A 115,343-nucleotide genomic window follows, 5' to 3' on the forward strand; every position below is an offset into this window, starting at 1 on the left:
TGGCAACCGTCTTCTTGGCTGCGGTCTTGGCCGGAGCCTTCTTGGCGGGAGCCTTGGTGGCAACCGTCTTCTTGGCTGCGGTCTTGGCCGGAGCCTTCTTGGCGGGAGCCTTCGCGGCAACCGTCTTCTTGGCTGCGGTCTTGGCCGGAGCCTTCTTTGCCGGAGCCTTCTTGGCTGCGGTCTTCTTGGCAGCAGCCTTCTTGGCTGCAGCCTTGGTGGCCGGTGCTGCTACGCCACGCTTGACTGCCGGGCCGGTGGCCGGAAGCTTCTGTCCACCAGCGATAACAGCCTTGAACTGCGCACCCGGACGGAAAGCCGGAACCGACGTCGGCTTGACCTTGACGGTCTCGCCCGTACGCGGGTTGCGTGCAACACGTGCTGCACGACGACGCTGCTCGAAGACTCCGAAGCCGGTGATGGTCACGCTCTCGCCACGGTGGACGGCGCGGACGATGGTGTCCACGACGTGCTCCACTGCGTCGGTCGCTGTGCGCCTGTCCGAACCCAGCTTTTCAGTCAGAACATCGATGAGCTCTGCCTTGTTCATTGAAATTCCTCCGCTAATTGTGGTCCACCGTCGGACCGACTGAGAACCACGGTAAACCTGATAACGGCAAGAGTCTATGTGCCACGCCAATTCTCATTCAACGTGACTGCGAAATGGTGACCTATTTCTCTTCCCGCGCGGAGTTGCGGATTTCGGTTCAGCCCTGCGAAATTCGGGCTGGAAGGGTAGTCGGTTTCCATGAAGGCCTTGACTTTTCGAACTCGGAAATCGCTTCTACCTGCCGCAATGTCAGTCCGATGTCGTCGAGACCCTCCAGCAGACGCCACCGTGTGTAGTCGTCAATATTGAACGGCACCACCGTAGTTCCGGCGCTCACGGTCCGATTCTCGAGATCTACTGTCAATTCCAGTCCGGGCTGCTCTTCGAGCAACTTCCAGAGCAATTCGACGTCGCTCTGCTCGACCTGTGCCGCTACGAGACCGGCTTTTCCGGCGTTCCCACGGAAGATGTCGGCGAACCGGGAAGCGATGACGACCCGAAATCCGAAGTCGGAGAGAGCCCACACGGCATGCTCACGCGAAGAGCCCGTGCCGAAATCGGGACCGGCTACGAGGACACTTCCCTTGTCGTACGGAGCCAGATTGAGAATGAAGTTGGGGTCGGTGCGCCAGCCTGCAAACAGCCCGTCCTCGAATCCCGTGCGCGTCACCCGTTTCAGGTACACGGCAGGGATGATCTGATCGGTATCGACATTCGAGCGTCGCAGCGGGACGCCGATACCCTTGTGCGTGGTAAAGGATTCCATCGAAATTCTCCTCGAGATGGTAAGTGGGTCAGACCAGATCGGCCGGTGCCGAGAGCGTTCCGCGGACCGCCGTGGCAGCCGCGACGAGCGGGGAAACCAGATGGGTCCGACCGCCTTTACCCTGTCGGCCTTCGAAATTCCGGTTGGACGTCGATGCCGAACGCTCGCCGGGAGCAAGCTGGTCAGGGTTCATTCCCAAGCACATCGAGCAACCGGCCTGGCGCCATTCGGCCCCTGCCGCCGTGAAGATTTCACCGAGACCTTCACTTTCGGCTTGAGCACGCACCCGCATCGAGCCGGGAACGATGAGCATCCGAACGCCCTCTGCCACATGGCGACCCTCGAGCACCTCGGCCACCGCGCGCAGATCTTCGATGCGTCCGTTGGTGCACGAACCGACGAAGACGGTGTCGACAGCAACATCCCGAAGCGCCATGCCGGCGTCGAGACCCATGTAGGTGAGCGCCTTCTCGGCAGCCTGACGCTCGCTCTCGTCGACGATCAGTTCCGGATCGGGCACACGGTCACCGAGCGGTGCACCCTGTCCCGGATTGGTTCCCCACGTGACAAAAGGCGTCAATGCGCTTGCGTCGATGTGGACCTCGTTGTCGAATTCGGCGCCCTCGTCGGTCTTGAGCAACTCCCACGCGGCGACGGCTTCGTCCCACTCTGCGCCCGACGGTGCATGCGGACGGCCCTTGATGAACTCGTAAGTGGTCTCGTCCGGTGCGATCATGCCCGCACGGGCTCCGGCCTCGATCGACATGTTGCAGATGGTCATACGAGCTTCCATCGACAGTTTGCGAATGGCCTCGCCGCGGTACTCCAGGACGTAGCCCTGGCCGCCGCCGGTGCCGATCTTGGCGATGACTGCCAGGATCAAGTCCTTGCTCGTGACGCCAGGAGGCAGCTCGCCGTCGACCGTGATCGCCATGGTCTTGAAGGGGCGCAACGACAATGTCTGCGTCGCCATCACGTGCTCGACCTCGCTGGTGCCGATTCCCATTGCGAGCGCACCGAATGCGCCGTGCGTCGACGTATGACTGTCGCCGCACACCACGGTGGTTCCCGGCTGAGTCAGGCCGAGCTGCGGTCCGACCACATGCACGATGCCCTGATCGAGATCGCCCATGCGGTGCAAGCGAACTCCGAACTCCTCGCAATTTCGGCGCAAGGTGTCGACCTGAGTCTTGGACACGGGATCGGCGATCGGCTTGTCGATGTCGATCGTCGGAACGTTGTGGTCCTCGGTGGCGATCGTCAGGTCGGGACGGCGCAACGGGCGTCCGGCCAAGCGAAGTCCGTCGAATGCCTGCGGGCTCGTCACTTCGTGAACGAGGTGGAGATCGATGTAGATGAGGTCGGGATCCTGCCCCTCCCCTTTCACGACAACGTGGTCGTCCCACACCTTCTCGGCGAGAGTGCGTGCTTTCTGTGCCATGTCTTCCACCTCTGTACGTAGCCTCGCGTCGGCGGACTACGGGCTGGCCCGCCGCGCGTGAAGTAGGTCCCCAGCCCTCGCAGCAGATGCAGACTGCCCCTAGGAAATGCACTAGCCCTTCAGCAAATGCGCTAGTCCACCAGGAAATGCGCTATCATCCCACTATGCGAGAAACTGGTATCGACCTATGAGACAGCATAGCGGCATCGGCGTCCTGGACAAAGCAATGGGCGTTCTTCATGCAGTAGCTGAGGAACCGTGCAGCCTCACCGAACTCTGTGCACGAACCGGTTTGCCGCGCGCGACCGCCCATAGACTCGCCGTCGGTCTCGAAGTCCATCGACTCCTCACACGCGACTCGGATGGTCAGTGGTGCCCAGGGCCCGGACTCGCCGAACTCGCTGCCACCGCTAATGATCCACTCATTGCTGCGGCCGGACTCATCCTCCCCCGCCTTCGCGAAATCACCGGCGAAAGCGTCCAGCTGTACCGCCGGGAAGGCACCCAACGCATCTGCGTCGCGTCGATGGAACCGCCCACGGGCCTTCGCGACACAGTTCTCGTCGGGGCCAGGCTGCCGATGAATGCCGGTTCCGGCGCCAAGGTCCTTCTCGCATGGGCAGATCCACAAACCCAACGGACCGTTCTCGCCGATGCGTCGTTCGGCGAACGAGTGCTCCTCGAGGTTCGCCGGCGCGGCTGGGCACAGAGTGCAGCCGAACGCGAGCCGGGTGTCGCCAGCGTCGCGGCTCCCGTCCGAGACTCGGCAGGCGCTGTCATTGCCGCGATTTCGGTCTCCGGCCCCATCGATCGGATGGGTAGACGACCGGGAGCCCGCTGGGCGGCGGACCTTCTCGCAGCTGCCGAAGCGCTCCACAAGCGTCTGTAATTCGTGACACAGTAAGGCCTTCAGATCCTCGAGCACGTAGGAGTACGACGCGACCATGGCAGGAAAGCAGCGTAGTCAGATCACGATGACCGAGGCCGAAATTTCGAGCTTCGTCGAAAAGAGCCGTACGGCAACGATGGCGACGTTGAGCGCCGACGGAATGCCTCACCTGATCGCGATGTGGTTCGCGATAGTCGACGGCGAAATCTGGTTCGAAACCAAAGCCAAGTCGCAGAAGGCGGTCAATCTTCGCCGGGACACCCGTATGTCCGTCCTGATCGAAGACGGTCTGACGTACGACACGCTGCGAGGAGTCTCGATGGAGGGCACCGGAGTGATCGTCGAGGATCCGGAAGCTCTCTTTGCCGTGGGAATCAGTGTCTGGGAGCGATACACGGGCCCGTACACGGAAGATCTCCGCCCGGCCGTCGACGCGATGCTCCACAAGCGCGTCGCGGTACGGTTCGTTCCCGATCGAACTCGTTCGTGGGATCACCGCAAGCTCGGGATGCCGGCGATGCCTCTTTCCGGTTCTACTGCACCATCGCCGTAGACCCCGAGATTCGTGAAGCGAAATTCACGAGCTTTCGAATTCGGGCCGGCGTAGTTTCACCAACAGGCCCAACAACAAGGAGTGAGCATATGAGCGATCTCGACAGCAACACCCCGTCGGAACCCGAATCCCAATCGGAGGAAACCAAACGAAAGTTCCGTGAAGCCCTCGAACGGAAGAATCATCAGAACGCCAAATCGACCGACCATCGCGACGGACAGTCCAAGGTCCACAACACGCATGGCCCGGCCGATCACAAGCGAGAGTTCCGCCGCAAGAGCGGATAGCCGATCGCGGACAACAGAGTGAGATGACGATCACCCCCAGTCGAATTCGACTGGGGGTGATCGTTTTTCGCATCGCCGGAGACATTTCCGGCACATACGAAAAGACCCTCCGATCAATGATCGGAGGGCCTTTCCTTTGTAGCCCCGACGGGATTCGAACCCGCGCTACCGCCTTGAGAGGGCGGCGTCCTAGGCCGCTAGACGACGGGGCCAGGACACGCTTTTAAACGTGGTATTCAGTCTTGCTCTTGGATGCTCAGCAAGCTTAGCTTGTCTGAGTCCGGCCACAAAATCGACCGTATTTCCGCTGGGGTACCAGGACTCGAACCTAGAATGGCGGTACCAGAAACCGCTGTGTTGCCAATTACACCATACCCCAAGGTCTTGCTCACCAGCCTTGCCCGATCCGCTTCGCTGTTGTGCTCGGCGGCTCGTCTCCGGCCGAAAAGAAGATTACCAGTACCCCTGCCCCAAATACCAAATCGTATGGTCACGGAAGGTTTTTGCTTCATTTTCGGCCGGAAGACCGTCCGATCTAGGCGGTTACCGCTGCCCTACCGGCGCGCAACCGAGCAATCGAGACCTCACGACCGAGCAATTCCATCGACTCGTACAGCGGAGGGCTGATGTGAGAGCCGGTGATCGCGACCCGAACCGGAGCGAAGGCCTTACGCGGTTTGAGCTCCAGATCCTCGATGAGGGCCTTCTTGAGTGCTTCCTCGATACTGGCCGCAGTCCACTCCGAGGTTGCCTCGAGTGCCGCAAGAGACGCGTCCAGAACCGGACCAGCGTCTTCCTTCAGGTTCTTTGCCGCCGCGGCCGGATCGAGAGCAAACGACGCCTCGTCGACGAACAGGAACTTCAGCAGATCCCACGCGTCGGACAGGACGACGATGCGAGTCTGCACGAGGTCCGCCGCAACAGTGAACGTGGCTTCATCGACGTCGGCGCTGATGTGGCCGTGCTCCACCAGGAACGACTTCAGGCGGGCCGCGAAGTCGGCCGGCTGGAGCAAGCGAATGTGCTCGGCATTGATCGCGTCGGCCTTTTTCTGGTCGAAGCGGGCAGGGTTGGAGTTGACCTTCGAAACGTCGAAGGCCGCAACCATCTCTTCGAGTGAGAAGACATCGTGATCGTCGGCAATGCTCCACCCGAGCAGAGCCAAGTAGTTCAGCAGTCCCTCGGGAATGAAGCCCCGATCGCGGTGAATGAAGAGGTTGGACTCGGGATCGCGCTTGGAAAGCTTCTTGTTGCCCTGACCCATCACGAAAGGCAGGTGCCCGAACGACGGTGTGAAATCGGCGACACCGATGCGGATCAAAGCCTCGTACAACGCGAGCTGACGCGGGGTCGAGGAAAGCAGGTCCTCACCGCGCAGTACGTGAGTGATCTTCATCAACGCGTCGTCGACGGGGTTGACCAGCGTGTACAGCGGAATACCGTTCCCGCGAGTCAACGCGAAGTCCGGAACGGTGCCTGCCTTGAACGTGGTCTCGCCGCGAACCAGGTCGTTCCACGTCAGGTCGTGATCGGGCATCCGGAGGCGGACGACCGGCTTGCGACCCTCGGCGACGTAGGCAGCGCGCTGCTCGTCGCTGAGGTCGCGATCGAAGTTGTCGTATCCGAGCTTCGGGTCGCGTCCGGCCGCCTTGTGTCGCGCTTCGACCTCTTCATTGGTCGAGTAGGACTCGTAGGCCTCGCCCGCGGCCAGCAACTTGGCAACGACGTCGAGATGCAGGTCGCGACGCTCGGACTGGCGATACGGTGCGTGCGGCCCACCGACCTCCGGGCCCTCGTCCCAATTGAGCCCCAACCAGCGGAGGGCGTCGAGGATGGCCTGGTAGGACTCTTCACTGTCGCGCTGCGCATCGGTGTCTTCGATACGGAACACGAACGTGCCGCCGTGGTGTCGTGCGAATGCCCAGTTGAACAAGGCGGTGCGCACCAAACCTACGTGCGGGGTTCCGGTGGGTGACGGACAGAAACGGACGCGTACTTCGCTGTTGGTCATGGCTCACTTGGCTCGGCGATGATGGATGGTCGTACTACAGGTTAGTCCCGCAGCGCTTCCTCCACCCCGCCGATCACTTACCCGGCAAGACGTTGATACGTGTCATGTCACCGTCGTAGTAGGCGAGTAGTCGCTTGTCCATGACCTTTCGCCACAGCGGCGGCACCCACGCGCACACGATCATGACCGCGTAACCCGCTGGAAGTTGCGGCGCTTCGGCCGCACTGCGCAGGCTCTGGTACCGCAGACGCGGATTCGCGTGATGGTCACTGTGACGCTGAAGTTGATAGAGGAACAGATTGCTGACGACGTGGTCGCTGTTCCAGCTGTCCTCGGGCGAGCAGCGAACGTACGAGCCGTCAGGCCGCTTCGCACGTAGCAAGCCGTAGTGCTCGAGATAGTTGGCGGTCTCGAGGAACGTGAATCCGGCAATCGCCTGAACGGCCAGCCACGGTGCGATTTCCCACCCGAACACCGCGATCAGGCTGCCGAACAGGACAACACTCATCGCCCACGCGTTCAGGATGTTGTTCCGATAGCTCCACGTCCGTCTGCCTTGACGCTGCAGGCGAGCGCTTTCGATCCGCCATCCCGAGCGCAGGCCGCCGATGACACTGCGCGGCAAGAAGAACCAGAAGTTTTCCTTGTATCGCGAACTGGCCGGATCCTCCGGCGTCGCGACACGGACGTGGTGACCATGGTTGTGCTCGACGTAGAAATGGCCGTAGAAGGACTGCGCCAGCGCTACTTTCGCGAGCCACTTCTCGAGCTTCTCGCTCTTGTGCCCTAATTCATGCGCCGCGTTGATCCCCACACCGGCAACCACGCCGGCAGTCATCGCGAGCGCGAACTTCTCCCCCGCCGCCATCGGCGCATTCACCCAGCACCAGGCGACGAACACGAGACCGACGTATTGGAGGGGCAGGAACAGATACGTGCACCAGCGGTAGAAACGATCCTCTTGCAATTCAGGGATCGCTTCGTCCGGTGGGCTGTTACCGTCCTCGCCCGCCAATAGATCGATCAGGGGAATGACGATCACGATGAGCCAGGCCCCGATGGCCCAGAAGAGCCCGAGACTGAATTTGTCGACCAGGAACCACGCAGCGAACGGACTGAGGGGCACCAGCAAACCCAGTGGCCACAGGTAGCGCTTCTTGTCTCGCCACACCGGCCGCTGACCGTTCTGCGCTTGCCCTGCCGCTGTCCGGGAGCCTTCCGCGAAGGTCGTCATGTATCACCACGTTTCTGCGCAATCCACTCGATTGCCCATCGGCTTCTCTTCAGTTATCGGTCACCCTACTGCTCAGCGTTACATTTCAGGGAATTTGGTCTGTTGTGAGCCGCGGCAGCAAACCGCGAGGCGAACTCTCTCAACCTGGCTAAATCAGACATAACGCCAGGAGGATCAGGAACGAAGCTTCGCCTGGCTCATGAAACCCGCAGGTCAGTCCCAGGGCCCGATTACCTCGAACCGGAAGGCAATCCCAATCGGCCATCCAGCGTTAGTTACCATCTTGCAACTTTTCTTTGACAGACACCTCTCGACTCACACCACGACGAAGGCCCCATCCGGTGGGAATGGGGCCTTCGTAGTGACATGACGGAACGAACCGGGTCAGATCAATTCTTTGCGGTCACCGGGTTCGTGAGCGTGCCGATCCCCGACACCGTGACCGACACGGAATCTCCGTCGACGATCGGGCCGACTCCGGCGGGGGTTCCGGTGAGGATGACGTCGCCGGGCAGGAGGGTCATCACCGCCGAGATCCACTCGATGATCTTCGAAATGTCGTGAAGCAGGAAGGCGGTGCTGCTGTCCTGCTTGACCTGACCGTTCACCTCGGTCTTGATGTCGACGTCGGACGCATCGAGGCTGGTTTCGATCCACGGACCGAGCGGGCAGAAGGTGTCGTGGCCCTTCGCGCGCGTCCATTGCCCGTCGTGACGCTGATGATCTCGCGCCGATACGTCGTTGGCGATCGTGTAGCCCAGGACCACGCTCAACGCCTTCGCCGCGGGTACGTCTTTGCAAGGCTGACCGATGACCACCGCGAGTTCACCCTCGAAATGCACCTCGTTGGACGTCGGAGGCAAGACGATCGGGGCGCCCGGGCCGACGATGGACGTATTGGGCTTGAGGAAGATCACGGGATCCGCGGGAGCTTCTCCGCCCATCTCCGCGATGTGATCTGCATAATTCTTGCCGATACAGATCACCTTGCTGGCGAGAATCGGAGCCAGCAGACGAACATCGGCGAGCGGCCAACTTCGGCCGGTAAAGGTGGGGTTCCCGAACGGGTGCTCCGCAATTTCCTTGGCGACGAGAGCATCCTCTTCACCTTCGATACTGACGAACGCAACACCATCGGGACTGGCAATTCGACCAAGACGCATACTGGCCAGTCTATCGGGGTGCCGGAAACGACTGACGCGCGCAAGCCGTAAGGCTTACGCGCGTCAGTCTCGTGAAAGAAATCCTTACAGCGCTGCGGTGATCCGGTCGCCGATCTCGGTCGTGGAGATGGGGCCTTCGCCGCGCGTTGCCAGGTCGGCAGCGACCACAGCCTCGACGCGAGCGGCGTCGTCCTCGCGTCCGAGATGGCGAAGAAGCAGTGCGGCCGAGAGGATCGCGGCGGTGGGATCTGCGATTCCCTTGCCGGCGATGTCCGGAGCACTGCCGTGCACGGGCTCGAACATCGACGGGTTGGTACCGGACGCATCGATGTTTCCGCTTGCGGCCAAACCGATTCCACCGGTCACCGCACCGGCCAGGTCGGTGATGATGTCACCGAAGAGGTTGTCCGTCACTATGACGTCGAACCGCGACGGGTCGGTCACCATGTAGATGGTGGCAGCGTCGATGTGACAGTACGCGGTCTCGACGTCCGGGTACTCGGCCCCGACGGTCTCGATCGCACGCGTCCAGATTGCTCCCGCGTTGGAGAGCACGTTGGTCTTGTGAATCAAGGTGAGGTGCTTGGAACGTGTCTGCGCCAACGCGAATGCATAACGAACAACACGCTCGGCGCCGAACCAGGTGTTGATCGACACCTCGGTCGCGATCTCGTGATCGGTGCCGACGCGAATGGCGCCACCGTTACCGGTGTACGGGCCCTCGGTGCCTTCACGAACCACGACGAAGTCGATCTCCGGCTGGGCCGCCAACGGCGACAGCGCACCCGGGTACAGCTGTGCGGGGCGAAGATTCACGTGATGATCGAGCTGGAAACGCATGTTCAGCAGCAGACCACGCTCGAGGATGCCGGGTGCGACGATCCGCGGATCACCGATGGCGCCCAACAGGATTGCGTCGTGCTGACGGATCTGGTCCAGCTCGTCCGCCGGGAGCAACTCGCCGGTGGCGTTGTAGCGACGGGCACCGAGATCGTATTCGGTGGTTTCCAGATCCGGAACCAACTTGCCGAGCACCTTGAGTGCTTCGGCTGTGACCTCGACACCGATTCCGTCGCCCGGAATGACCGCAAGCTTCATGGAGTCCTCATCTCAGTAGAACTGTGCGCCTTTATTAACCGCGGGAGGTTAATAAAGGCGCACAGCAAAAACAATCAGGAAAGGTCGACCTGGGCGACGCGAGCGTCGAGCTGCGAGACGATTGCCTCGACCTCGGCGTCTCCGACGACGCGATCGACGCGCAAGATGACCGTTGCGCCTTCGCCTTCGGCATCCTGGCTCAGTGCTGCGGCGAGGATGTCCACGCCCGCGTTACCGAGAACGGTGCCGAGGACACCGAGAACGCCCGGGCGATCGCTGTAGTGAACGACGATGTTGTGACCCTCGGCGCGCAGGTCGAAGCTGCGTCCGTTGATGTTGACGATCTTCTCGACCTGCTGCAGACCGGTGAGTGCACCCGTGACCGACGTGACCGTGCCGTCCGCGGCAACTGCGCGAACCTCGACCGCGCTGCGGTGAGCAAGAGCCTCGGAGTGCTTCTCGACCGATACGGTCACGCCGCGCTGCTCGGCCAGTGCCGGAGCGTTGACGAACGTGACGGCCTCGTCGCTGCTGGCGGAGAACACGCCGCGCAGTGCGGCCAGGCCGAGGATGTCGACGGTTTCGGCAGACAGCTCGCCGGTGGCGACAACCTGCACGGTCTGCACAGCTTCGGGCGACAACGTCGCAGCGAGGAGACCGAGCTTGCGGACCAGCTCGAGCCACGGAGCAACTTCTTCTCCGACGGGGCCGCCGGAGACGTTGACAGCCTCGGGAACGAATTCGCCCGCCAGAGCGAGGAGAACACTCTTCGCCACGTCGATGCCTGCGCGGTCCTGAGCCTCGGACGTCGATGCTCCGAGGTGCGGGGTGACGACGACGTTGTCGAGCTCGAAGAGCTTGGAATCGGTGCACGGCTCGGTGCTGAACACGTCGAGACCGGCGCCGCGGACCTTGCCGGAGACCAGTGCGTCGTAGAGCGCGTCTTCGTCGATCAGACCACCGCGGGCGGCGTTGACGATGATGACGCCGTCCTTGGCCTTGGCGAGACGCTCGGCGTTGATCAGGCCGGCCGTTTCCTTGGTCTTGGGCAGGTGCACGGAGATGAAGTCGGCGCGCTCGACGAGCTCGTCGATGGTGACCAGTTCGATGCCGAGCTGCGCTGCACGAGCTGCGGGCAAGTAGGGGTCGTACGCGATGATGGTGGTTTCGAACGCGGCGAGACGCTGCGCGAACAGCTGGCCGATGCGGCCGAGTCCGACAACGCCGACGGTCTTGCCGAGGATCTCGACGCCGTTGAACTTGCTTCGCTTCCAGGTGTTCTCACGCAGGGTCTTGTCTGCTGCGGGAATCTGGCGAGCGGTCGACATGAGCAGAGCAACTGCGTGCTCGGCTGCCGAGTGGATGTTGGAGGTCGGTGCATTGACGACCATCACGCCGCGCTCGGTGGCTGCGGGGATCTCGACGTTGTCCAGGCCGACACCGGCGCGGCCGATGATCTTCAGCTTGGTGCCTGCGGCCAGAACCTCGGCGTCGACGGTGGTGGCGGAACGGACGAGAATCGCGTCGGCCTCGGGTACCGCGGCGAGCAGCGCCGGGCGGTCGGGTCCGTCGACCCAACGCACCTCCACACCGTCACCGAGCGCCTCGACTGTGGACGGCGCGAGCTTGTCGGCGATCAGAACAACGGGACGGCCAGGCTGGCTCACGTGCAAACTCCCTGATTAGGTGGGTGTGAAGGTGGTTTAACCACCGATAGTTTAGTGCGCGCTCACTTCGAATCCACAACGCGGTAGGCGATACCACATAGTGGACACTTTCGCGGGCGAATTCTCGATGGAATATGAATCCGGACTCAGCCGGCCCGGAAAACGACTCCGGCCCAATGCCGCGCTGGTTCAACGTAATTGAACCGGCGCGACATCAGGCCAGTGGAGACGTGGAGCGTGAAACTGCGAATTACGCGGTTTCGGTGATCGGACGATCGACCCAGCTCATCAGGTCGCGCAGCTTCTTGCCGGTGACCTCGATGGGGTGCTCGGCGTTGGCCTTGCGCAGGCCTTCGAGCTCGGTGTTGCCGTTCTCGACGTTGGCAACCAGACGACGGGTGAACTCGCCGGACTGGATGTCGGCCAGGATCGCCTTCATGCGCTCCTTGGTGTCGGCGTCGATGACGCGCGGGCCGGAGAGGTATCCACCGAACTCAGCGGTGTCGGACACCGAGTAGTTCATGCGGGCGATGCCACCCTCGTACATGAGGTCGACGATGAGTTTGAGCTCGTGCAGAACCTCGAAGTACGCCATCTCGGGTGCGTAGCCGGCCTCGACCATGACCTCGAAACCGGTCTTGACCAGTTCCTCGGTGCCGCCGCAGAGCACAGCCTGCTCGCCGAAGAGGTCCGTCTCGGTCTCTTCCTTGAACGTGGTCTTGATGACGCCTGCGCGGGTTCCGCCGATGCCCTTGGCGTAGGACAGAGCGAGAGCCTGGCCTTCACCCTTGGGATCCTGGTCGATGGCGATGAGCGCGGGAACGCCCTTGCCGTCGACGAACTGACGACGCACCAGGTGGCCCGGTCCCTTGGGGGCAACCATGCCGACGGTGACGAACTCCGGAGCCTTGATCAGGTCGAAGTGAATGTTCAGGCCGTGACCGAAGAACAGCGCGTCGCCGTCCTTGAGGTTCGGCTCGATGTCGCCCTTGAAAATGCTGGCCTGAGCGGTGTCAGGTGCGAGCACCATGATGACGTCGGCCCACTCGGAAACCTCGGCCGGCGTACCGACTGTCAGGCCCTGCTCCTGCGCCTTTTCGCGGGACTTGGAGCCCTCCTTGAGGCCGATGCGCACATCGACGCCCGAGTCACGCAGGCTCAGCGAATGGGCGTGGCCCTGGCTTCCGTAGCCGATCACAGCAACCTTGCGGCCCTGAATGATCGACAGATCGGCATCGTCGTCGTAGAACATCTCGACTGCCACAGTTCTCAACCTCTCCTTGGATTTTTACGTGTCTAAAAGTACTAGCGGGTGGCCGTGATCGACTTCGGCCCTCGACCGACTGCCACGACCCCGGACTGAACGATCTCCCGGATACCGTACGGATCAAGCATCCGCAGCAGTGCATCCAGCTTGGACCGAGTACCGGTCGCCTCGATGGTGACGGACTCCGGGGAGACGTCGATCACCTTGGCGCGGAACAGGTTCACCGTTTCGATGACCTGCGTGCGCACGCTTGCATCTGCGCGCACCTTGATGAGCACGAGCTCGCGAGCGACGGATGCTTCACCGTCCTGCTCGACGATCTTGATGACGTTGATCAGCTTGTTGAGCTGCTTCGTCACCTGCTCGAGAGGGAACTCGTCGACCGTGACGACGATGGTCATACGTGAGATCTCGGGGATCTCGGTTCCGCCCACCGCAAGGGATTCGATGTTGAATCCGCGGCGGGAGAAAAGTGCGGAGACGCGGGCCAGCACGCCTGGCTTGTCCTCGACGAGAACACTGAGGGTGTGACTGGTGCTCACTTCTGATCCTCCCCTGTGCCCGCGGCGGGTCCGGCTTGCTCGCGTGACATGGCTTCGTGGATGACGGCGGGCTCGGCAACTGCCTCGTCGTCGTCGAACAGCGGCCGGATGCCCCGGGCCGCCATGATTTCGTCGTTGCTCGTTCCGGCAGCGACCATCGGCCACACCTGTGCGTCGGCGGTGACGATGAAGTCGATCACGACAGGCTTGTCGTTGATGGACTGCGCCTCACGGATCGCAGCTTCGACATCTTCTTCGCGCTCGACACGAATTCCGTGGCAGCCCAATGCTTCTGCGAGCTTGACGAAGTCCGGGATGCGGATGGCACCGTGCGTTCCGAGGTTGGTGTTGGAGTAGCGCTCTTCGTAGAAGAGTGTCTGCCACTGACGCACCATGCCGAGGTTGCCGTTGTTTATGAGGGCAACCTTGATCGGGATACCTTCGAGTGCGCAGGTTGCGAGTTCCTGATTGGTCATCTGGAAGCAGCCGTCGCCGTCGATCGCCCACACCTCGGTGTCGGGCATGCCCATCTTGGCGCCCATGGCTGCGGGAACCGCGTACCCCATGGTGCCCAGTCCGCCCGAGTTGAGCCACGTGCGCGGCTTCTCGTAACCGACGAACTGCGCGGCCCACATCTGGTGCTGGCCGACGCCGGCGCAGTAGATGGCATCCGGTCCGGCGAGCTTGCCGACGGTCTGGATGACGTACTCCGGGCTCAGCTGACCGTCGGTGGGACGGTCGTAGCTCAGCGGGTAGGTACGACGGATGTCGTTCAGGTACGCCCACCATTCCGAGAGTTCGAACGTGGTGCCCGTGGCCATGTCGGCACGGATAGCCTCGATGAGTTCGGTGATGACCTCTTTGCAGTCGCCCACGATCGGGACGTCGGCGTAGCGGTTCTTGCCGATCTCGGCCGGATCGATGTCGGCGTGGATGACCTTGGCGTCGGGCGCGAAGGAATTCAGCTGACCGGTGACGCGGTCGTCGAAACGCGCGCCGAGGGTGATCAGAAGATCGCTGCGCTGCAGAGCGGCGACTGCGGCAACGGTGCCGTGCATTCCCGGCATACCGCAGTTGAGGTCGTGGCTGTCCGGGAACGCGCCGCGGGCCATCAGCGTGGTGACAACGGGGATACCGGTCAGCTCTGCCAATTCGAGCAGCTCCGGCGAGGAGTCCGACTTGATGACGCCGCCACCGACGTACAGAACCGGCGACTTGGCGTCGGCGATCAGACGTGCAGCTTCACGAACCTGCTTGCCGTGCGGCTTGGTGACCGGGCGGTAGCCCGGCAGACGCATCTCCGGCGGCCACGAGAACGTGGTCTGCGACTGCAGGATGTCCTTGGGGATATCGACCAGGACGGCGCCGGGGCGACCGCTGGCCGCGAGGTAGAAGGCCTCGGCCATGATGCGCGGGATGTCGATCGCGTCGGTGATCAGGAAGTTGTGCTTGGTGACCGGCATCGTGATGCCGGAGATGTCGGCTTCCTGGAAGCCGTCGGTACCGATCAGCGAGCGCGCCACCTGTCCGGTGATCGCGACGATCGGAACGGAGTCCATCTGCGCGTCGGCCAGTGGCGTGACCAGGTTGGTCGCACCGGGACCCGAGGTAGCCATGCAGACGCCGACCTTGCCGGTCGCCTGGGCGTAACCGGTGGCAGCGTGGCCTGCACCCTGCTCGTGGCGCACGAGCACGTGGCGGACCTTGACCGAATCGAAGAGTGGGTCGTAAACCGGGAGCACGGCACCGCCGGGAATGCCGAATACCGTGTCGACCTCGAGCTCTTCGAGGGCTCGAACCACAGACTGCGCGCCGGTTACCCGCTCAGGCGGGAGCTGGCGACGGTTGGCCGTCTGGGTTGCGGCAGCCGCGGTTGTCGGGCTCGGTGTCCCTGACTTGCGCGGCGTGGGTTGAGGCCGTGCTGTTGGTGCGCTCACTGGGAAATCCTCTGATTCTGGCTCCGGGCAACAAAAAACCCCCGTCAGCATCTGCTGAGCGAGGGTGGCGCGTCGTTATCTGGTGAGTTGAAAAATCGACTCAGGCGACGACGCGCCGGCCGATTACGAGCAACTCATTCTGTTTCACGCACTCGACAGTAGAGGCGCTAGTCGCGAACGGCAAACTTGGTGAGTCGACCGTCCCAGAATCTGAGATACATCGGCTGCAATGCGAAGATGTAGAGGTGTCAACTTCGCAGCAGCCCGTGCCACCGGCTCAATCATCCCACACGCCGAAACCACTTCGGCACGTCATCCGCATTTCGCAGCTCGCTTACATGGCGTGCGCGTTCCTCCTGTTCGCGGTCAGCTTCCCGATCTTCGGGTGGCCCGTCGCCTTCAGCTGGTTGCTGATCCTTCCGATCATCGCCGTCTATCTCGTCGCGCGACTGCGCACCACCGTCAGCCCTGACGGCCTCGAGGTCCGCTCGACGTTCTCCAAGCGCACCCTCGCCTGGGACGACGTCAAGGGTTTCCGCTTCCCGAAGCGCAGCTGGGCGCGCGCGGAACTCACCGACGGAACCGAGGTGACTCTGCCTGCGGTCAGCTTCGTCAGGCTTCCCGAGATCGCGATCGCCAGCGGCGGCCGCATCACTGATCCCTATGCATCGGCGGCAGAAGCCTTCGCCGCCAAGGAAGCCGAAGAGGAAGAAGCAGCTGCAGAAGCAGAAGCAGAATCCGAGGTCGCCGAGAACTCACAGGACCAGCCCGAAGAGAAGCGCCCGTAGCACGCGAGTAGCGTTGAAAGGCCCTCGCTTCTATTTGAGTGGACCAGCAACGATCACATAAGGAACACGCCCATGCCCCCGTTGAGGTCACGCACCACCACCATCGGACGTAATGCTGCCGGAGCCCGATCCCTGTGGCGCGCCACAGGAATGACGGATTCCGACTTCGGAAAGCCGATCGTCGCCGTAGCGAACTCGTACACCCAGTTCGTACCCGGCCACGTGCATCTCAAGAACGTGGGCGAGATCGTTGCCGAGGCCATCAGTGCGGCCGGCGGCGTCGCTCGCGAGTTCCACACCATCGCAGTCGACGACGGCATCGCAATGGGCCACGGCGGCATGCTCTACTCGCTCCCGAGCCGCGAGATCATCGCCGATTCGGTCGAGTACATGGCAAACGCCCACACGGCCGACGCACTGGTGTGTATCTCCAACTGCGACAAGATCACTCCCGGCATGCTCAACGCCGCGATGCGTCTGAACATCCCGACCGTGTTCGTCTCCGGCGGTCCGATGGAAGCAGGCAAGGCAGTGGTCGTCGGCGGCGTGGCCCAAGCCCCCACCGATCTCATCACGGCGATCTCGGCCTCTGCCAACGATGCCGTGTCCGACGAAGGCCTCGACGAGGTCGAGCGCAGCGCGTGCCCGACATGCGGCTCGTGCTCAGGCATGTTCACCGCCAACTCCATGAACTGCCTGACCGAAGCCCTCGGCCTCGCATTGCCGGGCAACGGCTCCACGCTGGCAACTCACAAGGCTCGTCACGCACTCTTCTCTCGTGCGGGCACCACCGTGGTCGAGGCTGCCCTCAAGTACTACCGCGACGGCGACGAGTCGGTGCTGCCGCGCAACATCGCGACCCCGGCAGCGTTCCGCAACGCAATGGCTCTCGACGTCGCCATGGGCGGTTCCACCAACACCGTCCTGCACACGCTGGCTGCGGCGCAGGAAGGCGAGGTCGACTTCGACCTCGACACCATCGACGCGATCAGCCGCAAGGTGCCGTGCCTGTCCAAGGTCTCCCCCAACTCGGACTACCACATGGAGGACGTCCACCGCGCCGGCGGAATCCCCGCGCTGCTCGGTGAGCTTCGCCGCGGCGGACTCCTCGAAACCGACGTGTCCACTGTGCACACCAAGAGCTTCGACCAGTGGCTCGACGACTGGGACATCCGCTCCGGCAAGGCAACCGACGAGGCAATCGAGCTTTTCCACGCGGCTCCCGGCGGCGTGCGCACCATCGAACCGTTCTCCACGGACAACCGTTGGTCTGCTCTCGACACCGATGCGGCCGGCGGCTGCATCCGCGACGTCGAGAACGCCTACACCGTCGAAGGCGGCTTGGTTGTCCTGCGCGGCAACATCGCACTCGACGGCGCAATCCTCAAGACTGCCGGCATCGACGAGGAACTGTTCTCCTTCCAGGGCCCGGCGCTGGTCGTCGAATCTCAGGAAGAAGCCGTCTCGGTCATCTTGCAGAAGAAGATCAAGGCCGGCGACGTTCTCGTCGTGCGTTACGAAGGCCCCAAGGGTGGCCCCGGTATGCAGGAAATGCTGCACCCCACTGCCTTCCTCAAGGGCGCAGGCCTCGGCAAGGAATGCGCACTGATCACCGACGGTCGTTTCTCGGGCGGAACCTCCGGACTGTCCATCGGTCACATCTCCCCCGAGGCTGCCGCAGGCGGAGTCATCGGACTCGTCCAGAACGGCGATCAGGTCCGCATCGACGTCGCCTCGCGCACGCTCGAGATCCTGGTCGACGACGACGTCCTCGCCGAGCGACGCGCGAAGATGGAGGCCTCCGAGCGCCCGTGGCAGCCGGTCGATCGTCAGCGCACCGTGACGACAGCCCTGCGCGCCTACGCCGCTCTGGCAACGTCCGCCGACAAGGGCGCGGTTCGCTACGTTCCGTAAGTTCTGCCACGAACGGACAAAAGATCCCCGGCCGCTTTCGGCCGGGGATCTTTTCTGTCAGTGTGCGAGATGAATCGGGATCAGATCCACGCCAGTTCCTCCGGAAAATCTTCATCCGGTGTTGTACGAGCATGCACCACAACCCAATCCGATCATCCCGTCGGTTTGGTACGCATCGTCGGCAGCACCTTCGACAACCACGCCGACACGTAGGACATGCGCATGGCGACCTGAGCCGGCGCAGCGTCCAGGGACTTCTTTCACACGAGAACGGATGAAAGGTCAGCGCCCATACGGAATTCCGCGACATCGCACATCCGGTCGAGTTCGGAAGCGTCGAGAGACGTCGGAGTACCACCACCGAACGCCACTGCGTCGTAGTCGGTTCAGTGGCCTGTCAGCCGTCTTGCGCGGATACACATATACATAATTCTGGTACGGACGTACCGCAACGGTGAGACTCATCGACCACAAGACCGACCGACAGGTACCGAATAGTCGGCCGACACGCGGAGCACGAACGGAACGATATGAGCTATCAGACATTTCAGACTGAATCGCGCGTCCGGCTCGTGAGCGAATTCACTTGGACGTAGGGTTCCAGACACCAGCTGATCAATTCAGATACATGAGGGGGGATGACTTTCAGTCAGGTGATCATTTCGGTCAGTTCGAGCGAGCTGACTTGCACACGGCGCTCACCAGTGGTTCCCTCATCAGGTCGCTGAGACGCACATCACAACGACGACAGTCAGCCACCGCCCGCCACCCACAAGGTCGACGGGAAACAACCAAGGAGCAATACATGCCCGGAGTCGGCATATGGCGCACCAAATCCGTCGAGCAATCGATCGCGGACACCGACGAGCCTGAGACAAAGCTCAAGAAGGAACTGACCGCGAAGGACCTCACGGTATTCGGAGTCGCCGTCGTCATCGGCGCAGGCATCTTCACGCTGACTGCTCGAACCGCAGGCAATGTCGCAGGACCCTCGATTTCACTGGCATTCGTTCTCGCTGCGATCGCCTGTGGCCTTGCCGCGCTGTGTTACGCGGAGTTCGCCTCCACCGTTCCAGTCGCAGGCAGCGCATACACGTTCTCCTACGCGACGTTCGGTGAGTTCGCAGCCTGGATCATCGGCTGGGACCTCATCCTCGAGTTTGCTCTCGCCTCCGCCGTCGTCGGCAAGGGTTGGTCGCTGTACCTCGGCAACGTCATCGGGGCGAGCGGCAGCACCACCGCCCACATCGGGTCGATCAGCTTCGACTGGGGCGCACTGCTCATCATCGGCGCGATCACCCTGATTCTCGCGATCGGCACCAAGGTTTCCTCGCGAGTCTCCGCGATCATTACCGCGATCAAGATCGCAGTAGTCCTGCTCGTCATCGTCGTGGGCGCGTTCTACATCAAGAAGGAGAACTACTCTCCCTTCATCCCGCCGTCCGAAGGATCCGAGAGCTCTGCGAGCGGAATCCATCAGACCTTGTTCTCCTGGCTGACCGGTGCAGGCGGAAGTAGCTACGGCGCCTACGGATTGCTCGCCGCAGCCAGCCTCGTGTTCTTTGCCTTCATCGGCTTCGATGTCGTCGCCACCACGGCCGAGGAAACCAAGAACCCGCAGAAGTCGTTGCCACGCGGAATCTTCGGCTCGCTCGCCATCGTCACCGTTCTCTACGTTGCCGTCACACTCGTCCTGACCGGCATGGTCAAGTACACCGAACTCAAGGACGGCAGTCCTCTGGTCGGCGATTCCAGCGCCACCCTCGCAACCGCATTCGAGGCCAACGGAATCGGTTGGGCACAAACCGCCATCAACTTCGGTGGCCTGGCCGGCCTCACGACAGTTGTCATGGTCATGATGCTCGGCCAGACCCGCGTCCTCTTCGCAATGTCCCGTGACGGCCTCATGCCGCGCAGCCTGGCCAAGACCAACGCCAAGGGCATCCCGATGCGCATCACGTTGATCGTCGGTGGCATCGTCGCCGTCCTGGCAGCCTTCTTCCCGATGGGCACGCTCGAAGAGATGGTCAACATCGGAACGCTGTTCGCATTCGTCCTGGTTTGTGTCGGTGTCATCGTCCTACGCCGCACCCGTCCCGACCTGCCGCGCGGATTCCGCGTCCCACTGGTGCCCTTCGTGCCGATCGTCGCCGTGCTCGCCTGCGGTTGGCTGATGCTCAACCTCTCGGTCGAGACCTGGATCCGGTTCCTCGTCTGGATGGCCATCGGTGTGCTCGTGTACTTCGCCTACGGTCACCGCAAGTCGGTCCTCGGGCGCAAGCTCAAGGACGGAACAGCCATCCCGTCCGCGAACGCCGACCCGGTACTCGTCAAGGACTGATCCTTCACAGACGAACCGCCGCTCTCCGATTCGGAGAGCGGCGGTTCGTTTGTTCGACGGCGCGAGTTTCAGATAAGCGGATTGGCACCGTTCAGGAAGATCCAAGTGCAGACGCCGGCAGCGATGCCGAGGATCAAGACCACGAGCGATCCGACGAACGGGCGGGTTGCCCAGCCACGACGACCGTCGAGCGAAATACGGCCAGGACCCGTCAAAATGATGACGCCCGCACAGATTCCGAGCAGCATCTCGTACTCGGTACCGGCCGGGGCGAAGTACTCCAGTCCAGGTGCGCTCGCCTGACGCAGCGCCCACGCATTGATCATCACGGCCAGAACCGATGCTGCCGCAACGGGAGTCAGCAACCCCAGGATCAGGAGGGCGCCACCTGCGACCTCACCGACGGCGCCGAGGATCGCCATCCACTTCGCCTGCTGGAACCCGGCATCCGCCAGCATCGTCTCGAAACCGCCCAGACCCGGCCCGTTCCAGATACCGGTCAACTTCTGCAGACCGTGCACCAGTGCCGTTCCGCCGACGGCCAAACGCAGTGCAAGCAAACCGAGGTCGAGAGTGCCTCGGCCCCGCGGAGTCTCGGTGGTCCCTGCCACGGCTTCGGCGGTGGGGACGGCGGTGATCGGAGCGTCGTACGCCGTCTCTCGCTCGAGAGCCACTGTCGGCTGATCCGCGCCCGGCGCTCGGTATGTCGGTATCTGTTCGGTCAGCGAGTTGGCGTTCGTGGAACCGAAATCGAGATCGTCGTCGGTCCGCGGCAACGGATTCTTGGCGCTCACCGTCGGAAATTGTTCGGTGGGCGAGTCATACGGACTGGACACGTTGCCCGTCGGCTTGTCCGCATCCGACAACTCGCTGGGATCTTTTCGCTCGTCAGTCACGTAGGTGAGCCTATGACCGATTCACGAACTCGACGGGGAACCTTGGTCCGGCGTGGCGGCATCTGCCGTGGGTTACGTAACGTCTTGGGCATGACTACGGGTAGGCATGCAGCGCTGGGCGCACTGGCTCTGGTGCTCGGGACATCGTTGCTCGCAGGTTGCGCGGACTTCGACGAATCGACTGCCTCGCCGTTCACACCCGAACCGACCAACCAGGCAAGCGCCGAAGTGCAGCCGGAGAACCCACCGCCGTCGACCACGCCGCCGGCGCCGCGGACCGGCCCCCTCGGGCCGTGTCAGGACGCCGACACCGCCGTGATCGCAACCTGTCTCGACACCACCGGCGGCCTCGTCACACTCCCGGACGGAAACTCCGGACTGGTGGCCGAACGGCGAACCGGCCGAATCATGCAGGTAGCCCCCAACACGACACCGGTCGAGGTTGCCAAAATCGACGTCGACGGCAGCGGCGACGGCGGACTGCTCGACATCGCCCTCTCCCCCACATTTGTCGAAGACAACCTGATCTATGCCTACGTCACCACCGGAACCGACAACCGGGTGGTCCGCATTGCTCCCGGTGACACCGCCAAGGAGGTCCTCGGCGGAATCCCGCGCGGTGCAAGCGGCAACGGCGGATCACTCGAGTTCGCGGCCCCGGACCAGCTCATGGTCCTGACAGGCGATACCGGCAACCCTGCGGTTGCTCAGGATCCCGGCTCGTTGGCGGGGAAACTGTTGCGAGTCCGATCGTTGACGCCAAACGCTTCGCCGCCTCGCCCGGAAGTTGTTCTGTCCGGAATCGGTAACGGCGGCGGCGTGTGTGTCGATCCCGGCATCGCGACATGGGTCACCGACCGAACCACTCTCGAAGATCGCCTCCAACGCGTCGGCTCCGACGGCACAGTGACGTCGCCCGCTTGGACCTGGCCCGACCGGCCCGGCGTCGGGGGGTGCATTGCGGCGCAGGGAGTGGTAGCTGTCGCGTTGGGGGCCGGCAAAGCGATCTCCGCATTGGCCGCTGACCCCGGAACGGGAGCGATCACCACCGCGCCGTCGGCAGTGGCGAAAGACACGTACGGCCAACTGGGCGGTTTGGCGCTCGGATCCGACGGTTTGATGTGGGCGAGCACGATCAACAAGACCGCGGGCGAGCCGGGGCCGAACGACGACAAGGTGGTCAAGATCCCGATGCCGAGTGGCAGCGGCGGGATCGACTGAGCCGCGATCGCCGAAGCGCCATGTCTGTTCGGTCACGGATCCCGTGACCGAACATGCACAGATGCGTACTCTTTTGTTAGCGGGGCTAAACACCCCGCATGTGCCAGGAGCGGTTGGCCAACCACGACAAAGGAGTCGGTATGAAGGCAATCCAGTACACGAGAATCGGCGCGGAACCCGAACTCACGGAGATTCCCAAACCCGAACCCGGTCCAGGTGAAGTGCTCCTGGAAGTCACCGCTGCCGGCGTCTGCCACTCGGACGACTTCATCATGAGCCTGCCCGAAGAGCAGTACACCTACGGCCTTCCGCTCACGCTCGGCCACGAAGGCGCAGGCAAGGTCGCCGCCGTCGGCGAGGGTGTCGAAGGTCTCGACATCGGAACCAATGTCGTCGTCTACGGGCCTTGGGGTTGCGGCAACTGTTGGCACTGCTCACAAGGACTCGAGAACTATTGCTCTCGCGCCCAAGAACTCGGAATCAATCCTCCCGGTCTCGGTGCACCCGGCGCGTTGGCCGAGTTCATGATCGTCGATTCTCCTCGCCACCTTGTCCCGATCGGTGACCTCGACCCGGTCAAGACGGTGCCGCTGACCGACGCCGGTCTGACGCCGTATCACGCGATCAAGCGTTCTCTGCCGAAACTTCGCGGAGGCTCGTTCGCGGTTGTCATTGGTACCGGCGGTCTCGGCCACGTCGCTATTCAGCTCCTCCGTCACCTCTCGGCGGCAACGGTCATCGCTTTGGACGTGAGCGCGGACAAGCTCGAACTGGCAACCAAGGTAGGCGCTCACGAAGTGGTTCTGTCCGACAAGGACGCGGCCGAGAACGTCCGCAAGATCACTGGAAGTCAAGGCGCCGCATTGGTTCTCGACTTCGTCGGCTACCAGCCCACCATCGACACCGCGATGGCTGTCGCCGGCGTCGGATCAGACGTCACGATCGTCGGGATCGGGGACGGCCAGGCCCACGCCAAAGTCGGGTTCTTCCAAAGTCCTTACGAGGCTTCGGTGACAGTTCCGTATTGGGGTGCCCGCAACGAGTTGATCGAATTGATCGACCTCGCCCACGCCGGCATCTTCGACATCGCGGTGGAGACCTTCAGTCTCGACAACGGTGCTGAAGCGTATCGACGACTGGCTGCCGGAACGCTCAGCGGCCGTGCGGTTGTGGTCCCTGGTCTGTAGACCGACAGCGGCAAAACGACAGCGGTAAATACTGATGCCCGGCCGAATTAGATTCGGCCGGGCATCAGTGTCAGAGATTCAGTGTGCGCTAGCTGCACGCCTCGATGACAAGTTCCTTCACACGAGCTGCGTCTGCCTGTCCTCGGGTGGCCTTCATGACGTCGCCGACGATCTTTCCGGCGGCCTGGACCTTGCCACTGCGGATCTTGTCCGCGATGTCGGGGTTGGCTGCGAGTGCCTCGTCGACGGCTGCCTTGAGCTTGGTTTCGTCACGTTCGACGACCAACTCCGGGTGGGCCGCGACAACCTGCTCCGGGTCACCCTCGCCGTCGAGGACGTGATCGACGACCTGGCGAGCGACCTTGTTGTTGAGCTTGCCGCTGTCGATGAGAGCTACGACCTGCGCAACCTGCGCCGGGGTGATCGGCAGAGCGCCGAGTTCGACGCCGCGGGTGTTGGCCTGCTGCGACAGGTAGGACAGCCACCAGGAGCGCGCTGCCTCGGGCGAAGCACCGGCCTCGGTGGTCGCAATCACCAGATCGATGGCGCCGGCGTTGACGAGGTCACGCATGACCTCGTCGGAGATTCCCCAGTCCTTCTGGATCCGCGCGCGGCGAATCCAGGGAAGCTCCGGCAAGGTGCCGCGCAGTTCTTCGACCCACTCGGCGCTCGGAGCAACAGGCTCGAGATCCGGTTCCGGGAAGTAGCGGTAGTCCTCGGCCGTTTCCTTGCGGCGTCCGGCGGCCGTGGTGCCGTCGGCTTCCTGGAAGTGGCGGGTCTCCTGGATGACCTCGCCGCCGGCGTCGAGAACTGCTGCCTGACGGCGCATTTCGTAGCGAACTGCGACCTCGACGCTCTTGAGGGAGTTGACGTTCTTGGTCTCGGTACGCGTTCCGAGTTCCTTGGCGCCGATCGGCATCAGCGAGATGTTGGCGTCGCAGCGCATCGATCCCTGATCCATCCGAACGTCCGAGACGTCGAGAGACTTGAGCAGATCACGAAGCGCCGTCACGTAGGCGCGGGCAACCTCGGGTGCGCGCTCACCGGCACCGTGGATGGTCTTGGTGACGATCTCCACCAGCGGCACACCCGCACGGTTGTAGTCGAGCAGTGAGTGGCTCGCACCGTGGATACGGCCCGTAGCGCCACCGACGTGGAGGGACTTACCGGTGTCCTCCTCCATGTGTGCGCGCTCGATGTCGACACGCCACGTCGTCCCGTCGTCGAGGATCACGTCGAGGTATCCCTCGGTTGCGATCGGCTCGTCGTACTGGGAAATCTGGTAGTTCTTCGGCTGATCCGGGTAGAAGTAGTTCTTGCGTGCGAATCGGCCCCAAGGCGTGATGGAGCAGTTGAGCGCAAGGCCGATCCGGATCGCGGACTCGACAGCGGCTGCGTTCACCACTGGCAACGAACCGGGCATGCCCAGACAGACCGGGCACACCTGGGTATTGGGTTCGGCACCGAACTCGGTGGGGCACGGGCAGAACATCTTGGTCGCGGTGCCGAGTTCTACGTGCACCTCCATACCCATCACAGGCTCGTACTTGGTCAGTACTTCGTCGTAATCGAGGATGTCGGGCGCATCGACAGCAGTCATGGTGATCAGTTTATGCGTCTGCGGCTCAGCCGAAGAATGCGGCTGCCTCCTCGTAGCGCTCCTTGGGCACCGTCTTGAGTTTGCGGGTCGCCTCGGCGAGCGGAACGAGGTCGATGGACGTTCCGTGCAACGCGACCATCTGACCGAAATCTCCGCGGTGAGCTGCGTCGGTGGCATGAACGCCGAAGCGAGTGGCGAGGATGCGGTCGTGCGGCGTCGGGGTGCCACCGCGCTGAATGTGCCCGAGGACGGTGGTGCGAACTTCCTTGCCGATCCGGCGCTCGATCTCGTTTCCGAGCTGCTGCGCGACACCGGTGAAGATCTTGTGGCCGAACTCGTCTATGCCACCTTCGCGCAGAGTCATCGACGCGGGATCGGGCATCGCACCTTCAGCCACGACGCAGATGAAGTGGGAGTCGCCACGCTGGAAGCGCTTCTTGACCATCGCGCACACCTCGTCGACGTCGAACGGCTGTTCCGGAACCAGAGTCAGGTGTGCCCCCGACGCCAGTCCGGCCTGCAGCGCGATCCAGCCCGCATGCCGGCCCATGACCTCGACGAGCATGACGCGCTGGTGCGATTCGGCCGTGGTGTGGAGCCTGTCAATGGCGTCGGTGGCGACAGCCAAGGCGGTGTCGAAACCGAAAGTCACGTCAGTGCAATCGATGTCGTTGTCGATCGTCTTGGGCACACCGATCACGGGTACGCCGCTCTCGGAAAGCCAACTGGCCGCGGTGAGTGTGCCTTCGCCGCCGATCGGGATCAGGACGTCGATCCCGTTGTCGTCGAGGGTCTGCTTGATCTGATCGAGGCCCGCACGGAGTTTGTCGGGGTTCACGCGAGCGGTGCCGAGGATCGTGCCGCCGCGGGTGAGGATGCGGTTGATGCGGTCATCGGAGTCGAGCGGGACCTTGCGGTCCTCGAGCAATCCTCGCCAGCCGTCCCGGAATCCGACCACGGTACTGCCGTAACGACCGGCCGACGTACGTACGACGGCGCGGATGACCGCGTTCAAGCCCGGGCAGTCGCCGCCGCCCGTGAGGATTCCGATTCGCATAGTGCAGCACCTCTCGTGACCGGATTGTGGATCTTGGTGTCCATCTTCCCCCAGTCACCGTATTGCCGCAGGATAGCGGCGTTGCCGAGCCGCAACGCCGCGCCGCACGGGACCCCTAACCCGGCGTGACGAGCCCGCTTTCGTACGCCAACACGACTGCCTGGGCGCGATCGCGCAGATCGAGCTTGGACAGCACCTTCCCGACATGGGTCTTGACGGTCTGCTCGGCGACGAACAGCCGCTCGGCAATCTCGACGTTGGACAATCCGCGGGCGATCAGTTCGAGGACCTCGCGCTCACGCGGGGTCAGCGCATCGAGCGCTGCGGGCCGTGCGCGCGGTGCGGCCCGCCGGCTGGTCACATCGGCAATCAGGCGACGCGTCACCGTCGGCGCCAGCAAGGCCTGCCCTTCGGCGACGACGCGTACCGCCCGAATCAGTTCCTCAGCCGGTGCGTCCTTGAGCATGAACCCGCTCGCTCCGACGCTCAGGGCCTCGTAGACGTAGTCGTCGATGTCGAAAGTGGTGAGCATGAGGACTCGCACCGGCGGTTCCCATCCGGCGGACAGAATCTGGCGGGCAGCGTCGAGTCCGTTCATCTCGGGCATACGAACATCCATCAACACCACATCCGGACGCAATCGCGCGACCTCGGCGACGGCGATCTTGCCGTCCGGCGCATCGCCGATCACGCTGATGTCGGGCTGGGCGGAGAGTAGGGCTCCGAACCCTTGTCGAACCATCGCCTGGTCGTCTGCGATGAATACTGTGATGGGCACTCGGACAGCCTAGGCGGGCATCGACGGCAACTCGGCCCGGACCTCGAACCCTCCGTCCTCGCGCCGGTTTGCCAACAGCATGCCGCCCACGGCCGAAGCCCGCTCACGCATTCCGCGTATTCCGTTGCCACCAGTGGTTTCCGACGCCGAGTGCTGATTGCCACCCAATGGCGAAGGCCCGTTGTTCACGAGCGCGCTCACCGATTGCGGGCCGAACGCCACGGCGACCTCGATGGGTCCGCCTGGTGAATGCCTGGCCGCATTGGTAATCGACTCCTGAATGATCCGGTAGAGCGCAAGGCCCGTGGATTCCGAGACCGACGCTCGATCTCCGTCGACTCGCCACGACACCGGAAGTCCGGCACGGGTACTGCCGAGCAGCAGGTCGTCTAACTGATCGACGCCCGGTTGCGGGGCCGTCACCACGGAGTCACCGTCGCTGCGCAGCACTCCGAGGAGACCACGAATCTCGTTGAGCGCTGCTCGCCCTGTCTCACTTATCGATTCGAATTCGGTCCGGATCTCGGGAGTGACCGCATCGAGTCGGTACGGCGCACTCTGCGCTTGCACGACCACCATCGACATGTGGTGGGCCACGATGTCGTGCAAGTCGCGGGCGATCCGCGCCTTCTCCTCGAGGATCGTTCGCCGAGTGCGCTCGAGTTCACTGACTTCCTCCTGCTTGGCCAATTGACGACGAGAGAGAACCAACCAGCGGATCAGCAGGCAGAAGACCACCAGCGCGCTCAATCCGACAGCCCAACCGGCTCCGTCGCTTCCCGGAGCGTTGCCGAGGAAAAGCAGCACCGTGGCGATCCAGGCGACGCCGACAACCTGAATGGGCGCCCGCAGACTCACCGCGGCGAGCAACGACATCAGCACGATGATGTGGACGACCTGCCACGGGTAGTCGTAACCAGTTGTGTTGTCGAACACCAACGGGATGATCAGTGCCGACACCGCCGACACCGCCCACCCCAATGGAGCGTTGATCCGGATCAGGACAAACGGAAAGGCGGCCAACGCGGCGACGAACGGCATGATCGGTGGCGAAACATGATGCGTCAGTTGCAGTGTCGGCCAGGCAATCGAATAGAGGATCAGAGTGATCACTACGATGACGATGTTCCAGAACTGACCGCGGGCCACGAAACTGGTTGCCCGGCGCACCTTCTCCGAATGTACGACCGCCCCGTCGAGGCCGGACAGCACCGACCCGGCAGTGGTGTATGTCGGCGCGGGCACACCCGGTGCGCCTCTGTTCTTCCTTCGGACCTTGATCACCCGTCAAGCCTATGAAGGCGAACCCCGAAAGTCCTCATACTGCAGAGTGAGATCCCCCTACCTCCGAGGTATCACAGGGGAGGGAATTCTCACCCGATCGCACGTCGGAGAACCCCTCTCCAGAGCGATGACCGCCAGGATTGTCCGTTCATAGCGTGAACGGCATGCGGATCACACGAGTGAAAGACCTCTCTCGAAGCGCCGGCACCTGGGCTGCCCTGGCGCTGGCGGCAACGGCAGCGATCACCGTCACTGCCGGAGCGAGCGGAGCCGAGCCGCCGCGCACCGAGAATTCGAACGCATCCAGGGCGATCGCCACCGTGACTACAGCGGATGCCTCTGATGCTGCGACCACCATCCCGTCGGATTTCGCCGCATTTGCCGGCTACACGCCTACCGTCGTCGACGGATACCTCGCCAACCCCCACGGCGACTGCTCGTCACCGATTCCGCTTCCCGACGAATTCGACTCGGCCTGCAAAGCACACGATCTCGGGTACGACCTACTCCGCTACGCGCATTCGCACGGAACGGAACTGGGGCCGTGGGCCCGCCAGGTCCTCGACGGTCAGCTCGACGAGCGAATGCATGCGGCCTGTGAAGACCGCACGTCCTTTCTCTCACGTGGGTATTGCTTCGCGATGGCCGATGTAGCAGTCACTGCTGTGAACGGAAACTCTTGGCGCCAAAGCTATCTGACACCGGTCGCGGAATCGGGGTTCGGTTACGGCACGGCCGGAGTTCTGGCAGTTTCCGCCCTCGGCTTCACCCTGATGCGATCGCGGCGCCTCGATCCGTCGAACGAGTTCTCCTTCTCCCCGAAAGCGATTGCAGCATGAGCGTTCTGAATGCGTCACGGACCCCCGTCCTCGCCCGAGTCGGGGCGGTCGCACTCCCCCGGGTGTCCACGAGCGTCGCCGTGGCAGCGATGTCCGCCGTCTCACTTGCCCCTGGACTGCTGCCGAGATCAGCCGTACTCCAAGGGGTGTTCAGCGGTCTGCTCGTCGCGGTCGGGCTACTGGCGATGTGGGCGTTCTCCGCGGTAGCCCGTCGGCTCGTCCCCGACCGGGTCAAGGCCCGATTCGACGAACGTCATTGGCGCATCACCGCGTTCGGCTTGTCGACGGCAGGCACCTCAGTTGCGATGTTCGCCGCCGCCGGTTGGCAGAACTCGCTGCGAGCAGCGATGGGCGCACCGCCTGCCGGACTGCTCCACTGGGTGGAGGCGGGTTGCATTGCCTCGCTGACCGCCCTTGGCCTCTGGGGCCTCGGGGTCGGACTTTCGAAGGCACTGCGGTGGATGGGTTTCGCGCGGAGTGTTGGCGCACTGGTCATGGGAGTCCTCGGAGTGCAGTTGGTCGTCGGTCCCGCCGTCTGGAACGGCCTCGCCGATTCGTTCGACAAGTCCAACGCGTACATCGACACCGCTCTGACACAGCCACTTTCGGCCTCTGCGACAGGCAGCTCCGAATCGCTCATCTCGTGGACCTCGATGGGCGCGGAGGGACGCAAGTTCGTTGCTGCAGGCAAAGACTCGTTGCGCGTCTACGCCGGTGTGGATTCCGCACCCGATGCCGCATCGCGTGCCGCTCTCGCCGTGAACGAACTCGATCGCGTCGGCGGCTTCGCCCGCAACAGCGTCGTGGTGGCCGTTCCGACCGGCTCGGGCTGGATCGACACCCACGCAGTCGACGGTATCGAGCAACGGTTCGGCGGAGACGTCGCGATAGTCGGACAGCAATACTCCGACGCACCCAGTTGGGCGACATTCCTGTTCAGCCGCGACGACGCCGAAGAATCAGCCACCGCCCTGTTCAAGGCTGTCGGTAGCCACATTGCCGCGATGCCGGCCGAAGAGCGACCGGACCTGTTCCTCTACGGACAGAGCCTCGGCGCCGTCGGCGGCAGCGCCGCACTGACCGAGAGCAGTGCCACCGTCCCGTGCGACGTGTTGTGGGCCGGTCCCCCGGCCGGCGCGACACGAACTGACGGCGCAACCGTCCTCGCGAATACGTCCGACCCGGTGGTGTGGTGGTCCCCCGCCCTCGCGACGCAGAAGCCGGATCTGAGCCGTGCCGTGCAGGACGGCCCGATCCCGCAGTGGATCCCGGGCGTCACGTTCTTGCAGACCACCGTCGACATGCTCGGTTCGCTCGGTGTCCCCGCCGGTCACGGCCACCGCTACGGAACCGATCAGGGAACGGCTTTGGGGGCTTGCTCCTGAAACTGCTGTGCGCCTTTATTAACCGCGGGGGGTTAATAAAGGCGCACAGCAAACAGGTCAGACTGCAGTTGCAATCGGGCCGCGAGCAGCTTCGTAGGCGGCACCGACACGGTAGAGGCGCTCGTCAGCCATGGCGGGCGCCATGATCTGCAAGCCCACCGGCAGGTTGTCGTCCGCGGACAGACCCGATGGCACCGACATCGCGCAGTGTCCGGCCAGGTTGGTCGGCAGCGTGCACAGGTCGGAGAGGTACATGGCCAACGGATCGCCGACCTTCTCCCCCAACTTCCACGGCGTGAACGGGCTGGTCGGCGAGACCAGTACGTCTACCTTCTCGTAGGCCTTGTCGAAATCGCGTGCGATGAGGGTACGAACCTTGAGCGCCGAACCGTAGTAGGCGTCGTAGTAGCCCGAGGACAGTGCGTAGGTACCGATCATGATGCGGCGCTTGACCTCCGGGCCGAAACCGGCGGCGCGGGTTGCCGCCATGACCTGGTCGGCACTCATGTTGCCTTCGTCGACACGCAGTCCGTAGCGCATGGCGTCGAAGCGGGCCAGGTTGGACGAGACCTCACTGGGCAGCACCAGGTAGTACGACGCGAGCGCATGCTCGAAGCTCGGGCACGAAACCTCGACAACTTCGGCGCCCAAAGCCTTGAGTTGCTCGACAGCAGCGTCGAAGGAAGCGATGACGCCGGGCTGGTAGCTGTCGGAGTGAAGTTCCTTGACCACACCGACCTTGACGCCGCGCAGGTCGCCGGCTGCACCTTCACGTGCCGCAGCGACCACCGGACGCACGGGGGCGTCGATGGACGTGGAGTCACGCGGATCGTGTCCGGCGATGACCTCGTGCAGCAGAGCGGTGTCGAGCACGGTGCGACCACAGGGGCCACCCTGATCGAGCGAGGAGGCGCACGCGACGAGCCCGAAGCGCGAGACAGTTCCGTACGTCGGCTTGGTTCCGACCGTCGCGGTGACCGCAGCGGGCTGACGGATCGAACCGCCGGTGTCGGTGCCGATGGCCAACGGGGCCTGACGGGACGCGAGCGCTGCAGCGCTACCACCACCGGATCCGCCGGGGATGCGGGTGACATCCCACGGGTTACGCGTCGGACCGAATGCGGAGTTCTCCGTGGAGGAGCCCATCGCAAATTCGTCGAGGTTCGTCTTGCCGAGGATCGGGATGCCCGCAGCGCGAAGCTTGCTCGTCAGGGTCGCGTCGTACGGCGCAACCCAGCCTTCGAGAATCTTCGACGCACAGGTGGTCGGCATGTCCGTCGTGGTGAAGATGTCCTTCAACGCAATCGGAACTCCGGCGAGTGCCGAAGCGGGTTCGTTTCCGCCTGCGAGCGAGTTGTCCACTGCTGCGGCGGCTTCGAGAGCCTGTTCACCGGCAACGTGCAGGAAGGCGTGGTACTCGGTGTCGACGGCAGCGATGCGGTCGAGATGCGCCTGCGTGACCTCTACCGAGGACACCTCACGCGAGTGGATCTTGCCGGCCAGCTCAGCGGCGTCCAGCGTGGTCAGATCGGTCATTCGCCCTCTCCAAGGATCTGCGGAACCGCAAAGCGATCCTGTTCGACTGCGGGTGCTCCGGACAATGCCTGCTCGGGGGTCAACCCGGGCACGATCACGTCGGGGCGCGTCACGTTGGTGACGGCATTGGGGTTCGCCATGGGCGGAACGTCGTCGGCCGCAACCTCGGTGACCACCTTGACGTGGTTGAGAATCGAATCCAACTGACCGGCGAACTCGTCGAGTTCGGCATCGGACAGGGCGAGTCTGGACAGCCGCGCGAGGTGCGCGACCTCGTCACGGGAGATGGCAGGCACCGCGGGGCCCCTTTCGGAAGAGGACGTGAACATTGCCGGTCCAGCCTAGTTGCTCGCCGCGACAGACCTGTAAGCACGCCTGCTGTGTCGACCGGTACGCACGCCTACTGTGTCCACCGCCACGTCGAATCCACCTCGTGTTTCGCTCGTGTGACAAGCATGTGCACCCGGTGTGACCCCGCCGCGGCGCCCACCAACGCGTGCTGAGCAAGTGCAAAGATGGGTGTGGCCCGGGTCGACGTGATCCGGGCGAGAACCGATCAGCGAAAGGCACGCACGTGTCGTACCTGCTTCGCGTCCAACTGCCCGACCGACCCGGCAGCCTCGGCGCTCTCGCCGTAGCGCTCGGATCCGTGGGCGCAGACATCCTCTCCCTCGACGTCGTGGAGCGAGGCGACGGTTTTGCCATCGACGACCTCGTGGTCGACGTCGAACCGGGCGCACTGCCCGACACCTTGATCACCGCTGCCGAGCATCTGCCCGACGTGCTGGTCGATTCGATCCGCCCCTACGCCGGGATTCTCGACACCCATCGTGAGCTCGAACTCATCGATTCCGTTGCGACAGCCCGAAACGATCGACTACAGGTCCTCGTCGACGGCGCGCCGCGTGTACTGCGAGTCGGCTGGTGCGTCGTCGCGGACATCGGCAAGCACGGTGCGTACCGCGTCGTCGGTAGCGCCGGTGCGCCGGAAACCCATGCCACCGACATTCCGTGGATGCCACTGGACAAGCCAACCGCCCTCGACGGCGAGGCCGACTGGGTTCCGGACGTCTGGCGAGAGATGAACACCAGCCTCGCTGCCGCACCGCTCGGCTCCGGCAATCGCGTCCTCATGCTCGGTCGTCCCGGAGGACCCGAATTCCGCCCTTCGGAGATAGCCCGCCTCGGCTATCTCGCCGGAATCGTCGCGACAGTGCTGGGTTGACCAGGCCGGGTAATCAGGCCAGACCGCGAACCATGACCGTCAGCTCCATACCGCGAATCGGCTCCCACGCGCGCTCGGGATCGGGAACGAACCCGTTGCGGTCGTAGATACGACGAGCATCGACCATCTCGGGCTGCGTCGAGATGACCACCGAGTGATCGCCTCGGTCGTAGGCTTCGGCGATCACTGCGCGAACCAATGCGGTTCCGGCGCCCGATCCCCGAGCCTGCGGCGAGACCGCGAGCATGCGGAACTCGAGTTCGCCCTTCTGCGCAACATCCGCGAAGGGCGTGCCGGGTTCGGCGATCGTCAAAGAACCCACGACCTCTTCGCCGAGAACGGCAACCAGCACCCGCCCCTGCTCCACCCGAGTTGCGGTGTCTCGCAGGCGCTCCGCGTACGGCGATCCGCCGGCGACAAATCCGCCACCCACGTACGACTGCACAGTCAGTTCCCCGACGGTCTCGAACTCAGCCGGTAGAACTTCACGAATCTCGATCATGGCGTCACTATCGCACCCAGCACACCAATCTCAGAAATCGGACAAAGTCACTCTGATTCGTCCAAATCGGTGGGAGCGACCGCATCCGGGCCATCTTCGAGCAACCGCCGGAAGCCGTCTTCGTCGAGCACCGGCACGCCCAATTCGACTGCCTTGTCATGCTTGGAACCGGGCGCTTCACCGACGACGACAAACGCAGTCTTCTTCGAGACCGACCCAGCCGCCTTACCGCCGCGCACCAGAATCGCTTCCTTCGCCTGATCTCGCGAGTACGTCTCGAGCGAACCGGTGACGACGATCGAGAGACCCTCGAGATTGCGCGGAATCGAGTCGTCTCGCTCGTCCTCCATGCGCACCCCGGCCGAAGCCCACTTGTCGACGATCTGCTGATGCCAGTCGACGGAGAACCACTCCACGACAGCGGCGGCGATCGTGGATCCGACGCCGTCGACTGCAGCCAACTCGTCGACCGACGCTTCCCGAATACGTTGCAGCGAACCGAATTCGCCGGCCAACGCCCTCGCGGCAGTGGGGCCGACGTGCCGAATCGACAGTGCCACAAGCACTCTCCACAGCGGCTTGTCCTTGGCCGAATCCAGGTTGGCCAGCAAGCGTTTTCCGTTGGCAGACAGTGCTCCCGCGTTGGTGCGGAAGATGGGAACCTCGATCAGTTTCTCGGCGTCGAGTGAGAAGAGATCGCCCTCGTCACCGATGACCTTCGCCTCCAGCAGTCCGGTCGCGGCCTCGTAACCGAGCACCTCGATGTCGAATGCTCCGCGCCCCGAGACGTGGAACACGCGCTCGCGCAACTGCGCCGGGCAGTACTGCTGATTAGGGCATCGCACGTCGACGTCGCCCTCTTTCGCGGGCGCCAACAACGTGCCGCACTCGGGGCAATGCGTCGGCATGACGAACTCGCGCTCGGTACCGTCACGAACGTCTGCCACGGGACCGAGAACCTCGGGGATGACATCTCCAGCCTTGCGCAACACCACGGTGTCGCCGATCAGCACACCCTTGCGCTTGACCTCCGAGCCGTTGTGGAGGGTGGCCAAGGACACAGTGGAACCCGCCACTGTGACGGGTTCCATGTACGCGAACGGCGTCACGCGACCCGTGCGGCCGACACTGACCCGGATGTCGAGGAGCTTGGTCGTGACCTCTTCCGGCGGGTACTTGTACGCGATCGCCCACCGCGGTGCGCGAGACGTGGTGCCCAGACGTCGATGCAACGACATCTCGTCGACCTTGACCACCAACCCGTCGATCTCGTGCTCGACGTCGTGGCGATGTTCTCCCCAGTACTTCATCTTCTCGACCACGGCGTCGGCGCCGACCACCCGCGAGGTGTGCGTGGACACCGGCAGCCCCCAGGCGGCGAGGGCCACGTAGGCGTCGTACTGCGAAGCCGGCTCGAACCCTTCCATGCGCCCGAACCCGTGGCAGATCATGCCGAGGCGACGACGCGCGGTGACGGCAGGATTCTTCTGACGCAGGGAGCCCGCCGCAGAGTTGCGCGGATTGGCGAACGGCGCCTTACCTTCCTCCACGAGGGAGGCATTGAGTGCCGCGAAGTCCTCGAGGCGGAAGAACACCTCTCCTCGCACCTCGAGCAAGCTTGGAATCGGGTATTCGTCCGTGGCGGTGAGCCGCTCCGGGATGTCGTTGATCGTCAGGGCATTGAGAGTGACCAGCTCGCCCGTACGACCGTCACCGCGGGTTGCGGCACGCACGAGTTTGCCGTTCTCGTAGACGAGATTGAGCGCGACACCGTCGATTTTCACTTCGCAGAGATAGTGCAGTTCCGGCCCGGTTTCCTGCTCTACCTTGGCGATCCATCCGCGGAGTTCGGACTCGTCGAAGACGTTGTCGAGGCTGAGCATCCGCTCGAGGTGATCGACGGACGTGAAGTCCGTCGCGAATCCGCCGCCGACGAGTTGCGTCGGAGAGTCGGGAGTTCGCAGATCCGGGTACTGCTCTTCGAGAGCATTGAGCTGCCCGAGCAATGTATCGAATGCACCGTCCGAAATGACGGGCGCATCACGAACGTAGTAGCGGAACTGATGCTGGCGTACCTCTTCGGCCAGCTCCGTCCACTGCTCGCGCGCCTCGTTGGGCGCTGGCTGCATTGCATCCGCGGTTTCAGTCACAGCTAGAAGATTATCGGTTCACACCGACACACCACACGACTCACGTCAGAACGCGACACATCAGAACGCCGACGGATCGTCCACCAATGCCTTGCCGACGTCTGTGCACAGGCGAAGGGCGGCTCGACTCCACTCGAGGCTCGCACCCGCAAGACCACAGCTTGGGGTTACCGCGACCTGGTTCTGCAGGAGTTCACGCGAGAAGCCGAGACGATCGATCAGGGTGACGGCCGGCATCGCGCACTCTTTCCACGTCACCGGCTTTTCCGGCGGGGCGGAAGGAACCAGACCGAGCGCCAATTCCTTGCCGGCGTCGAACAACTGGCCGATGCCGTCCAGATCACGTGAGCCGATGAGCGACATGTCGAAGCTCACGCCGAACGCCTGGCTTCGCCTCAGCAGATCCCACGGCATGTCGGCGCCGCAACTGTGGACGATTGTGGGCAGTCCGCAACCGCTGATCGTCGAGTCGAGAACGGCGAGCGCCTCGGGTTCCGGCAGAGCCGGAACGCTCTCCATCTTGGTGCGCCCGGGTAGTGAACCGGCCAGCACTGCCGCGAGCTGCGGCTCGTCCAATTGGATCACCACTCGGGCACCGGTACGACGAGTGACCTCGGCGGCGTGGCGCGCGAGCCCCTCACCAAGTGATTCGGCGATGTCCCGGAGTGCCCCACGGTCGACGAGAACACGCGAACCGTTTGCAACCTCGATCTCGGCGCCGAGTGTCAGCGGGCCGGCAGCTTGGAGCTTGATCACGTGGTCTCCGCCGACCAGACGGGCCGATTCCCAGGCTTCCTCGAGTGCGTCGAGATCCTGATTCAGGAAGTCCTCGGCTCGCTTCGCGACGTTTCCCCGCCGAGGCACGACGCGATAGGCGCGGGTCGAGGCATCGAGGTTGATGTCGACCAGAATGGCGCCTGCTCGGCCGACCATGTCAGCGCCGAGACCGCGGCTCGGCAACTCCACCAGGTGTGGGAAACCGCCCAGTTCGCCAAGGATGGTTGCGGCGCTTTCGCGGGCGTCCGTGCCCGGCCAGGATCCGATTCCGGTGACGAGGCCACCGATGGAAACCTGCTGTGTCACAGTGTGTTCGGCTCGGATTCGGTGCCGGAGATGGTGCCACTGCCGAGAACCTGGTCGCCCAGTTCACTGTCGGGGCGATACAGCACGACGGCCTGGCCCTTCGCGACGCCGGTCAGTGGTTCGCGCAACGAAATGGAGATGCCGCCGCCCGAAGTACCGTCGTCGACGGCCTCGGCGACGGCCTGCGCCAGTCCGCCGTGCGCACGAACCTGCACCATGCACTCGACGGGGCCTTCCGGCGCCTGGCCCGAGGTCCAGATCGCGCGCTGGGCCGAGATGGCCCAGACGTCGAGATTCTTGGCCGAACCGACTCGCACCGTTCCGGTTTCGGGCTCGATCGCGGTCACGTACCGCGGACGGCCGTCACCTGCGGGACCTTCGACGCCGAGGCCCTTGCGCTGTCCGATCGTGAAGCCGTGTACGCCGTCGTGTGCAGCGAGGACCTCACCCGAATCGGCATCGACGACGCTTCCCGGACGAACGCCGATGCGCGCACCCAGGAATGCTCGGGTATCGCCGGTCGGGATGAAGCAGATGTCATGGCTGTCAGGTTTGTTCGCCACAGCCAGACCGCGCTCGGCGGCTTCCTCGCGGATCTGTTCTTTCGGTGTGTCACCGATCGGGAACATCGCTCGCGAAAGCTGATCGGCCGTCAGCACACCGAGGACATACGACTGGTCCTTGTCCGCGTCGACCGCCCGGCGTAGGACGCCGTCTTCGAGGCGCGCGTAGTGACCGGTCGCCACGGCATCGAAGCCGAGAGCGACCGCACGGTCGGCCAGTGCGGTGAACTTGATCTTCTCGTTGCACCGCAGGCACGGATTGGGGGTCTCACCCGCTGCGTACGACGCCACGAAGTCGTCGATCACGTCTTCCTTGAAGCGATCGGCGAAATCCCAGACGTAGAAGGGTATTCCGAGGACGTCGGCAGCGCGCCTGGCGTCGCCGGCATCTTCCTTCGAACAGCATCCACGCGAACCCGTCCGCAATGCACCCGGCGCCGTGGACAGCGCAAGATGAACGCCGACGACGTCATGTCCGGCGGCAACAGCGCGGGCGGCGGCGACAGCGGAGTCGACACCTCCGCTCATGGCTGCGAGTACTCGCATCAGCGATCCCCTCCACGCGAACCGGCACCGGCAAGACCGGCGGCCCGAGCGCGCTCTACTACTTGTGGAAGCGCAGCGATCAGCGCGTCCACATCGGTGACACTCGACGTATGTCCGAGCGAAAATCTCAGTGAGCCACGCGCGACGGGCGATTCGACGCCCATCGCGATCAAGACATGGCTGGCTCTGGCCACACCGGCGGTGCAGGCCGAACCGGTGGAACATTCGATACCGGCGGCGTCGAGCAGCATCAGCAACGAATCGCCCTCGCAGCCGGGGAAGGTGAAGTGCGCGTTACCGGGAAGCCGATCGGATCCGGTCGGGCCGTTGAGCACCGACTCGGGAAGAATCTCCAGGACTCCGTCGATCAAACGGTCACGCAACTGCGCCAATTCCCTTGTGCTGGAATCGAAGTTCTCGACGTTTGCGCGCAGCGCCGCAGCCATTCCGACAACGCCCGCAGTATCCGGAGTGCCCGAACGCAGATCACGTTCGTGTCCGCCGCCGTGAAGGAGCGGCACACACGGAACCTGGCGTCCGAGCAGCAGTGCGCCGACGCCGTGCGGACCACCGAACTTGTGCGCCGCGATGCTCAGCGCGGACAACTTGCTCGCCGCGAAATCGACCGGCAATTGCGCAACGGCCTGAACCGCGTCGCTGTGCATCGGAATCTCGAACTCAGCCGAAATCTCCGCCAACTCCACGATCGGCATGATGGAGCCGACCTCGTTGTTGGCCCACATCACCGTCACGAGTGCTACCTCGTCGGCGTGGACGGAAAGCTCGTCGCGCAAGGTCTGCGGGTCAACGACACCGTTCTCGTCGACCGGCAACCACGTCACGCGCGCGCCCTCGTGCTGCTCGAGCCACTCAACGGCGTCGAGCACCGCATGATGCTCGACGGAGCTGGCCAGGATGCGAGTGCGTCGCGGATCGGCGTCACGGCGAGCCCAGTAGATGCCCTTGACCGCGAGATTGTCGCTCTCGGTTCCGCCGGAGGTGAAGATGACCTCCGAAGGCCGCGCACCCAGGCTGGCAGCGATCGATTCCCGCGACTCCTCGACGCGGCGCCGGGCCGCACGGCCGGAACCGTGAAGCGAGGACGCGTTGCCCACGGTTTTGAAGGTATCGGTCATCGCCTCGATAGCGGCTGCCGACATCGGAGTCGTGGCGGCATGATCGAGGTACACCGGAAATCCGGCGTGGGCACTGGGTGCAGGCAGAGTCATGGCTTGACAAGGATAGCCCAGCACGAGAGTTCGCCCAGCCTCGCTCAGCAGGCTAAGCGGTCATTGCCGGGGAGGTATCGATCTGTCCCACGGCTTGTGTCACGAGTTCCGGTGCGGGGTCGAAGATGTCGTGAGCTGCCAAATCGATGGTTTCGACGCCACGTACGGCTCTCTCGCATCGCTGCGCGAGGTCGACTCGACACTCCCCTGCCTCCTCGAGCGGAGCCAGCCTGACCTTCACCTCGACGTTCTTCTGACGCAGGATCCGACGGATGGACTGACCGATAGTTTCGGTGCCGACAAAGCACGGTCCGGTGCACAGGGAACCGTCGGCGTTCTCGTAGCGGATCGCCATCGGCTGAACCGGGCATTCGGCGTCGACGGCAGCTTGGAACATTGCCGGGCGAAAACCTCCGTACGCCCGCCCGCACCAGGTCGTTCCCTCGGGAAACACCATTACGCGGACACCACGCTGAAGTCGTTCGCGAACGACGTCGACGGTTCCGGGAAGTTCACGCAGTCGGGCGCGATCGATGGGCACTACGCGCATCCGGCGCGCGAGACCACCGAGCACTGCCCAGTCGAGCAGGTCGGCACGGGCGACGAAGTTGGCCGGGGCAACGGCACTCGCGACGAGGACGTCGGTCCACGACACGTGACCGGCGACAACCATCACGCCCGCCGGTTCGGCGCGCCCCAACCGCTGATCGTCGACCGTGAGCTTCATTCCCAGACAACGCAGCAACGCGCGCGAGTAGCCGCGTTGCATCTCCGTACGCCAGGTGCGCGGGAGCAGCCAGCCGGCCGAGAGCACCGGCGCAGTCACCAGTGCGGCGCCGACCATGATCCCGCGGGCCATCACGGTGATACTCGACACACCGGGTGCGTCCGTAGGTAGGCACCCGTCGCCGCAGGGGCTCGTCGGCACCCAGTACGGCACCGTCGCGGTCATCAGCCGATCCCCGATTCGTGTGCGGCGGCCGCCGATCGCAGCCGTTCCAGATAGCGCTTGTTGGCGGAGTGAAGGCCTTGCAGCGCAACAAAATCGGCCACACCGAACTCGGGATCGTGAGCAGGTTCCCCGCAGATCATCGCGCCCATCCGCAAGTAGCCACGGAGCAACGGCGGCATCGTCACGCGTTCCGGTGCGGCAATCTCGTCGAGCGTCAGACCGCCGAGGACCACCGAGTTTCGTGGCGTCACCCGCCGCGACTCAGGGCTGGCGTGTTTGTTCATCACGAAGTCACGGACGCCGCGGACATCGGCGCCGGCAATTGAATCGGGGCTCGGCAAGATGGGCACGGAGACGCAGCCCATCACCCACTCGTATCCGGTCAGTTCGAGGTAGTGCAGAATGCCCGACCACATCAGGCTCAGGACGGATCCGGTGCGGTGCGCGGGATCGACGCACGCGCGACCCATTTCGACGATCCTGTTCGCCACCGGATCGAGCGCGGAGATGTCGAATTCGGTTGCGGTGTAATACCCACCTGCCGCCGCAGCGGAATCCGGCGGCAGCATTCGGTAGCAGCCGACGTACTCCTCGGTGATGTTGTCACGAACGAGTAGATGATCACAGAATTCGTCGAAGCCGTCGGCGTCGAGTTCGAAGACCCCGGCCGAGGCCGGGAGGGAGAAGCCTGGCTCGGAGGCGAACACTCGGTATCGAAGGCGCTGCGCTGCGACACGATGCTCGCGGTCGGAGGAGACGATCAGGGAATATCTCGGCTGGGCGACCTCACGGCCGAGATTGTCACTCGCGGAGCGAAGGACTGACGTAATTGTCATGCGCAAGGTTTATCGAGCGCGAACGGCGTCTCGGTATCGGCGAAGTGACATGCCGATGCAGGCCGGGTGAATAAAGCACTGTGCGCCTTTATCAACCGCGGGGGGTTGATAAAGGCGCACAGCAGTTTGTGCTTTTTAGCCCTTGTGGGACTTCACAGCTTCGGTGAGCTGCGGTGCGACGTTGAACAGGTCGCCCACGATGCCGAAGTCGGCGATCTCGAAGATGGGTGCCTCTTCGTCCTTGTTGACCGCGACGATGGTCTTGGACGTCTGCATGCCGGCGCGGTGCTGGATGGCACCGGAAATGCCGAGCGCGATGTACAGCTGCGGGGAGACCGTCTTACCGGTCTGACCGACCTGGAACTGTCCGGGGTAGTAACCCGAGTCCACAGCGGCACGCGAAGCACCGACTGCAGCACCGAGGGAATCGGCCAGCTCTTCGACGACGGAGAACTTGTCCGCGCTGCCGACGCCACGTCCACCGGAGACGACAACCGACGCCTCGGTGAGCTCGGGGCGGTCGCCGCCGACAATGGGCTCACGCGAGGTGACCTTGACGGCACTCTCGTCCTGAGCCGGAACCTCGACGGTGATCTGCTCGCCTGCGCCGGCCTGCGGAGCAGCCTCGACTGCACCCGGACGAACCGAGTAGACGGGAACGTCGCCGTTGGCCTTGGCTTCGACGGTGAACGCGCCACCGAAGATGGAGTGGACGCCGGTGCCGTCAGCCTTGATCTCGATGACGTCGGTCAGCAGTCCGGAGCCCAGACGTGCGGCCAGACGACCGGCAACCTCTTTGCCCTCGGTGCCGGCTGCGGTGATGACTGCTGCCGGGCTGGTGGACTCGACCAGAGCGGCGAGAACGTCGACCTTGGGGGTGACGAGGTAGCCGTCGATGTCGTCGGACTCGGCGACGTAGATCTTCTCGGCTCCGGCTGCTGCCAGAGCGTCGGCGAGCTTTGCTGCGGTGCCCGCGGGGCCGGCGACAACTGCCGACGGCTCACCGAGTGCGCGTGCAGCGGTGATGAGTTCGGTGCTGACCTTCTTCAGCGCACCCTCTGCGTGCTCTACGAGCACAAGTACTTCTGCCATGACTTAACTCTCCCTGAGTTCTTCTGCTGGATGTCTAGAAGGGCGCGATCAGATGACCTTGTTGCTGACGAGGTAAGCGGCAATCTTCGTGCCACCGTCTCCCTCGTCGGCGATGCGCTCACCAGCGGTACGGGGGGGCTTCGGGGTGGAGGACGTCACGGTGGTGCCTGCGTTGGCAACTCCGACGGTCTCCGGGTCGACTCCGAGGTCGGCCAGCGTGTAAACGAGAACTTCCTTCTTCTTCGCGGCCATGATGCCCTTGAAGGACGGGAAGCGCGGCTCGTTGATCTTCTCGGTGACCGAGACGATCGCGGGCAGCGAAGCCTCGAGGCCGAAGACGCCCTCGTCGGTCTCGCGCTCACCGGTGATCTTGCCGTCGGCGACGACGACCTTGCGCAGCTGCGTGAGCTGCGGGATGCCCAGGTACTCGGCGATGATGGCCGGAACAGCGCCGACGCGGCCGTCGGTGGCCTCGTTGCCGGCGATGATCAGGTCGGCAGGCTCGTCGTTCTCGAAGGTGATCTGTCCGAGAGCAGCAGCGAGCGTCCATGCGGTCTGGATCGCGTCGGAGCCGTGCAGTGCCGGGTCGTTGATGTGGACAGCCTTGTCGGCGCCCATCGACAGAGCCTTGCGGATAGCGTCGGTGGCGCGGTCGGGACCTGCGGACAGCACCGTTACCTCACCGCCCTGAGCTTCCTTGATGAGGAGTGCTTCTTCGACGGAGCGCTCGTTGATCTCGTCGAGGACTGCGTCGGCGGCTTCACGGTCAAGCGTGTAGTCGCCGTCGGTCAGCTTGCGCTCGGACCATGTGTCGGGGACCTGCTTGATCAAAACAACGATATTCGTCATGGGTCTTCGTCGACCTCCTGTGTGTAATTCACCTGATAAATCGTCTGTGGTGCTCGCGCAGTCCGAGCGTCCGAAAAGAGAGTCCGACAGGTCTCCCCACGGGCGAATTTCTCGGTTCACGTCGGCTGTGCGTTAGATTACCCCACGTTAAGTTACCGGTGGGTAACTTAACGTGGAACCTCGTCCACCATAACGGCACGAACAGGAATTGACAGCAGTGATCTGGACCACGGCGAACACGTTCTACTCGGATGGCACTAATCTCGCACGGGTGAGTGAAACGAGTGTCAGCAACCACGAGGACGCACCCCTGCCCTTGACGGGCGAACGAACCGTGCCAGGAATCCCCGAGGAGAACTACTGGTTCCGACGCCACGAAGTGGTGTACCGCGCACTTCTGGAGCGCTGCACGGACCGCCGAGTCCTCGAGGCCGGATCCGGAGAAGGCTACGGCGCCAACATGATTGCGGACGTCGCAACGAAGGTTACCGGCCTCGACTACGACGTCTCCGCGGTCGAACACGTTCGTGCGCGCTACCCCCGCGTCGAGATGCTCCACGGCAACCTCGCCGAGCTTCCACTGGCCGACAACTCGGTTGACGTCGTCGTCAATTTCCAGGTGATCGAGCACCTGTGGGATCAGGGTCAGTTCCTGCGCGAGTGCTTCCGAGTTCTCGCTCCCGGCGGTGAACTTCTGATCAGTACCCCCAACCGGATCACGTTCTCCCCCGGCCGCGACACGCCGCTCAACCCTTTCCACACTCGTGAGCTCAACGCCGCCGAAATGACCGAATTGCTCGAAGACGCCGGATTCCGCGTTCAGTTGATGACCGGCGTCCACCACGGTTCACGCCTGAAGGAACTCGACGCCAAGCACGGCGGATCGTTCATCAACGCGCAGATCGACCGCGCGTTGGCCGGTGAGCCCTGGCCCGAAGATCTCACCCGCGACGTCGAGGGCATCACCGTCAACGACTTCAGCATCAGCGAACCCGACATCGACGACAGCCTCGACCTCGTCGCTATCGCCGTGAAAGAAATTGCCGTGAAGGAATCCGGCGAGTGAGTAACGCAACACCCGTCACCGAACCGGGGATGTTCGCCCTGGTTCTGCACTCCCATCTGCCGTGGCTCGCCAACCACGGCAGATGGCCCGTCGGCGAGGAATGGATCTACCAGTCCTGGGCTGCGTCGTACATTCCGCTCGCCGCCGCGCTACGACGCCTGGCCGACGAGGGCCGATCGCACCTGCTGACGCTGGGAATCACGCCGGTGCTCGCGGCCCAGTTGGACGATCCCCACTGCCTCGCCGGTATGCATCACTGGCTCGGCAACTGGCAGATCCGTGCACACGAGGCCGCCGGCATGCCGGACGCAGCGCACCGCGAACTCGGAGCGCGCGAACACCGAGCGTCCGCAGCGGCTCTCGAAGATTTCGAGACTCATTGGCAGCACGGCGCCTCACCCGTGTTCCGCGACCTCATCGACCGCGAGGCCTTCGAGCTTCTCGGCGGGCCGCTGGCCCACCCGTTCCAGCCGCTGCTCGACCCTCGCTTGCGTGCGTTCTCCCTCCGCGAAGGTCTCGCCGACGCGCATGCCCGGTGGAACCACACTCCGACCGGGATCTGGGGGCCCGAGTGCGGGTACACCCCGGGCATGGAGCGCGGGTACGCCGAAGCGGGCGTCACCCACTTCATGGTCGACGGTCCCGCCTTGCGCGGCGACACGTCCCTCGGTCGCCCGGTTCGAGAATCCGACGTGGTTGCCTTCGGCCGCGACCTGCAGGTCAGCTACCGCGTCTGGTCCCCGAAATCCGGATATCCGGGTCACGCTGCTTACCGCGATTTCCACACCTACGACCACGAGACGGGCCTCAAGCCGTCGCGGGTCACCGGACGGACCGTCGACTCCGCCGACAAGTTGCCGTACGACCCCGAACTCGCCGCCGCCGCCGTCGACAAGCACGTCGCCGACTTCGTCGAAACCGTTCGGGCGCGTCTGCGCAGTGAATCCACCCGCATCGGCCGCGACGCCCTCGTGGTCGCAGCATTCGACACCGAACTGTTCGGGCACTGGTGGCACGAAGGCCCGCAGTGGCTCGAGAAGCTCCTGCGCGCGCTTCCGGAAGCCGGAATTCGCGTCGGCACCCTCGCCGACGCCAAGGAATCGGGATACGTGGGCGAACCCGTTCAGCTCGAGGATTCGTCCTGGGGATCGGGCAAGGACTGGCGCGTATGGGCCGGCGATCAGGTGTCCGACCTCGTGCAACTGAACTCCGAGGTGGTCGATACCGCCCTCACCACCGTGGACAAGTCTCGCGGCCGCGACAACGCACCCGGCCGACCGGAACTGCGAAACCGGGTCAACGATCAGGTCCTTCGCGAGACACTGATGACAGTTTCGAGCGATTGGGCATTCATGGTGAGCAAGGATTCGGCCGCGGGGTACGCCCGCGAACGCGCACACAAGCACGCCCACGCGACCAGGGAAATCTCCGAAGCGCTCGTTTCCGGCCGCGATGCCGTGGCCGAGCGGCTGGCCGAAGGCTGGAATCGCGCCGACGGATTGTTCCCGGGGCTGGATGCTCGCCGTCTGCCTGACACAGAACTGGTGAACGGGAGCGCGTCGTGAAGATTCTCATCGTCTCGTGGGAGTACCCACCGGTCGTTGTCGGCGGCCTCGGCCGACACGTCCATCATCTCGCCACCGAGCTTGCGGCTGCAGGCCACGAGGTCGTGGTTCTCTCGCGCCGCCCCTCCGGCACCGATGCGTCGACGCACCCGACGGTCACGCACATCTCCGAAGGCGTACTGGTCGTCGCGGTGGCCGAGGACCCGGCACACTTCGTCTTCGGCGAGGACATGCTCGCGTGGACCCTCGCGATGGGTCACGCGATGGTCCGTGCCGGGATGGCGCTGCACAAGCCAGGAGTGGGCGAGGGCTGGCAACCGGACGTCGTGCACGCACACGACTGGCTGGTCGCACATCCGGCGATCGCCTTGGCCGAATTCTATGACGTCCCACTGGTTTCCACCCTTCACGCCACCGAGGCGGGTCGCCACAGCGGTTGGATCTCCGGACGCATCAACCGCCAGGTCCACTCGGTCGAGTGGTGGCTGGCAAACGAATCCGACTCTCTCATAACCTGTTCGGCGTCCATGCAGGAAGAAGTGACCGAACTCTACGGTCCGACGCTGCCGCCGATCACTGTCATCCGCAACGGAATCGACGTGACCACGTGGAACTTTCGCGAACGTGGACCGCGGTCAGGGCCGCCGAAACTCCTCTTCGTCGGCCGCCTGGAATACGAGAAGGGTGTGCAGGACGCTATCGCGGCGCTCCCCCGAATCCGTCGTAGCCACCCCGGCACGACCCTCGCGATCGCGGGCGAAGGCACCCAGTTCACCTGGCTCTACCAACAGGCGCGCACACATCGCGTCGCGCGGGCAGTGGACTTTCTCGGCACCCTCGATCACACGGAACTGCTCAGCTGGCTGCACGGAGCGGACGCCATCGTCCTGCCGTCGCGCTACGAGCCGTTCGGGATCATCGCCCTCGAAGCGGCGGCAGCCGGCACTCCGCTGATCACGTCCACCGCAGGCGGACTGGGCGAAGCGGTAGTCGACGGGGTGACCGGGATGTCGTTCCAACCGGGTGACATCGCCGGGCTCACCTCGGCGGTCCGCGAGGTTCTCGACGATCCCGCCGGGGCGCAGGAACGGGCAGTGGCCGCCCGGGCACGCCTGACGTCGGACTTCGACTGGCATCAGGTCGCCGAGGAGACTGCTCACGTCTACGCGGGCGCAAAGCGTCGGGTGCGGCAGCCGTTGGCGCGGCCGCAGATTCCCGAGCGGCCGCTCCCTGGTCGCTGAAGCGCTGACCTCAGCGGGTCGGGAGGGGCGCGGTGAAGCGAGAACTCGCATCCCCGAGCAGATGGCCTGGTGGCAACATCCGGCCACACAACACCAGCAACAAGTCCTGCGCCGCTCCGTGAACCTCGGCGCCGGCACCGTACGTCCAGTCTCGGTCGTCGGCGCGCAACCGAGCGCCGTCGAGGTCAGTCCCGAAATACTTCACGGTCTTGGGCGAGAGTCCGCTGAGCACACGAGTGAGCCGGTCTTCGGGCACCACGTAGTCGTCGCCGAGTGCCACGCGAATGTCCTGACCGTGAATCACGTCGTGTGAGAGTGCGCCCTCGAAGCCACCGCCCGGCGGCTTCCACGGGTGTGCGACGTTGTCGCGAAGCGAGGCAAGCAGTTGTTGCTCACCGACTTCCGACGCGTCGGCGAGCGCTCGCCGATTCGACATCTTGTTGAAGTTTCCGCGTGACTTGACCATTTCCACGACGAATCGCGGCGCCGAGTATCGGTAGGGCATGGTGATGTGCGCGATCACTTCGCGGACCCGCCACCCGTCGCACAGGGTCGGCGCGTTCCACTGCTCCGCGCTCAGGCCTTCGAGAAATCCCACCAGTTCGCGGCGCTGCGCCACGACCCATTCGGGTGTCTGTTCGCTCATGTCGGCACTCCTTTCACCGGCGCAGACTTTCGGCGCCGATACCGATACAGACCGGTGGCGGCGCCGAAAGTAATCGCTGGTTCTGCCAAAAAGTGAGCTACGACGTCGACGACGCGTCGGCAGCGTCCGCAGCAGCCTTCTTGCGTGCGATGTCCTCGAGTGCCGCGATGTACTTTGCACGATCGGCTGCGCCGGCTTCCCAATCGGACTTGCGGTTCTTGACCGCCTTCGCGGGCGAGCCGACCGCGATGCTGTAGTCCGGGATGTCTCCCTTGACGACGGCGTGCGCCCCGAGGACACAACCGCGTCCGACGCGGGTATTTCGCAGCACGGTGACCTTCGCTGCCACCCAGGTGTCCGGGCCGATACGGACGGGGCCCTTGACAATGCCCTGGTCCTTGATCGGTGTGTTGATGTCGTCCATGCGGTGGTCGAAGTCGCAGATGTAGCACCAGTCGGCTACGAGCGTCGACGCACCGATTTCGATGTCGAGGTAGGTGTTGACGACGTTGTCCTTGCCGAAGACGACCTTGTCGCCGATGCGCAGCGAGCCTTCGTGGCAACGGATCGCGTTGCCGTCGCCGATGTGTACCCAGCGCCCGATCTCGAGACGGGACAGGTCCGGGGTCGAATGGATTTCGACGTTCTTGCCGAGGAACACCATGCCACGCAGGATCACGTGCGGGTTGGCCATCTTGAACTTGGCGAGACGGTAGTACCGCACCAGATACCAGGGTGTGTACGCCTTGTTCGCCAGAACCCATTTGAGGGAATCGACCGTCAAGAACTTGGCCTGATCGCTGTCGCCTCGGCGTGATCCCCGCCATCGAGTGCGCAACGGTGCGCCCCACATGCTCGTCATGAGTGTTCAGCCTACGTGGGGCCGACTCACCGACCCTCGGGGTGTGCCCCGTCACGTTGCCCCGGTCGGGATAGTCTCTGGTCCGGGCTTGTGCAGTTACCGAGGGCTCTTGATCAAGTGAAGGCAGGGAGATTGTGATGCGGCGGGTCCTACGGTCGTCCGTGATGGTGTCGACGGCGATCGCTGCGGCCCTGATCGCCGGTTGCGGCAGCGACGACGGACGGGTGGACCGGTACGCGTCGGCGGGTTGGCCGGCAATGCATGCCGACGCCCGCAACAGCGACACGAGCCCGGTCACGGGATCACGCGATGTCGAGTTCGCATGGTCACGCCCTCTCGGCGGTCCGGTTGCCGCGTACGCCTCGGTGGCCGCGAACGGCCAGAGCTTCGTCACCGCCCGCACCGAGAACGGCTGCAATCTCTTCTCGTTCCAGATGGATACGGGTCGCAAGAAGTGGTGCGCTCGACTCAACGACGGAGTAGTCGCGTCCACGCCCATCGTCGACACCGCCACCAATGTCTACGTCGGTGAGAGCGGCGCGATGATGTCCTTCACCGAGACTGGTCAATTGCGTTGGCGCACGCTCGTTGTGGGCACTCCTCTCTCGTCGCAGTTCACCGGCGACGGAAACCTGTTGTTCATCACCCAATTGGGTCAGATCAACGTGCTCGACCCGCAGACCGGCGCCAAAGTGGTTCCGTCGTTCGACCTGATCCCGCCGCCGTCGATCGACCAGGGCGCGAATGCAGAACTCATTCCCGACAACAAGGGTCTGAACGAGTGCTTCCTCGGCACGTCCGGCTGCCCGGTGGCCAATACGCCGGCAGTAGACCTGGGCACCGGCAAGTTCTACTTCACCTTCTACGGACCCAGTTCTCAGGCAGCCGATCTGGTCGCCATGAAGTACACGGGCGGCGACAATCCGTCCGTCACCCGCGAGTGGTCCACCGACGCGCTTCCCGGTGGGACGGCGTCGAGCCCGGACCTGTCGAAGGACGGCAAGACCGTGTACGCCACCGACAACAACGGATCTCTCTGGGCAGTGAACGCCGAAACCGGTGACACCAGGTGGAGTTACGACATCGGCTTCAACTCGGCCGGTAGTGCCTCGACGTCCGACGACGGTTTGATCATTCCCGCCGGCGGCGACAAGGGCCACCTCCTTGCCGTGCGAGACGAGGGAGATCACGCCGAACTGGCCTGGGAACGTAAAGACCTTCTGCAACTCGGCGTTCCGGCGCAGACCGCCGGCAACACCGGATACACCGTCGTCCGCGAGGGTGAGAACGGACTGAGCCTGATCACCTTCGACACCGAAACCGGTGAGACGGTGGATCAGGACACGTTGCCGGGAGCAGTCGGCTTCACCGTCGGCACCTCGATCGGCCCCAACGGCGAAGTGTTGACGCCCAGCGCAATCGGTGAGCTGTTCGTCTTCAAGTGAGCTAGCGGGAAGCCTCACAGATGAAGGCCGACGCCGATCGTCCGATCCGCACGATCACGACGCTCAGTGCAAGCGAGCCCTTGAGCTTGAGCCGTGGACGCAGGACTGCCGGGTCCACGTCGACTCCTCGCACCAAAATTTCGGCCACACCGCAGTCCCGCTTGGACAGTGTCTGTTTGAGCAGTTTCTCCGAGTACTTGATCTGCTCGAGGATCCGGAATCCGCGAACTCCCTCAGGGACGCTGTCACCGGTCAGATAAGCGATGCGTGGATCGAGCTGCCAGAGGCCGTGTCCGGCCGCGTAGTGGCGCACGAGGCCTGCTCGCACTACCGCTCCGTCCGGGTCGATGATCCACTCCCCCGGAGCTTGCTCCGGAATCACGTCGTCCTCGGCGTCGGTGATCGCCCACCCGCTCCCGTCGGAGCGAAGCACCGAAGCTCGACGCGTGACGCCGGACTCGGCCAGTCCCGTCGACCACAGGCAGGCTTCCTTGACGCCGCCGTCGAGCGAGACGACCTCGACTTCCCCGTCCCAGCCCAGATTGTCGAAATCGAGTCCGGGAGCACACTTCACCGCGAGATCACGGCCGGAGTACGCCTCGATGAGGTCCGGTAGAGGTGGCATCAACGCTGCCGGATCGTGAGTGCGGCGACCGCCCGATCGCCGGGCGGGGTCCGCCAGTACGACGGTGTCGCGTGTCGTCGGGCGGAGCGCGTCGGCCCGCAACAACGCTGCGCTCGGCACATTGCGCTGTGCCATCGCCAGGCGAACGGAATCGATGTCGCTGCCGATCACGCGATGCGCAACTCCGGTCAAGGCATGCAGTTCGGCGCCGATTGAGCACGTCACGTCGTGGACGTCGCGCCCGATCAGACGCTGCGCGCGGTGCGCCGCCACAACGCCGGGAGTGGCCTGCTGCATCGCGTCGTCCGTGAACAACCACTGATCACTGCCGGGCAGTTTCGTAACGGCCTTGCGTCGAAGCAGGACGGTGTCCACGAGCGCAGGCATGTGATCACCGAAACGCGTACGCGCCCGGCCGATGTCGGCCAGACGCGTACGCGTGGACAGTTCGAGCTGATCCACCTCGGCCAAGGCAGCTACGCCGGAATCACTTCCGAGATAGTCGACGTCGCCGAGGGTGAAGTCATAACCCAATTCAGTTGCCGGGCTTCACGCCGGTGATCATGACGTTGTAGAAGAATCCGCGAGGAACGACGTGACGGAGCACCTTCTCGTCGACCCAGCTGAGCGTCTTCCAACCACCGAAAGCGAAACGTCCCCAACCCCAACCGAGCTTCTCCGGCGGAACAGCTGCTTCGAAAGTACGGACCGGCCATCCGAGAAGCGCCGCGGCGAATTCCTCGGTGGCAGCGTGGACCTGATCGGCTCCGGCGGACTTCGCCATGTTCTCGAGGTCGGTGGGGTCAAACGTGTGGATGTCGACGACTGCCTCGAGCGCTGCTGCGCGAGAGGACTCGTCGAGCTCTTCCTGCGGGCGACGCCAATCTGCCAGGAACGGCAGCTTGGTCACGCGTGTGGTTGCTTCCCACGTCGCACGGCCGAGCCAGCGGGCGTAGAAGTTACCGACAGTCGTGGGCTCACCGGCGAAGACGAAACGGCCGCCGGGCTTGAGGACACGAAGGACCTCGCGCAGCGACTTCTCGACGTCGGGAATGTGGTGCAGCACGGCGTGGCCGACGACCAGGTCGAAGGTGTTGTCCTCGTACGGAATGGTCTCGGCATCGGCAACACGGCCGTCGACCGGAAGGCCGAGGCTTTCTGCATTGCGCAGTGCGACCTTGACCATGCCGGGCGAGAGGTCGGTGACCGAACCGGTCTTGGCGACTCCACCCTGCATCAGGTTCAGGAGGAAGAATCCGGTGCCGCAACCCAGTTCGAGGGCGCGCTCGTACGGGAGCGGCTGATCGCCCGCGACGGCGTCGAAACGACCACGTGCGTAGTCGATGCAGCGCTCGTCGTACGAGATGGACCACTTGTCGTCGTAGGTTTCGGCTTCCCAGTCGTGGTAGAGCACCTGGGCGAGCTTGGTGTCCTTACGAGCGGCCTCGACCTCTTCGGCCGTGGCGTGCGGCCGCGGCGCGGGGTCGACTACCGAGGTGTCGGTAGCGGCGGGCGGCGTGACGGTTGCGTCGTCATTCGGGCTGGCTGTCATGGCGGCTATCCTACTCGCTGGTAAGAGATGAACAAGTTCTAGTTTAGGGGAGCCTACTCGCCCGTGAACTCGGCCTTGCCCGGACCGTTGGCGATGAACGACTCCATGCCGATCGCCTGATCCTTGGTCGCGAACAATCCGGCGAACAGATGCTGCTCGATCTTGAGCCCGGATTCCAGGTCGGTGTTCAGACCCTCGTCGATGGCTGCCTTGGCAGCAGCCAACGCACGTGACGCTCCCCCGACGAACTGCGAGGCCCACGTGCGAGCGGCGGTGTACACGTCGTCGGGAGCGACGACCTCGTCGACCAAACCGATGGCCAACGCCTCGTCAGCCCCGACGAAACGGCCGGTGAAGACCAGATCCTTGGCCTTGGCCGGTCCGATCAGACGAGCCAGGCGCTGCGTTCCGCCGCCACCGGGAATGATTCCGAGCAGAATCTCCGGAACTCCGAGCTTGGCGTTGTCTCCGACGATCCGGCGATCGGCCGAGAGTGCAACTTCGAGTCCGCCACCGAGTGCGTATCCGGTGATCGCGGCAACGGTCGGCTTCGGGATCGACGCCACGGCGCCGAGCCCGGCCTGCATGCCGCCGATCGCGTCACGGATCTGGCCGTAGTCCATCTCGGCCATTTCCTTGACGTCGGCACCGGCTGCGAAGACTTTCTCGCCGCCGTAGACGATGACGGCCTTGACTGCCTTGTCGACGGTCGCAGCGTGTGCGGCAGCAGCCAACTCGTCCTGGACCTGACGGTTCAGAGCGTTCATGGGCGGGCGCGCCAGACGGATGGTGCCGATGCCTTCGGAAACCTCGAGAGTCACAAATTCAGCCATGATCGAGAGGTTACTTTGCCGCCTTGACCGACCACGGATGCGGCCCGGCGACGTAGTAACCGTCCTGATTCGGGAACTCGACGCGCAGAGTCTCCTCGTCGGTGATCAACGTAGGCAGGATGACGGGAATCTCCGGCTCGGCTGCGAGTATCTCCGCCACCGAACTGAACTTGGCCAATTCGGTCAGCTGACTCCACGTCGGCGGCAACAGGATGCTGCCACCCTCCCGCCAATGCGCCAGCGCGTCCTGCGGGCTCTGCCAACGCACCTCGGCGGCCTCGGAGGTGACCCCGTCCGCGATCTGTCCGGTCGGTGACGCTGCGACGAAGAAGCGCGTGTCGTAGCGGCGGGTCTCGCCCACCGGCGTGATCCAGTTCGCCCACGGCCGCAGCAGATCCGTTCGCAGGACCAGGTTCTCCTTCTTCAGGAAATCGCTGAACGACAGCTCGTGCTTTTCGAGAGCTACTCGGTCCTGTGCGTAGCCGGCCGTGTCCGCGACGACGGTGTCCGCGGTCGGTCCGGCGAGCAGCACGCCGCACTCCTCGAACGTTTCCCGCACCGCAGCCAAGACGAGAGCCTTCGCCCGAGCCACATCCGTGCTGAACCGCTCGGCCCACCACTCGACCGACGGTCCGGCCCACTCGACCTCTGCCGTCGCATCGGACTTGTCGACGCCGCCGCCGGGGAAGACTGTCATGCCCCCGGCAAACGCCATCCCCTGTACACGTTGAAGCAGGAAGATCTCGATCCCGGATTCGGCATCGCGCACCAAGATGACGGTCGACGCATCCTTGGGCTCGGGGACAGCGTTTGCATTCTCGTTAGCCATGCTTCGCGAACCTACGCGATCTGTGATCTGGGCCGCATTTCAGGTCCCACTGAAGCTCACGCGCGATGAGCCCCGGACGGCCTCGCACGTCGTGCGAAGTATCTGCCGTCCGCCTTGTCGAGGCTGATGGACTGGCTGAATGCCGCGCTCAGATTTTCGGCGGTGATGACGTCGTCCAGAAGGCCCTGAGAGACGACCTCACCTTCCTTGAGAAGGAGTGCGTGAGTGAATCCCGGCGGGATCTCCTCGACGTGATGGGTGATCAGAACGGTTGCCGGGGCGTCCGGATCGGCAGCCAGTTCGGCGAGTCTGGCCACAAGTTCCTCACGTCCACCGAGATCGAGCCCGGCGGCGGGCTCGTCCAGGAGAAGAAGTTCGGGATCGGTCATCAAGGCTCGCGCGATGAGGACGCGCTTGCGCTCGCCTTCGGAAAGCGTCCCGTACGTGCGATCCGCCAGGTGCTCGGCGCCGAGGCTTTCGAGCATCTCCACAGCGCGCGAGGTGTCCATGGATTCGTACTCCTCGCGCCACCGACCGAGAACGGCGTAGCCCGCCGACACGACTAGGTCGCTGACCTTCTCGTCGCCGGGCACGCGGTTCGCCAACGACGACGAGGACAAACCGATTCGCGGGCGCAACTCGTTGACGTCGACCTTGCCGAGAACTTCGCCAAGGAGGTGGGCAGAACCACTGGTCGGGAAAGTCTCACCGGCCGCGATGCGCAGCAGCGAGGTCTTGCCGGCACCGTTGGGTCCGAGCACCACCCATCGCTCGTCCAGCTCCACTTTCCAGGTGACGGGCCCCACCAGAGTGGACCCTCCCCGACGGATGAGTACGTTGTCGAAATCGATGAGCAGATCTGGATCAGGTAGCGGCACCCGAACATCTTCCCGCACATTCTCCGGCCGTTCACGGCAGGATCATCTTGCGTGTCGCCTCTCATCGAAACTCGCACCCCGACGCCCGGGTCTCCGTTCCCACTCGGCGCCAACATCGTGGACTCCGGAACCCAGTTCGCGGTCCACGCACCAGCTGCGTCGAGCGTCCAGATCTGCCTGATCGACCAGGACGGAAACGAAGATCGCGTCGAACTCCGGCAACACACGTACGGAATCTGGCACGGGATCATCGCCGGGATCGGTGCGGGGCAGCGATACGGAATTCGGGCAAGCGGCCCGTGGAATCCGCGCGCCGGACTGAGACTGAACCCACACAAGCTGCTCATCGATCCGTGGGCGTGCCGCATCGAGGGGGAACTCGGTGACCACCGTGCCCTCCTGTCGTACGCCGACGATCCTTTCGGCGACCCGTCTACCCTCGACTCGCTCGGCCACGTGCCGCTGTCCGTGGTGACTCCCGGCCTCGTGCCCGCCGGAGCCCGCCTCGAGACGCCGTGGGAGGAAAGCGTGATCTACGAACTGCATGTGGGCGCGTACACCGCCAGTCATCCAGGAGTACCCGCCGCCCACCGCGGAACGTACCTCGGCCTGACGGCACCGGCCGTGATCGATCACCTCGTCTCACTCGGCGTCACCGCCGTGGAACTGCTTCCCGTACAGGCGTTTCTGACCGAACAGAGCGTCCGCGAGCGAGGGATGCGCAACCACTGGGGATACTCGACGGCGTCGTACTTCGCCCCGCATCCCGGATACGCGGCAACTCCGGGCGGCGAAGTCACCGAGTTCCGGATCATGGTCGACGCACTACACGCGGCAGGCATCGAGGTCATCCTCGACGTCGTCTACAACCACACCTGCGAGCAGAGTGTCGACGGAATCAGCGTCAGCTGGCGAGGTTTGGACGGCCCCGGCTACTACCTTCTCGACGGCGACGGCCGCGACATCGACCTGACCGGGTGCGGCAACACGGTCGACGCCTGCTCCCCCATCGCCGTCCGCATGATCACCGACAGCCTCCGCTACTGGGCCACCGAAATGGGTGTCGACGGCTTCCGATTCGATCTCGCGAGCGCGTTGGGTAGGCCGCGCGGCGGCGGCTTCGACCAGCGGGCGTCCATCTTGTCGGCCATCTCCTCCGATCCGGTACTGACCCGGTGCAAGCTCATCGCCGAACCGTGGGATGCCACTGCCGACGGTTACCAGGTCGGAAACTTCGGACTCCAATGGTCGGAATGGAACGACAAGTACCGCAGCACTATTCGCCAGTTCTGGAACGGCGGCTCCAGCGTCCGGAAGGTCGCGTCGCGCCTCGCCGGTTCCGAGGACATCTTTGCCGGCAGCGGCCGTCGCCCATGGGCGTCGATCAACTTCGTCACAGCGCACGACGGGTTCACCGCCGCCGATCTGGTCGCATACAACCACAAGCACAACGAAGCCAACGGTGAAGACAATCGTGACGGCGCCGATCACAACGATTCGTTCAACCACGGAATCGAAGGCCCGAGCACCGATCCCGAGATTCAGGACGCCAGGGCACGTCATGTACGGGCGCTACTGGCCACGCTCGTGCTGTCGACAGGCACACCGATGCTCACCGCCGGAGACGAGTTCGGCCACAGTCTCGGCGGAAACAACAACGCGTATTGTGTTCCCACACTTGCCTCCCCAGCCGATTCGTGGGCCCTGGACTGGACGGCGGCCGATCAGTCGTTGGTGCAGTTCGTCTCCCGAGCGTTCGGATTACGCCGAGCGGCACCGGCGTTGCGTCAGCCCGAATTCTTCGAAGGCAGAAGAAGACTGGAACACCCGGACCTCGTCTGGTTCGACGCTGCCGGCGTCGAGTTCGACGACACCGCATGGTACGACGAGAGTCACCGAACGCTGCAGGCCTGGATCGACGGAGCCGACGTTCGGTCTCACACTCGGACCGGGCGCCCACTCGTTGACGACAGTTGGCTCCTGATCCTGCATTCCGGTGGACCGGTTCAGGTCACCGTCGGCACTCCGGAATGGTTCGACGGCACATTGACTGCATCGTTCGATTCGGCGTCACCGACCGGCGAACCTGCCTCCACGGCCGAAGTTCCCGTCGGCACGGAGATCTCATTGACCGGACCCACGGTCTTGGCCTTACGTTCCGTGACACGTCCGCCGGTAACCGCTGCTGTCATGGAATCCGGCAGCACCTTGATCAGTAATTGAATGGTCGGCCCGATCCCGAAGGCGTACAACACTGTTCCGACGCCAACCGTTCCACCGAGGAGCCATCCGGTAGCGAGGACCGCGATTTCGATGCTGGTACGCACGAGCCTGACCGACAAGCCGGTGCGCGCCACCAGTCCTGTCATCAACCCGTCGCGGGGACCCGGCCCCATGCCTGCCCCGATGTAGAGAACGCTGGCCAGTCCGTTGAGGAGGATTCCCGCGACCATGATCGCGGCGCGAACTGGCATGGAATCAAAGACCGGCAAGAAGGCCAGTGAAGTATCCACCGAGATTGCAATTACCACGACATTGGCGACCGTGCCGAACCCTGGCCGCTGACGGATCGGAATCCAGAGCAGCAGTACCACCGCACCGGTAATCGCAGTGATCACGCCGAAACTGAGCGAAACATGCTCGGCCACGCCCTGATGGAACACATCCCAGGGGTCCAGTCCGAGGCCGGCTGTGATCATCATGGCCATCGAGAAGCCGTACAACCACAGACCAACGAACAGCGAGGCGAATCTCCGTATCAACACTCGACCATCTTGAAGGCCACTGGACTGTTCATCCATAGCCAAGTTGTCGATACTGGACTGGTCGGTTAGGTCTCTACGGAACCGCGATGACTGTCATGGAGCCTGGTGCCACTTCCGTGAAGCCCGCATCACGAACCGCGACAGCCTCCGACCGCTTCAATCGGTCTACCGCCTCGGCCCACTGTTTCGGACTTGCGTCGCGTACCGAGCAGCGAAAGTCGTTCTGCGCCCATACCCAGCACTGTTTCTCGGACATGGCCGCTGCCAACAACATCGAGGCATGCCCTACCTGTGCCGACGCCTTGCCTACCGTCATCTCGAGCTCCGAGTCGATCCACAGCACCGGAAGACCGGGCTCGGGCTGGCCAGGCTCGTCGTGCTCCAGGTCGGTGCCACCGATCTGCAACTTCTTGATTCGCGGGTCCAGTTCTCCGACCGGCCCGGGAACCAGAGCCCGCGCCTGGGCGCCATCCACGTCGACGGTGATTCCCGGTACCTCTTGCGCGGCGAGCCACTGGGCTCCACGCGCTCGGCGAGACACTTTCCGGATCCGGGCACCCACCCACGCCGAATAGTCCTCGTGCCACGGGCCGGGCTCCCCGTCTTCGGTGAACCCGACGCGTTCGTCCAGGCACAGCGCCACTGCCGCCGTTGCGGCAGCCTCGAGCAGTGCAGTGCGCTTCGGCGGGTCTGCCTTCGGGATGTGGAGAATGATCGGCATCGCCAACACCAGCGCCGGATCCGCGGGATCGTCTCGCCCACCGTACCCAGCAGCCAACACCGCGTGGCGCTCGCGCCATCGAGAATCGGGGCCGGACTTCACTGCTGGATCGGAACTGACTGCTGGATCGGAACTCATGGAATCGGTACGCGTCGTACGCCACCGTCGACGGCGTCCGCAGCCTCGACCTCGTCGCGGGTCACACCGAGAATGAACAGCACAGCATCGAGGAAGGGATGCGACAAAGCCGCGTCCGCGACCTCCCGCAACGCGGGCTTGGCGTTGAACGCCACACCCAGTCCCGCGGCGTTGAGCATGTCGATGTCGTTGGCACCGTCACCGACGGCGACAGTCTGTTCCATCGGCACACCGACCTGATCGGCGAACTTGCGCAGCGCAACGGCCTTCGCGGCGCGGTCGACGATGTCACCGATCACACGTCCGGTCAGCTTGCCGTCGACGATCTCGAGGGTGTTGGCGTGCACGAAGTCCAGTTCGAGTTCGTGTGCGAGGCCTTCGATGACCTGGCGGAAACCGCCGGACACCACACCGCAGTGGAATCCGAGGCGGCGCAGGGTGCGGATCGTGGTGCGCGCCCCCGGCGTCAGTTCGATGCTCTCTGCCACCTCGTCGATGACGGAGGCATCGAGACCGGCCAGTGTCGCCACACGCTGGTGCAGTGATTCGGTGAAGTCGATCTCGCCGCGCATCGCAGCTTCGGTGACGGCGCGGACCTCGTCCTCGACACCGGCCTTCGCGGCGAGCATCTCGATGACCTCGCCCTGAACGAGCGTCGAGTCCACGTCGAACACGATCAGTCGCTTGGCCCGGCGAGCCAGTCCTGCGCGCTCGACTGCGATGTCGACGTTTTCGAGCGCGGCGACCTCGGCGAGTCCGGTACGCAGCTTCGCGTCGCCGTCGACAGTATCGGCTGCGCTGACGCTGAGTTCGAGGCCGGTGACCGGATAGTCGGCGACACCACGGATGGAGTCGATGTTGGCGCCCTGCTTCGCGAGTTCGCGTGCCACCGAGCGCATTGCGCGGGCATTGACGGGGCTGCCGAGAACAACGACCGCGTGAGTGGACACTGCAGGTCGACCTGGATCGGCACCGATTTCGATGTCGACGTTCATTCCGACCGTCGCCATCGCCTGTTCGAGCTCTTCCTGAAGGGCTTCGGGATCGTTCGGGCAGGCCACCATGACGCCGAGTGTCAGTCGACCTCGAATCACCACCTGCTCCACGTCGAGCAGACGCACATCGTGCCGCGACAGCGCCGCGAACAGTACCGAGGTGACGCCAGGGCGGTCCGGCCCGGTCACAGTCACCAGAACAGTGGTGTCAGAGGCACCCACCGAAAACTCCGATCGTTTCTTCGTTCGCGTCTTGATCGTCACTATTGTGCCAAGCGAAAGGCCCCACCCGTTACTCGGGCGGGGCCTTCGCTGATTACTTCAGTGTGTTACTTCGCTCAGGAGCGGCTGTCGGTGCCGGGGTCGCCTTCGTCCCCGACTGTGAGCGGCTCGTGACGAGCATCTTCGAGCACGGTGCTGGCGTTCTTCCCACCGTGACCGGGGCCGACGTGCGCTTCTGCGCGCATCCGCTCCACCATGTGCGGGTAGTGCAGCTCGAAGGCCGGACGCTCGCTGCGGATGCGCGGCAACTCGGTGAAGTTGTGACGCGGCGGCGGGCAAGTTGTCGCCCACTCGAGCGAGTTTCCGTAGCCCCACGGATCGTCGACGGTGACCACTTCGCCGTAGCGGTAACTCTTGAAGACGTTCCAGATGAACGGGAGCGTCGAGGCACCGAGTACGAAGGCGAAGATCGTGGACACCGAGTTCAGAACCGTGAACCCGTCCGAGGGCAGGTAGTCGGCGTAACGACGCGGCATACCTTCGGCACCGAGCCAGTGCTGGACGAGGAACGTGCCGTGGAAGCCGACGAACGTGGTCCAGAAGTGCCACTTGCCGAGGCGCTCGTCCATCATGCGACCGGTCATCTTCGGGAACCAGAAGTAGATACCGGCGTACGTGGCGAACACGACCGTACCGAAGACCACGTAGTGGAAGTGGGCGACGACGAAGTAGCTGTCCGTGACGTGGAAGTCGAGCGGCGGGCTCGCGAGGATGACGCCCGACAGACCACCGAAGAGGAAGGTGATCAGGAAGCCGATCGAGAACAGCATCGGTGATTCGAAGGTCAATTGCCCCTTCCACATCGTTCCGATCCAGTTGAAGATCTTCACACCTGTCGGCACGGCGATCAGGAATGTCATGAACGAGAAGTACGGCAGGAGAACAGCGCCTGTTGCGTACATGTGGTGAGCCCACACAGCGATCGACAGAGCGGCGATGGCCAACGTTGCGTACACCAGGCCGCTGTATCCGAAGATCGGCTTACGGCTGAAGACCGGGAAGATCTCCGAGACGATGCCGAAGAACGGCAGCGCGATGATGTACACCTCGGGGTGCCCGAAGAACCAGAACAGGTGCTGCCACAGGAGCACACCGCCCGTTGCCGGGTCGAATATGTGTCCACCGAGATGGCGGTCGACGAACAGGCCCATGAATGCAGCGGTCAGCAGCGGGAACGCCAGCAGGATCAGGATGCTGGTGATGAAGATGTTCCAGGTGAAGATCGGCATGCGGAACATGGTCATACCGGGTGCGCGCAGGCAAATCACGGTGGTGACCATGTTGACGCCACCGAGGATGGTGCCGAGGCCGGCGACAGCCAGACCCAAGACCCACAGGTCGGCGCCGACGCCGGGGCTGTGCAGCGCGCTGGTCAGCGGCGTGTATGCCGTCCAACCGAAGTCTGCTGCGCCACCGGGCGTGACGAATCCGGCCGTCGTGATGATCGCGCCGAACAGGTACAGCCAGTAGCTGAACGCGTTCAGACGCGGGAACGCGACGTCGGGTGCACCGATCTGGAGCGGAAGAATGTAGTTCGCGAAGCCGAAGACGATCGGGGTCGCGTACAGCAGCAGCATGATCGTGCCGTGCATGGTGAACAGCTGGTTGAACTGTTCGTTGGAAAGGAACTGCATGCCGGGTACAGCAAGTTCGGCACGCATCATCAGTGCCATGAGGCCACCGATGAGGAAGAAGGCGATGGAAGTCGCCAAGTACATGATTCCGAGCACCTTGGGATCGGTGGTCGTGATCATCTTGAAAATGAATGAGCCCTTGGGTCCCTGCCGCGGCGGGTAAGGCCTGGCCGGCGCTATCGTGGGGACTGGCTGGGGCGCTACGGCAGTCACTGATCCTCCTGAATGTGCCTTTGGTCGCTCCGCAGACTCCGTCAAAGAGCCCTTGGTTGCGCCCGCAGGGTCCGTCGCCCGGGCTGCGGACAACGGCTTCTGGCTTGCGCTCATCGAATCGTAGACCGTGACTCCGAGGCACCGCGACCCGGTCCTACTCTGCGTCGTACTCGAGCATCCGTTTTTGGGGGCACCAAACGAACGACCTGCGGTTTATGTTCCCTCGGGAGTCCGAACCCACATCCGAATCGGCGTGTCGTACCCGTCGAAGAATTCGGCCGGTGTCCGTTTTCGGCCATCTCCTCCACTGATAAGGTCACCCTCGCCTAACTCACCTCAGGAGTATTCAGTGAAATTCTTTCCCCGCCGCGCCGCGCTGGTAGCCGTCGCAGCCTCGATCGCCTTGGTCGTTCCAGCCTGCTCGAGTAACGACGAGCCCGCTGCAACCACCACCTCGACCGAGTCGGGCGCATTCCCCCGCACGATCGAACACTTCCGTGGAAGCACCGAAATCCCGGCAGCACCCCAGCGGATCGTCGCGCTCGACAACAGCTTCACCGACGCCGTCCTTCTCCTCGAATCCCCGCTCGTCGGCTACGTCGACTACCGCGAGCCCGGTCTGCCCGACTACCTCGGATCCTCCCGGGAGGAATTCGCCGCGGACGCCGTCTCGGTCGGCACGGTCAGCAGTGCAAGCCTCGAGAAGATCGCCGCACTGCAGCCAGACCTCATCATCTCCGCCGAGGTCCGCGACGGGAAGAACTACGAACAACTGTCCGCAATCGCACCCACCGTCTTCACTCAGACGACCGGCCCGACGTGGAAGGACAACATCCGCCTGGTCGGTCAAGCGCTGGGCAAGGAGTCACTGGCCGAGGCGAAGATCACCGAGTTCGAAACCCGCGCAGCCACCGTCGGCAAGGAAATCAACGAGAAGGCGAACAACCCGGTCATCTCGGTAGTCCGATTCGCCGGTGAACCGACGGCACGCCTCTACCGCACCACCTCGTTCAGCGGCATCGTCCTCCAGGACGCCGGATTGAAGCGCCCGGACAACCAGGGACCTGACCCCGCCGATGCCGGAAACATCATGATGAAGATCAGCCCCGAGCTGATCAACGAAGCCGACGCGGACGTCATCTTCATCAGCACCTGGCAAGACGCCGAGGGCAAGAGCGCCGAAGCTGCGAAGCCGTTCCTCGAGAGCCCGCTGTGGCAGACCCTTCGAGGACGCAAGGTCGACGTGGACGATTCACGTTGGATGTCGCCGGTCAGCATCCAGGGCGCCCACATGATCCTCGACGACCTCTCGGACACGTTCGAGGTGGACAAGCAGAACAGCTGAGTCGAACAGCTAACCTGAACGGCGCCCGCTCACACAGGAAGCCGTCGACTTGTCTGTTCTCTCACGCACGTCTGTTCTCTCACGCACGACCGCCCGCACGTCCATTCGTCGTGTCTCGATCCTGGGGATCGCTGCCACGATGCTCGTCCTCGGTGGTTGCTCGTCCGGCTCGTCGGACGATCCCGCGAGCACCATCGTCCGGACCACTACGTCGATCGCCGGTGCCGGCGTGATGGGTATCGAACGCGACACCGCCACCGCGTGCCCGACGCCGACGCAAGCCGACCCGGGAGCGGGCCCCGGGGTGAAGCGTCGAGTCGTACACACTGCGGGTGAAACCGAGGTTCCTTCCGATCCCCAACGGATCGTGGTCCTCGACAGCGTCTCGATGGACGCCGTGTGCGCCCTCGGTCTGTGGGAGCGGGTAGTGGGCGCCGCGACCGGTGTCGACTCGCCTCAACCGTCGTACCTCGGTTTCGGCATCTCGGAGATTCCGAGCGTCGGCCCCGTGAGCGCACCCGACGTCAACGCCGTGAAGGCCGCCGCGCCGGACTTGATCCTCGGGTCCAGTCCGGCGTCCGACGGTTTGTACGGGCAACTCGACGCCATTGCCCCCACCGTGTTCGCCGGCGCGGATCCCGTGTACTGGAAAGCGCAGTTCGCCCTCGCCGGCCAGGCACTTGGCCGTTCGTCCGCGGCTGCGACGGAGCTGGACCGCTACCAGCAGGACGTCGTGCAGCTCGGCGACGCATTGAATGCATCACAGACGCAGGCATCAGTGGTTCGGTTCGGTTCGAAGGACCTGCAGATCGAGGGTCCCGCATCCTTCGCCGGACAGATCCTCAGCGACGTCGGCGTCCGGCGCCCACCGGCGCAGCGATTGACCGATGCGACCACAGCACCGATTCCGGCCGACGATCTCAGCGCCGCCGAAGGTGACTTGATCTACGTACTCTTCGACGGGCCGAACGGTCGTACCTACGGCACCGAGATCATGAAGAGCGACCAGTGGCAGGACCTCGCCGCCGCCACCGACCGGCGTGTGTTCGTCGCTGAAGACGAAATCTGGAACGGAAACGGGATGACTGCCGCCCGTGCCGTATTGGCGGACTTGAAGGGAACCTTGAACGGATATGCGAGCTGACCGGAACGAACCACTACTCCCACATTCGAGGCGGCTCGCCACAACTGTGACGGTCGGGTTCTGATCATGCCGATCCCGGAATTCATTGTCGCTTTGCGCGAGAAGGTCGGTCATGCGCCGCTCTGGCTGTCCGGCGTGAGCGTCGTGATCCGCGACGACGACGGCCGGGTCCTGCTCACCCGCCGCGCCGACAACGGTCAGTGGGCCGTCGTGTCCGGCGTTCTCGAGCCCGGAGAGGAACCGTCGGCGGCGGCGGTGCGGGAGGCGAAGGAAGAAACCGGCGTCGACGCCGAATTGATTCGGATCACGAGTGTCGATGTCACAGAACCCATTACGTACCCCAATGGTGACGTGACCCAGTACCTCGACGTCTGCTTCCTGGCCAGGTGGACCGGCGGAGATGCACACGTGGCGGACGACGAAAACCTCGAGGTCGCGTGGTTCGCGCCGAGCGAATTGCCGTCGGACATGACGGAAACCTCGCGTCTGCGCCTCGCAAAAGCATTGCTGGACAAGCCGGAAGCGTGGTTTCTGCGCTGACCCACTCCCCCATCGACGACCGAAGCCCGATTCCCGCGTGTGCAGGAGTCGGGCTTCGGTATATAGGTCGCTCTAGAAATCCCGAGCGGGTCGCTCTAGAAATCCCAGTCGTCGTCTTCGGTGTTGACTGCTTTGCCGATGACGTAGGAGCTTCCCGAGCCGGAGAAGAAGTCGTGATTCTCGTCCGCATTCGGTGAAAGTGCCGACAGGATAGCCGGATTGACGTCCGTCTCGTCCTTCGGGAAGAGGCCTTCGTAGCCGAGATTGTTGAGCGCCTTGTTGGCGTTGTAGCGCAGGAACTTCTTGACATCCTCGGTCAGGCCGACGCCGTCGTAGAGGTCCTGCGTGTAGTCGACCTCGTTCTCGTAGAGCTCGAAGAGCAGCTCGAACGTGTAGTTCTTGAGCTCTTCGCGCTCGGCCTCGGTGAGCTGTTCGAGACCCTTCTGGTACTTGTAGCCGATGTAGTACCCGTGCACGGCCTCGTCGCGGATGATGAGGCGGATGAGGTCTGCGGTGTTGGTGAGCTTGGCTCGCGAGGACCAGTACATCGGCAGGTAGAAGCCGGAGTAGAAGAGGAAGCTCTCGAGGAGCGTCGATGCGACCTTGCGCTTGAGCGGCGACTCGCCGTTGTAGTAGTCGAGAACGATCTGCGCCTTGCGCTGCAGGTTGGGGTTCTCCTCCGACCAGCGGAACGCGTCGTCGATGTCCGGGGTGGAGCACAGCGTCGAGAAGATCGAGCTGTAACTCTTCGCGTGCACCGATTCCATGAAGGCGATGTTGGTGTACACCGCTTCTTCGTGGGGAGTGATCGCGTCCGGGATGAGGCTGACGGCGCCGACCGTTCCCTGGATGGTGTCGAGCAGCGTCAGGCCCGTGAAGACGCGCATGGTGAGCTGCTGCTCCTGCGCGGTCAGCGTTCCCCAGGACGGGATGTCGTTGGAGACCGGCACCTTTTCGGGCAGCCAGAAGTTGCTGACGAGGCGATCCCATACCTCGGCGTCCTTCTCGTCCTGGACGCGATTCCAGTTGATGGCGGAAACGCGACTGACCAGCTTGACCATAATTCCTACCTAGCGAGAGAGATACTGCCGAATGTTGGCTTGCCTGAACACTACCCGTTGTGTCGGGTCCGCGATGCCAACACAACAACATGTGTCGCACGCGCCCCTCCACGAGTACAAGAAATGTGATATCAATTAAATATCACTTACCGATGGAAAGCGAGTCTCGCATGACCAGCACACCCACCGTGGCCGAGAAACCGACCGGAGTCGCCACCACAACGATCGCCGAACGCCCAGGCTGGGACCTGTCCGGCAGCTGGATGCTCCTCGGCGGCGTCCTTCTCTTCCTGGCCGGAATCGCGCTGTCCGTCGTTGGCGGAGTTCTGGGACTCTTCGCCCTGATTCCGGTCGGTGTGGTGCTGTTCATCGCGTCACTCCCCCTGCTGATGGGCCTGACCTTGGTGCAACCGAATCAAGCCCGAGTCCTTCAACTCCTGGGAAGCTCGTACAGCGGCACCCTGCGCACGCCGGGCCTGCGATGGACAAATCCGCTGACGGTCCGTCGATCGATCTCTACGCGTATCCGAAACCACGAGACCGGTCAGGCGAAAGTGAACGACGCCGACGGAAATCCCATCGAGATCTCGGCGGTGGTCGTCTGGCAAGTTGCCGACACAGCGCTCGCCTCATTCCAGGTGGACGACTACGAGGAGTTCGTCTCGGTGCAGACCGAGGCGGCAGTCCGCCATATCGCCGGCAGCTACCCGTACGACGCCGAAGGCCGAGTCTCGTTGCGCGAGAACGCCGATATCATCACCACCACCTTGTCGGAGGAGGTTCACGCCCGCGTGCGTGCGGCGGGTGTCGAAGTTATCGAGACACGCATCAACAGGCTCTCGTATGCACCCGAGATCGCCAGCGCAATGCTTCGGCGCCAGCAAGCGGGTGCAGTGATCGCCGCCCGCAAGCAAATCGTCGAAGGCGCGGTGTCCATGGTCGACATGGCACTCAAGCAGCTCGAGGAAAAGCACGTCGTCGAACTCGACGAGGAACGCAAGGCCACGATGATCAGTAACCTTCTGGTCGTGCTGTGCGGCGACCGCGACGCACAACCGGTGCTGAACACCGGTTCGCTCTACCAGTAAAGGAAAGGCCACATGGCCACGGATCCAGCTCCGAGATCGGAGCGTAAGAAGATCCTGCTTCGGTTGGACCCAGCGGTGCACGACGCGCTTGCCCGCTGGGCCGCCGACGATCTCCGAAGTACCAACGCCCAGATCGAGTTTCTTCTTCGGCGCGCACTCACCGAGCACGGTCGAATGCCGAAGAATGCCGGCAAGATGCACGGTCCAGGCCGTCCGCCGGCCTGATACCCCTGTGCGCCTTTTCGGTAGTAACCACTACCGAAAAGGCGCACGGGGCGGAGCCCTTTACAGCATGCAGGAAACGCAGCCCTCGACCTCGGTGCCTTCGAGTGCCATCTGACGCAGACGGATGTAGTACAGCGTCTTGATGCCCTTACGCCACGCGTAGATCTGCGCCTTGTTGATGTCGCGGGTGGTGGCGGTGTCCTTGAAGAACAGCGTCAGCGACAGGCCCTGGTCGACGTGTTGCGTTGCGGCAGCATAGGTGTCGACGATCTTCTCGTACCCGATTTCGTAGGCATCCTGGTAGTACTCCAGGTTGTCGTTGGTCAGGTAGGGCGCCGGGTAGTAGACGCGACCGATCTTGCCTTCCTTGCGGATCTCGATCTTCGACGCCACCGGGTGGATGGAGCTGGTGGAGTAGTTGATGTACGAGATCGAGCCGGTCGGCGGGACGGCCTGAAGGTTCTGGTTGTAGATACCGTGCTTCTGAACCGAAGCCTTCAGCTCACGCCAGTCGTCCTGGGTGGGGATGTGCAGCTTCGCATCGGCGAAGAGTCCGCGAACCTTGTCGGTTGCAGGCTCCCAGACCTGGTCGGTGTACTTGTCGAAGAATTCACCCGAGGCGTACTTCGACTCCGGGAAACCCTTGAAGTACGAGCCGCGCTCGATGGCGATCTTGTTCGACGCACGCAGTGCGTGGAACAGCACGGTGTAGAAGTAGATGTTCGTGAAGTCGATGCCTTCTTCGCTGCCGTAGAAGATCCGCTCACGAGCGAGGTATCCGTGCAGGTTCATCTGACCGAGGCCGATGGCGTGAGAGTCGTTGTTGCCCTGCTCGATCGACGGCACCGAGTAGATGTGCGTCTGGTCGGACACTGCCGTCAATCCGCGGATCGACACTTCGATGGTCTTGGCGAAGTCGGGCGAGTCCATGGTCTTCGCGATGTTCAGCGAACCCAGGTTGCAGGAGATGTCCTTGCCGACCTTCGAGTAGGACAGGTCGTCGTTGAACAGTGAAGGCGTCGAAACCTGCAGGATCTCCGAGCACAGGTTCGAGTGAGTGATCTTGCCTTCGATCGGGTTTGCCCGGTTCACCGTGTCCTCGAACATGATGTAGGGGTAGCCCGATTCGAACTGCAATTCGGCGACGGTCTGGAAGAACTCGCGAGCCTTGATCTTGGACTTGCGAATTCGCTTGTCGTCGACCATCTCGTAGTACTTCTCGGAGACGTTGATGTCGGAGAACGGAACTCCGTAGATGCGCTCGACGTCGTACGGCGAGAACAGGTACATGTCCTCGTTCTTCTTCGCCAGTTCGAAAGTGATGTCCGGGATCACGACGCCGAGAGAGAGCGTCTTGATGCGGATCTTCTCGTCGGCGTTCTCACGCTTGGTGTCGAGGAAGCGGTAGATGTCGGGGTGGTGCGCATGCAGGTACACGGCGCCGGCGCCCTGACGCGCACCCAACTGGTTGGCGTAGGAGAACGAGTCCTCGAGAAGCTTCATGATCGGGATGACACCCGAACTCTGGTTCTCGATCTTCTTGATCGGGGCGCCGTGCTCACGAACGTTGGTGAGCAGCAAGGCAACACCGCCACCGCGCTTGGACAGCTGCAGTGCCGAGTTGATGGAGCGACCGATGGACTCCATGTTGTCTTCGATACGAAGCAGGAAGCAGGACACGGGCTCACCGCGCTGCTTCTTGCCCGAGTTCAGGAACGTCGGGGTGGCGGGCTGGAAGCGTCCGGCGATGATCTCGTCGACGAGTTCGACGGCCAGGTCTTCGTTGCCTGCGGCCAGGGTGAGCGCAACCATGCAGACACGATCTTCGAAACGCTCGAGGTAGCGCTTACCGTCGAAGGTCTTGAGCGTGTAGGAGGTGTAGTACTTGAATGCACCCAGGAACGTCGGGAAGCGGAACTTCTTGGCGTACGCGTGATCGATCAGGAACTTCACGAAAGTACGTGAGTACTGATCGAGAACCTCGGGCTCGTAATAGTTTTCCTCGACGAGGTAGTCCAGCTTCTCGTCGAGGTTGTGGAAGAACACGGTGTTCTGGTTGACGTGCTGCAAGAAGTACTGACGGGCTGCAGCGACATCCATCTCGAACTGGATCTCACCGTTGGCGCCGTACAGGTTGAGCATGGCATTGAGTGCGTGGTAGTCGAGACCGTTGGTGGAATCGCCGCCGCGTGCATCACGCTCTACGCTTCCTGCCGCGATCGTGTCAGTGATGGTTGGCGCCACTGCCCGTGCTCCTTCTCTGTTTCGAGATGATTCCAGAACTCCCCCAAGCCTTCTCGTACTCGGTCGACATCCTCGGCAGTGCCCATGAGTTCGAACCGGTACAGAAAAGGAACGTGGCATTTCTGGGAAATGATGTTTCCTGCATAGCAAAAGGACTCACCGAAATTGGTGTTTCCCGCCGCGATCACTGCTCTGATCAACGACCTGTTGTGTGGATTGTTCAAAAAACGAATGACCGGCTTCGGCACATAACTGGTGTCGCGCCCTGTCACGGTGACCCCGCCACCATAGGTGGGCAGAATCAGCACATAGGGCTCGTCTACACGAAATGAGCCGTCACGGTCATGGATAGGTATACGTGTCGCAGGCAGGCCGAGACGTTGGACGAATCGGTGGGTGTTCTCCGACACGCTGGAAAAATAGACCAGCGAAGTCATCGGTTGTCACCATTTTCTTGTACGGTGCCCGGAACTACTCAGATGTGTCGGCGGAGGTGTCCACCGCCGACACTGCGGCGCTTCAAGCAGCGACGGTCAGGGTCTTGATGCGATCGGGACGGAAACCCGACCAGTGATCTTCACCGGCAACCACGATGGGCGCCTGGAGGTACCCGAGAGCCATGACGTAGTCGCGGGCTTCGACATCCTCGGTGATGTCGATGATGTTGTATTCGAGACCGGCCTTGTCGAGGGCGCGGTAGGTGGCATTGCACTGAACGCAAGCGGGCTTGGTGTAGACGGTGATGCTCATGAGAGTCCCTCTTTCGCTTAGCCAACAAAGGCCGATGTAGTGATGTTCAGCACCGATTCGACCGATTGCCGGAGTCTCGCTCGAGGCGTTCCGCGTTGTGGTCTCTCAGTGCTCAAGACACTACACCTAGTGGCCGACAGAAACACATAACGCGAGATGTTGTGAGTCACATCGTTGAAATTCCCAGGTAGCCCCAGTTCAGCGCACACATCTTCCGGCGCGTCGGCGTGTCGCCCGTCACATTTTGGCCGCAGGCCCGACAGCATCTGAAAACCACTACTCGGACCTACCATGAGCGTCGTGGAAACACCCCCGAAGGACGAAGCTCCGCGCCACCAGGCAACCGTGACGAGAACGCAGCAGGTGACACCTAAGATGCGCAGAATCACCTTCGGCGGTGCGGGCCTGAGCGACTTCGAGACGAGCGGGAGCCCCGACGAACGGGTGCTCGTCAGATTCCCCCTCGACCCCCCTCACGCCCGTAGTTACACGGTCCGGCGCTGGCAGCCCTCGAAGAACGAACTGGAGATCGACTTCGTTCTCCACGGCCACGGCGGAGCTGCGCTCTGGGCCGAGAATGCGCAACCGGGCGAGACCGTCCATCTTTCGACTGCAAGCGGGTGGTTCAAGCCGCCGGCAGAGTGCGACTGGCTGCTACTCGTCGCCGATCACGCCGCACTGCCTGCGATCGGGCGGATCTTGGAAGAAGCACCCGACGGTCTACCTATCCACGTCATTGCACAGGTGCCCGCGTCGAGCGAACAGCAGACGTTCACGACGCGCGCCGACGCTCACTACCGATGGATCGACGAAGCAGACTCATTGTTCGCCGAATTGGCCGCCATTCCCCTGCCTCCCGGCGAGGGCTACATCTGGTGCGCAGTCGAGGCCGCGACCGCCAGACGCATCCGCGCCCATCTGCGTCGAACATGGGAAATCCCGGCACCCCGCATGCACGTGATGGGTTACTGGCGGGAGGACAAGGAGAACTGGGAGCGTCGGTACGCCGTCGTCGCCGATCGTATCGATGCCGCGATGGGCGAAGCGATGATGGCCGGCAAGGATTTCGAGTCGGTTCGCGACGCCGTCGACGACGCTATGGAACGCGAAGGGCTTTAGCGCACAGATGGGCGTGACTCGCATACGAGTGAGGGCCATACCTTCCGGCATGGCCCTCACTCGTGAAACGGATTACGCGTTGACGAGCTGCTTGCTGGCGTCGACGAGGTCGGAGACGACCTTGGAGACCTGAGCGAGCACCTCTGCGTTCTCACGCGGGTGCAGCTCACCGAACAGTGCGCCGGTTCCACCGATGCTCAGTGCGGTGTCCTCGACGACCTTGCCGCCGGCGATGCGGACTGCCTTGGTGGTGTCTTCGTGTGCCCACTTGGCGCCGTTACCGCTGGGCGAAGCGCTGATGACTGCGACAGCCTTGTCCTTGACTGCACCGACACCGTACGGACGCGAGATCCAGTCGATGGCGTTCTTCAGAACAGCGGGGATGGTGCCGTTGTATTCGGGGGTGACGAGCAGGAACGCGTCAGCGTCGCTCGCAGCGGCGCGCAGTGCGTCGACAGCGGGAATGGAAGCACCCTCGACGTCGATGTCTTCGTTGTAGAAGGGGACGTCGGCGAGGCCTTCGAAGACCGTCAGCGTTGCACCCTCGGGTGCGGCGGACACAGCCGTCTCGGCAAGCTGGCGATTGACGGATCCGGCGCGCAGGCTGCCGACGAGAACGAGAACATTGGTCTGTGACATAACGAGATTCCTTCGAGAGTGGTGCGGTTGGTGGCTCCGGTTGAAAGTTATATCAACTAAACGGACCGCGGTCCACTTACATTCCCCGGCCCTGTAACCTGATCCCGTGAGCGCAATCCCCCTCCCCCAGATCGGCGCCGTACCCGTCGAGCGCGGTGACGCAGCACGTAACCGCGTACTTCTGCTCGACGCCGCAGCCCTCCTCGTCGCCGAGCGAGGTGTCGACGCGGTCACGATGGATGCCGTCGCGTGCCGGGCCGGTGTGGGCAAGGGCACAGTTTTTCGGCGCTTCGGCAATCGATCGGGACTGATGCAGGCACTGCTCGATCACACCGAGCGAGAACTGCAGCAGGCATTCATGTTCGGCCCCCCACCGTTGGGTCCTGGCGCGCCGCCGATCGAGCGCCTCATCGCGTTCGGACGAGCCCGGATCGCCATGGTGGAAGTACAGGGCGAAGTCCTCCGAGCGGCGGAAAACGCTCCTGAATACCGCTTCGGCGGTCCGGCACGAGCACTCGGCATCGCTCACGTCATCGGACTTCTTCGAGGAGCCGGCGTCGAGGGCGACCTCGATCTGCTCGCTTCAGCGCTGTTGGCACCACTCGAAGCGTCGCTTGTCCTTCATCAGGTGCGCGATCTCGGGATGACCACCGAGCGCCTGGCCGCCGGCTGGGAAGACCTTGCCCGGCGCGTTACTCGATGTTGACTCCCCAGATCCGTCCCACCACTTAATGTGAGCCCATGCGCATCGCAGCTGCCGTCATCGGCCTCCTGACCATCGCCGCGGTAAGCGGTTGCTCCGCTTCGTCCGACTCCCCCGAGGACAAGACGGACCCCTCCGGCCGCGTCTTCATCTCGACCTCCGTCGACGGAACACAAATTCCCGGCGGTGGCCCGCTGACTCTCGATTTCAGCCAAGCGGATCGAGTGTCCGCGAGTGCCGGATGCAACACGGCAAACGGCTCGGTCGAGTTCACCGACGGCAAGCTGACCACCGGCACCATGGCGTCGACCATGATGGGCTGCCCTCCCGGCATCGCCGAATCCGACGCCTGGACAACAACATTGCTGACCTCCGCGCCGACGTGGAGCCTCGACGGCGACACCCTCACCCTGACATCGGACGACGCCACAGTGACTCTGCAGGACAAGAAGATCGTCACGCCGGATCGACCTCTGCAGGGCACGACGTGGACCGTCACGTCACTCATCAGTCCCGATGCGATCAGTACGAGCCTGGCTCTGGAGACGTCAGCTCCCGAACTCACGATTGCCGCAGACGGTTCGGTCAGCGGAACCACCGGATGCAATCGCATGACCGGAAGCGCCCAGGTCTCCGACACCACAGTCACGTTCACGCCGATGGCAACCACGCGAATGGCCTGCCCCGAGGAGAACATGGACATCGAGCGTCAGATCCTGGCGGTACTCGACGGTGAAGTGAGCTACACCGTCGACGCCGACACGCTGACCCTGCGCAAGCCCGACAACACCGGATTGATACTGACTGCGCAGGCTTGACCAGACGCTGCAGGCTCGATCAGACGTTGTCGAGCAGCCAGCGCCCCAATTCGCGGGCGCTGGCATCGATCATCGCGGGCCAGTCCAAGGCCGAGTCGTCCGCGTGATCGCTGACATGTTTGACGAGTCGGCAGGTAGCACCCGCAGCCTGCGCGGCGAATGCGATGGCAAACCCCTCCATGTCGACCAGATCGGCTCGCTGAGCGAGAGCGTCCCGGGTCGCAGTGTCGGCGATAAATGCGTCGCCGGTCGCCAACACCGAGTCGTCACCGCCGGCGAGCACCAAACGGTCCGCGACCTCGTGCCCCAGCGCTCGGATCGCGGTGCTGCTGATGTCGTGATTGATGACAACCCCGGGAACATAGAGGCCACCGTGGTGCGCGTGCAGCGCACCGGCGGTCCCGATGTTGACGACCAGCGGCAGATTCTCCCGCTCGTACCGCGCGAGAGCAGAAGCGACTGCTGTTGCAGCACTGACCTTTCCAATCCCCGTGATCAGCAGTTCGTATCCTTGCGGCACGTATGCCGCTTCCGACTTCGTCGCACTGACCACCAGAACGTTGTTCGCACTCATGTGCGCGACCGTACCGCCCCGGATACGGTGGCACTGCACGCGCCTGCTCACATCGCTAGAGTCCATTCATGGCCACACTGCGTGAAAGCATCATCGAAGAACTCGGCACAAAGCCGACAATCGACGCCGCAGCGGAGGTTCGCGCGCGAGTCCAGTTCCTGAAGGACTACGTGCGCTCGACCCCCGCCAAAGGGTTCGTTCTGGGAATCAGCGGCGGTCAGGACAGCACGCTCGCCGGAGCCCTCGCCCAATGCGCGGTCACTGAACTTCGTGAAGAAGGCCACGAGGCCGAGTTCGTCGCCGTTCGACTCCCCTATGGCGCGCAGGCCGACGAATCCGATGCTCAGATCGCACTCGGCTTCATCAAGCCGGACCGCTCTCTCACGGTCAACGTCAAGCCTGGCGCCGACGCCACAGCCCGTGAGGCCTCCGAGGCGTTGGGGAACGGCGAACTACGCGACTTCGTCCGCGGCAACATCAAGGCGCGCGAACGAATGGTCATTCAGTATGCAATTGCCGGTCAGCTCGGCTACTTGGTAATCGGTACCGACCACGCCGCAGAAGCGATTACCGGCTTCTTCACGAAATTCGGTGACGGCGGCGTCGACATCACGCCGCTCACCGGCCTGAGCAAACGTCAGGGCGCTGCGCTACTGCAGGAATTGGGCGCACCCGAGAGCACGTGGCGCAAGGTGCCGACCGCCGACCTCGAGGACGACCGACCCGCGCTGCCCGACGAAGTTGCCCTCGGCGTCACGTACTCACAGATAGACGACTACCTCGAAGGAAAGGACGTTTCCTCCGAGGTAGCCGAAAAGCTCGAGAAGATGTTCGCCAACACTCGTCACAAGCGCACGGTGCCGGTCACACCCCTGGATGACTGGTGGAAGTAACTCTTACCAGCGACTAGCTACCGAACAGGCTGCCGAAGACGTCGCCCAGCGAACCCGTTCCCGAAGCCGGATCCTTCTTCGCGAAGTTGGTGGTGCATCCGTTGAACTGCACCGCATCGACCAGCGTCGAGGTGGCAGCGGAGCCGGTCCCGACACTGACGCCGTAGTGGTCGACTACCGCTTTCGGGTTCGCGGCGACGATGTCAGCCAAAGGCACTGACACGCGGTCCTTGGCGCCGTCGATGTTCTGAGTGCTCCACCACACGCCCTTCTGGAGATCCGCGTGAACGCCGCCGTCAGCCGTCGGCGTCGCGTCCGGTCCCGGGACCCACACCAGGGTGGTGAATCCGTTCTCGAACTTTCCGCCGGTGGTTCCGGTGAGGCGGAGCTGGAACGCCGCAGTCGGCGTGGCGGCGCGCTCGGCAAAGCCGATCGCCTTGCTGACTGCGTCGGACAGCTTGATACCGCCGGCCGAATGGTAGGAAACCGAACGATCGCCGGTACCGTCGACGGCCAGCTTCAGTGAACCGTCCTTGTCGAGAACGTTGTCGGCCGAGTACGACGCGGTCTGATCCTTCTCGTCGGTGAACGGGATGCCCCACCCGTTCGGCGTCGCTTCGGTGGACAGGGTCGAGCACGAGGCTTCCGGCGCAGAAGAGCCGAGAGAACCGGTGGACGGAAGCGCAGTAGCAATTGCCGGAGCGGTGAGTGCAGCTGCCCCGAGGAGCGCTACGACGACTCCGACACGGCGCGTGGAATTAATCGACATTGAAATACCTTTCACATATCCCGAGTGGAATTGCGCCAAAATTAACACATGTCGACAATTACCAACAGCGAAGGTATTTCTTTTGTCATCCAAACAGATGACAATTCACCTGGGCAATTAGAAGTGCATTCGCTCCCCCAAAAGTAGGAGAAACTAAACAAAACGACCAATGCTGGACAATTGACCAACAATGGAGAAAACGGAGATAGATGCCACTTGAGCTGGAGTGATCAAGATATAAGTATTTGGACCGGGAAACCGAAAAAGGACAATACGACGGCAGCCCACAAATAGCTACGCCGGCAATTCTCGGACTAGCCTCCAGCGAAAGGCGGAAGAATATCGACAGCGCTACCGGAGGCTCGAGAGACGTCGCGGGTCAACTCGTCACCGACGAGGAAAGCCGAGACCGACAGCACTCGCTCCATCTCCGGTCCGTATCGCCCGACCAAGACCGCCACCAACTCGGCAAGTGTGTTGTCGGGCGAAATGGCGACTACCTCGCTACGGCAACCGGATACATCCGCTGCAGCAGCAAAGTAACGAACCGAGATCGAATGCGGATCAGCCACCGATCGCTCCCATACTTCTTTCCGGCGGAACGAAGTCCGCGGCGTCGATGCCGTGCCCTGCCCACTTGTTCCACATCGCACCGCGCCACAAATCCGCAAGTTCGTCGTCACTTGCTCCGGCCCTGAGCGCGGCACGCAGATCAACTTCACGGTCACTGAACAAACATGACCGAATTGTCCCCTCTGCAGTCATTCGCGTCCGATCGCAATCACTGCAGAACGAGCGCGTCACCGAAGCGATGATCCCCACCGTCATTTCAGTCCCGTTGACACGCCATTCTTCAGCAGGAGCCGACGGGTCTTCGCGACCGATTGCGGCCAATTCGAAACGCTCACTCAATACCGACAGCAATTCAGCCGCAGTCACCATGTTCTCGCGCGCCCAAGCATGGTCTGCATCGAGAGGCATTTGTTCGATGAACCGCAATTCGACTCCGGCGTCGAGGCACCACTGTAAAAGGTCCGCCGCGCCGTGGAGCGTTTCGCGCATGAGAACGGCATTTACCTTGAGCGGCGCAAGGCCAGCCACCGCGGCCGCTCGGATTCCCGCGAGAACCGAAGGCAACCTGTCTCGACGCGTCAATTCCGCGAAGTGCGCGCGATCAACCGAATCCAGGGAAACATTCACGCGGGTCAAACCAGCTGCAGCCAGCTTTGCGGCACGATGTTCGAGCCCAACGGCGTTGGTGGTCATGGCAAGTGGAATTCCTGGCACACGCGCGGCGCATCCCGCGATGATCTTTTCGAGGTCACTACGCATCAGCGGCTCGCCGCCGGTGAATCTCACCTCGCGAATACCGACTCGTTCGACACCGATTCCGACTACTCGAACGATCTCGTCGGCACTCAGAAGGTCTTCCGCAGCGATGGCCGGCAAGCCTTCCTCCGGCATGCAATACGTGCAACGAAGTGAACACTTCTCGGTGATCGAGACTCGCAGATCTCTGGCAACACGCCCGAACCTGTCGACCAGGAGATCCGTCTCGGGACGACCGGTGAGGGAGGCAGCGTCAAACCGCACGGTGGGAATTCCCATCGAGACCACTGTCATCACTTCACCAACTTCCGTATTGCTCCAGTATGACCGAAAGCCGTACTCCGTGTGTCGGACGGACCACACCGCCTAGGATCAAAACATGTCGAGGTTGTCGAGGTTACTGTCATGAGCGCGCGTTCGGTCGAGGAACACGCTGCGCACATCTCCGGATTGCTCACCGGCCTGCACACCCTCTCTCCGTCGGCGGTTCCGACGGCAGAAGCGTTGGGGCGCATAACTTGCTCAGATATCGCATCGCCGGTGGACCTGCCCCTCTTCCGCAACTCACAGATGGACGGATATGCGGTCGACGCCGCATCCGTTGCCTCGGTTCCCACGACACTGACGGTTCGAGGCGTGATCGCCGCCGGAAGCGGAAAACCACCGAAACACCTTCCAGGATCGGCATTTCGCATCATGACCGGTGCGCCGCTCCCCGAGGGTGCCGACGCCGTCGTTCCCGTCGAGGACACCACGGGCGTCACCGAACACGTGGTCACCATCGAACGGGGCAGGTCTATAGGCGAATTCGTTCGCGAACGTGGCAGCGACATCACTGCCGGAATGCTACTGGTCACGGCCGGAACACACTTGGAACCTCGCCATATCGCCGCGCTGAGTGCTGTGGGCCTGGCCTCGCTCGACACGTACACGAAGCCACGGGTCGCGATAATTACGACGGGCGCCGAACTGAAAAGTGCCGGAACAACTCTCGAACCCGGCGAGATCTACGATTCCAACGGCCCAGCTTTGGCAACATTGGCCGAAGCCAACGGCGCCGATGTCGTCTCCGTCGCCCGAAGCAGCGACGACCCCGCCGAGTTCCGCGAATTACTCTCGTACGCAACCTCGGTCGCCGATCTGGTTTTCACCTCCGGTGGGGTGTCCATGGGCGACTTCGAGGTGGTGAAGGAAACTCTCACCCCTCTGGGTGCACACTTCGGCCACGTCGCAATGCAACCTGGTGGCCCGCAAGGCACTGCAGTCGTGAACGAAGTGCCGGTCCTGAGTTTCCCGGGCAACCCGGTCAGCACGATGGTCTCGTTCGAGGTCTTCGCCCGCGGCGAACTGCGCCGGGCCGCGGGTCTGCCCGAGATCCCGCGCGAACGGCTGCCACTTACTGCACCGCTGCGTTCGGTGGATGGCAAGCGCCAGTTCCTGCGCGCGCGTAAAACTGCGGACGGTATCGAACTCGTGGCCGGACCCGGCTCGCACCTCGTTGCAGCAATGGCGTGGGCCGACGTCCTGATCGACGTCCCCGCTGCCGTGACCGAACTCGGCGCGGGCGATCTCGTCGACGTCCTCCCGCTCTCGACTTCCTCGATTTGATTCACTCGATCTGATTCAAAGGACACTCATGACCGAATTGACACACGTCGACAGCGAAGGCCGAGCGCGCATGGTCGACGTCAGCGCCAAGGCCGAGACGACGCGCATCGCCGTCGCTGCCGGTGAACTCGTCACGACCGCCGAGGTAGTTCGCCTCGTCCGCGCCGACGGCATGCCCAAGGCCGATGTCCTCACCACCGCGCGCATTGCCGGAATCGCCGGTGCAAAAAGGACGTCCGAGCTGATCCCGTTGTGTCATCAGCTCGCGCTTTCGTCGGTCAAGGTGGAATTCGGGTTCACCGAAACCTCGATCACCGTCGAAGCGACGGCAAAGACTCGCGGACAGACCGGCGTCGAGATGGAAGCACTCACCGCCGTCGCGGTAGCCGGCCTGACCTTGCACGACATGGTCAAAGCGGTCGATCCCGGAGCCACCATGAACGGTGTTCGCCTGCTCACCAAAGACGGTGGTAAACACGGACATTGGACCCGCGACACTCAGAACGCACAGACATCTCCAGCGCACGCCTTCACCTCGCCACGGTCCGCAACCGTCCTCGTCGCTTCCACCGGCGGTGCCAATGGAACCAGACCCGACACCACCGGACCGACGATCGCAGCCTGGCTACGCGAGCGGGACTTCGAGGTGCGTGGACCGCTTGTGTACGCCGACGCAGACATCGCGGCGGGCATCGCTGACGCCAAGGAGGGCTCCCCGTCGCTTGTCATCAGCACCGGCGGCACCGGTGCCTCCCCCACGGATGCAACCCCGGAAGCTACCCGGGCAGTCTTGACCCGTGAGTTGCCCGGGGTCGCAGAAGCGATCCGAACCAAGGGCCTCGAGAAGACCCCGCACGCGTCACTGAGCCGCGGTGTGGCAGGTCTCACAGGTACGACGGTCATCGTCAATCTTCCGGGTTCTCCCGGTGGAGTGAAGGACGGCCTCGCCGTCCTCGAACCCATCATCGATCACCTGCTCGCGCAGGTCGCAGGCGGAGGAGCACACGATGAGTGAGCTACTGGCTCGGATCTCCGAGCAACCGATTCACGCAGACACCGTCGACGCCGCCGTTGCCGGTCCGAAGAACGGCGCTGTTGTGGTGTTCACGGGAACGGTGCGCAATCACGATGGAGGTCAAGCAGTTTCAGCGTTGGAGTACCAAGCGCATCCGGATGCCGAACGCTTCCTCCAGACGTGCTGCCAAGAGGTTGCAGCCTCGACCGGCCTGCCGGTTGCTGCGATCCATCGCGTCGGTCACCTCGAGATCGGTGACCTCGCACTGGTCGCCGCCGTCGCCGCCCCGCATCGAGCGGAGGCGTTCGCCGCGTGCGCCGAACTGGTGGAGCGCATCAAGCACGAGGTACCGATCTGGAAGCGGCAACACTTCGCGAACGGCGTCTCCGAATGGGTCGGGTTGTAGGTCGAACGCTCCGAGAAGGTAGAGTTGCGATCACTAGGTGCCTGAAATCGGGCATCCAGCGTCGTAGAACGCAAATTTTCTTGCTGAGTGCTCAATGCACCCGCTCTTCTTACGGCGAAGAAGCCTGCCGACCGGCAGCGCCGCCACCACTGTGCTTGATTGTTCGACCGGTTAATTCCCGTGTCGGCATCCGGGCACGAACACGTGCCCGAAAGGCTCTGAACACACTTGTCTGACATCTCTACGCCCGCTACCACCTTCGCAGCCCTCGGTGTGCGCGCACCGCTGGTGAAAGCTCTCGAAGACGGCGGAATCACTTCTCCGTTCCCGATCCAGATCGACACCCTCCCCGACACTCTTTCGGGGCGCGACGTACTGGGCCGCGGAAAGACCGGAAGCGGCAAGACCCTCGCGTTCTCCATCCCCATGGTCTCCCGCCTCGCCGGCGAACTGTCCGGAGGCAAGCGTCGTCCGGGTCGACCGCTCGGCCTGGTGCTCGCACCGACGCGTGAGCTCGCCACCCAGATCACCGCAACCCTCGAACCGTTGGCCGCCGCATACGACTTGCGCGTGACCACCATCTTCGGTGGCGTCTCGCAGCACCGCCAGGTTCAGGCTCTCAAGGCCGGAGTCGACATCGTCGTCGCCTGCCCCGGTCGCCTCGAAGGCCTCATGAAGCAGAAATTCGTCAGCCTCGACGCCGTCGAGATCACCGTGCTCGACGAGGCCGACCACATGGCCGACCTCGGCTTCCTGCCCGTCGTCACCCGCATCCTCTCGTCCACCCCGCAGGACGGGCAGCGCCTTCTGTTCTCGGCAACGCTGGACAACGGCGTCGACAAGCTCGTCAAGCGTTTCCTCAAGAACGAGGTCATGCATTCGGTCGACGAGGCCAACTCCCCCGTCGCCGCGATGACGCACCACGTGTTCGACGTCGACGGCGTCGAAGCCAAGAAGGCTCTGGTCGAGAAGCTCGCTTCCGGTACCGGTCGTCGCATCCTGTTCATGCGCACCAAGCACCAGGCACGCAAGTTGGCTCGCCAGCTCACCGAGTCGGGCATCCCGTCAGTGGACCTGCACGGCAACCTCTCTCAGGCTGCTCGCGACCGTAACCTGGCGGCATTCTCCGCCGGTGAAGCGCGCGTCCTCGTCGCCACCGACGTCGCAGCGCGCGGCGTCCACGTCGACGACGTCGAGTTGGTCGTCCATGTCGATCCGCCGGCCGAGCACAAGGCGTACCTGCACCGCAGTGGTCGCACCGCTCGAGCAGGCAGCGCCGGCGACGTGGTCACCGTGGTTCTGCCCGAGCAGCGTAAGGATCTCGCGATCCTCATGCGTAAGGCGGCCATCAAGGTGACCCCGGTTCGTTCGACTGCCAACTCCGAGCACGTCGTCAAGTTGGTCGGCGACATCGCACCGCACGTCACGCCGGCTCCGAAGGCTCCGGCCCAGCCGAACGGTGGACGCGGACAGCGTCCCGCCGGCCAGGGTGGACGCGGCGGCGCAGCACGTTCGGGTCAGGCTCGCTCCGGACAGGGCGGTCAGTCACGCGGTGCTCGCACCGGCGGAGTTGCCCGTCAGGAACATGCAGGCGGCGGCGCTCGCCGTCCCCGCACCGGCGGCGGCGCTCGGACCGCAGGCTCCACCGGGGGCCGTCCCGCGCGCTAGGCCACCCGGTACAACTCAATAGGTTTCGTAGTGGACAGCGTCGGCCAATGGCCGGCGCTGTCGCCATCCGAAGCGCTCAAGATCCGGAACCTGTTGAAACTCAGTCACCTTCCCGACGCACAGCCACGCAATGGGGCGAACGGGTGACGGAATGCCCATGAGTTCGGTGAGGTACTTCTCGTCGTAGAACGAAACCCAGCCGATGCCGATCTCCTCGGCCACTGCGGCGAGCCACAAATTCTGAATTGCGAGTACCGCCGAGAACAGTCCGGTGTCGTCGACGGTATGACGGCCGAGGATGTTCGGGCCACCGCGCGACGGGTCGTAAGTGACGACGATGCCGGTACCGCTCTCGGCGATTCCCTCGATCTTGATAGGGTCGAACGTCGATCGGCGATCTTCGGGCAAAGACTGCGCGAACTTCAGCCGGGCATCGGCGACATGTGCCGCGAAGGTATTGAGCGTCTCCGGATTACGAACGACGACAAAATCCCACGGTTGCGTGTTTCCCACGCTCGGCGCGCGATGGGCGGCGTCGAGAATGCGCATCAGAGTTTCGTCGGGGATGACCTCTCCCGAGAACTCGGCGCGAACGTCTCGCCGTCGCCGAATCGCTTCGTACACGGATACATCTGATTCACTCACGCCCCGACGGTATAGCGGTGCAATCCCAGCATGGCGTCGGGGTGCGGTTCGACCGTTTCCTCGCGCACGCAGGCGCGGAGCGCGCTGCCGACCGCTCCCGAATCCATCCCGGTACCGATCACAACCAGTTGCGTGGTTCGAGGTTCGCCCGACTTCCACCGCAGCGGCGTGATCCGAACATGATCACCCACCGATTGGATCTCGAATTTTCCTGTGTAACCCGGAATCTCGAAGTTCACGAATCCTTTGATGCGGTACACCCCCGGCGGTTGATTCTCGAGGAAATGCGTCAGAGCCCTGGCATCGAGTGGCATCTCCGACGTGAAATCAACCGATTCGTAGCGGTGGTGCAGGTGATCGTGGTAACACGAGCCGTCCTCGTGATCGTCGTCGTGCCCCTCGCGCAGGAGCTCGTCGAGGCTCAGTTGATCGCCCGGAGCGGGAGGGGTCACCTCACCGGAATCGAACAGCAGAGCAGGGTCTATCCTTGAATGCGCCGTCTCCACTATCGGCGCTCGCGGATTCAACTCGCGAATTCCGGCCGTGAATCTCTCGCGCTCGGCGACCGGAACGCTGTCGATCTTGTTGACTACCACCAGGTCTGCCAGGCGGACATGTTGATCGAGCTCGGGATGTTCGCGGCGAACGGTGGAGAAATTGGCTCCGTCGACCAGGACCACCAGGCCGCCGTAGACGACGGACGGGTTCTCACTTCCGAGGACGAGTCGAATCATGTTCCGCGGCTCAGCAAGCCCGCTCGCCTCGATGACGATGACGTCGATCCCGGATTGCCGGTGCGCCAACTTGTTCAGCATCTCGTCCATGTCCGAGACGTCGACAGCGCAGCACAAGCAGCCGTTACTGAGAGACACCATCGAATCGACCTGACCGGCGACCATCATCGAGTCGATGTTGACGGAGCCGAAGTCGTTGACGATCACGCCGATGCGTACACCGTCGTTGTTGCGCAGAAGATGGTTGAGCAGCGTCGTCTTTCCCGAACCGAGAAAGCCTGCGACGACTATTACGGGAATCTGCTTCTTCGCCACCACGCAACCTTCCGAAACCACACGTACCGATCAGTGATCGTAGTGGAGTGTGGCTCCGGAAGGTTCACGCTGACAGCAGACTCACACCGTGCAGAGCGGACGGATGTCCGACGTGCCCTCGGTGGTCGGTGACGTCAAGATCGTGCACGCGTTGTATCCACGGGATTCGGCGACCCGGCGGATCTCACTCCAGCCGGCCGCGTCGACAATCGGGGACCGTGAGAGCACGAACCCGGAAAGCCTGAGTGGATCGCCCACCAGTGCCCACGAATAGTCGTCGGCGATATACGTGACGATGTAGTTGGGCGGACCGTCCAAACTCTCCTGCGAGGGCACCCCGGGGAAGCTCACATGCAACTGGGCACCCGTTGCTGGATCGGTAACTCGGGCATTCCCGACGATCTCGTTGGCTTGGCCGGTCCACGTCGTACACGTGTTCTTCACGCTCACGTTCGACGAATCGACGATCCCGTAACTCGCCCGGGTGTCCTTCGCGCACGCGAGGTTGAAGGGCTGAGGAATCGCCGCCACCTGGTTCCATTCCCCTACGTAGCGCGCGGCGTCCAGGTTCGCCACCGGCTGCAGAGGTTCCCAGAGTGGGCTCGCCTGCGCGGTTCCCGAAAACAGCGTCGCTGCGGCGCACACTCCCGCAATCGCAATCGCACTTCGCCCCGACCACTTCATGTCATTGCTCCTCGTCTGTACAACGCTCGATCGGCATTGGTTCCTCAAGGTATTCGGAGCTGACGGACTGGAGGATGGGGACGTATGTAAAACTACTTCCGGTTTGTTATGGACCTACTTCACAAACCTTATGTAGTCTTTGCTCAAAGATAGCTGAAAGTCGGACGGAGCTACTGTGATGAAGGTTGTCGACTTAGGTCTCGAGCGCACTCGCTATGCAGTCATCGACGAGACGATCGAGTCGAGGTGGCGCCGAGTCACCTCGATGCAGCACGACACCGTTGCCGTCGTGACTCCGCGCGACCGGATCACTTTCGCCGAACTCGAACTCCGGACCGATGCATTGGTCCGCGAACTTCGCCTACGTGGGTCACACGGGGCTCGCCCGGTTGCGGTTGATCTCGAACCAACCGCCGAGTCGGTGCCCGCCATCCTCGCTACTCTGATTTCCGGTCGGCCCTTGGTCATGATCGACCCACAACTCCCCGAGGCCCGGCGAGCGCACATCATGAGCGCCTCGGGCGCCGTCGCGCTGCAGTCGATCCTCGACGAATCGGCCGCAACCGGCTTCCGTTTCGACAACGCGCTGGAACCATCGAGTTCCGACCCTGCCATGATCGCGTTCACATCAGGGACCAGTGGAGCGCCCAAGGGAGTCGTGTTGAGCCACTCCATGTGCCTGAACAAAGCCGACGAACTTGCCGCAGCAATCGACCTGCGCCCCGACGATCACATCGGAAACCTGTTGCCCGTCAGTTTCGGAGCCGGAATCACGGCCCTGATCATGGGACTGATGAATGGCGTCACGGTCTTCTGCTGGGATCCACGCGTAGACGGAGTTTCGGGAATCGACGACTGGCTGATCGAGAATTCGATCACGACCGCGCACTGCGCGCCGTCATTCCTGCGGGCGTGGTCAAGCCTCGAATCCGATGAAGCACCGGATAATTCGCTCGGATCGCTGCGGGTCGTCGTGACGTATGGGGAAGCAGTTCACGGCGAGGACTACGCGCGCCATCGCAGTCACGGCTTCGCTCGCGTCACGTACGTCAACTGGCTGGCCACCACCGAGACCGGTGTCGTCGCATACAACGCGTTCCCACCACATTCCGAACTACCCGTCGGAGTGGTTCCGGCCGGACGTGCTCGCGACGGCAAGGACGTACAGATCGTCGATGTGAACGGCGTGCCTCTCCCCGACGGAGAGATCGGCGAGATACAGGTTGTCTCGAGCGATCTTGCCGATGGATACCACGGTGACCCGGATCGCACTGCGGCACGATTCACGCGCCTCGGCGACGGAGTGAGCATCTACCGGACCGGTGACCGGGGCCGTATCGACGAACGCGGCGAACTACAACTGCGGGGACGCGTCGACGACGCCGTCAAGATTCGGGGCTATTTGGTAGAGCCGATGGAAGTCGAGGCGCATATTCGTCGAATTCCCGGCGTCGCCGATGTTTTCGTGGCTGTCGTCCTCGAGAACGATCGACCGGAGATTGTCGCCTACGTGGTCCTGACCAAAGCCGTGATGGCACGGTCGGGCGCCGAGATGCGGCGCGAATTGGCCAAATTTCTACCGACCTGGATGCTCCCCCGACATTTTGTTCTGATGCCAGCGTTGCCGCGCAACGAAAGAGGAAAGGTCGATCGCCCGACGCTGCCGACTGTCGCGGTGCGGTCCACTCCACCGACTCTCGCCGGGCCCGCCGAATTGTGGTTGTCCTCGATCTGGGAGTCGATTCTCGGTATCGACTCCATCGACCGTGATGACGACTTCTTCGAACTCGGTGGCGATTCGCTTGCTTCAACCGAAGTGGTGGCAAAGATTCACGACATGTTCCGGATCCGGATCACGGCGGCGGAGTTCGCGGCCGCCAGCACCGTCAAAGACCTTGCAGCGCTGGTGGATCGGTGCAGAATCGATCCCGATGATCGTGTCTGTCACAACACGATGGTTCCGCTGAAGCTCGAAGGGTCCGGGCGACCGCTGTTCATCATGAACGGAGCGGGGTGCCCATCGACGACGCTGTCCACCTTGTCGAAAGCGCTTCACACCGATCGGCCGGTTTACGCACTTCAGCCACATGGCTTCGAATCTCGCGGACTACCCGACCGGTCGGTGAAAGCAAGCGCCCGCCGTTTCATATTCGAAATCAAGAAGATTCAGCCCACCGGGCCATACCTCCTCGCCGGTTACTCGTACGGCGGCTACGTGGCGCTGGAGATGGCGTCACAGCTGTCCGAGTCCGGTGACACTGTCGAGCACGTCACCGTTCTCGACACCAGAATCTCCACGGAGACTGCCACACGACTGGCCGGTCGAGCGGGCATCAGTTTGGATCCGTCGATCGTCGACCTCGCACCACAACCATCCACCAATACCCGGTGGAAGCCGACCAGGCGCACCGTCGCGGCGATGTGGATCCGCACGCTCTTCGCCGGCATTCTGCAATACCCACCGGCCACCCAGTGGACGGTGTTCCTCTACATCGGCGGCCAGGCGCTCCGGAAGCATCGGATGCGAACGTGCGCCGCGCCTGTCACGGTGATCCGTGGAACCACCAACAACCGTGGACGTGAGATCTGGTCACTCATCGCCACAGGCTCCCTCGATTTCGACGACGTCGACGCGTGTCACGAAGACGTCGTCCGTCAACCGTACGTCCGCAAGACTGCGGCGATCATCGACCGAATCTGCGATCGAGCGTGACCAACTGCGGCTCATGTCCAGCTGTAGAAGAGAGAGCGGCGTGGAGTGACAGCCCATTCGGTCGTCGACGAACAGACCCTTTCCTTGACGAATGCACCCGCCCTGCCCGCAATGACCACTCCCGTTGACTCGTCGACACGAGTGGTCCGCTGGAACACACCTCGCCGCCTCCCGAGACTGATGCACCGGCCTGCGAACTTCGGAGTCACCGGGCGCGGCGCGGAACCTTCGAGTCGATGCAGGATCGTTTCGGCCGCATGGACTCCCAAGGGGATCGCGGCCTGACAACTCATCCTCAGTGAAAGATCACCGACTGCGACGCCATCGCCCGCACCAAAGATGTTGGGGTGGGACGAGCATTCCAGTCGATCGTCGACCTTCAGACGACCGAGATCGTCGACCGGGAGGCCACTTCGGCGCGCCAGCTCGGGGACACCGAATTCTGTCGCGAGAATCGTGCAATCGGCCTCAACCCGTACACCTCCCGCTAGCTCGCAGGACGAACCGTCGATCCGAGTCACCCGGGATTCGGTGACAATATCAACCCCAAGGTCGGTCAATGTTCTGAGAATTGCCGATCGAGCACGCTCTGACAGGTCCGGGGCCACGATTCCTCCGGTCACCAAAGTGATTCGGCTGCTTCGATGCTCAGCCAATTCTGCGGCAGTCTCGATTCCGGTGAGACCGCCGCCGACAACGCAGACCGCAGCCTTCTCGTCGAGAGTCGCCAGCCTGGACGAGAGGCGGACCGCGTCCTCGAATTCGGCGACGCCGAACCCGTGCTCGTCCGCCCCGGCGATCGTGCTGGGTAACTGCCTACTTCCGACTGCGTAGACCAAGTAGTCGTAGTCGAGCACGCTGCCGTCGTCGAGGGTGAGCCTGCCGAGCGCCGCCTCGATCGTCGTCACCTCTCCGAAGACTCGGTGTGCCGCACGCGGTAGCGCCCTGTCGAACGAGACCGTCGCGTCGTAGCCAGCCGCGATCATCTGATGGAGCCTGATTCTTTGCACGAAGTGTGGGCGCGGATTCACGACGGTCACCGTGATGTCCGACCGAGTTCGCAGCAGTCGCTTCGCTGCCATGACGCCCGCATATCCTGCCCCGATTATCGCCACGTGTGCACTCATGGTTCTCCGTTCCGCCGACGGTCCCCATGCCGAGAATGCACGGGATGATCAAGCCTCACCGCGGACAGTATTGCGCACGAAACAACAAATGCTCTGCACCGATTGGTGCAGAGCATTTGTTCGGGTGGAGCTAAGGGGACTCGAACCCCTGACCCCCACACTGCCAGTGTGGTGCGCTACCAGCTGCGCCATAGCCCCGTATTCAATTAACTCTAACAGTCGAACTTGCAGCGGCTTTTCTGCTTTCCGCTTGCTGGAAGAAAGTTACACCACTTGACTCCTGGGCAACAAATCGCCTGGTCAGAGCGAAGCGGCCGCTCCTCGTCCGAGCGGCCGCTTCAGCTCAGGAGGAGAGCTTGGAAACCCAGTCGCTGCTGCCCGTGTCAACGATCTTGCCGTTCGCCACTACCGTGGGCGTCCCGTTCGACCCGACATCCTTGAGCGCCTGGCTGGCGGCTGCGGCATTAGCCGCGGCGGCTTCGACGTTGGAGCCGGAAGAGATGCAGGTTGCCACGTCCTCGGATGCGCCCGCATCACGAGCGATCTGGGCGAGGTCGTCGTTGGTGTGATCGCTGCTGCCGCCCTCGGCAGGCTGCGTGTCGGTCGCGAAAAGCTTGTTGTGGAATGCGGAGTACGCGATCGCGTCACCACCCTGAGCGACGCAGAGCAGAGCGGCGCCGGCCCGTGTGGAGTAGTCACCGCTGCCCGACGCCCGGTTGAGGAAGTTCAGCATGTGGTAACGCACAGCGACGTCACCGTTGTCGACGGCGGCCGCGAGAGCCTGGCCACTGAGGTGCTCGAGAGCAGCGCAGGCCGGGCACAGCGGATCCTCGAAGAGATCAATGGTCGTCGCGGCGGAGGGCTTGCCGAGCAGCACCACTCCGTTGTCCTGCACCGTGACGGCAACTTCGGAACTCTGCACGGAGCCGTAGCCGTCGTTCTGGGGCTTGTTCTTGCTGTTCGTCCACAAGACACCGCCGATGACGAGGGCCGCGATCACGAGCACCGCGAGGCCACCGATGATGTAGGTGGAGCGGCTCGAGACCGGTTCCGGCGAGTATTTGTTCTTGCTGCTCTTGGTGCTCACGCTGATGCAGTCCTTCGTGCGTCGAAACGATTTACCGATTGCTTACCTTGCCACTGAAGACTGAGTATCCACTGAGAACGCCGCGCGTGATCCGGGCCCCAATGCGAGCGGCGAACGCGGGAACACGAGCAGCCAGACGGCAAGTGCCAAGAAGCCCAGGTCCCGGAGAATCTCCTTCAAATAGTCCCAAGCGCCGACGTCGGCTGCACCTCCGCCGCCGAAACATCCGCAGTCGATGGACAATCCCCTGGCCCACACCGAAATGATCACCGCAATGAGAACCGTGAGGATGACCACCGAGACCGCAGCGGATACTCGCACCGCCAGCCCGACGAGGATCAGCAGGCCCAGCACTATTTCGACCAGGGGAAGAGCCGTCGCCACCGGACCTACCAGCGACTCGGGCAACAGTTGATAGGCGCGCACCGCGATCTTCGTCTGCACGGGATCAAAGAACTTGAGTCCCCCGGAAATCAGCCAAACGGCCGCCAAACCCAATCGGGCCACAAGACTCACGATGCGAATTGCCACCCGATCGAGAGTACAGAATGCCCGGTCAGTCCAGGTTTGTCCGCGCAGGAGTATCCGTTAGCACCGTCACATCAGTCAGATCTTCGACGACGGATTCGACGGGCTTCGTTCGCGACGGAACGAACAACCAACCCGTCGCCGACACGACTACTACGGCTCCCATCACCGCGAAGGCCGCCGAGTACGACACATGCTGGGCGATCAGTCCGGCACAAATCGGCGCCACCACCCCACCGATGTCGGACATCATCTGGAATACCGCCAGAACGGGTCCGCCTCGGGCCGTCGATCCGACAACATCGGCAACCGCGGCCTGCTGAGCCGGACTCATGAGCCCGGAGCCGACACCAGTCACTGCGGCGATGGCGAAGAACACCACAAGGTTGTCGGTGAATCCCATTGCGATGGTTCCCAGACCGCAGATCAGCAGACCGCTCACGACAAAGGGCTTGCGTCCGAAGCGGTCCGAGAGTCGTCCGGACACGATCAACACCAACGCGTTTCCGACGGCAAAGATCGTGAGAGCGTAGGCCGCTATCGACGGGTCTCGGTCGAGGAACTCCACGACGAACAGAGGGACCATGGCAACGCGAACTCCGAAGATCACGCCGCCGAAGGCGAGGTTCGATCCGAGCGCTGCCCGGTACACCGGCGACTGAAGCCCTTCTGCGAGAGTCATCGACTTCACATCGACAGCCTTGTCCGGTGACGCCAGGTGAGATCCACGCAGGCTCACGAAGACAACGAGCGCGGCGATCACCAGCGCAACTGCGTAGATGATGAACGGCATCCGCAGACCGAACTGCAACAGCGCACCGCCGACCAGCGGGCCGCCGATCGATCCCATGAGAAAGCTTGTCGCGTACAGCCCCGAGACGCGGCCGCGACTGTCCGGCGGTGACATGCGAATGATCAGCCCGAGAGCCGACACCGTGAACATCGTCGACCCGATACCGCCCAACGACCGGAACAGCAGAAGTTGCCAGTACTCCCCCGCGAAAGCGCACGCACCGGTCGAGACCGCGACGATCAAAAGGCCGACGATGTAGACCGGACGCTCACCGAGTTTCTGTACCAAAGTGCCGCTCATCGGCGCGAACACCAATCGCATGAATGCGAAAGACGAGATCACGATCGTGGCGGCGGTGACCGATACGTCGAAGCTGCGCGCGAACTGCGGTAGAGCCGGAGCGACCAACCCGAACCCGAGGGCGATGACGAAGCTGGCGGCGACCAGTACCCAAATTTCCTGTGGCAGCTTGGCTGCACGAGTTTTCATGTCGCCCGGAATTCTAGCCGGGCGATACGAGCGGTCCGCGAGCTAGTTCGCCTTCAAGACGCCGGACACCAAGTCCTTGGCCGCTGCCTGAACCTGAGCCAGATGATCGGCGCCCTTCATCGACTCGGCATAAATCTTGTACACGTCCTCCGTGCCGGACGGCCTCGCTGCAAACCACGCGTTCTCTGTCGTCACCTTGAGACCACCGATCGCCGCGCCGTTTCCGGGCGCCGCGGTCAGTGTCGCCGTGATCGGTTCACCCGCCAGTTCGGTCGCACTCACCTGATCGGGAGACAGTTTTGCCAAGACTGCCTTCTGTGCGCGTGTCGCGGGTGCATCGATCCGTGCGTACGCCGGGCTCCCGAACTTCTCGGCCAACGCGTCGTAATGCGCTGACGGAGACTCTCCCGTCACCGCGGTGATTTCCGACGCCAGCAACGCAAGGATGATGCCGTCCTTGTCCGTCGTCCAGACGGAACCGTCGTGGCGAAGGAAGGATGCACCGGCGCTTTCCTCGCCGCCGAATCCCACGGACCCGTCGAGCAGACCGGGAACGAACCACTTGAAACCGACTGGAACCTCGAGCAATTCGCGGCCCACACTGCTGACCACGCGGTCGATCATCGAGGAACTCACGAGTGTCTTGCCCACCTTGGTGTCTGAGCGCCACCCTGGCCGGTTCGCGAAGAGATACTCGATGGCAACGGCGAGATAGTGATTCGGGTTCATCAAACCGCCGTCGGGCGTGACGATGCCATGGCGGTCGGAGTCTGCATCGTTTCCGGTCGCGATGTCGTAGCGATCCCGAATTCCGATCAGCGACGCCATCGCGTCGGGCGACGAACAGTCCATGCGGATCTTGCCGTCAGTGTCGAGCGTCATGAATCGCCAGGTCGGATCGACGAGAGGATTCACCACTTCGAGGTCGAGTCGGTGAGTTTCGGCAATCGCGCCCCAGTAGTCGACGCTTGCCCCGCCGAGGGGATCTGCACCGATCCTGATTCCGGCATCGCGGATTGCATCGAGGTTGAGGACAGAGGGGAGGTCTTCGACGTAGTACCGGAGGAAGTCGTAGCGTTCGACGCGGTCCAGTGCCTGCGCCGCCGTGACACGCCGTACCCCGGAAAGCCCCTTGCGCAGTAGCTCGTTCGCTCGATCGGCGATAACCGACGTCGCATCCGTATCCGCGGGTCCGCCGTGTGGCGGGTTGTATTTGAAGCCGCCGTCACGCGGCGGATTGTGTGAAGGCGTCACGACGATGCCGTCGGCCTTTGCCTCCGGTCCCGTCGAGTTGTACCGCAAGATCGCGTGGCTGACCGCCGGGGTGGGCGTGTAGGCATCGCGTGAATCGACGAGGACGACGACGTCGTTGGCGACCAGAACCTCCAAGGCCGACAGCCAGGCAGGCTCCGAGAGCGCATGTGTGTCGCGGCCGATGAACAGTGGTCCGTCGATGCCCTGCGAAGCGCGGTACTCGACAATCGCCTGGGTTGTCGCCAGGATGTGAGCTTCGTTGAACGCCGCGTCGAGACTGGAACCGCGATGTCCTGAAGTGCCGAAAAGTACCTGCTGCATCGGGTTCTCGGGATCCGGGGTGCGCGTGTAATACGCGGTGACCAGATGAGGAACGTCGATCAGATCCTCTGGCAGAGCCACTTGTCCTGCTCGTTCGTTCGCCACGAATCCCCCTCGGCCCGGTGGTCGACCACTGTGTCGACGCGACTGTGGACAATTGTCTACCCTGGCCGCGTGGCGTGCACGCTCGACGCCGGATCGGTCAATCGGTGATCTGGATTCCCAACCACGCAGCGGACAGTCCGACGATCAAACTGACGATGATGTAGATCAGCGAGAGGGCCGTCTGGCGCCTCTCGACCATCCCGACATTCTCGTTCGCAAAGGTCGAGTAGGTGGACAAGCCACCGCAGAATCCGGTCGCCAGAAGTGCAGCCATGTCGGTGGAAAGAGCTGCCCCGGTGAACAATCCAAGGAGGAAGCAGCCGATCACGTTGGCGGCGAACGTCGCAGCCGGGAATCCCTTGTACGCGGGTACATACCGCGCCAACAGGTACCGGCCGCTCGCACCAGCGCCGCCGCCGAGTGCCACCAGGAGAACTGTCATGCCGACGCTCCGTCCCGCGCGCGGATCCAGCGTTCACCGAGCCCTTTGCCCAGTGCAGCGGCGAGGATCGCGGGAATCAGCGTCCCGAGAACATAGAGAATCGATCGCCACGGACTCTCCGTCACGGCGTGAACCGCGAAGGACGAGAAAGTGGTGAAGCCGCCACAGAACCCGGTGCCGAGAAAGAGGTACCCAACCTTGTTGTGGACGAGGAGGGCCGCGAGAACACCGAGAACGAACGAGCCGACGACGTTGATGACCAGCGTCGTCCAGATGTGGGGAAAGAGCTCCCCCAGCCCGTATCGACTCAGTGCCCCCAATGCTCCGCCGACGGCAACCGCTCCCACCGCACCCGGCAGCTTCAGATCACCCATGCTCTCGCCTCACCCGAAAGAGCCTACGTCCCGGATCGGGCTTTCGGCGGGCGCGGAATGAAGTAACTTGTCCGCTGCTGATACTCGCGATAACCCGGACGCTGTTCCATATGTCGCTCGAGCAACCGCGCACCGGTGGCGAAGACCAGGAAGTACGTCATGGCGATCGGCGAGAGGACAGTCAACACTCCCGGCCACACGGACGCCGAGACGAGGAAGATCCCCCACCAGACGCATGCGTCGCCGAAATAGTTGGGATGCCGCGTCCACGCCCACAAACCTTGATCCATGATGTGGCCACGGCTACCCGGATCGGATTTGAATTCCTCCATCTGCCGGTCGCCGACCGTCTCGAACGTGACGCCGACAATCCACAGCGCGATACCGAGCACAACAAGAAGCCCGAAGCTGCCGTTCGATACTGCGGCGACCTGGATAGGCAGGGAGACGAACCACAACGAAATCCCCTGCGTGAGATAAATCTTGCGGATCGCATACAGCGTTCGATTACCCGTCGCTCGTCCGAGCATTTCTTCGTACCGCGGATCTTCACCCTTGCCGCGGGATCTGATCGCCATGTGCGTCGCCAACCGCAGACCCCAGATCGCCACCAGTGCAAGCATCAACAACCGGCGCCAGAGGTCGCCGGTTCCCACTACCGCGGACACGAGCGCGATCAGAACGAAGCCGGCGCCCCATGACACGTCGACAACATTGTGCCGCCCGATCCGTACACCGATGGTGGCTGTCACTGCCATTCCGACGGCGATCGCCAACAGGCTCGTGAGCGTGACCACTCCGAATGCGCCCCAGTCGAATCCGTTCATCGCCGCGACACCCACTGCGGCCGGACCGATTCCATATCCGATCGACCATCACCGTGCGGCCGGACCGACAGAATCTGATCGACGCCCATCCTGCCGTCCCGAAATGCCATTCCTCCGCCGACGAGATAGAGACGCCACACCCGAGCGACTTCGACACCCACGAGATCCACGACGCGATCCCAGTTCGATTCGAAGGTCTCGATCCACGCGTCGACGGTCCGCACGTAGTGCTCACGCAGGGCGTGCACGTCCTGGACTTCGAGTCCACCTTCCTCGATCATCGCAACAGTGCGACCGACCGGCCGCATGTACATGTCCGGCGCGATGAACGACTCGATGAACGGACCTCCCCCGGGGTGCGCACCGGTGCGTGACATCTGCTGAATCAGCACACGGCCACCGGCAATAACGTTGTCGTGGAGCGCTTTCACGTATGTCGGATAGTTGCCCTCACCGACGTGCTCACCCATCTCGATCGACGCGACCGCATCGAAGGGACCGTCTGGAATCTCTCGATAATCTTGGAGCCGGATCTCGACCCAGTCTTCCAAACCGAGTGCGCGGATCTTCGCGTCGACAAAAGCCTTCTGCTCCGCCGAGATCGTGATGCCGACAACCCGAGCGCCGTACTCACGCGCTGCATGCAGGCTCAGCGAGCCCCAACCACAGCCGACATCGAGGAACCGTAGGCCTCGCGCCCGATCGAGACCGACCTTGCGGCACACCAGATCCAGCTTGTCTGTCTGTGAGTCTTCGAGCGTGTATTCCGGCGCATCGGAAGTCCAATAGCCCGAGGAGTACGCCATGTTCTCATCGAGGATCAGTTGGTAGAAATCGTTCGACAAATCGTAGTGGTGCCCGATCGCCTCGCGGTCGCGGGCGAGACTGTGCAAGCGGCCCTTCACCTGAGCCTGCGACGACGGTGGAGCCAAAGGTCTCCCGAAAATACCGAAGGATCGCGCAGCCTTGACCGCGGCCAGGACGAGAGACGGGGTCGGGGTAATCGACCCGAGCCCCCGCTGGGCAGAGACCTTCCACACGTGTGTGAGCGCATCACCGAGATCGCCTTCGACGTCGAGTTCACCGAGAACATATGCCTGCGCCGCTCCCAACTCGCCGGGATTCCAGAGCAAGCGTCGCAGCACATTCGGGCTGTAGAGCGTCACTTTCGGAGCATCTTCCGGACCTGCTGTGCTGCCGTCCCAGGCAGTCAATCTCACCGGAAGTTCGCCGCCGACAAGTGGACTGAGGATGTCCGAGAGACGGCCCGCAACGCCGGCACCTTGTGCCGTCCGATCCATCGTGGCGGTCATCGCTGGTTCCTCCGATCGAGAACAATTTGCTGGACGTCGAGATACCCCGAGCGAAACCCCGCCTCGGAGTAGCAGAGATAGAAATGCCACATGCGCGCGAACACTGCGTCGAACCCGAGCGCGGACGCTTCGTCGGCGCGAGCACTGAAACGCTCGTCCCACAGCCGCAACGTCTGCGCGTAGTGATCGCCCATCGACATCCGCTCACGCACCCGAAGGGTTGTCATGCGTTCGGTGACGTCCTCTATCGCCCGCACCGACGGGAGAAATCCGCCGGGGAAGATGTACTTGTGCACCCAGGTGTAGGTGTTGCGGGTCGCGAGCATCCGATCGTGCGGCATCGTGATGGCTTGGATCGCCGCGCGCCCACCCGGCGCCAGCAGGGCGTCGATCGTCTGGAAGTAGCTTCCCCAGTACTGGTGGCCGACAGCCTCGATCATCTCGACCGACACGACGGCGTCGTACTCCCCCTGTACTTGCCGATAGTCGAGAAGGTCGACCTGAACGCGATCTGCCAGTCCCGCAGCGCTTATCCGCTTCGCCGCCAATTCCTGCTGTTCGACCGACAGTGTCACTGAGCGCACCGTTGCTCCGCGCTCGGCTGCTCGGATCGCCAATTCTCCCCAGCCTGTGCCGATTTCGAGCACTCGCGAACCGGGACCGACACCCGCACCGTCCAGCAGGCGATCGATCTTCCGATGCTGAGCCGCTGCGAACGCGTCCCACGACGGGGTAGTAGCTCCCACCGACAGATCCTCGAAGAGAGCACTGGAATACGTCATGGTGTCGTCGAGGAACAGTTCGAACATCTCGTTCGAGAGGTCGTAGTGCCGGGAGATGTTCGAGCGCGTGTTCTGCGTCGAATTCCGCTCACTGCGAGGCTGCTTCGGAATGTAGAGGCCTCGTAGCCGCTGCAGGAAGTCGGGAATCAGCGTCGCCACCCGGGAGGCGAAGACTTCCAGGACCGCGGTGAGGTCGGAGGCTTCCCAATCGCCCGCCATGTACGACTCGCCGAATCCGATCAACCCACTGTCGCCCACACGAGCAGCGAAGTCGTCTGGACGGTGGATGACCATCAACGGCGAATCCGGACTACCTCCACCGGAGAACTCACCGTTGGGCATCTGAACGCGCAGCGGCAAGCGCGCGACCGCCTTGTGGAACAGAGCGCGGGCAACCGGCGACGCAACCCTCACTTTGAAACCGCTGGGCACCGTGGCAACGCCCGGCCACCGCTCGGATTCGATCGTGTGAGCGGAAGGTTCGGTGCCGAGAGTGGTCGTGGTCATTGCACTGCCTCCTGCGGGTGATGTTGCGGTCGGGGAACGATAGGTAAGCGCCTGGCCCACAGCCGGATTCCTTGAAATCTGATCTGCGCGGCGACTCGCAGCGGAGCCAGCGGGATGGAGAGCGCACTGCGGACGATCTCGCGCGTCGTCGCCGGCACACAACGACCGGACACCGTGGCTACGAATGGCGCCTTGCCGTCACGGGCCAGAACTATCGAGAGCGCGAGCGCGGTGTCGGGTAGCGGCAATCGCATCCGGTACTCGCCGTCCAGATCGTTGAATGGAGACACGTAGAACTCTTTGGACGTGCGAGCCCCGCCGCGTTCGTCGGTTTCGAGCAGGTAGCAATGCCGCTCGCCGTAGGTGTTGTGAACCTCGGCAACGACGCACCGCTGACTGCCGTCGTCGTTCAGACACCAGAACACACTCAGTGGGTTGAACACATGCCCGAGAACACGTGCGTTCGCAAGCATGAGGATGCGGCCGCCGGCGAACTCCAATCCGTTAGTTGCCAGAAAAGACTCGACGTTGGCACGAATCGATCGGGTGGGGTCGCCGAGGTGATCTCCGGCGTCGAACTTCGCCAAGGATCGCAGTGCCTTCGGGAGCTCGGGCAGATCGTCGACGTCGACGAGCCAGCTGTAGCTTCGGTACTCGAACTCGTTGTGCAACGGCTCCGTTCGTACGTGTCGGATGCTCGTATGAACGATGGACGGCGTGATGGGTGCAGTCACGGCCACCGACCTCCGACGCGTTCGGCGGCGCGCAGGCCAGACAGTGCACCGTCCTCGTGGAAACCCCATCCATGGTACGCACCGGCAAACGCGAGCACGTCCGAGTCCAACTCGGGAAGCCGCGCTTGAGCGGCGACGGAGGTGGGTGTGTACTGCGGATGCTCGTAGGTCATCTGATCGATCACCGAGTCCGGGGACACCATTTCGTCTCCCCCCAACGTCACCAGGTAGCGCCGACCGGTCTCCGGCAGCCGCTGCAACCTCGTCATGTCGTAGCTGACCAGAACGTGATCTGGCTTCGCGTTGCATTCAGGGATGTAGTAGTTCCACGACGCGCGCGCATTGGTGTTGCCGGGCAGCACATTTTCGTCCGTGTGAAGTTGGGTGTGGTTGACGGAGTACGGCATTGCGCCGAGGACCTGGGATTCGGCAGGCGTCGGATCCGCCAAAATCTTCAGTGCTTGCTGCGGATGCGTTGCGACCACAACTGCGTCGAAGGTCTGGATCTGGTCGCCGCCGTCACGAATGTCGACGCGATCGTCAAACCGTTGGACGGCGCGAACTGGCGTGTTCAGGCGGATATCCCCGATACTTTTGGCGACGAGACGAACGTATTCGCCCGATCCACCGGTGACTGTTCGCCAGGTCGGCGATCCAGTGACGCTCAGCATTCCGTGGTGATCGAGGAACGAGAACAGGTACCGCGCGGGATACTTCAGCGCCGAGCCGGGATCACACGACCAGACTGCCGACACGAGCGGAGTCATGAAGTGAGCGGTGAAGTAGTCGGAGAACCGGCCGCTGCGCAGAAACACTCCCAGTGTCTGGTCGGGTGCCGACGGATCCGTGTTGTCGAGCAGAGCGCGGGCACGGCGATGGAAGCGCTTGACCTCCATCAACATCGACAGAAAGCTGCCGTTGACAAGGAGCCCCGGCGTCGGGAGAACGCCGCGCAACCCTTGGCCTCCCGAGTACTCGAGACCGCAACCCCCACACCTGACCGACATACTCATGTCGGATTCCTGCGTAGGCACATCGAGTTCTGCGAACAATCGCAACAATGTCGGATAGGTGCGATCGTTGTGAACGATGAACCCCGTGTCGATGGCGAGGCTTCGCCCTTCCGGGTCGGTGACCGAATGGGTGTCCGCGTGCCCGCCGAGCCGTGAATCCGCTTCGTAGAGGGTGACGTCACTGTCCTTACTGAGCACCCACGCCGCTGTCAGACCTGCGACACCACTACCGACGACGGCCACCTTGCGCTTGTCGGAACTCATCGTCGTTCTCCCATCTTTGTTGCGGCTACCCCGCGACTCATTCGTGCGATTGCATCCGCGACGAGGCGATGCCAGGTCGCCGCCCGACGGAGCATGAAGTGGCCTGCGCCGTCGATGCCGATCCATTCAGCGCTGTTACCCGACTTCTGCAGTTCGTCAACTTTCCGACGAGACGCTGCCGGGTCGGTCCACGAGTCGGCCGTGCCGTGGAGCACAACCAGTGGTGTGTCCGAACGCAGATTCACCGACGTTCCATCGGGCCACCACGGCGCCAGCGCAACCACACCGACCACCGCCGGATCGCCACACAGTTCGGCGGCGACCCGTCCGCCCATCGAGTGGCCCAGCAAAATCACCCGAGCTTGTGCATTACGTTTCGTTATCGCGTCGAGTGCGGCTCGCGCGTCGGCGACCGGACTGCGCTCGGCACCGTTCCAACCACGCACCCGATAGCGAGCCTGCACCGCTCTCACACCGGAGCGGCGAAGCTGAGCGGTGAACGGGCGCATCCGAAGGTTGGACAGATGCCAGGCGCGAGCCGGGCGATGGCTCGAGACCTTTCCTCCAGGCAGCACGAGCACCACCAGGTGCTGGTCACCGTCCTGCTGTTGCCGTCGGTTGGGCGTCATGCATGGCATTCGGAGCCGAAAACCATTTGGATGGGGTTCGTAGAATTTCTTTTGTGAATCGTGAAGCACTCGTCGGTGACGTCCTCGACGCCATGGACGCCAACTTGGTTTCCCATGCCTGCCACCTGCATGAACACTTGCCGACTGCATCGGTCACGGTCACTGCGGACGTTGTCGTCGCAGACAGCGGCCTCGCCGACGACACTTTCAACATCATCGCTGGTGCTCGCTTCGCCGTACCTGCCGACGGGCCCGAAGATCGGCGACTGATCGACATCCTCGCCTCGATTCGGGCAACCGGACATCCGTTCTCCTGGTGGACCGGACCCCGCGACAATCCCTCTGACCTCGGGGCTCGCCTGTCCGCCCTCGGCTGCGTGCGCTCCGAGGAAGAACGAGCGATGACGGCGGACCTTGACGTCGTCCCTCATCCGACGCCTGTCCCAGAACTCTCCGTTCATCGGGTGACTACTCGTACCCAGCTCGCCGACTATGCCGCCGTGATGGCCGCCAACTGGTCGCCGCCCTCAGCCGCAGTAATTGGATTCTTCGAAGACACCGCTGATGCCGCCCTCGATGAGCGTTCGCGGAGTTCGTTTGTCGTGGGGTACGCGAACTCCCAGCCTGTCGCCGGAGCCGAGGTCCACTTTGCCGCCGGCGTCGCCGGCCTGTATGGCGTCGTCACACTCGAAACGGCTCGCCGACGCGGATTCGGCTCGGCGGTCACCCTTGCCGCACTCGACATCGCCCGCGAGCGAGGTGCCCGAACAGCAGTACTTCAGGCGTCCAGCGACGGCGCACAGCTCTATCGAAACCTCGGCTTCAAGGATGTCGGCACCTACGCCGAGTACTCGATCGGAAGCAGTTAGACGTCCCCGCGGGGACGCTTTCACCCCGTATCCGTGAAGGTGTCGGCACCCACATCTACCATCGAACGTACATTCGAAATGATGTCGGACGCGAGCCGGGGGGGCAACCATGAACGCAGCATTAACCGAGAACGCAGCACTGATCGATGAAGATACGCAGGGTTCCAACCGAGACGACGTGGATCAGCTCGGCTCGGAAATCTGCGCCCTCGCCGGCCAGATCGCCGCGGCCACGGCTCGATTCCTTACCCTCCTGTCGAAATTCGACGAAGACCGCGGATGGACCGGTCCGGGACTTCACTCGTGCGCCCACTGGTTGTCGTGGAAGTGCGGAATGAGCCTGCACACCGGCCGTGAATACGTTCGCGTCGCCAAAGCGCTCCGACCTTTGCCCGAGATGCGGAAGGCCTTCGAGCAAGGCCGCCTGTCCTACTCGAAGGTTCGCGCACTCACCCGGGTCACCACGCCTTCCAACGAAAAGCAGATGGTTCGGTTCGGATGTGAGGCGCCCGCAGCCCAGATCGATCGTCTCGCCGCTGGTCTGCGTAAAGCAACCGACAACGAATCCGGCAAAACCAAAGCGCCCGAACGTCTTCAGGTCCGCTGGCATTGGGACCCGGATTCGGGCGAATTTGTCATCAAAGGACGCCTGCCTGCGCAGGACGGCGCCCGAATCCTCGCAGCGTTAGGTGTGGCGGAACGTGAACGCACCCGAATCGCCGCCATCCGCCCCGTCGACGAGAAGGCCGCAAAGAACCCGGTCGGAAATATCGGGCCAGGTCTCGTCGCGATGGCAGAGCTCGCCACCGCCGCAGTCACGGACCGCACGTCCAAGGCCGCCGCGAACGAAGTTGTGTTCTTCCACGAAGCGAACACCGTCCGAGTGCCGAGCGGACCCGCATTGCCTCAAAATGCCGCTGAGGAAGTGCTCTGCAACGCCAAGCTTCGCCTGGGAACGACCAGGGAAGGATGCGTTCTGAATCTAGGTCGGCGGACTCGCGTCGTCAGCGCTAAACAAATGTTGGCATTGAACTACCGCGACGGATGCTGCCGCACACCAGGATGCGGACGGACCCGCTTCCTGCACGCACATCACGTGAAATTCTGGGGACGCGGCGGCAATACGGACTTGGACAATTTGATCATGCTTTGCGGTACCTGCCACCGCGCGCTGCACGACGGCAAGTTCACGATCTCTGCACTCGGCGAGCAGAAGTTCGAGTTCCACTACGCCAATGGAGACGTCATCGACCCAGCACCGCCAACAGAGGGGTTCGCCGATGACCTATTGCGCGGAGACGTACCCGACGACGCGATCGTACCGGCATGGAGCGGAGAGCCCCTCCACCTCGATCACGCGGTCAGCGTCATCCTCGACGGCTGGGCCGCGTGAGCAAACATTGGTCTAGTCCAATCTGAATCCGTCGTGAACAATCGGACAACCCTCGCATTCAGGTAGTGCAATTGGTCTAGTCCTATCGCAATATCTTTAGCGTGACCAAGAAAATCGCACGCACCTCAGCCGCTATCACACTCCTCCTCGCCGGCGCTGTTGCTGCCGGAACTGCAACTGCTGCAGCAATTCCCGGATCGTCCGAGCTCAATCCGTCGGCCGCCGAGAAGACAGTTGTCATCGGCCTCGACGGCACCATGCTCAGCCACATCAAGACCGCCGACGCTCCCCGTCTCCAGAAGCTGATCGCCGAAGGAACCAGCGGAGAATCTTCCATCCTCGGCCACACCACCATCTCCGGACCGTCGTGGTCGACCATCCTGACCGGAGTCTGGGACACCAAGCACGGTGTCAAGGACAACACGTACGCAGGCGCCCGCTTCGACCTCTACCCGAGCGTGTTCACACGGTTGGAAACTGCACAGCCCTCTCTGCTCACCGAGTCGATCTCCACCTGGGGCGGCATCGACAACATCGCATCCAGCGGCACGCCGAAAGCCGACGTTGTCGTCACCACTGCCGATGCAGGTTCCGGAGCGGCCACCGATAGTGCGACCGCTGAAGCCGTCGCCCGCGACATCACCGACAAGGGACCTGACCTGATCTTCACCCAACTCGATCAGGTGGACGGCGCGGGGCACAGCGGCGGGACCAACGGCGCTGCGTACGAAGAGTCCATTGCCTCGGTCGACGCTCAGGTGGGCAAGATTGTCGATGCCGTTGATCAACGCGCAGCGAAGACCGGTGAGAAGTGGACGGTTCTGGTCACTTCGGATCACGGCCACAAGCCTGCCGGAGGGCACGGCGGCCAGACGCCGGCGGAAGCAACGACATTCGTCATTGCACGCGGTGCGGGATACGCGGCCGGCAAGACCACCGACGCGTACACGATCGCCGACATCACACCGGACCATCCTCCAAAGCCTGGGCGTTGCATTGCCTGCCGATCTGGACGGTAAGCCGCTGGCCAAGGAAGCTCCCGGCTTCGTCGGCTCGGTCGACCTGGGATTCTTCGGCTCCTGATCGTAAAAGGTCGCGGGCGCTCAGCAGAGTGCCGCAGCAAGACCGCAAAAAGGTCGGGCCGGAGAGCGTGTGCTCTCCGGCCCGACCTGTTGTGGAGCTGCCGGGAATTGAACCCGGGTCCTACGTTGAATCGCTAGGGCTTCTCCGTGTGCAGTTCGCTAAGTCTCTACTTGGATCTCCCAGTCTCGCGAACAAGCCAGGATGACGATCCCAGTCACTGTTTGATGTCCCATTCGACTCCGTGACCGAGCCGAACAGTAAAGCCCTCTAGCTGATGCCAGGAACCGGGTCGAGGGCAACCCCGGGCTGACAGACACGCTTCGCTACTTAGGCAGCGAGAGCGTAGTCGCGCTGATTGGAATCGGCGCTTATAGGTTTGCAGCGACGCTTACGGTGGTCTCTTGCCTGCACCGACACGCTTCCCCTAACTCAACACACGCAGTCGAAACCGTTCAGCCCCGTGTGTGCCCCGCGTCTTTCGTGGGGCTATTCACTATAACGCGCCGAAGTTCGGAAGTCATACCAATTAATCGGCGGCACTTTCCGTGTCCTTCGCCGCAGCTGATTCCCTGATAGCTGCGGTCTCACGCTCTGCAGCACCGGTGATGTTGGTGATCATCCCCTGGAAGACAACTCCGTGGAAAGGCAGGATCGAGTACCAGTACGCCCGGCCGGCGAGCCCGCGAGGGAAGAAGACCGCACGCTGATCGAGATGCGAACCCACCGGCCGTCCATCCGCACCCGCCGGACCTTCCGACACTCGCAACTCCAACCATGCTCCGCCCGGGACCTTCATCTCGGCGCGCAATCGGAGCAACTTGCCTCGATCGATTTCTTCGACCCGCCAGAAGTCCAGGGCTTCACCGGTGTTGAGCCGACGTGGATCCCGCCTACCCCGGCGCAGTCCGACCCCGCCGACCGCGCGGTCCATCCACCCCCGGATGGCCCACGCCAAAGGGAATGAATACCAACCATTCTCGCCGCCGATCGACTCGACGACCGACCAGAGGGTCTTCGGATCCGCAGCACAGTCACGTTCGCGGTGGTCTACGTAAACTGCCTCCCCTGCCCAGTCCGGGTCGGACGGAAGAGGATCGGACGGCGCTCCCGCGATCGTCGCACCGGACCACGCCGTCTCCACCTCACCGGTCTCGATCTTGCGAAGCGCCAAACGCACAGCTTCGCGGTACGGCGTGAGGCCCTCAGCGGGAGGCGGGATGAAGTCGTCGATGTCGTGGTCGTGCATCACCGCGTCGTTCTGCAGTGATTCGATCAGTGGCATCGCCAAGCCCCGTGGGATCGGCGTGACCAATCCCACCCAGTGACCTGCCAGACGCGGGGTGAGGACAGGCAAGACGAGGATGCGTCGGCGTACCAATCCTGCGACGTCGGCGTAGGTGTTCATCATCTCGCCGTACTGCATGACATCTGGCCCACCGATGTCGAAGGCGCGGTTGACCTCCGGCGTTGTCGCCGCGGCTGCGATCAAATAGTGGAGTACGTCACGCACCGCGATCGGCTGAATGTTGTTGTGCACCCACTTGGGTGTGGTCATCACCGGAAGTCGATTGGTCAAGTGGCGCACCATTTCGAAGGACGCCGAACCCGATCCGATCACCACCCCAGCTTGAAATACAACTGTCGGAACCTCGGAGTCGAGGAGGATCCGACCGACTTCGAGCCGAGACTGCAAGTGAGTCGACAACTCTCGGTCGGACGGATGAAGCCCGCCCAGGTACACGATCCGGCGCACCCCCGCATCACGGGCAGCGGCGGCGACGTTCTCCGCGCTTCGCTTGTCGATATCCGAGAACGACCCTCCACCGCCCATGGCGTGAACGAGGTAGTAGACCACGTCGATATCGTCGAAAACACCTGAGAGGGAGGCACTGTCGGTCAGATCCCCACGCTTGATCTCCACGGAATCATGCCAGGGAACATCGCGTAGTTTCTCCGGGCTGCGCACCACAACTCGAACTCGATGGCCCTCTTCGACCAGGCGAGGGGCAAGACGTCCGCCGATGTATCCGGTCGCACCCGTGATCAACACTCTCACTGCGTCCATCACCCCACGCTACGCACAATTCAACTGCGAAGCGCCAGTGCAACCTCGAGGTCGTCGTTGGTCAACATCATGTTGATCCCCGCTCCAGCCTTCGCCCCGGCGGCTGCGGCCATGATGACCTGGGCACCCGGGTCGACGACGTTGCCCGCAGCGAACACGCCGGGCACGCTCGTCGCCCCCATCATGTCGACTGTGACGAAATCGCCCATCATCGTCTCAGCGCGCTGCGCGCCGAATGCGCGCAAGATCGCATCGTTGGGGTCCATCGTGAGGGCGCCACCGACAAAGACCGCCGAACGCGCGACCACAGTGCCGTCGGCCAACCGCACGCCCACCAACCGATCATCCTCGACGACGGGACCAGCGATCTCACCCTCGACGATCGAAATATCGCGAGCTGCAAGCTTTTCCCGATCTTCGCAACTCAGTTCGGTGATTCGATGGAGGAAGAGAACTACGTCGTCGGACCACTGGCGAACCATGAGGGCCTGGTGCATCGCAAATTCCGCGCTCTTGGCGATCACGCCAAGCGGCTGATCGCGCACGCTGTACCCGTGGCAGTACGGGCAGTGCAACACGTCGCGGCCCCAACGCTCGCCGAAGACTTCGAGTTCGTCCGGCAGGCGGTCCGTCAGACCCGTTGCAACGAGGACTTTGCGCACCTGAATCTTGCTGCCGTCAGCCAGTTCTACCGAGAATTTCTCGCCGTCCCGTGTCACGGAGACAACGGTGCCGTCATGGAACTCGCCGCCGAATTTGCGGACCTCACCTCGGCCGATGGTCAACAGTTCGGCGGGGTTCATGCCGTCGCGGGAGAGGAATCCGTTCATGTGATCGGCGGCCGCGTTCCGTGGTGATCCGTTGTCGAAGACGATCACGGACCTGCGTGCCTGACCAAGGATGAGTGCGGCGTTCAGCCCCGCCGCGCCGGCTCCGATTACTGCTACGTCGAATGAGTTCTGCGTCATGAATCCAGAATGACAAGAGATCGCGTTCTTGACAAACACTGTTGCCACTTTGGCAAAATAGATCCATGACCGAAACATCGTTCGAAGCCGTTCTGGCCGGCATCGGCCCTCGCCTACGTGCGTTGCGCCAGCAGTCCGACATGACCCTTGCCGACCTGTCGGAGACCACCGACATCAGCGTCAGCACACTCTCGAGACTCGAATCCGGTACTCGGCGAGCCAACTTGGAGTTGCTGCTGCCGATCGCCAAGGCACACGGCGTCCCGTTGGACGACCTGGTGAACAGCAAGATCAAGGACCCCCGCGTTCGAGAAGAACCGCGAACGGTCGGATGCATGACGGTCATTCCGCTGACCAGTCAGCCCGGCAACCTCCAGGCCTACAAGATGATCATCTCGCCCACCGACGACGATCGCGAACCGGGATCCCACGAGGGCTACGAGTGGGTCTACGTTCTGTCCGGGCGCATCCGACTCCAACTCGGCGACCGGGATTTCATCATGGGGGCAGGTGAGGCCGCCGAGTTCGACACCCACATTCCGCACCGCATCAGCGCTGCCGACGGCCGACCTGCGGAGGCGATCAGTCTCTTCGGGAAACAGGGCGAGCGTGTTCACCTACGCGCAGCGCCGGCCGACAGACGCGGCTGAAACACTAGGACTGAAAACGCTGGAACTCGAAAGAATCTAGGCGCCCGCGACGGCAATCATGCCGACTGCCGCCAGCGCCAACAGCATTCCCGCTTGTTGCACGCGGCTTACCCGCTCGCCCAGCATCACCATGGCGAGCAGAACCGTCGCAGCCGGATACAGCGAACCGATCACGCTGACCAGTGAGAGCATTCCGCCTTGGAAGGCGTAGATCATCGTCCCGTTCGCGACGACGTCGAGGACGCTGACGTACACCGCGAGTTTGAGTGGCTCGCCTCGTGGGAGAACGAAGTGACCGGCCGCCAGCGCGACCAACCACACCACGACGGTCGCGGCGCCGCGAGATACGGCCAACGCCCACAGCCCGCTGCCCTCGCCGATCTGGTGAAGTGCGATGAACGAGAGAGCAAATGCGCCACCGCTTCCGACGGTCAGAAGCGCCACTTGCCTGGTGAAGCGGAGAGTGATTCCGCCGGCAACCTCACCCGCGGTGTCGTCAGGCGACTCGCGGCTGACCAGGACGACGGCGACCAGCGCGACGGCAATACCCAGGTACGCGATCAACCCCGGCCGCTCACCGAAAGCGAATCCGACGAGGACCGGAATACCCGCCACCAGAACAGCTGTCAGCGGCGAGACCACCGACATTGGGCCAGTTGCCAGCGCGAGATAGAACCACCACACCGCCAGACCACTCGTGACGCCCGCGATCGCGCCCCAGATCAAACCATTCAGTGTCAGCGTCCCGGATACGAAAGGTGCTGCGATCAGAACGATGACGAGCGAGAGCGGATACGAGACGATCACCACACGCAGTGCGGCAACTCGTCGTGATGCAACTCCCCCGACGAAGTCGCTGACTCCGTAGGCAACTGCCGCCACGAGGGCAAGCAGGATGGAGGTCAGCGCATGCCCTTGATACGACGACCGAGCTCGCGGGTCACCTCGCGCTCGGCGGTCCGCTTGGCCATGTCCTGGCGCTTGTCGTAGTCCTGCTTACCCTTTGCCAGCGCGAGTTCGACCTTGACCTTGCCGTCGTTGAAGTACATCGACAGCGGAACCAGTGTCTGGTTTCCCTCGCGGGTCTTGCCGACGAGGTGCTCGATCTCACGCTTGTGCAGCAGGAGCTTTCGGGTGCGGCGCGGTGAGTGGTTGTTCCACGTGCCTTGCGTGTACTCCGGAATGTGCAACGAGCGCAACCACACTTCGCCGTTGTCCACGGTGGCGAACGCATCGACGAGCGACGCCTTGCCTTCACGCAGACTCTTGACCTCGGTCCCGACGAGCGCGATTCCGGCCTCGTAGGTGTCGATGATCGTGTAGTTGTGGCGTGCTTTGCGATTGGTCGCAATGACCTTGCGGCCCTTTTCCTTCACTGTCCGGGCCTCTCAGTCCGCTGTCTTGCTGTCGAATGGTTCTTGCTGTTCCAGCATAGAAGCTCGTGCAAACCGATTATTCGCGGACGTACAGACGCAGTGTGACGTACGCCGTCACCGCGGCCATTCCGACGCCGGCAAGCACGAGGATCGGCGAGACGAACAGCACGTCACTGTTGGAGATCCGCGCCACGATGTTGGCTTCGTAGACATCGGACAGGACCCCGTCGATGAAGACGTTCTTCGCCGTGAACAGTCCGGCAATGGCGAGCACCGCACCGATCAAGGCCGCCACGACGGCTTCGAGAAGGAACGGAAGCTGGGTGTACCACCGCGTCGCGCCGACCAACCGCATGATGTTGACCTCGGTACGACGCGTGAACGCGGCGATCTGGACCATGTTGGCGATCAGCAGGATGGCCGCGATCGCCTGGACGATCGCGATCGCGAACGCTGCGTTGCGCACTCCACCGAGCACGCTGAACAGTCGGTCCACCAACTCGCGCTGATTGAGCACACTCTCGACGCCGGGCCTCGAACCGAAGGTGTCGTTGATGACGCCGAACCGCTCCGGGTCACTGAGCTTGACCTTGAACGACGCCGGGAAGCTGTCCGGGCTCACCAGCGCTGCCAGCTCGGGCTGGTCCTTGAACACGCGCTCGGTGGCATCCTTCACGGCGTCTTCGCGGTTGAGGTACTGAACCGCGACGACGGACGGAGTCTGCTCGAGTTCCTTGCGCAACGAACTGCAGATCTCCTGCTCGCAACCGGGATCAGCCGAAGAGATGTCGTCGGTCAGGAAGATCTGCACCTCGACGCGTTCGAGGAAGATCTGCTGGGTCTTGCCTGCCATCTGCACGACCAGCAGACCACCGCCGAAGAGACCGAGGGAGATTGCCGTCGTCAAGATCATGGCGATGGTCATCGTGATGTTGCGGCGTAGGCCGGTCAGGACTTCGCTGAAAATAAAGCTGGCGCGCATCGGGGAATCCGATTCCTTTTCGAGAGGCCGGTTGTTTCACGACAACCGGTGGGCGTACGGGACGTGTGGTCGTAGTCGGCGCTACCTGCCGACGCCGTACACACCCCGCGCTTCGTCTCTGGTCACCTTGCCGAGATCGAGTTCGATGACGCGTCGACGCATGGAGTCGACGATGTGGTGATCGTGGGTCGCCATCACGACGGTGGTGCCTGTGCGGTTGATCCGCTCGAGCAGCAACATGATGTCCTGGCTCGTTTCGGGGTCCAGGTTGCCGGTGGGCTCGTCGGCGAGCAGCACGAGCGGGCGGTTCACGAATGCGCGGGCGATGGCGACGCGCTGCTGCTCACCGCCGGAGAGTTCGGTGGGCAGTCGATCGGCTTTGCCGGCCAGACCGACCATGTCGAGGACCTCGGGCACAGTGCGCGCGATGACGTTGCGGGGTTTGCCGATGACTTCCAACGCAAAGGCGACGTTCTCGGACACCGTCTTCTGCTGAAGCAGGCGGAAGTCCTGGAAAACACAACCCATGCTTTGGCGAAGCTTCGGCACGCGGCGGGCCGCCAACTTGTTGACGTGGAAATCCGCGACCTCGATGTCACCGGACGTGGGCGACTCCATCTTGAGCAGCAACCGCATGAACGTCGACTTGCCAGAGCCGGAGGGGCCGATGAGGAAGACGAACTCCCCCTTCTCCACCTCCACGCTGACTTTGTCGAGCGCCGGCCTGGTGGAGGCCTTGTAGGACTTCGACACATTCTTCATGCTGATCACAACTAGCCAGTCTAGCCGTTATCTAACGGTGACCTTGGCGCCACGCGCGAGCACCCTCGTCCTTATCCGGTACCGGTGGTCGCAGGTGACTGTGGCACCGACGTCGGTGCCTGCATTGCCGCGCCAGGTTGCGGAACGGTCGTCGTCGCAGGAGTCGTCGGCACTGTGGTCGCAGACTGTTCGGCGTTTCCCGGAGCAGGCGCTGGACCAGAAGTCGGCGTCGGAGAACCGGAGCTGCCCGTACTCGATTCCGAGGACGGAGCCTCGGAGGTGGTCGTCTGCTCGGTCGAGGACGGCACGGGGGTCGTCGTCGACGGTTGTTTGACCGAAGGCGCGACGTACGGCTCGGTCTGCGACGTGTCGACGCTCGGCGGCGGGTTTGCTGCCGTTTCTTCCGGATTGAGGTACGTGTGCAGCAGATACGTGAGGATCCAGGCGACCACGAGAATGAACGTCGAGGTGCGCATCCGGCCACCGAAGATCCGTGACGGAAGCCAGTCCAGGTGAATCAGGCGGTCGAGTCCGCGGCGCGGTTCCTGATCGGTCATTCGCTCGCCTCCTCGGTCCGTGCGGTGTGCAGATCCGGTGACACCGTGATCCCCTGACGTCGCAGTGCTGCGGCGACGCGGACACGAAGTGCTCGCCCGACCTGGAATTGTTTGCCAGGCAGCGTGCGCGCAACCATCCGCACGTTGACCTGATCGACCTCGAGGCTTTCGACGCCCATGACAGTGGGCTCGTCGAGCAGCAGTTTCTTGAGTCCACGGTCAGCCATCGCGTCGACTCCGACCTGACGAAGTACCTCGTTGACCCGGGTGAGGTCGGCAGTCGCCGGAACCGGAACGTCGATGACGGCGCGTGCCCAGTCCTTGGACAGGTTGGTCGCTTTCACGATCTGGCCGTTGGGAACGGTGATGACCTCGCCGTCGGAGTTTCGCATCCGCGTCACGCGCAGGGTCACGTCCTCGATGACACCTTCGGCGTCGTCGGAGGAGCCGGTGATCGCAAGTCGCACGGTGTCACCGAAGCCGTACTGGCGTTCGGTGATGATGAAGAAACCGGCAAGAATGTCCTGCACGACGCGCTGTGCACCGAAACCGAGCGCCGCACCGAGCACAGTCGCCGGCGCCACCAGACTTCCGATCGGCAAGTTCAGTTGGTCGAGAACCTTCAGCGTCGCGATCACGTAGATGAACGTGATGACCACCCAGGTGATGACCTGCGCGACCGAGTGGCGATGCTTGGTCGCTTCGGAGCGAACCAGCGCATCGCCCAACTGATAGTTGGAGTCGATCTGGTCGGTGACCTTGTTGCCGCCCCAACTGACCAACCGGGCGAGAATCATCGCGCCGAGCACGGTCATGAGGACGGACAAACCGGTGGTTTGAAGCCAATCGAGCAGGTTCTGCCCAGGTCGAAGTAAAGTCATCGTGCCTTTCGGTATCCGAACGCTATGCGGACTGGTTCTCGCTCATGCGCCAGCGGATGCCGGCCTCGAGGAACCCGTCGATGTCGCCGTCGAGCACTGCCGACGGGTTGTTGACCTCGTACTCGGTACGCAGGTCCTTGACCATCTGGTACGGATGCAGAACGTAGGAACGCATCTGGTTGCCCCACGAGCTGCCGCTGTCGCCCTTGAGCGCATCCATCTCGGCGCGCTCTTCCTGACGCTTGACCGCGAGCAGCTTGGCCTGCAGGACGCGCATCGCCGACACCTTGTTCTGGAGCTGCGACTTCTCGTTCTGACAGGTGACGACGATTCCCGTCGGGATGTGTGTGAGTCGAACGGCGGAGTCAGTGGTGTTCACGGACTGACCACCCGGACCGGACGAGCGGTAGACGTCGACGCGGATGTCGTTCTCGTTGATCTCGATGTGGTCGGTCGTCTCGACGACCGGCAGGACCTCGACCTCGGCGAACGACGTCTGGCGACGCCCCTGGTTGTCGAACGGGCTGATTCGGACGAGCCGGTGGGTGCCCATCTCGACTGACAGCGTTCCGTAGGTGTACGGGCCCTTGATCGCGAACGTCGCGCTCTTGAGTCCGGCTTCTTCGGCGTACGACGTGTCGTAGACCTCGACGCCGTAGTCGTGCTTCTCCGCCCAGCGGATGTACATACGCATGAGCATCTCGGCCCAGTCTGCGGCGTCGATTCCGCCGGCGCCGGAGCGGATGTTGATGAGTGCGTCGCGCTCGTCGTACTCGCCCGACAGCATGGTCTTGACTTCCATCGCCGCGATGTCGTCACGCAGGCTCGCCCGCTCGGCGTCGGCATCGGCCACCGCGTCGGGGCCTTCGTCTTCTGCCAGTTCGTAGAGGATCGGCATCTCGTCGAGCCGCTCGCGCAGTGCGACGATGCGGCGAAGCTCCGCCTGGGCGTGGGAGAGCTGGCTGGTGACCTGCTGGGCGTGTTCCTGGTCGTTCCACAGACCGGGGTCGGCCGCCTGGTGCTCGAGCTCGTCGATGCGTCGGCGCAGCTCCTCGACGTCCACAACCGATTCGCAGGTGCGAAGGGTGGTGTCGAGGGCGTTCAGGTCTGCAATTACGTCGGGATGCACGGTTCTCAAGGCTACCGGGTGCCGACCTGGGCTCTGCTGTGCGTCACCCTGTCCGCTCCCCCGTGCGTCACCTATTGGGATCACCGCGACTGGAAGCCTTGCCAACCAGGGTCCGAGGGAACCTACTGGAGTGATGACTGTCACCGACGAATACCTGCAGAACAACGCCGCCTACGCCGAGCAGTTCACCGGTCCGCTCCCCCTCCCACCCAGCAAGCACGTTGCCGTTCTCGCCTGCATGGACGCCCGCATCGACGTCTATCGGGTGCTGGGGATCCAGGAAGGTGAATCGCACGTCATCCGCAATGCGGGTGGAGTCGTCACCGACGACGAGATCCGATCCCTCGCCATCAGCCAGCGTCTGCTGGGAACTACCGAGATCATCCTCATCCACCACACCGACTGCGGAATGCTGACGTTCACCGACGACGACTTCAAGCGATCCATCCAGGACGAGATCGGCATCAAACCCAACTGGGCTGCCGAATCGTTCCCCGACATCGACGAGGACGTCCGTCAGTCGTTGAAGCGCATCGAGAACAGTCCGTTCGTCACCGCGACGACCTCCCTACGCGGATTCGTCTTCGACGTCGCCACCGGAAAGCTGAACGAAGTCCTCCCCGTTTGAGCCGGTAGGTTGTGTACCCGTGACCGATCGCGCATCCGACCTCGCACTCGCCCTCCGTATCGCCGACGAGGCTGACGCGATCACTCGCGCCCGCTTCGGTGCGCTCGATCTTCGAGTCGACGACAAGCCGGACCTCACCCCTGTCTCCGACGCTGACCTCGCTGTCGAGCGTGCAGTGCGCGCGACACTCGGTGAGCACCGACCGGAGGATTCCGTACTGGGCGAAGAATTCGGCGGCGACGCAGTCTTCGAGGGCAGGCAGTGGGTGGTCGACCCCATCGACGGGACCAAGAACTTCGTCCGCAACGTACCGGTGTGGGCCACGCTGATCAGCTTGCTCGAGGACGGCGTCCCCGTTATCGGCGTCGTGAGCGCACCCGCCCTGAATCGGCGATGGTGGGCTGCAACAGGTTTGGGCGCACATACGTCCTTCGGGGACAGTGATGCGCGGGCGATCCAGGTATCCGCCGTCGATCGCAGCGAGTCAGCGAGCCTGAGCTTCTCGAGCCTCTCGGGGTGGAAGGACCGCGGAATTCGCGATCAGTTCGTCGAACTCACCGACCACGTATGGCGCGTGCGCGGTTACGGGGACTTCTTCTCCTACTGCCTAGTGGCCGAAGGCGCCGTCGACATTGCTGCCGAACCCGAGGTTTCCCTGTGGGATCTGGCAGCGCTCGACGTATTGGTCCGTGAGGCCGGCGGCGCGTTCACCGATCTGGACGGCGGCGCAGGTCCGCACGGCGGCAGCGCGGTCGCCACCAACGGACTGCTGCACGAAGACGTTCTGGCCCGCCTGCGGTAACCGCCCGGATACCAGAACATCCCACCCGCCGCAAGGGTCCGAGGGAGGAGTTCCGACAGGCCCGTCGGCAGGATTCGGCACGACATCTCGGCCCGTTGACTGGAAGTAGTTGATCACGCACTACTTCCAGGAGAACGATGAACCGGATTTCCAGGCGCACGATTCTGTTCGGTCTGGCCGCAGCGCCCCTCGGGCTCGCGGTGGGCTGCGGCGCCGACCCGGCAGCGAAGAGCGCCACGTTGGCGGTGGCCGGAACTTCGCGTCCGCTACCGATTCCGCCGCTTGCCGAATCCACCGTCGACGACGCAGGTGTTCGCCACTTCACACTTCGTGCCGGTGCCGGGACCACCGAGATCGTCGCGGGAAAACTCACCGACACTTGGCGTTTCAACGGATCCATTCTGGGGCCCACCGTCCGCGCCGAACGCGGAGAGTCTGTCGCATTCACGATCGAGAACACACTGGCAGAGGCCACGACCGTCCATTGGCACGGCATGCATCTGCCCGCAAGATACGACGGTGGCCCGCACCAGACCATCGAAGCCGGCGGACGCTGGGAACCGGCGTGGACGATCGGTCAGCCGGCGTCGACGCTGTGGTATCACCCACACCCGCACGGATCCACCGAACGGCACGTGCAGCGCGGTCTCGCCGGACTGTTCCTGATCGACGATGCCGACACGCGGGCGCTGGACATCCCCAAAACCTATGGTGTCGACGATGTTCCGCTGATAATCCAGGATCGTCGATTCCTCGCCGACGGCAGCTTCGACGAATCAGATCCGACCGACATCGGCCTGCTCGGCGACACGATCGTCACCAACGGCATCTCCGACGCCTACCTCGACGTCACCACCGGGGTCGTCCGGTTGCGCATCCTGAACGGCTCTTCCGGCCGTCTCTACAACCTGGGGTTCCCCGACGACCGCACGTTCGATCTGATTGCCACCGACGGCGGACTGCTCGAATCACCGATTGCGATCAAGCGGATTCAGCTCAGCCCCGGTGAACGAGCCGAGATCGTGGTTCGCGTCGACCCCGGTGCGACGACCACACTGGTGTCGTTCCCGATCGAGGACGGCGGTGGCGTGAGTTCCTCCGACGCCGAGAACTTCGGCATGAACGATCGCTTCGACATCATCGAACTGCGGGGGGTTGCCAGCCGCACGTCACGGTCGACTCTCCCGGCGCAGTTGGCCGTACTACCGCGTCTCGATCCGTCGAAGGCTAGCGTTTCCCGAACCTTCGATCTGCAGTGGTACATGATCAACGGGCAACGAATGGACATGAACCGCATCGACTTCGAGGCCGAGGTCGGCGCGACCGAGGTGTGGACGATCACCAACAAGGACAACTGGCCACACAATTTCCATGTCCACGACGTACAGTTCCAGATCCTCGACGTCGACGGTCGCACTCCCCCGCCGCACTTGCGCGGACTCAAGGACACCGTCTACACACCGCCGGGCAGCAGGGTTCGCGTCGCACTGCAGTGGTCCGAGTACACCGATCCCACGTTCCCGTACATGTTCCACTGCCACCTGCTGATGCACGAGGACCAAGGGATGATGGGCCAATTCCTCGTCCTCGAACCGGGACAGAAGGCGGCTCCGATGCAGATGGACATGCCGATGGACATGCCGATGCCCGGTTCGCACTCCGGTCACTGAAAGTTCTGCAAGTAGTACACAGCGAGGCGAACCCGATTGTCGCAACCGGTCTTCGACATCAGGTTCGCCACGTGCGTCTTCACCGTGGTCACACCCAGATGCAGCGTGTCCGCGATCTCCTGATTGCTCTTCCCTTCTGCCACCAGTGCGAGGACCTGCGATTCGCGATCGGTCAGCGGAACGCTCTCTGTCACCGCAGTGTCTGCGATACCACCGATCACCGCTCGATCCACAACGCGGCGGAGAAGTTCCGGAGTGAACACCATCTCGCCCTCGGCGATCCGCCGAATGGCGCCGAGCAACTCGGCGGGTTCGGTGTCCTTGACGAAGAACCCCGAAGCCCCCGCGGCGAGTGCGGGATACAG

Annotated in this window: 109 protein-coding genes, 3 tRNA genes, 1 other RNA gene and 1 pseudogene (1 of these 114 cut by a window edge); 37 read left to right on the forward strand and 77 right to left on the reverse strand. The window is 63.1% G+C overall.

Annotated elements, in window-relative coordinates; all coding sequences use genetic code 11:
- The 3 genes from H7C86_RS03545 to leuC all read right to left on the reverse strand — a co-directional run.
- Positions 1-547, reverse strand: a 547-nt coding sequence (locus H7C86_RS03545; protein ID WP_182261105.1) for an HU family DNA-binding protein, incomplete at its 3' end; no start/stop codon positions are given.
- 157 nt (positions 548-704) lie between these two features.
- A complete protein-coding gene (gene leuD / locus H7C86_RS03550; RefSeq protein ID WP_019747937.1) occupies positions 705-1,313 on the reverse strand; it encodes a 3-isopropylmalate dehydratase small subunit in 609 nt (202 codons plus the stop codon).
- A gap of 28 nt (positions 1,314-1,341) precedes the next feature.
- On the reverse strand, positions 1,342-2,763 hold the full coding sequence (gene leuC, locus H7C86_RS03555; RefSeq protein ID WP_019747936.1) for a 3-isopropylmalate dehydratase large subunit: 1,422 nt from the start codon (positions 2,761-2,763) through the stop codon (positions 1,342-1,344).
- A gap of 178 nt (positions 2,764-2,941) precedes the next feature.
- On the opposite strand from leuC, the gene H7C86_RS03560 reads away from it, so the two are divergent.
- From H7C86_RS03560 to H7C86_RS03570, 3 genes are all read left to right on the forward strand, one after another.
- Positions 2,942-3,643, forward strand: coding sequence for an IclR family transcriptional regulator (locus H7C86_RS03560; RefSeq protein WP_007729342.1), 702 nt, complete (start codon positions 2,942-2,944; stop codon positions 3,641-3,643).
- Between the two features lie 55 nt (positions 3,644-3,698).
- Complete coding sequence (locus H7C86_RS03565) at positions 3,699-4,196, forward strand: pyridoxamine 5'-phosphate oxidase family protein (protein WP_021333071.1); 498 nt, start codon at positions 3,699-3,701, stop codon at positions 4,194-4,196.
- An 89-nt stretch (positions 4,197-4,285) separates the two neighbouring features.
- Positions 4,286-4,483, forward strand: coding sequence for a DUF5302 domain-containing protein (locus H7C86_RS03570; protein WP_007729345.1), 198 nt, complete (start codon positions 4,286-4,288; stop codon positions 4,481-4,483).
- Between the two features lie 139 nt (positions 4,484-4,622).
- Here the strand turns inward: H7C86_RS03570 and H7C86_RS03575 are convergent.
- The 10 genes from H7C86_RS03575 to H7C86_RS03620 all read right to left on the reverse strand — a co-directional run bounded on the left by H7C86_RS03575 (position 4,623) and on the right by H7C86_RS03620 (position 15,402).
- Positions 4,623-4,695, reverse strand: a tRNA-Glu gene (locus H7C86_RS03575).
- Between the two features lie 95 nt (positions 4,696-4,790).
- Positions 4,791-4,862 (reverse strand) — tRNA-Gln (locus H7C86_RS03580).
- A gap of 156 nt (positions 4,863-5,018) precedes the next feature.
- Entirely contained in the window at positions 5,019-6,494 is a 1,476-nt protein-coding gene (gene gltX, locus H7C86_RS03585) for a glutamate--tRNA ligase (protein WP_172933482.1), read from the reverse strand.
- A 73-nt stretch (positions 6,495-6,567) separates the two neighbouring features.
- Positions 6,568-7,728, reverse strand: coding sequence for an alkane 1-monooxygenase (locus H7C86_RS03590; RefSeq protein WP_020969312.1), 1,161 nt, complete (start codon positions 7,726-7,728; stop codon positions 6,568-6,570).
- Positions 7,729-8,117: 389 nt separating this feature from the next.
- Positions 8,118-8,891, reverse strand: coding sequence for a fumarylacetoacetate hydrolase family protein (locus H7C86_RS03595; RefSeq protein ID WP_182261106.1), 774 nt, complete (start codon positions 8,889-8,891; stop codon positions 8,118-8,120).
- 84 nt (positions 8,892-8,975) lie between these two features.
- The gene (locus H7C86_RS03600; protein ID WP_020907259.1) at positions 8,976-9,989 is read right to left on the reverse strand and encodes a 3-isopropylmalate dehydrogenase; all 1,014 of its coding nucleotides are present in this window, start codon (positions 9,987-9,989) and stop codon (positions 8,976-8,978) included.
- Positions 9,990-10,063: 74 nt separating this feature from the next.
- Positions 10,064-11,656: a phosphoglycerate dehydrogenase gene (gene serA, locus H7C86_RS03605; RefSeq protein ID WP_003944758.1), complete on the reverse strand. Its 1,593-nt coding sequence runs from the start codon at positions 11,654-11,656 to the stop codon at positions 10,064-10,066.
- 250 nt (positions 11,657-11,906) lie between these two features.
- Positions 11,907-12,908: a ketol-acid reductoisomerase gene (gene ilvC, locus H7C86_RS03610; protein ID WP_029255107.1), complete on the reverse strand. Its 1,002-nt coding sequence runs from the start codon at positions 12,906-12,908 to the stop codon at positions 11,907-11,909.
- 53 nt (positions 12,909-12,961) lie between these two features.
- Positions 12,962-13,465 (reverse strand): acetolactate synthase small subunit, encoded by a 504-nt coding sequence (ilvN, locus tag H7C86_RS03615; protein ID WP_003944718.1) that lies wholly within the window; start codon positions 13,463-13,465, stop codon positions 12,962-12,964.
- Positions 13,462-15,402: an acetolactate synthase large subunit gene (locus tag H7C86_RS03620; RefSeq protein WP_019747929.1), complete on the reverse strand. Its 1,941-nt coding sequence runs from the start codon at positions 15,400-15,402 to the stop codon at positions 13,462-13,464. The genes ilvN and H7C86_RS03620 overlap by 4 nt, the downstream gene beginning before the upstream one ends.
- 266 nt (positions 15,403-15,668) lie before the next feature.
- Here H7C86_RS03620 and H7C86_RS03625 point away from each other — a divergent pair, with 266 nt between their 5' ends.
- From H7C86_RS03625 to H7C86_RS03635, 3 genes are all read left to right on the forward strand, one after another.
- Positions 15,669-16,190 (forward strand): PH domain-containing protein, encoded by a 522-nt coding sequence (locus tag H7C86_RS03625; RefSeq protein ID WP_021333074.1) that lies wholly within the window; start codon positions 15,669-15,671, stop codon positions 16,188-16,190.
- A 72-nt stretch (positions 16,191-16,262) separates the two neighbouring features.
- Positions 16,263-18,104: a dihydroxy-acid dehydratase gene (gene ilvD / locus H7C86_RS03630; protein WP_019747927.1), complete on the forward strand. Its 1,842-nt coding sequence runs from the start codon at positions 16,263-16,265 to the stop codon at positions 18,102-18,104.
- A gap of 805 nt (positions 18,105-18,909) precedes the next feature.
- On the forward strand, positions 18,910-20,445 hold the full coding sequence (locus H7C86_RS03635) for an amino acid permease (protein ID WP_019747924.1): 1,536 nt from the start codon (positions 18,910-18,912) through the stop codon (positions 20,443-20,445).
- A gap of 68 nt (positions 20,446-20,513) precedes the next feature.
- Here the strand turns inward: H7C86_RS03635 and H7C86_RS03640 are convergent, their stop codons facing one another.
- The gene (locus H7C86_RS03640) at positions 20,514-21,341 is read right to left on the reverse strand and encodes a DoxX family protein (RefSeq protein WP_019747923.1); all 828 of its coding nucleotides are present in this window, start codon (positions 21,339-21,341) and stop codon (positions 20,514-20,516) included.
- Positions 21,342-21,431: 90 nt separating this feature from the next.
- Here H7C86_RS03640 and H7C86_RS03645 point away from each other — a divergent pair, with 90 nt between their 5' ends.
- Both H7C86_RS03645 and H7C86_RS03650 read left to right on the forward strand, forming a co-directional pair.
- Entirely contained in the window at positions 21,432-22,562 is a 1,131-nt protein-coding gene (locus H7C86_RS03645) for a sorbosone dehydrogenase family protein (RefSeq protein WP_020907254.1), read from the forward strand.
- Between the two features lie 140 nt (positions 22,563-22,702).
- Positions 22,703-23,749, forward strand: a complete 1,047-nt coding sequence (locus H7C86_RS03650; RefSeq protein ID WP_019747921.1) for an NAD(P)-dependent alcohol dehydrogenase — start codon at positions 22,703-22,705, stop codon at positions 23,747-23,749.
- Positions 23,750-23,837: 88 nt separating this feature from the next.
- On the opposite strand, the gene gatB is transcribed toward H7C86_RS03650, so the two are convergent.
- The 4 genes from gatB to H7C86_RS03670 all read right to left on the reverse strand — a co-directional run bounded on the left by gatB (position 23,838) and on the right by H7C86_RS03670 (position 28,468).
- The gene (gene gatB, locus H7C86_RS03655; RefSeq protein ID WP_019747920.1) at positions 23,838-25,349 is read right to left on the reverse strand and encodes an Asp-tRNA(Asn)/Glu-tRNA(Gln) amidotransferase subunit GatB; all 1,512 of its coding nucleotides are present in this window, start codon (positions 25,347-25,349) and stop codon (positions 23,838-23,840) included.
- Positions 25,350-25,374: 25 nt separating this feature from the next.
- Positions 25,375-26,406, reverse strand: a complete 1,032-nt coding sequence (locus H7C86_RS03660) for an ATP-dependent 6-phosphofructokinase (protein WP_019747919.1) — start codon at positions 26,404-26,406, stop codon at positions 25,375-25,377.
- 115 nt (positions 26,407-26,521) lie between these two features.
- Positions 26,522-27,184, reverse strand: a complete 663-nt coding sequence (locus H7C86_RS03665; RefSeq protein WP_007729374.1) for a response regulator transcription factor — start codon at positions 27,182-27,184, stop codon at positions 26,522-26,524.
- Between the two features lie 9 nt (positions 27,185-27,193).
- A complete protein-coding gene (locus tag H7C86_RS03670) occupies positions 27,194-28,468 on the reverse strand; it encodes a sensor histidine kinase (protein WP_060938659.1) in 1,275 nt (424 codons plus the stop codon).
- 164 nt (positions 28,469-28,632) lie between these two features.
- Here H7C86_RS03670 and H7C86_RS03675 point away from each other — a divergent pair, with 164 nt between their 5' ends.
- Together H7C86_RS03675 and H7C86_RS03680 are read left to right on the forward strand one after the other, a co-directional pair.
- A complete protein-coding gene (locus tag H7C86_RS03675; protein ID WP_029255103.1) occupies positions 28,633-29,307 on the forward strand; it encodes a hypothetical protein in 675 nt (224 codons plus the stop codon).
- Positions 29,304-30,692: an alpha/beta-hydrolase family protein gene (locus H7C86_RS03680; protein ID WP_182261107.1), complete on the forward strand. Its 1,389-nt coding sequence runs from the start codon at positions 29,304-29,306 to the stop codon at positions 30,690-30,692. Before H7C86_RS03675 ends, H7C86_RS03680 begins: the two co-directional genes overlap by 4 nt.
- 57 nt (positions 30,693-30,749) lie before the next feature.
- Here H7C86_RS03680 and gatA read toward each other — a convergent pair whose 3' ends face one another.
- Together gatA and gatC are read right to left on the reverse strand one after the other, a co-directional pair.
- Complete coding sequence (gatA, locus tag H7C86_RS03685; RefSeq protein ID WP_020907250.1) at positions 30,750-32,228, reverse strand: Asp-tRNA(Asn)/Glu-tRNA(Gln) amidotransferase subunit GatA; 1,479 nt, start codon at positions 32,226-32,228, stop codon at positions 30,750-30,752.
- Positions 32,225-32,524, reverse strand: coding sequence for an Asp-tRNA(Asn)/Glu-tRNA(Gln) amidotransferase subunit GatC (gene gatC / locus H7C86_RS03690; protein ID WP_003944747.1), 300 nt, complete (start codon positions 32,522-32,524; stop codon positions 32,225-32,227). The genes gatA and gatC overlap by 4 nt, the downstream gene beginning before the upstream one ends.
- 278 nt (positions 32,525-32,802) lie before the next feature.
- On the opposite strand from gatC, the gene H7C86_RS03695 reads away from it, so the two are divergent.
- A complete protein-coding gene (locus H7C86_RS03695) occupies positions 32,803-33,453 on the forward strand; it encodes a hypothetical protein (protein WP_020969299.1) in 651 nt (216 codons plus the stop codon).
- 13 nt (positions 33,454-33,466) lie between these two features.
- Here the strand turns inward: H7C86_RS03695 and H7C86_RS03700 are convergent, their stop codons facing one another.
- From H7C86_RS03700 to H7C86_RS03740, 9 genes are all read right to left on the reverse strand, one after another.
- Positions 33,467-33,955 carry a GNAT family N-acetyltransferase gene (locus H7C86_RS03700; RefSeq protein ID WP_019747912.1) on the reverse strand — a complete coding sequence of 163 codons (489 nt, stop codon included), beginning with the start codon at positions 33,953-33,955 and terminating at the stop codon, positions 33,467-33,469.
- A 47-nt stretch (positions 33,956-34,002) separates the two neighbouring features.
- Positions 34,003-36,084 (reverse strand): NAD-dependent DNA ligase LigA, encoded by a 2,082-nt coding sequence (ligA, locus tag H7C86_RS03705; RefSeq protein ID WP_232252717.1) that lies wholly within the window; start codon positions 36,082-36,084, stop codon positions 34,003-34,005.
- Positions 36,085-36,165: 81 nt separating this feature from the next.
- Entirely contained in the window at positions 36,166-37,188 is a 1,023-nt protein-coding gene (locus H7C86_RS03710; protein ID WP_046378378.1) for a methionine synthase, read from the reverse strand.
- Positions 37,185-38,297: a tRNA 2-thiouridine(34) synthase MnmA gene (gene mnmA, locus H7C86_RS03715; protein ID WP_003944736.1), complete on the reverse strand. Its 1,113-nt coding sequence runs from the start codon at positions 38,295-38,297 to the stop codon at positions 37,185-37,187. The genes H7C86_RS03710 and mnmA overlap by 4 nt, the downstream gene beginning before the upstream one ends.
- Positions 38,297-39,526 carry a cysteine desulfurase family protein gene (locus H7C86_RS03720; protein WP_020907247.1) on the reverse strand — a complete coding sequence of 410 codons (1,230 nt, stop codon included), beginning with the start codon at positions 39,524-39,526 and terminating at the stop codon, positions 38,297-38,299. Before H7C86_RS03720 ends, mnmA begins: the two co-directional genes overlap by 1 nt.
- Before the next feature lie 52 nt (positions 39,527-39,578).
- On the reverse strand, positions 39,579-40,478 hold the full coding sequence (locus H7C86_RS03725; protein ID WP_047890161.1) for a 1-acyl-sn-glycerol-3-phosphate acyltransferase: 900 nt from the start codon (positions 40,476-40,478) through the stop codon (positions 39,579-39,581).
- Complete coding sequence (locus H7C86_RS03730) at positions 40,478-41,314, reverse strand: GNAT family N-acetyltransferase (RefSeq protein WP_182261108.1); 837 nt, start codon at positions 41,312-41,314, stop codon at positions 40,478-40,480. Before H7C86_RS03730 ends, H7C86_RS03725 begins: the two co-directional genes overlap by 1 nt.
- A 135-nt stretch (positions 41,315-41,449) precedes the next feature.
- Positions 41,450-42,406, reverse strand: a complete 957-nt coding sequence (locus H7C86_RS03735) for an electron transfer flavoprotein subunit alpha/FixB family protein (RefSeq protein ID WP_003944698.1) — start codon at positions 42,404-42,406, stop codon at positions 41,450-41,452.
- Positions 42,407-42,454: 48 nt separating this feature from the next.
- Complete coding sequence (locus tag H7C86_RS03740) at positions 42,455-43,255, reverse strand: electron transfer flavoprotein subunit beta/FixA family protein (protein ID WP_019747906.1); 801 nt, start codon at positions 43,253-43,255, stop codon at positions 42,455-42,457.
- Between the two features lie 271 nt (positions 43,256-43,526).
- Here H7C86_RS03740 and H7C86_RS03745 point away from each other — a divergent pair, with 271 nt between their 5' ends.
- Genes H7C86_RS03745 through H7C86_RS03755 form a run of 3 tightly spaced genes read left to right on the forward strand, consistent with a single transcriptional unit; the run spans position 43,527 to position 47,127 of the window.
- Positions 43,527-44,321: a bifunctional 2-polyprenyl-6-hydroxyphenol methylase/3-demethylubiquinol 3-O-methyltransferase UbiG gene (locus tag H7C86_RS03745; protein WP_259349035.1), complete on the forward strand. Its 795-nt coding sequence runs from the start codon at positions 43,527-43,529 to the stop codon at positions 44,319-44,321.
- A 29-nt stretch (positions 44,322-44,350) separates the two neighbouring features.
- The gene (locus H7C86_RS03750; protein ID WP_021343881.1) at positions 44,351-45,886 is read left to right on the forward strand and encodes a glycoside hydrolase family 57 protein; all 1,536 of its coding nucleotides are present in this window, start codon (positions 44,351-44,353) and stop codon (positions 45,884-45,886) included.
- On the forward strand, positions 45,883-47,127 hold the full coding sequence (locus H7C86_RS03755; RefSeq protein ID WP_084326021.1) for a glycosyltransferase family 4 protein: 1,245 nt from the start codon (positions 45,883-45,885) through the stop codon (positions 47,125-47,127). The genes H7C86_RS03750 and H7C86_RS03755 overlap by 4 nt, the downstream gene beginning before the upstream one ends.
- 10 nt (positions 47,128-47,137) lie before the next feature.
- Here H7C86_RS03755 and H7C86_RS03760 read toward each other — a convergent pair whose 3' ends face one another.
- The gene (locus H7C86_RS03760) at positions 47,138-47,773 is read right to left on the reverse strand and encodes a maleylpyruvate isomerase family mycothiol-dependent enzyme (protein ID WP_019747902.1); all 636 of its coding nucleotides are present in this window, start codon (positions 47,771-47,773) and stop codon (positions 47,138-47,140) included.
- 97 nt (positions 47,774-47,870) lie between these two features.
- The gene (locus H7C86_RS03765) at positions 47,871-48,635 is read right to left on the reverse strand and encodes an acyltransferase (protein ID WP_003944741.1); all 765 of its coding nucleotides are present in this window, start codon (positions 48,633-48,635) and stop codon (positions 47,871-47,873) included.
- Between the two features lie 137 nt (positions 48,636-48,772).
- Here H7C86_RS03765 and H7C86_RS03770 point away from each other — a divergent pair, with 137 nt between their 5' ends.
- The gene (locus H7C86_RS03770; RefSeq protein WP_182261110.1) at positions 48,773-50,080 is read left to right on the forward strand and encodes a PQQ-binding-like beta-propeller repeat protein; all 1,308 of its coding nucleotides are present in this window, start codon (positions 48,773-48,775) and stop codon (positions 50,078-50,080) included.
- 1 nt (position 50,081) lies between these two features.
- Here H7C86_RS03770 and H7C86_RS03775 read toward each other — a convergent pair whose 3' ends face one another.
- Genes H7C86_RS03775 through H7C86_RS03795 form a run of 5 tightly spaced genes read right to left on the reverse strand, consistent with a single transcriptional unit; the run spans position 50,082 to position 54,797 of the window.
- Complete coding sequence (locus tag H7C86_RS03775) at positions 50,082-51,239, reverse strand: THUMP-like domain-containing protein (protein ID WP_182261111.1); 1,158 nt, start codon at positions 51,237-51,239, stop codon at positions 50,082-50,084.
- 1 nt (position 51,240) lies between these two features.
- A complete protein-coding gene (locus H7C86_RS03780; protein WP_003944733.1) occupies positions 51,241-52,257 on the reverse strand; it encodes a class I SAM-dependent methyltransferase in 1,017 nt (338 codons plus the stop codon).
- A gap of 53 nt (positions 52,258-52,310) precedes the next feature.
- Positions 52,311-53,090, reverse strand: coding sequence for an enoyl-CoA hydratase/isomerase family protein (locus H7C86_RS03785; protein WP_003944701.1), 780 nt, complete (start codon positions 53,088-53,090; stop codon positions 52,311-52,313).
- 10 nt (positions 53,091-53,100) lie between these two features.
- Complete coding sequence (locus H7C86_RS03790; protein WP_003944751.1) at positions 53,101-53,919, reverse strand: NUDIX domain-containing protein; 819 nt, start codon at positions 53,917-53,919, stop codon at positions 53,101-53,103.
- Positions 53,920-53,975: 56 nt separating this feature from the next.
- Positions 53,976-54,797 carry an ABC transporter ATP-binding protein gene (locus tag H7C86_RS03795; protein WP_003944728.1) on the reverse strand — a complete coding sequence of 274 codons (822 nt, stop codon included), beginning with the start codon at positions 54,795-54,797 and terminating at the stop codon, positions 53,976-53,978.
- A gap of 51 nt (positions 54,798-54,848) precedes the next feature.
- Between H7C86_RS03795 and glgX the strand changes: the two are divergent.
- Positions 54,849-56,891: pseudogene (gene glgX, locus H7C86_RS03800) on the forward strand (glycogen debranching protein GlgX); the annotation flags it as partial.
- On the opposite strand, the gene H7C86_RS03805 reads toward glgX, so the two are convergent.
- The 4 genes from H7C86_RS03805 to ctaD form a co-directional block, all read right to left on the reverse strand.
- Entirely contained in the window at positions 56,804-57,598 is a 795-nt protein-coding gene (locus tag H7C86_RS03805) for a YitT family protein (protein WP_029255092.1), read from the reverse strand. The pseudogene glgX and the gene H7C86_RS03805 overlap by 88 nt on opposite strands.
- 37 nt (positions 57,599-57,635) lie before the next feature.
- Entirely contained in the window at positions 57,636-58,421 is a 786-nt protein-coding gene (locus H7C86_RS03810; protein ID WP_182261113.1) for a peptidyl-tRNA hydrolase, read from the reverse strand.
- Complete coding sequence (gene serB / locus H7C86_RS03815) at positions 58,418-59,638, reverse strand: phosphoserine phosphatase SerB (RefSeq protein WP_182261114.1); 1,221 nt, start codon at positions 59,636-59,638, stop codon at positions 58,418-58,420. The genes H7C86_RS03810 and serB overlap by 4 nt, the downstream gene beginning before the upstream one ends.
- A 116-nt stretch (positions 59,639-59,754) precedes the next feature.
- Positions 59,755-61,545 carry a cytochrome c oxidase subunit I gene (gene ctaD, locus H7C86_RS03820; RefSeq protein ID WP_020907234.1) on the reverse strand — a complete coding sequence of 597 codons (1,791 nt, stop codon included), beginning with the start codon at positions 61,543-61,545 and terminating at the stop codon, positions 59,755-59,757.
- Between the two features lie 349 nt (positions 61,546-61,894).
- Here ctaD and H7C86_RS03825 point away from each other — a divergent pair, with 349 nt between their 5' ends.
- The 3 genes from H7C86_RS03825 (at position 61,895) to H7C86_RS03835 (ending at position 64,574) form a co-directional block, all read left to right on the forward strand.
- Positions 61,895-62,890, forward strand: a complete 996-nt coding sequence (locus H7C86_RS03825; RefSeq protein ID WP_182261115.1) for an ABC transporter substrate-binding protein — start codon at positions 61,895-61,897, stop codon at positions 62,888-62,890.
- A gap of 49 nt (positions 62,891-62,939) precedes the next feature.
- The gene (locus H7C86_RS03830) at positions 62,940-64,034 is read left to right on the forward strand and encodes an iron-siderophore ABC transporter substrate-binding protein (RefSeq protein ID WP_182261116.1); all 1,095 of its coding nucleotides are present in this window, start codon (positions 62,940-62,942) and stop codon (positions 64,032-64,034) included.
- Between the two features lie 66 nt (positions 64,035-64,100).
- Positions 64,101-64,574 carry an NUDIX domain-containing protein gene (locus H7C86_RS03835; protein ID WP_019747889.1) on the forward strand — a complete coding sequence of 158 codons (474 nt, stop codon included), beginning with the start codon at positions 64,101-64,103 and terminating at the stop codon, positions 64,572-64,574.
- Between the two features lie 95 nt (positions 64,575-64,669).
- Here the strand turns inward: H7C86_RS03835 and nrdF are convergent, their stop codons facing one another.
- Positions 64,670-65,635 carry a class 1b ribonucleoside-diphosphate reductase subunit beta gene (nrdF, locus tag H7C86_RS03840; RefSeq protein WP_003944744.1) on the reverse strand — a complete coding sequence of 322 codons (966 nt, stop codon included), beginning with the start codon at positions 65,633-65,635 and terminating at the stop codon, positions 64,670-64,672.
- Between the two features lie 170 nt (positions 65,636-65,805).
- On the opposite strand from nrdF, the gene H7C86_RS03845 reads away from it, so the two are divergent.
- The gene (locus tag H7C86_RS03845) at positions 65,806-66,723 is read left to right on the forward strand and encodes an SPFH domain-containing protein (protein ID WP_003944699.1); all 918 of its coding nucleotides are present in this window, start codon (positions 65,806-65,808) and stop codon (positions 66,721-66,723) included.
- A 12-nt stretch (positions 66,724-66,735) separates the two neighbouring features.
- Entirely contained in the window at positions 66,736-66,948 is a 213-nt protein-coding gene (locus H7C86_RS03850; protein ID WP_003944723.1) for a hypothetical protein, read from the forward strand.
- Positions 66,949-67,008: 60 nt separating this feature from the next.
- On the opposite strand, the gene nrdE is transcribed toward H7C86_RS03850, so the two are convergent.
- From nrdE to nrdH, 3 genes are all read right to left on the reverse strand, one after another.
- Complete coding sequence (gene nrdE, locus H7C86_RS03855; RefSeq protein ID WP_029255087.1) at positions 67,009-69,192, reverse strand: class 1b ribonucleoside-diphosphate reductase subunit alpha; 2,184 nt, start codon at positions 69,190-69,192, stop codon at positions 67,009-67,011.
- A complete protein-coding gene (gene nrdI / locus H7C86_RS03860; RefSeq protein ID WP_003944767.1) occupies positions 69,150-69,629 on the reverse strand; it encodes a class Ib ribonucleoside-diphosphate reductase assembly flavoprotein NrdI in 480 nt (159 codons plus the stop codon). Before nrdI ends, nrdE begins: the two co-directional genes overlap by 43 nt.
- An 82-nt stretch (positions 69,630-69,711) precedes the next feature.
- Positions 69,712-69,942, reverse strand: coding sequence for a glutaredoxin-like protein NrdH (gene nrdH / locus H7C86_RS03865; protein ID WP_182261117.1), 231 nt, complete (start codon positions 69,940-69,942; stop codon positions 69,712-69,714).
- A gap of 291 nt (positions 69,943-70,233) precedes the next feature.
- Between nrdH and H7C86_RS03870 the strand changes: the two genes are divergently transcribed.
- Positions 70,234-71,061 carry a siderophore-interacting protein gene (locus tag H7C86_RS03870; protein ID WP_182261118.1) on the forward strand — a complete coding sequence of 276 codons (828 nt, stop codon included), beginning with the start codon at positions 70,234-70,236 and terminating at the stop codon, positions 71,059-71,061.
- A gap of 72 nt (positions 71,062-71,133) precedes the next feature.
- Here H7C86_RS03870 and H7C86_RS03875 read toward each other — a convergent pair whose 3' ends face one another.
- Entirely contained in the window at positions 71,134-71,700 is a 567-nt protein-coding gene (locus H7C86_RS03875; RefSeq protein WP_019747884.1) for an NAD(P)H-dependent oxidoreductase, read from the reverse strand.
- Between the two features lie 106 nt (positions 71,701-71,806).
- Between H7C86_RS03875 and H7C86_RS03880 the strand changes: the two genes are divergently transcribed.
- Together H7C86_RS03880 and H7C86_RS03885 are read left to right on the forward strand one after the other, a co-directional pair.
- The gene (locus H7C86_RS03880; protein WP_019747883.1) at positions 71,807-72,406 is read left to right on the forward strand and encodes a TetR/AcrR family transcriptional regulator; all 600 of its coding nucleotides are present in this window, start codon (positions 71,807-71,809) and stop codon (positions 72,404-72,406) included.
- A gap of 35 nt (positions 72,407-72,441) precedes the next feature.
- On the forward strand, positions 72,442-73,221 hold the full coding sequence (locus H7C86_RS03885; protein WP_020969283.1) for an META domain-containing protein: 780 nt from the start codon (positions 72,442-72,444) through the stop codon (positions 73,219-73,221).
- 19 nt (positions 73,222-73,240) lie between these two features.
- Here H7C86_RS03885 and H7C86_RS03890 read toward each other — a convergent pair whose 3' ends face one another.
- A complete protein-coding gene (locus tag H7C86_RS03890) occupies positions 73,241-73,795 on the reverse strand; it encodes a nucleosidase (protein ID WP_020969282.1) in 555 nt (184 codons plus the stop codon).
- 68 nt (positions 73,796-73,863) lie between these two features.
- On the opposite strand from H7C86_RS03890, the gene nadE reads away from it, so the two are divergent.
- Positions 73,864-74,688, forward strand: a complete 825-nt coding sequence (gene nadE, locus H7C86_RS03895; RefSeq protein WP_182261119.1) for an ammonia-dependent NAD(+) synthetase — start codon at positions 73,864-73,866, stop codon at positions 74,686-74,688.
- Between the two features lie 13 nt (positions 74,689-74,701).
- On the opposite strand, the gene H7C86_RS03900 is transcribed toward nadE, so the two are convergent.
- The 3 genes from H7C86_RS03900 to moaA form a co-directional block, all read right to left on the reverse strand.
- On the reverse strand, positions 74,702-75,457 hold the full coding sequence (locus tag H7C86_RS03900) for a hypothetical protein (RefSeq protein WP_020969281.1): 756 nt from the start codon (positions 75,455-75,457) through the stop codon (positions 74,702-74,704).
- Between the two features lie 314 nt (positions 75,458-75,771).
- Complete coding sequence (locus tag H7C86_RS03905; protein WP_003944706.1) at positions 75,772-76,029, reverse strand: MoaD/ThiS family protein; 258 nt, start codon at positions 76,027-76,029, stop codon at positions 75,772-75,774.
- Complete coding sequence (gene moaA, locus H7C86_RS03910) at positions 76,022-77,080, reverse strand: GTP 3',8-cyclase MoaA (protein WP_182261120.1); 1,059 nt, start codon at positions 77,078-77,080, stop codon at positions 76,022-76,024. Before moaA ends, H7C86_RS03905 begins: the two co-directional genes overlap by 8 nt.
- A 111-nt stretch (positions 77,081-77,191) precedes the next feature.
- Between moaA and glp the strand changes: the two genes are divergently transcribed.
- The 4 genes from glp to H7C86_RS03930 all read left to right on the forward strand — a co-directional run bounded on the left by glp (position 77,192) and on the right by H7C86_RS03930 (position 81,483).
- Complete coding sequence (glp, locus tag H7C86_RS03915; protein WP_182261121.1) at positions 77,192-78,394, forward strand: gephyrin-like molybdotransferase Glp; 1,203 nt, start codon at positions 77,192-77,194, stop codon at positions 78,392-78,394.
- Positions 78,395-78,422: 28 nt separating this feature from the next.
- Complete coding sequence (gene moaCB, locus H7C86_RS03920; protein ID WP_172933475.1) at positions 78,423-79,409, forward strand: bifunctional molybdenum cofactor biosynthesis protein MoaC/MoaB; 987 nt, start codon at positions 78,423-78,425, stop codon at positions 79,407-79,409.
- The gene (locus H7C86_RS03925; protein ID WP_007731311.1) at positions 79,402-79,815 is read left to right on the forward strand and encodes a molybdenum cofactor biosynthesis protein MoaE; all 414 of its coding nucleotides are present in this window, start codon (positions 79,402-79,404) and stop codon (positions 79,813-79,815) included. The genes moaCB and H7C86_RS03925 overlap by 8 nt, the downstream gene beginning before the upstream one ends.
- 228 nt (positions 79,816-80,043) lie before the next feature.
- Positions 80,044-81,483, forward strand: coding sequence for a DEAD/DEAH box helicase (locus H7C86_RS03930; protein WP_182261122.1), 1,440 nt, complete (start codon positions 80,044-80,046; stop codon positions 81,481-81,483).
- A gap of 15 nt (positions 81,484-81,498) precedes the next feature.
- On the opposite strand, the gene bluB is transcribed toward H7C86_RS03930, so the two are convergent.
- From bluB to H7C86_RS03945, 3 genes are all read right to left on the reverse strand, one after another.
- Complete coding sequence (gene bluB / locus H7C86_RS03935) at positions 81,499-82,128, reverse strand: 5,6-dimethylbenzimidazole synthase (protein ID WP_019747874.1); 630 nt, start codon at positions 82,126-82,128, stop codon at positions 81,499-81,501.
- Positions 82,125-83,177 carry a GTP-binding protein gene (locus H7C86_RS03940; RefSeq protein WP_182261123.1) on the reverse strand — a complete coding sequence of 351 codons (1,053 nt, stop codon included), beginning with the start codon at positions 83,175-83,177 and terminating at the stop codon, positions 82,125-82,127. The genes bluB and H7C86_RS03940 overlap by 4 nt, the downstream gene beginning before the upstream one ends.
- Positions 83,178-83,258: 81 nt before the next feature.
- Complete coding sequence (locus tag H7C86_RS03945) at positions 83,259-83,861, reverse strand: lipocalin family protein (RefSeq protein ID WP_021334361.1); 603 nt, start codon at positions 83,859-83,861, stop codon at positions 83,259-83,261.
- Between the two features lie 178 nt (positions 83,862-84,039).
- Between H7C86_RS03945 and H7C86_RS03950 the strand changes: the two genes are divergently transcribed.
- Positions 84,040-86,574, forward strand: coding sequence for an AMP-binding protein (locus H7C86_RS03950; RefSeq protein ID WP_182261124.1), 2,535 nt, complete (start codon positions 84,040-84,042; stop codon positions 86,572-86,574).
- Positions 86,575-86,585: 11 nt separating this feature from the next.
- Here H7C86_RS03950 and H7C86_RS03955 read toward each other — a convergent pair whose 3' ends face one another.
- The 14 genes from H7C86_RS03955 to H7C86_RS04020 all read right to left on the reverse strand — a co-directional run bounded on the left by H7C86_RS03955 (position 86,586) and on the right by H7C86_RS04020 (position 99,163).
- Complete coding sequence (locus H7C86_RS03955; protein WP_182261125.1) at positions 86,586-87,701, reverse strand: NAD(P)/FAD-dependent oxidoreductase; 1,116 nt, start codon at positions 87,699-87,701, stop codon at positions 86,586-86,588.
- Between the two features lie 125 nt (positions 87,702-87,826).
- Positions 87,827-87,899 (reverse strand) — tRNA-Ala (locus H7C86_RS03960).
- A gap of 145 nt (positions 87,900-88,044) precedes the next feature.
- The gene (locus H7C86_RS03965) at positions 88,045-88,788 is read right to left on the reverse strand and encodes a DsbA family protein (protein WP_182261126.1); all 744 of its coding nucleotides are present in this window, start codon (positions 88,786-88,788) and stop codon (positions 88,045-88,047) included.
- A gap of 42 nt (positions 88,789-88,830) precedes the next feature.
- Entirely contained in the window at positions 88,831-89,319 is a 489-nt protein-coding gene (locus H7C86_RS03970; protein ID WP_019747868.1) for a MauE/DoxX family redox-associated membrane protein, read from the reverse strand.
- A 25-nt stretch (positions 89,320-89,344) separates the two neighbouring features.
- A complete protein-coding gene (locus H7C86_RS03975; protein WP_029255079.1) occupies positions 89,345-90,598 on the reverse strand; it encodes an MFS transporter in 1,254 nt (417 codons plus the stop codon).
- 42 nt (positions 90,599-90,640) lie between these two features.
- Complete coding sequence (gene pgm, locus H7C86_RS03980; protein WP_182261127.1) at positions 90,641-92,278, reverse strand: phosphoglucomutase (alpha-D-glucose-1,6-bisphosphate-dependent); 1,638 nt, start codon at positions 92,276-92,278, stop codon at positions 90,641-90,643.
- Positions 92,279-92,375: 97 nt separating this feature from the next.
- Entirely contained in the window at positions 92,376-92,720 is a 345-nt protein-coding gene (crcB, locus tag H7C86_RS03985) for a fluoride efflux transporter CrcB (protein ID WP_060938641.1), read from the reverse strand.
- Positions 92,717-93,094 (reverse strand): CrcB family protein, encoded by a 378-nt coding sequence (locus H7C86_RS03990; protein ID WP_019747864.1) that lies wholly within the window; start codon positions 93,092-93,094, stop codon positions 92,717-92,719. The genes crcB and H7C86_RS03990 overlap by 4 nt, the downstream gene beginning before the upstream one ends.
- Positions 93,095-93,117: 23 nt before the next feature.
- The gene (locus H7C86_RS03995) at positions 93,118-93,921 is read right to left on the reverse strand and encodes a DUF1295 domain-containing protein (RefSeq protein WP_020969269.1); all 804 of its coding nucleotides are present in this window, start codon (positions 93,919-93,921) and stop codon (positions 93,118-93,120) included.
- A complete protein-coding gene (locus H7C86_RS04000; RefSeq protein WP_182261128.1) occupies positions 93,918-95,234 on the reverse strand; it encodes a cyclopropane-fatty-acyl-phospholipid synthase family protein in 1,317 nt (438 codons plus the stop codon). The genes H7C86_RS03995 and H7C86_RS04000 overlap by 4 nt, the downstream gene beginning before the upstream one ends.
- On the reverse strand, positions 95,231-96,523 hold the full coding sequence (locus H7C86_RS04005; RefSeq protein WP_182261129.1) for a cyclopropane-fatty-acyl-phospholipid synthase family protein: 1,293 nt from the start codon (positions 96,521-96,523) through the stop codon (positions 95,231-95,233). Before H7C86_RS04005 ends, H7C86_RS04000 begins: the two co-directional genes overlap by 4 nt.
- Positions 96,520-97,263: a DUF1365 domain-containing protein gene (locus H7C86_RS04010; RefSeq protein ID WP_024487210.1), complete on the reverse strand. Its 744-nt coding sequence runs from the start codon at positions 97,261-97,263 to the stop codon at positions 96,520-96,522. The genes H7C86_RS04005 and H7C86_RS04010 overlap by 4 nt, the downstream gene beginning before the upstream one ends.
- Entirely contained in the window at positions 97,254-98,534 is a 1,281-nt protein-coding gene (locus H7C86_RS04015) for an NAD(P)/FAD-dependent oxidoreductase (protein WP_182261130.1), read from the reverse strand. The genes H7C86_RS04010 and H7C86_RS04015 overlap by 10 nt, the downstream gene beginning before the upstream one ends.
- The gene (locus H7C86_RS04020; protein WP_041814884.1) at positions 98,531-99,163 is read right to left on the reverse strand and encodes an alpha/beta hydrolase; all 633 of its coding nucleotides are present in this window, start codon (positions 99,161-99,163) and stop codon (positions 98,531-98,533) included. The genes H7C86_RS04015 and H7C86_RS04020 overlap by 4 nt, the downstream gene beginning before the upstream one ends.
- A 53-nt stretch (positions 99,164-99,216) precedes the next feature.
- On the opposite strand from H7C86_RS04020, the gene H7C86_RS04025 reads away from it, so the two are divergent.
- The 3 genes from H7C86_RS04025 (at position 99,217) to H7C86_RS04035 (ending at position 102,444) form a co-directional block, all read left to right on the forward strand.
- Entirely contained in the window at positions 99,217-100,032 is an 816-nt protein-coding gene (locus H7C86_RS04025; protein ID WP_220463453.1) for a GNAT family N-acetyltransferase, read from the forward strand.
- A gap of 109 nt (positions 100,033-100,141) precedes the next feature.
- A complete protein-coding gene (locus tag H7C86_RS04030) occupies positions 100,142-101,425 on the forward strand; it encodes an HNH endonuclease signature motif containing protein (protein ID WP_182261131.1) in 1,284 nt (427 codons plus the stop codon).
- A 101-nt stretch (positions 101,426-101,526) separates the two neighbouring features.
- Positions 101,527-102,444 carry an alkaline phosphatase family protein gene (locus H7C86_RS04035; protein WP_259349036.1) on the forward strand — a complete coding sequence of 306 codons (918 nt, stop codon included), beginning with the start codon at positions 101,527-101,529 and terminating at the stop codon, positions 102,442-102,444.
- Positions 102,445-102,597: 153 nt separating this feature from the next.
- Here the strand turns inward: H7C86_RS04035 and ssrA are convergent.
- The 3 genes from ssrA to H7C86_RS04050 all read right to left on the reverse strand — a co-directional run bounded on the left by ssrA (position 102,598) and on the right by H7C86_RS04050 (position 105,541).
- Positions 102,598-102,968: a transfer-messenger RNA gene (gene ssrA / locus H7C86_RS04040) on the reverse strand.
- 66 nt (positions 102,969-103,034) lie between these two features.
- Positions 103,035-104,573 (reverse strand): SDR family oxidoreductase, encoded by a 1,539-nt coding sequence (locus tag H7C86_RS04045; protein WP_182261132.1) that lies wholly within the window; start codon positions 104,571-104,573, stop codon positions 103,035-103,037.
- 20 nt (positions 104,574-104,593) lie between these two features.
- Entirely contained in the window at positions 104,594-105,541 is a 948-nt protein-coding gene (locus tag H7C86_RS04050; RefSeq protein WP_037134367.1) for an NAD(P)/FAD-dependent oxidoreductase, read from the reverse strand.
- Between the two features lie 65 nt (positions 105,542-105,606).
- Between H7C86_RS04050 and H7C86_RS04055 the strand changes: the two genes are divergently transcribed.
- Positions 105,607-106,191, forward strand: coding sequence for a helix-turn-helix domain-containing protein (locus H7C86_RS04055; RefSeq protein ID WP_007731290.1), 585 nt, complete (start codon positions 105,607-105,609; stop codon positions 106,189-106,191).
- A gap of 36 nt (positions 106,192-106,227) precedes the next feature.
- Here H7C86_RS04055 and H7C86_RS04060 read toward each other — a convergent pair whose 3' ends face one another.
- The 7 genes from H7C86_RS04060 to prfB all read right to left on the reverse strand — a co-directional run bounded on the left by H7C86_RS04060 (position 106,228) and on the right by prfB (position 111,878).
- The gene (locus tag H7C86_RS04060; RefSeq protein WP_075832889.1) at positions 106,228-107,085 is read right to left on the reverse strand and encodes a DMT family transporter; all 858 of its coding nucleotides are present in this window, start codon (positions 107,083-107,085) and stop codon (positions 106,228-106,230) included.
- 8 nt (positions 107,086-107,093) lie between these two features.
- Entirely contained in the window at positions 107,094-107,567 is a 474-nt protein-coding gene (gene smpB, locus H7C86_RS04065) for an SsrA-binding protein SmpB (protein ID WP_003942330.1), read from the reverse strand.
- A 76-nt stretch (positions 107,568-107,643) separates the two neighbouring features.
- Positions 107,644-108,549 carry a permease-like cell division protein FtsX gene (gene ftsX, locus H7C86_RS04070; RefSeq protein ID WP_003942367.1) on the reverse strand — a complete coding sequence of 302 codons (906 nt, stop codon included), beginning with the start codon at positions 108,547-108,549 and terminating at the stop codon, positions 107,644-107,646.
- Between the two features lie 81 nt (positions 108,550-108,630).
- On the reverse strand, positions 108,631-109,311 hold the full coding sequence (ftsE, locus tag H7C86_RS04075) for a cell division ATP-binding protein FtsE (protein WP_020969258.1): 681 nt from the start codon (positions 109,309-109,311) through the stop codon (positions 108,631-108,633).
- A 71-nt stretch (positions 109,312-109,382) separates the two neighbouring features.
- Positions 109,383-109,868, reverse strand: coding sequence for a hypothetical protein (locus H7C86_RS04080; protein WP_020907206.1), 486 nt, complete (start codon positions 109,866-109,868; stop codon positions 109,383-109,385).
- Complete coding sequence (locus H7C86_RS04085) at positions 109,865-110,749, reverse strand: mechanosensitive ion channel family protein (protein ID WP_019747849.1); 885 nt, start codon at positions 110,747-110,749, stop codon at positions 109,865-109,867. The genes H7C86_RS04080 and H7C86_RS04085 overlap by 4 nt, the downstream gene beginning before the upstream one ends.
- Before the next feature lie 22 nt (positions 110,750-110,771).
- A complete protein-coding gene (gene prfB, locus H7C86_RS04090; protein WP_003942364.1) occupies positions 110,772-111,878 on the reverse strand; it encodes a peptide chain release factor 2 in 1,107 nt (368 codons plus the stop codon).
- Positions 111,879-112,011: 133 nt separating this feature from the next.
- Between prfB and H7C86_RS04095 the strand changes: the two genes are divergently transcribed.
- The 3 genes from H7C86_RS04095 to H7C86_RS04105 all read left to right on the forward strand — a co-directional run bounded on the left by H7C86_RS04095 (position 112,012) and on the right by H7C86_RS04105 (position 114,978).
- Positions 112,012-112,506 carry a carbonic anhydrase gene (locus H7C86_RS04095; protein WP_019747848.1) on the forward strand — a complete coding sequence of 165 codons (495 nt, stop codon included), beginning with the start codon at positions 112,012-112,014 and terminating at the stop codon, positions 112,504-112,506.
- 19 nt (positions 112,507-112,525) lie between these two features.
- Positions 112,526-113,308, forward strand: coding sequence for a histidinol-phosphatase (gene hisN / locus H7C86_RS04100; protein ID WP_019747847.1), 783 nt, complete (start codon positions 112,526-112,528; stop codon positions 113,306-113,308).
- 137 nt (positions 113,309-113,445) lie between these two features.
- Positions 113,446-114,978, forward strand: coding sequence for a multicopper oxidase family protein (locus tag H7C86_RS04105; protein ID WP_182261133.1), 1,533 nt, complete (start codon positions 113,446-113,448; stop codon positions 114,976-114,978).
- On the opposite strand, the gene H7C86_RS04110 is transcribed toward H7C86_RS04105, so the two are convergent.
- Positions 114,972-115,343, reverse strand: the 3' portion of a protein-coding gene (locus H7C86_RS04110; protein WP_097387524.1) for a response regulator transcription factor. Its footprint extends 267 nt past the window's final position; the window shows 372 of its 639 coding nt (coding positions 268-639); its start codon lies beyond the right edge, outside the window; the stop codon is at positions 114,972-114,974. The two genes, H7C86_RS04105 and H7C86_RS04110, sit on opposite strands and share 7 nt — an antisense overlap.

The sequence above is a fragment of the Rhodococcus sp. UFZ-B548 genome (genome assembly GCF_903819475.1).
Lineage (GTDB): Bacteria > Actinomycetota > Actinomycetes > Mycobacteriales > Mycobacteriaceae > Rhodococcus_F > Rhodococcus_F erythropolis.

Bases quoted from the DNA above. Each gene is read 5' to 3' on its own strand.
- leuD (WP_019747937.1), bottom strand. From the start codon at position 1,313: ATGGAATCCTTTACCACGCACAAGGGTATCGGCGTCCCGCTGCGACGC.
- H7C86_RS03560 (WP_007729342.1), top strand. From the start codon at position 2,942: ATGAGACAGCATAGCGGCATCGGCGTCCTGGACAAAGCAATGGGCGTT.
- H7C86_RS03565 (WP_021333071.1), top strand. From the start codon at position 3,699: ATGGCAGGAAAGCAGCGTAGTCAGATCACGATGACCGAGGCCGAAATT.
- H7C86_RS03570 (WP_007729345.1), top strand. From the start codon at position 4,286: ATGAGCGATCTCGACAGCAACACCCCGTCGGAACCCGAATCCCAATCG.
- gltX (WP_172933482.1), bottom strand. From the start codon at position 6,494: ATGACCAACAGCGAAGTACGCGTCCGTTTCTGTCCGTCACCCACCGGA.
- H7C86_RS03590 (WP_020969312.1), bottom strand. From the start codon at position 7,728: ATGACGACCTTCGCGGAAGGCTCCCGGACAGCGGCAGGGCAAGCGCAG.
- H7C86_RS03595 (WP_182261106.1), bottom strand. From the start codon at position 8,891: ATGCGTCTTGGTCGAATTGCCAGTCCCGATGGTGTTGCGTTCGTCAGT.
- H7C86_RS03600 (WP_020907259.1), bottom strand. From the start codon at position 9,989: ATGAAGCTTGCGGTCATTCCGGGCGACGGAATCGGTGTCGAGGTCACA.
- ilvC (WP_029255107.1), bottom strand. From the start codon at position 12,908: ATGTTCTACGACGACGATGCCGATCTGTCGATCATTCAGGGCCGCAAG.
- ilvD (WP_019747927.1), top strand. From the start codon at position 16,263: ATGCCCCCGTTGAGGTCACGCACCACCACCATCGGACGTAATGCTGCC.
- H7C86_RS03635 (WP_019747924.1), top strand. From the start codon at position 18,910: ATGCCCGGAGTCGGCATATGGCGCACCAAATCCGTCGAGCAATCGATC.
- H7C86_RS03645 (WP_020907254.1), top strand. From the start codon at position 21,432: ATGACTACGGGTAGGCATGCAGCGCTGGGCGCACTGGCTCTGGTGCTC.
- H7C86_RS03650 (WP_019747921.1), top strand. From the start codon at position 22,703: ATGAAGGCAATCCAGTACACGAGAATCGGCGCGGAACCCGAACTCACG.
- gatB (WP_019747920.1), bottom strand. From the start codon at position 25,349: ATGACTGCTGTCGATGCGCCCGACATCCTCGATTACGACGAAGTACTG.
- H7C86_RS03660 (WP_019747919.1), bottom strand. From the start codon at position 26,406: ATGCGAATCGGAATCCTCACGGGCGGCGGCGACTGCCCGGGCTTGAAC.
- H7C86_RS03675 (WP_029255103.1), top strand. From the start codon at position 28,633: ATGCGGATCACACGAGTGAAAGACCTCTCTCGAAGCGCCGGCACCTGG.
- H7C86_RS03680 (WP_182261107.1), top strand. From the start codon at position 29,304: ATGAGCGTTCTGAATGCGTCACGGACCCCCGTCCTCGCCCGAGTCGGG.
- gatA (WP_020907250.1), bottom strand. From the start codon at position 32,228: ATGACCGATCTGACCACGCTGGACGCCGCTGAGCTGGCCGGCAAGATC.
- H7C86_RS03700 (WP_019747912.1), bottom strand. From the start codon at position 33,955: ATGATCGAGATTCGTGAAGTTCTACCGGCTGAGTTCGAGACCGTCGGG.
- ligA (WP_232252717.1), bottom strand. From the start codon at position 36,084: ATGCAGCCAGCGCCCAACGAGGCGCGCGAGCAGTGGACGGAGCTGGCC.
- mnmA (WP_003944736.1), bottom strand. From the start codon at position 38,297: ATGCGAGTACTCGCAGCCATGAGCGGAGGTGTCGACTCCGCTGTCGCC.
- H7C86_RS03720 (WP_020907247.1), bottom strand. From the start codon at position 39,526: ATGACTCTGCCTGCACCCAGTGCCCACGCCGGATTTCCGGTGTACCTC.
- H7C86_RS03725 (WP_047890161.1), bottom strand. From the start codon at position 40,478: ATGACCGCGACGGTGCCGTACTGGGTGCCGACGAGCCCCTGCGGCGAC.
- H7C86_RS03730 (WP_182261108.1), bottom strand. From the start codon at position 41,314: ATGACAATTACGTCAGTCCTTCGCTCCGCGAGTGACAATCTCGGCCGT.
- H7C86_RS03735 (WP_003944698.1), bottom strand. From the start codon at position 42,406: ATGGCAGAAGTACTTGTGCTCGTAGAGCACGCAGAGGGTGCGCTGAAG.
- H7C86_RS03740 (WP_019747906.1), bottom strand. From the start codon at position 43,255: ATGACGAATATCGTTGTTTTGATCAAGCAGGTCCCCGACACATGGTCC.
- H7C86_RS03750 (WP_021343881.1), top strand. From the start codon at position 44,351: ATGTTCGCCCTGGTTCTGCACTCCCATCTGCCGTGGCTCGCCAACCAC.
- H7C86_RS03760 (WP_019747902.1), bottom strand. From the start codon at position 47,773: ATGAGCGAACAGACACCCGAATGGGTCGTGGCGCAGCGCCGCGAACTG.
- H7C86_RS03765 (WP_003944741.1), bottom strand. From the start codon at position 48,635: ATGACGAGCATGTGGGGCGCACCGTTGCGCACTCGATGGCGGGGATCA.
- H7C86_RS03770 (WP_182261110.1), top strand. From the start codon at position 48,773: ATGCGGCGGGTCCTACGGTCGTCCGTGATGGTGTCGACGGCGATCGCT.
- H7C86_RS03780 (WP_003944733.1), bottom strand. From the start codon at position 52,257: ATGACAGCCAGCCCGAATGACGACGCAACCGTCACGCCGCCCGCCGCT.
- H7C86_RS03785 (WP_003944701.1), bottom strand. From the start codon at position 53,090: ATGGCTGAATTTGTGACTCTCGAGGTTTCCGAAGGCATCGGCACCATC.
- H7C86_RS03790 (WP_003944751.1), bottom strand. From the start codon at position 53,919: ATGGCTAACGAGAATGCAAACGCTGTCCCCGAGCCCAAGGATGCGTCG.
- H7C86_RS03805 (WP_029255092.1), bottom strand. From the start codon at position 57,598: ATGGATGAACAGTCCAGTGGCCTTCAAGATGGTCGAGTGTTGATACGG.
- H7C86_RS03810 (WP_182261113.1), bottom strand. From the start codon at position 58,421: ATGAGTTCCGATCCAGCAGTCAGTTCCGATCCAGCAGTGAAGTCCGGC.
- H7C86_RS03835 (WP_019747889.1), top strand. From the start codon at position 64,101: ATGCCGATCCCGGAATTCATTGTCGCTTTGCGCGAGAAGGTCGGTCAT.
- nrdF (WP_003944744.1), bottom strand. From the start codon at position 65,635: ATGGTCAAGCTGGTCAGTCGCGTTTCCGCCATCAACTGGAATCGCGTC.
- H7C86_RS03845 (WP_003944699.1), top strand. From the start codon at position 65,806: ATGACCAGCACACCCACCGTGGCCGAGAAACCGACCGGAGTCGCCACC.
- H7C86_RS03850 (WP_003944723.1), top strand. From the start codon at position 66,736: ATGGCCACGGATCCAGCTCCGAGATCGGAGCGTAAGAAGATCCTGCTT.
- nrdI (WP_003944767.1), bottom strand. From the start codon at position 69,629: ATGACTTCGCTGGTCTATTTTTCCAGCGTGTCGGAGAACACCCACCGA.
- nrdH (WP_182261117.1), bottom strand. From the start codon at position 69,942: ATGAGCATCACCGTCTACACCAAGCCCGCTTGCGTTCAGTGCAATGCC.
- H7C86_RS03870 (WP_182261118.1), top strand. From the start codon at position 70,234: ATGAGCGTCGTGGAAACACCCCCGAAGGACGAAGCTCCGCGCCACCAG.
- H7C86_RS03875 (WP_019747884.1), bottom strand. From the start codon at position 71,700: ATGTCACAGACCAATGTTCTCGTTCTCGTCGGCAGCCTGCGCGCCGGA.
- H7C86_RS03885 (WP_020969283.1), top strand. From the start codon at position 72,442: ATGCGCATCGCAGCTGCCGTCATCGGCCTCCTGACCATCGCCGCGGTA.
- H7C86_RS03890 (WP_020969282.1), bottom strand. From the start codon at position 73,795: ATGAGTGCGAACAACGTTCTGGTGGTCAGTGCGACGAAGTCGGAAGCG.
- nadE (WP_182261119.1), top strand. From the start codon at position 73,864: ATGGCCACACTGCGTGAAAGCATCATCGAAGAACTCGGCACAAAGCCG.
- H7C86_RS03900 (WP_020969281.1), bottom strand. From the start codon at position 75,457: ATGTCGATTAATTCCACGCGCCGTGTCGGAGTCGTCGTAGCGCTCCTC.
- moaA (WP_182261120.1), bottom strand. From the start codon at position 77,080: ATGACAGTGGTCTCGATGGGAATTCCCACCGTGCGGTTTGACGCTGCC.
- glp (WP_182261121.1), top strand. From the start codon at position 77,192: ATGAGCGCGCGTTCGGTCGAGGAACACGCTGCGCACATCTCCGGATTG.
- moaCB (WP_172933475.1), top strand. From the start codon at position 78,423: ATGACCGAATTGACACACGTCGACAGCGAAGGCCGAGCGCGCATGGTC.
- H7C86_RS03925 (WP_007731311.1), top strand. From the start codon at position 79,402: ATGAGTGAGCTACTGGCTCGGATCTCCGAGCAACCGATTCACGCAGAC.
- H7C86_RS03945 (WP_021334361.1), bottom strand. From the start codon at position 83,861: ATGAAGTGGTCGGGGCGAAGTGCGATTGCGATTGCGGGAGTGTGCGCC.
- H7C86_RS03950 (WP_182261124.1), top strand. From the start codon at position 84,040: ATGAAGGTTGTCGACTTAGGTCTCGAGCGCACTCGCTATGCAGTCATC.
- H7C86_RS03955 (WP_182261125.1), bottom strand. From the start codon at position 87,701: ATGAGTGCACACGTGGCGATAATCGGGGCAGGATATGCGGGCGTCATG.
- H7C86_RS03975 (WP_029255079.1), bottom strand. From the start codon at position 90,598: ATGAAAACTCGTGCAGCCAAGCTGCCACAGGAAATTTGGGTACTGGTC.
- crcB (WP_060938641.1), bottom strand. From the start codon at position 92,720: ATGACAGTTCTCCTGGTGGCACTCGGCGGCGGCGCTGGTGCGAGCGGC.
- H7C86_RS03990 (WP_019747864.1), bottom strand. From the start codon at position 93,094: ATGGGTGATCTGAAGCTGCCGGGTGCGGTGGGAGCGGTTGCCGTCGGC.
- H7C86_RS03995 (WP_020969269.1), bottom strand. From the start codon at position 93,921: ATGAACGGATTCGACTGGGGCGCATTCGGAGTGGTCACGCTCACGAGC.
- H7C86_RS04000 (WP_182261128.1), bottom strand. From the start codon at position 95,234: ATGACCGCCACGATGGATCGGACGGCACAAGGTGCCGGCGTTGCGGGC.
- H7C86_RS04005 (WP_182261129.1), bottom strand. From the start codon at position 96,523: ATGACCACGACCACTCTCGGCACCGAACCTTCCGCTCACACGATCGAA.
- H7C86_RS04015 (WP_182261130.1), bottom strand. From the start codon at position 98,534: ATGAGTTCCGACAAGCGCAAGGTGGCCGTCGTCGGTAGTGGTGTCGCA.
- H7C86_RS04020 (WP_041814884.1), bottom strand. From the start codon at position 99,163: ATGACGCCCAACCGACGGCAACAGCAGGACGGTGACCAGCACCTGGTG.
- H7C86_RS04030 (WP_182261131.1), top strand. From the start codon at position 100,142: ATGAACGCAGCATTAACCGAGAACGCAGCACTGATCGATGAAGATACG.
- H7C86_RS04045 (WP_182261132.1), bottom strand. From the start codon at position 104,573: ATGGACGCAGTGAGAGTGTTGATCACGGGTGCGACCGGATACATCGGC.
- H7C86_RS04050 (WP_037134367.1), bottom strand. From the start codon at position 105,541: ATGACGCAGAACTCATTCGACGTAGCAGTAATCGGAGCCGGCGCGGCG.
- H7C86_RS04055 (WP_007731290.1), top strand. From the start codon at position 105,607: ATGACCGAAACATCGTTCGAAGCCGTTCTGGCCGGCATCGGCCCTCGC.
- ftsX (WP_003942367.1), bottom strand. From the start codon at position 108,549: ATGCGCGCCAGCTTTATTTTCAGCGAAGTCCTGACCGGCCTACGCCGC.
- ftsE (WP_020969258.1), bottom strand. From the start codon at position 109,311: ATGAAGAATGTGTCGAAGTCCTACAAGGCCTCCACCAGGCCGGCGCTC.
- H7C86_RS04080 (WP_020907206.1), bottom strand. From the start codon at position 109,868: ATGACCGATCAGGAACCGCGCCGCGGACTCGACCGCCTGATTCACCTG.
- H7C86_RS04085 (WP_019747849.1), bottom strand. From the start codon at position 110,749: ATGACTTTACTTCGACCTGGGCAGAACCTGCTCGATTGGCTTCAAACC.
- H7C86_RS04095 (WP_019747848.1), top strand. From the start codon at position 112,012: ATGACTGTCACCGACGAATACCTGCAGAACAACGCCGCCTACGCCGAG.
- H7C86_RS04105 (WP_182261133.1), top strand. From the start codon at position 113,446: ATGAACCGGATTTCCAGGCGCACGATTCTGTTCGGTCTGGCCGCAGCG.